Here is a 115,343-nt window from a genome sequence, read left to right as displayed (position 1 = left end):
TGTCTTCGTCGACGCGCTCCGAAAGGTACTTGCCGAAGCAAAACCCGAAATCATCGCCGCAGGCGCCGCCTGCGATCCGGTAACGGGCGAATGCAACTAACAGCAAAGGGGCAGGCTCAACAGTCTGCCCCTTTTTATTCGCTACTGCCGGTCCTGCTCCACCGACCGGTAAATAGCCGTCAGAATAGCTTCTTCGTATTCGGCAGCCAGGATGTCGGATAGCTTTCCCGGACCAAAGTCCTGACTGATCGCATAGTTCCGGACAAACTGCGTCTTCTTTGCTCCGACGGCGTAGTGCCAGGTTCCGGCGTTTTCTGTTCTGACGAAAATGACAACCTCGTCGAAGGTCATCAGTGTTTTCTGTGCAAAAGGAGGATTCTGCCTGTAGACTGTTTTTGAGGCTTTGTCGAACGTCATGCGCACGTTTATGCGAAACAGATAGTCGTACAAGCCGTGGATCGTCAGGTACGCCATTATCGCCAACCCCAGCACAATCCAGCCTTCGTCCACTTCTCCGTAAACACCCGGAAGTACCACGCCGATCGCGACAGTTGCCACAAAAAACCAATACAGACTCTTCAGCTCCTGCCGGTGAGGTTGCAGCGAAAACGAACCTGACGCTTCTTCCACCCGGTACTTGTCTCTAATATCCATGCCTTCCAATAATCTCTTCGATGTCATTAAGCAGCCGCTGCATGGACCGTACGGTAAATCCCTGCGCCAACGGAGCTATTTTCTCCTTGCCGTCTTTGTAGTAGTACAGATTTAACGAGGCATTGATCGTGATAAAAAGCTGGGAGACGGAATGCAGCTCAAAATGATCAATATCCGCCAGGGATACTGTCACCGGCGGGCGCAGCAAAGCGAGCTTGACCCGGATTTCCTTCCGATCCATATCGATGACAAACGACTTGGTCATCATCTGGATTCCCACCAATACCGCCGTAATTCCAACTATCCAGGATAATGCCGGTACATGAATCACAAATCCGAGAATAAAAAGCCCTGCCAACCCTCCCATAAGCAGGATTGAAAACATATATTGTGGCTTCATTTTGTAACTATTCCCGTCCTGTTCAAAGCTCTTCATTCGTATGTTTCTCTGTTTTTTGTTTCAGGAATTTCCGATTAATCTCTTTTCATCGGTATCGGTTATAAAGTACCAGTCCGGGAATAAGGCATAGGAGCGAAAGCAGTAATAACGGCCAGTCGCCATACATAAACATCCACAGCGTCTCCTCTGCCGGACCTACCTTCAATACGAATACAAATGCAAATCCGATGAGGATGAGTATGATTCCGAGGTATTTCTTAACAAGCATAATTGAATAGTTATCAACCGATAAACGAGAACTTGTTTTCAAACATTTTTCCAATTATAGGGAGCGGCTTTTTTACCTCGTTTGCTGCATTTATAGCGCCGATAATCAATAATACCAGCACAACAAGGCTGAGATAACCCAGCGAATAAAGCGATGTAATGGCCATCAGAATGTTCAGTCCTATACTCAGCAGCAAGCCGGCAATGAGCAAACCCAGCGACTGGCGCAGGTGGTATTTGAGCAGGTCATTTGCCTGATCCTTTCCGGTAAAATAGGCAATAAGCCAGCCGATGAGCGTGATATAAGACAGAATAGAAAGCGATTTGTTGTTCATTTTATTGATCCAATAAGAAGTCCGGCTGCCCTTGTCAGCAGTCGGGACAAAACTGATACCATCCGCCCCGGCGAACAAACCGGTACCGGCTACACTATGGCTACGGCCCGCAGCTCGCAGCGACTACAAAGTGACTACATATCCCATAACCAGCTAATAAACAGCCTATTGCAAAAGAAGTAGTTTGAGTGCTTATGCCGGCCTGTCGGGCTAACGCCCTGTTTTTTCACTACTTTTACCGGTCCAAACCCGCTTATGTACTCGTTTCCCTCTCCCATGCGGTATTGTAGATTTCTTTGCAGCAGTATTCTGTCTGTGTTCCTTTTGTTGTCAGCGGGATGTCTGACGGGCTTCGCTCAGGCTCGGAACATTTACCTGGACAGTCTCGAAAACAGACTGGCAGATAAAGCGGTATCCGTTACAGAAAAAGCCGGTATTTACAATATCCTGATTGAATCGCACCGAACATCAGACCGGTATGAACAGGCTTTTCACTATATCCGTCTGCTGCGACGCCTGGCTGATTCGGCACAACTTCCGGTTGAACAGGTGAAAGTATTCGTCCACCTGGGAACTATAGCCGGAAATAAAGGCGAGTACGACAAGGCGCGGCTATATGCAGATACTGCTGAGCTTACCGCCACCAAATCCGGAAATAACCTGGCAAAATCTTATAGCAGCTATCTGCTGGCGCATAGTCAATTAAATCTGAGCGAATCGGAGAATGTTGTCAAAACCGTGCACAAAGCACTCTCTTTTTTGTCCGCCTATCCGGAAGAATATTCCCTCTATGCCAAGCTGAATTATTTTCTGTATGCAGTTTACACCGATTGGAATAACCTGGATAATTCCCTGCGATACGCTCGGGAATCCGTAGCTTTCGCGGAGCGATCCAACGATAAAAATCTCCTTAGTAATGCGTATACTGCTCTCGCCGTTTCTTATACCTACCAGTATGAGAAAAGTCGTAGCAATAAAGATCTTCAGCTGATTATTCAGACGCAGGAAAAAGCAGCCGATTTATACCGGCAGTTTCCGGGAAGAGTCGCCGATTTTACGTTTGCCCTGGCCCGGACCAACAAGGCGGATTACCAGTTGAGGTACTACCCTGATTTGTCTGCTTCTGCGCAGCAACAGATTGAAAAGGAAGTCCGGGAAGTACTTGATGTAGTCGGGAAGCTGAAAAACAGCCAGCCGGTTGTCGCCAGCGCCCTCGGCATTCTGGCAACGCTGGCGAAAAGAAATGGCGACCAGCCCGCCGAAGAGCAATACCTGCTTGAAGCCCGCCGCGTGCTGCTGACACAACAACCCGTTTACCTGCACACGTTGCAGATGGTTACGGGACAACTCGCTCAGTTGTATGCTGAAAAAGGCCAGTTCCGCAAAGCGTACGAATACCGGAACGATGAGATTAATTACACGCACCAGCTTTTCGACCAGGATCAGGCCGCGTCGGTCCAGCGGCTGACGGCACAGTTCCAATCCCAAAAAAGAGAAGCGGAAATGAAAGCCCTGGAAGAAAAGGCGGAAAGTCAGCGCCGACAGAAGCTTCTCTATATCGGGCTGGGAATCGCCGGCCTGGCAGGCTCCTTTTTCATGTTCCGTTCCTACCATTTCCGGCTTAAATACTCGCTGGAAAGAGCCAAACAACTCAGCACCGAGAAAAGCGAAGCAGAATTACTGATTAAGTTTCAGGAAGAAGAACAAGCCCGCCTCCGCATCGAGCAGCAATTGCTGGAGGTCAGTCAGCAGAAATTGCAGGACGAGGTCATGGCCAGTCAGCTACACATCCATCACAAAAACGAGGTACTTTCTCAGCTGAAGGAAACCATCAGCGGCGGGACGATCAACACGATTCAGCAGATTTTGCGGAAGGAATCACTGATGGACAATGACTTTGAGAAAGCGAAATTTCGTATTCAGGAAGTACATCCTCATTTTTTCCGGAATCTCAACGAAAAAGCAGGGCAAAAACTCACGCCTCTGGATCTCCAATACTGCGCATATCTCTATCTCGGCATGGATACGAAGCAGATTGCTTCCCTGCTGCACGTCGAACCGAAAAGCGTACGCGTCACCAAATACCGGCTCAAAAAGAAATTCGGACTGGACGAAAAAGACAGCCTGATTTCATTCCTCCAGCAATCGGCCGGGTAGTCGTTTTCCAACCAACCTTCCCTTTCACGCAACAGGCAGGCCCGAAAGCCTGCCTGTTTGTATTTATTTCCGGTCGGAAATGGCCGCCGAGTTATCGAAACCGGCCCGGTGAGGGTACTCTTCCATCACCCGGGCAACCGTTTCCCGGATGAGTTCGTCCCGGTTTTTCTTCCGGGCATTGAGTTCTCCCTTCGCCCAGCCCTGCCAGACCATCTCTTTCGTTCGTGCGTCCAGCAAGCTGATAATCAACCTGTTTTCTTCGTAGTTGCGGGAGCTTACGTTGTTATTATTCCCCCACCACCATCCCCACATCGGGCCGGTATTCATGGATTGAATCTGCTGCAGGTTGCGGGCGTCGGTCTCAAACCGGATCAGCAGATCCGGCTGCTGCGACTCCTTATACCCTCTCGCATTCATCTCATTCTCAAGCGCCTGCGTAATGCGCTTCTGCATCAACTGGCTTCCCATGACAGGATCGGGATTGGCTCCCGGCGCCGATACCACCGCGTAGGTGCGGTAGCCCCGGAAGTCTGCCCCTCTGTCATAATCGGACCGTACCTGGATGGTCGGCGAGCAGGCCGTCAGCCAACAGGCGGCGGCCACTCCTATCACGCTGTATTTCATGGTTTTAACAGGACAACGTTCGACTTTGGTTAAAAAGAGAAAAGCTGCTTCATATCCCCTGAACTGCGTGATGGTTTACTGCTCAAAAAACGCGGGCCACCTTCCGCAAATTGCCGGAAGGTGGCCCGCTCAGCCGTTCAGGACGGGTTATTTAAGACTTTTTAACGCCTGGTCGAGATCCGCAATCAGGTCGTCCGGATGCTCCAAACCCACGGATACGCGCAGCAATCCGTCGGGCGTCGGGCTATCGGGTCCTTCGTAAATCTTCCGGGGCTCGATGAGGCTTTCGACGCCGCCGAGACTGGTCGCCTGCGTAAAGACCTTCAGCGCTCCCGCTACCGAGCGGGCGGCTGGTAATCCGCCACCGACTTCAAACGACAACATTCCGCCGAAACCATCTTTCATTTGCGCCAGGGCGACTTCATGCCCGGGATGCTCCTCCAGACCCGGATAGTAGACCTTTTCTACACCCGGTTGGCCCACCAGCCAGCGGGCTACTTTCTCTGCATGTACAGACTGCTGCCGGACACGCAGCGGAAGCGTCTGGATACCGCGCGTAATCAGCCAGCAATCAAACGGAGACGGGATACCACCGGTCAGGTTCTGAATCTGCCGGAGCCTGTATGATAATTCTCCTTCTTCGGCGACGACCAGCGCGCCACCAAGTACATCGGAATGGCCGCCAAAGTACTTGGTCGTGGAGTGCATCACCACGTCTGCGCCCAGCGCCAGCGGGCGCTGAAGTACGGGTGTCGCCCAGGTATTATCCACGGCACAAACCGCGCCTACTTCATGGGCCAGTTTAGCCAGGGCAGCAATATCCGTGATGCAGAGTAGGGGATTACTCGGCGTTTCGAGCCAGAACAGACGGGTATTGGGGCGGATGGCCGCTTCTACTGCCGCGATATCTGACGTATCAACCAGGGTATATTCCAGTCCCCACGGCTCGAAAACGTCTGCCAGCAGCCGCTGCGCGGCATAGTAGACAAACGGCGTGGTAATGACGTGGTCGCCGGGCCGGAAGGCCTGAAACAGCGCCGCAATGGCCGCCATTCCCGATCCGAAAGCCAGTCCTGCTGCACCGCCTTCGAGGATTGCCAGGCTTTTTTCCAGCAAATCCCGGTTCGGATTATTTCCACGACTATAAAGAAACCCATGAGGCAGATTTCCTTCGTGATCCCGCTCGAATGTGGACGTCAGGTAAATGGGCGTCGAAACAGCGGAAGCGTTTTTGTCATGAAAACGGGTAACCTGTATGGCAAGGGTTTCAAGATTCATCGGATACATCAATTTTTAACAATGACAAACTCCACGCGGCGGTTGCGCTGCTTGTTTTCGGGCGTATCGTTGGGAGCGACAGGGTGGCTTTCCCCGTAGCCTTTCGCCACAACCCTGACCTCTGCTATTCCTTTCGAAATCAGGTAATTACGAACCGAAGCCGCACGATCCTGAGAGAGTTTCATATTGGCCTCGTCGGTACCGTCGCTGTCGGTATGCCCGGCGATTTCAACGGTCATCGCCTTCTGTTTGTTCATCAGTTCGACGACGCGGTTCAGTTCCGGGAAGGACTCCGGCTGCAGCGTTGCTTTCGCCGTTTCGAAGAAGACGTTATTCAGATCCACCTTCGCACCGGCGGCTATTTTCGTCACGACGAGATCCCGGTCATTCAGCTCCAGGTACCCGCCGCCGCCGAGGGTCTTCAAATCGAGGTTGAGGGACTTGCCGACATACCCTTCCACTTCCGGACGGATCCCGTACTTGTCGCCGTAAGGCAGCGAAATCTTGTATTCGCCCGTGACGGGGTCAGGCGTAGCCGTACCCAGCTCCCGGCCGTCTACGAGGCTTTCGAAGACGATACGGGCGTTTGCCGGTACTTTCTTCGTTTGGGCGTCATACAACTTGCCGATAATCATAACGACAGCGTTCGAATTTTTGCCCTGGGTATTATCAACAGGTTTTCCGGTCTGTACAGCAGGTTTGTCCACCGTCTGGGCGACCGTCGGAGGAGCAACGGTATCCGGCGCGATTTTCTGGAAGAGAATCCGTGCGACGTCGGCTTTCCCGTTCGTAGTTGTCACAAAATACGCCCACTCTCCGGAAGCCGGAATGGTAAAGTACGCGTCAAATTCGGGAGTATTGATGGGTGCGCCGAGGTTTTCGGGATTGCTCCACTTCCGCCAGCTTTTGTCCAGCCGGTGGGAAACCCAGATATCGTTCGAACCAAGACCCCCCGGCCGGTTGCTGGAAAAATACAGCGTCTGGCCGTCGGCCGCCAGAAACGGTGTGGTTTCGTCTCCGTCCGTATTGATATTCGACCCGAGGCTCATCGGCCGCGACCACTTTCCGGCTTTGTCCAGAAAGCTGACATACAGGTCGGATTCCTTTGCGTTTTTCTTTTCGGAGAACGCCAGCAGCAGGGTCTTTCCGTCGTTGGCCAGGTAGCCGTACTGGTAGTATCCCTTGTTCATGTTGTCGAGCCCGGGAATATCCAGCTTCTTCGGCCGTTCCCATCCGCCGGCCTGCTTTTTCATGGTTGCAAAGCCACGGATACTCAGGTCGTCTCCGTCTTTCTGGGTCCAGTGCGTGAGCAGGGTATTCCCGTCGGGCGTGACGCTGTAAATGACATTATGCTCTTCGGAATTGACCGGGTTCGGCATCCGGCGGGCGGCGGTCCAGAGCGTACCCGTGAGGTATTCTGAAAACCAGACGTCCTGACTGCCCTTTTTATTGGAAGCATTCTGCGGGTGACTGACGCGGCTGAAATACAGCGTCTTGCCATCCGGCGAAATCACCGGTTGAATCTCTGTAAACTCGGAGTTAATCATGTCCCCCAGCTTTTCGGGTGTCTGCGCATGCAGCGCCTGACAGGCCAGAAGGAGGACGGGTATAAGGCGTTTCATATGTTAGTTGGGTCAGAAAAGCATTCGGGTCAGATCTTTTGCCGGTCAACCCATTTTTCGGCGACGACAGGCTGGTGATCCAGCATTTGGGAAAGGAGATCTTCCGCGTCTCCGGAAACCAGCAATAACTCCCGGTTGGATTCTTTCAGAAAACCCGCTTCCACCATCCGGTCCATCATACCCAGCAAAGGATCGTAAAAACCATTGATATTCAGCAGTCCTACCGGCTTGCGGTGAATCTGCAGCTGCTTCCAGGTGAGAATCTCGAACAATTCATCCATTGAGCCGAAACCTCCGGGGAGCGTAATAAAGCCGTCGGCCATCTGCGCCATCAGGGCCTTCCGCTCGTGCATGGTTTCGGTGACAACCAGTTCCGTCAATCCGTTGTGCGCCACTTCCCACCGCTTCAGAAAATCGGGAATAACGCCGACTACCTCCCCGCCCTCCCCGAGCACCGCATCCGCGATGACGCCCATCAGCCCTACATTTCCGCCTCCATAGATCAGTTTTACCTGCTGCCCGGCGAGAACTCGGCCCAATGCCGCCGCGGCTTCACGGTAAACGGGATCGGAGCCGGTACTTGCTCCGCAAAACACAACGATTGATTTCATTCTTTCGGGGAAAATTGTGCGGCAAATTAACGAGATCCGGCCGACTGTTTCTTCTTGTTTTTGGTGGAAGGCTTTTTTCCGGCCGAACGGAAGCCGTCGAACCGGGCAATCAATCCTTTCGCGCCCACTGCCCATCCGGCCGAACCGGCAAAGCTGACGGAGTGAAAGGGAGAATCGTCGAGCTTTTTCCAGTCCCTGCCCCCGTTCATGGAATAGCAGGTACCAGATGGCCCGACAGCGATGAGGCGCTCGATAACCGATGTCACCGGCGCACCGCCTACCACAGCAGTATTCTCCTGCCGGTACAGGCGTACGGCTTCTTTCAGCCCGGGGGGATAGGTTGATTTTTCGAGGTTCCAGGTCTTGCCGCCGTCCTGCGTCGTCAGCACATTCTGGGTAGAATCAGTGACACGCACATAGTCGCCGCCCACGGCTACGCCCTGAAGCCGGTTGTGAAAGTAGAGTCCGAAAATACCGGAGGTTTTGCCGGCCGGGAGCGGCGTTTCAGCCACTTCCCAGGTTTGACCGTAGTCTTTGGAACGGAATACCCGCGCAAAACGGCTGCCGCCGGTACCGATCCAGGCCCATTTTTTTCCGGCGATGGTGAGGGAAGTACCGCTGGCGGCAAAGGCTGCTTCTCCTTCCTCGACCGCCGGAAAGTTCTCCCGCGGTACTTCGGTCCAGGATTTTCCCCCGTCGGAAGTCGTCAATACAAAGAAGGCATGATCGACAGGATCGCCGAAGCAGATGCCGTGTTCCTTGTCCCAGAACTCGACACCATCGAGAAAAGCGCCTTTCTGGTGTGTCTGGTACACCAGTTTCCAGGACTGTCCGGCGTCTTCGGTGCGGTAGATACGGGCAGCGCCTTTGTCGGCGTCGCCGGCACTCATGGCTACCGCGACCTCTGCATTGAAAGCATGAATATCCCGGAAATCAAGCGCTTCCGCTCCGGGAATGGTATGAATTTCCCAGGTCTGGCCGCCGTCGGCCGTGCGGAGTACCTGCCCTTTCGTTCCGCCTATCCAGCAGACTTTGGAAGATATTGCGCATACCGACCGGAAGTGGGCTTCGGTACCGGAAGGCTGTACCGTCCACTGTCCCGAAACCCGACCGGCCACCAACACGAGAAAAAGCAAAAAGTAACGTAAAAACATAACCCGATCTTTGGTTGAAATAAACGAAAAATCGGGTCATTTATGAGGCAATACGGAAAAAAGCAGCTGTGAGCGTCGCCAGTCAGGACAATGTCAGGCGCCCGCGGATGGTCTTTTTATCGATTTTTCCGACGGATGTTTTGGGAATAGCTTCGGCAAACTGGATGCTGTCCGGGACGGCCCACTTCGAAATTTCCCCGCGGTCCACCAGCGGCTGCAGGTGTGCACGGATGTCTTCGGCAGCTACCTCCTGCCCTTGTTTCAGTACCACCAGCGCGAAGGGCCGCTCTCCCCATTTCGCATCGGGAATACCTACTACGGCTACTTCCGCTACGCCAGGATGTGTCCCGATGAAGTTTTCCAGATCGATGGATGATACCCACTCGCCACCGGTTTTGATGACGTCTTTGATCCGGTCGGCGATTTTGATCGATCCGCGTTCGTTCATCGTCGCGACATCGCCGGTATGGAGGTATCCGCCGCGCCAGAGCTGCTCCGAAAGTTCCGGCTCCCGGTAGTACCCCTGGGTCAGCCAGGGCGAACGGACGACAATCTCGCCCATCGTTTCGTCGTCGGCCGGTACATCCCGCATGTCTTCGTCCACGACGCGCAGGTCTACAAACACCGTCGGCGATCCGGTACGTATCCGCATCCGGATTTGCTCGCTGAGGTCTTCTACGGCCCTGTCTTCAGGACCGAGGTATGCCGTCGTCAGGAATGGACATGTTTCCGACATACCATACCCCGCCACAATATCGACACCCCGCTCAAGAGCGGCCTTGCAAAGCGCAGACGGCAGCGCTGCTCCACCGATGATTACCTTCCAGCGCGACAGGTCCACGTGTTTGGCGGCCGGATGCCCGACAAACATTTGCAGGATCGTCGGCACGCAATGGGAAATCGTCGGTTTGTGGGTCACGAATAGCTTGAGCGTCATTTCAGGCTCGAAACGACCCACCAGTACCTGCTTGATTCCCAGCAACGTAGCCACGTAGGGAAATCCCCAGGCGTGGACGTGGAAAAACGGCGTCAACGGCATGTATACCGCCGAGTTGTTAAAGGAGCAGGCTTTGTCGACCGACATGAAACTAAGCGCCACCGCCAGCGTATGCAGTACCAGCTGCCGGTGCGTGAAGTACACGCCTTTGGGACTGCCGGTCGTTCCGGTGGTATAAAAAGTCGTCGCCACGGCTTCCTCGTCAAAATCAGGAAAGTGAAACTGGTCGGAGGCAGCGGCGAGCAATTCTTCGTATTCGCCGGCGATGGTCAGCGGCGTTTCCGGAATGGGCTGTCCTTCAGAGGCCACGATGATCTTTTTTACGGATGTAAACTGCGGGGCCAGCTGTGTCAGCAATGGCAGAAAATCGACATGCGTAATAATCACGACGTCTTCCGCATGATTAATCGTATAGAGAATCTGTGCGGAAGATAACCGCCAGTTGATGGTATGCAGGACATTTCCGGTCATCGGAATACCAAAGAACCCTTCGAGGTACCGGTGGCTGTCGTAATCGCATACAGCGACCGTCTCCCCGCCGGAAAGGCCGAGGGAAGACAGGACGTTTGCCAGTCGGGCAACCCGTTTTTTCAATTCGGCATAGCTATAGCTGACCTGGTCCCGGTATACGATTTGCCGGTCGGGCTCCAGTACATCGGAATACTGCAGGATATGTTTGATCAAAAGGGGAAACGAGTAAGCGCCGGATGCTTTGGGCAGTTTGCGGATATTCATCGGATAAACGGGTTTCTTTCTCCCGTAAATACTGAATAATCTTGGATAACTACCTTTTATCCGCTAGAAAAATATGGGTATTGGCCGTAAGCAGTAGGCTACAGGCTTTAAGCAATTGCGAGTGCTTTTGTGTGAACCCCCTATTCTCAAAAACAGTCCCCGCCTTGCCGCATATCTCAAGCGGCAGGGCGGGAATTGTTTTCTGAAAGAGCGCGAAGCCCTGCTCAAATACCTTTCGTTCCGGCATAAAGCTTAAAGCCTATTGCCTAAAGCTCCTTCTCACGCCATACGCAGAAAGTGGCGCCGGCAGCGCTGGCACTGGTAATACCGGACAGGAAGAAAGAATAGAAGGTAGCGAACGGCCGCGGGGCGGTTCCGTCGTTCCAGAACAGTGGACCTGCAATAGGGACACTGCCGATTCATCGTAACGGGTGACATGGGGGAAGAGAATTAATTGGCGGATTAATTGCTAGTAAAAATAGAAGAATCACGGCGATTTCCTCCCTGGCCGGAACGTTTCCTACCAGATGTTTACCCCATAGCAAAAGTACCCGGATTTTACGATCAGGCGATCGGCATTCCTACCGCCAAAAAACTCATTGTCAGGCCGTTATCAGCCTGCCGGATAGGCGCAGGCACAAACCGGAACGCATCGCTGCGCCGGCCGGTCAAACGCTCCAGTTCCTGAACAAGCAACTGATGTTCAAGCAGCCGCAACGGTGTTTCGCTGGCGACGACCGTCAGCAACCGGCTGGCGCCGGCCGGAAGGGCATAGTGGTAGTTGCAGCCCGCGTGCAGTTGCTCGAGGCAGGCTTCGAGCCGGCGGGAGCCGTCTGCCGTCGTATGAGCAACGAAAGCCATGCCTCCGTCTGTCAGAAGCGGACGCATGTCAGCAAGCGGCAGCGGCCCGCCGAGAAGATCCGGGAAAAGCCGCGCCGTATTAAGAAGCAACTCGTCTGCCTTGGCATAAAACTCAGGAATGGTCAGGTTTTCGGAAAGCTGTTCGGCCAGTTTATCCAGGGAAAACGCGATTACGGTATCGCAATGCTTGCGGAGGTGGCGCAGGCCATCGGCCGCAAATTCCGTCACCGACGAGCCCTCGGAGGCAAACGGCATCGTCACGCAGGCGATGGAAAGAATGCCCAGCTCCCGCCCGATACCTGCCAGTACCGGCGTCGCTCCGGAACCGGTCCCTCCGCCCATTCCGGCGATAAAGATCACCAGTTCAGCGCCGTTGAGCCAGGCTGCGAAGAGGTCCTTCCGGCCTCTAGCCCACCATTTCGCCCGCTGGGAACTCATGCCGGATCCCTGTCCTTCGTCGCCCAGAAGCAGTACAGAAGGGAAATCTGTCAGCTCGCCAAAGTCGGTATGACAGGCAAGCAAACTGACACCGGGAAGCGAAAGACCGGACAATTTCCGGATTACCTGGCAGCCGGCTGAGCCGACGCCGACGATTCTGACGGGTTTCACGCGATAGGTGATTGATTCAAAACGTATTAGGGCATTCTGGCACTTCCCGGATTCCGGACGACCAAGATAAAATTACCTCGCCGAAAAACGGCTGTTTCACCGATTCTTTTTATTCCCGGACGCATCTGTTGCTTCCGAAAGACGGGTATCCGGAAGGACAGCGTCTTGCAATAAAAAAACACGTACATTTGTGCGACGAAAAAGCACTTCCCAAATGAGCAATACGCCCGCCTACAAAATCCTCCTGGTGGACGATGATCCCGACATTATTGAATTACTGCAGTATAACCTGGAAAAGGAAGGCTACGAAATCGAAGCTGCCTCCGACGGGAAGAAAGCGGTAGAGCTGGCCCGGCAGTTTGCTCCGGACCTGGTGCTGCTTGATATCATGATGCCCCAGCAGGATGGTATTGAGACGGCCCGTCAGCTTCGGGAACTACCTGAATTGAAAAATGCTTACATCCTGTTTCTGACGGCCCGTTCGGAAGAGTATTCTGAGATTGCTGCGTTTGAAATCGGCGCCGACGATTACATTACCAAGCCCATCAAGCCCCGCGCGCTGATGAGCCGGATCAAGGCTCTTTTCCGCCGGGAAGCCCAGAAAACCGATCCGGGAGACCGCATCGAAACCGCCGGCCTGTCGATCAACCGGCAGAACTATACGGTCACCGGCGAATTCGGGTCGGTCGTCCTCCCGAAAAAAGAATTTGAACTCCTCTTTTTCCTGGCGCAGTATCCCAACAAGGTTTTCAGCCGGGAAGAACTGCTTCAGCGTATCTGGGGTGCTGATATTTATGTACTGGAACGGACGGTCGACGTCCACATCCGGAAACTCCGGGAGAAAATCGGAGAATCCTACATCAAAACCCTGAAAGGCGTTGGCTATATGTTCAACGACGAACAGGAATAACCGGACAGGAAGTGCGCGGCACTTCCTTTTTTCTGGACCATGTCTCCGCTCAACCCCAAAGTCATTTCCATTATCCTGGCCGTGCTGGTTTCGGCTATCACGTCAGGATTTCTGTGGTTTATACCCGGCACGCCGGGGGGCGCTATTTTCGTTGCCGGAGCGACGTCCTTTTTTGCTACGCTGATTCTGACGTTTTATGTGCTGGATTACCTCATTTTTGAGGAAATCAACAAGATATACGACACCATTCAGCGGCTGAAACTGAAGGATTTCAACTTCTCGAAGAAGAAGGTAGCCCGCAGCGAAAATCCGCTGAAGAAACTCAACAACGAGATCTTTATTTATGTCGCCAAAAAGCAACGCGAAATCGATGAGCTCAAGCGCATGGAACAGTTCCGCCGGGAATTTCTGGCCGACGTTTCCCACGAGTTGAAAACGCCGATTTTCGCCGCGCAGGGATTTATCCACACGTTGATCGACGGCGCCAAGGACGATGAGAAAGTCCGGGACAAGTTTCTCCAGAAAGCCGCCAAGAGCCTAGACGGCCTCGATGCGCTCGTCGCCGACCTCCTGACGCTCTCGCAAATCGAAGCCGGGGAAATCAAGATGCACCGGGAGCGGGTAGACCTCGTCCGGATTACGCACGAAGTCATTGAGCAGCTCGAAACCAAAGCCCATAACCGGGATATCCGCATCAAGCTGACGACTCCTTCGGATCAGATCTGGGTCAAAGCCGACGGCTACCGGATCTCCCAGGCGCTCACCAACCTGATCGACAACGCCATCAAGTATGGCCGCGACGGTGGCAAGGTGTTCGTGACGTTCGAAGAAGACAAAAAAGACTGGCAGATTGAAGTCCGCGACGACGGTCCCGGTATCCCGCCCGAACACCTCAACCGTATTTTCGAGCGCTTTTACCGGGTGGAAAAGTCCCGGTCCAAAGAAAAAGGAGGTACCGGTCTGGGTCTGGCGATTGTCAAGCACATCGTCAACGCTCACAAATCCAAGATTACTGTGATGAGCCGGGTGGATAAGGGTACGGCGTTTACGTTTAAGCTGGATAAGGTGGAGTAGAGGTACTTCTCTCGAACAACGAAAAACCCGGCGGTGAGACCGCCGGGTTTTTCGTTAACCTGCTTTTTTCGCCTTGTACCCCTTCTGAATCAGCCAGGCCAGTATTTTTTCCCGGTGATCGCCCTGAACGAGGATTTCTCCGTCTTTGGCTGAACCTCCCACTCCGCAAAGCGTTTTGAGTTTTTTGCCCAGATCGGCCAGATCAGCCTCCGTACCGGTAAAACCGGTTATAAGCGTTACCTGCTTGCCTCCGCGCTGCTTTTTGTCGAGCTGGACGCGCAGGTTCTGCTGCGCCGGCGGGAGGGTTTCTGCTTCTCCGGCGTCATCCGACTGGTATTGAAAATCCGGATCAGTCGAATACACGACTCCGGTGTAGTTTTTCTTCGCCATAGATGTAAAGTTTAGAGTTTTAGAGTTTAGAGTTTAGGGTTCAGAGCAGGGAGACGCGCCCCAACTCTAAACCCTAAACTCCCAAACACTAAACTTTATGCCTTATTCGCCGTACAACGCCGCCCGCTGTTCTTTCGTCCGGTTGTCGGTGAGGTAGTCGTCAAACGTGGTCAGCTTGTCGAGGCAGCCGTTCGGCGTCAGCTCGATGATCCGGCTCGCGACAGTCTGGGTAAGCTGGTGGTCATGGCAGGCAAAGAGCATGACGCTGTTGAATTCTTCCATACCCTTGTTCAGCGCCTGGATCGATTCCAGGTCAAGGTGGTTCGTCGGCTCGTCGAGCAACAGTACGTTTGCCCCGGAGAGCATCATCTTCGAAAACATGCAGCGCTGCTTTTCGCCTCCGGAAAGTACCGTACATTTCTTCAGGGCTTCTTCGCCTGAGAAGAGCATACGGCCGAGAAAGCTCCGCACGAAGGTTTCATCCTTTTCAACGGAGTACTGCCGGAGCCAGTCCACGAGGTTGAGGCTGCCGTCCTGAAAATACTTGCTGTTGTCGTTGGGCAGGTAGCTCTGCGACGTGGTTACGCCCCAGCTGAACGTACCGGTTGTCGGCTTCCGTTCGCCCATGAGAATATCGAACAACGCGCTCACCGCCAGGCCGTCCTTGCTGAGGAAGGCAATTTTCTGGTCGTTGAGAACGGTGAAGCTGAGGTTTTTGAAAAGAACGGTACCGTCTTCGAGGACATAGCTGAGGTTCTCGACATTGAGTACCTGGTCGCCGATTTCACGTTCGGGCTTGAAACCGATGTACGGATAACGGCGGCTGGAAGGCTTGATCTCGTCGACCTGCAGCTTATCCAGCATTTTCTGCCGGGCGGTAGCCTGCCGGGACTTGGCCACGTTGGCCGAGAAGCGGCGGATGAATTCTTCGAGTTCTTTCCGCTTTTCGTCGGCTTTCTTGTTCTGATCGGCCTTCTGGCGGGCAGCCAGCTGGCTCGATTCGTACCAGAAGGTATAGTTACCGCCGTAGATCTGGATCTTGCCGAAGTCGAGGTCGGCGATATAGGTACAGACGTTATCAAGGAAGTGCCGGTCGTGGCTGACCACGATCACCGTATTCTTGAAGTTCATCAGGAATTCTTCCAGCCAGAGGATGGAGTCGATGTCAAGGTTGTTCGTCGGCTCGTCGAGCAGCAGGATATCCGGGTTACCGAAGAGCGCCTGCGCGAGAAGTACTTTCACCTTCTCGGACGGGTTCATATCCGCCATGAGGGTATAGTGCATATCCTCCCGGATACCCAGACCGGAGAGCAGGGCAGCCGCATCGGACTCCGCCTCCCATCCGTTCATTTCGGCAAATTCAGCCTCCAGATCAGCGGCCCTGTTGCCGTCGGCCTCGGTAAAATCCGCCTTCGCATAGATGGCGTCTTTCTCCTGCATGACTTCATACAGCTTGCTGTTGCCCATGATGACGGTATTAAGTACCGTCTGGTCGTCATAGGCATTCTGGTTTTGATTCAGAAAGGACATCCGCTCGCCCGGATCCAGCGACACGGTGCCGGTAGTCGGCTCAATCTCTCCCGAAAGAATTTTGACGAATGTCGACTTCCCTGCTCCGTTGGCCCCGATCAGACCGTACACGTTGCCGGGAACGAATTTCAGGTTGACGTCTTCAAAAAGAACCCGCTTCCCAAACCGCAGGGAAATATTATTGACTGAAAGCATTCGGATTTCTGGTTTTCAAGCCGCAAAGGTACGGATTTCCACGCGTTTCCGGACGGAAGAGACGGATAAAATAGCCGGTTTACGACGTTTCGCGGGAGAGTGGCCGACAGCTGTTAAGTCATTCTTTCCGTTGGCTCGGTATTCACCGCCACTTGCTCATTATCAATAGGGTATTATAGCAAAAAAACGGTATTTGGCTGACCTATTTGTGGTTAGGTGGAATTCCTCAAAAAACGCGATCTGGTTTCCGATCGCGTTTTTTCTTGGTTCTTTCTGATCTTTGCGGGATCACTATGCATTCATCCACGCAACAGGTTCTGGAACGATTCGGCGGGTACGTCCGGGTACGCGTTTGCGGTATCGCGGTCGATGGCAACCGCATCCTGGTCATCCGCCACCACGCATTGCTGCACGACGGCCCGTTCTGGGCGCCGCCGGGTGGCAGCGTTGAATGGCAGGAGCCCCTGCCCGACGCCCTCCGCCGGGAGTTTTCGGAAGAGACAGGATTGATTGTCCGCATAGGCGACCTCCTGGCTATCAACGAGTTCATTCATCCTCCCCTGCATACGCTGGAACATTTTTTCCGGGTTTATCCCGAAAGCGGTACGGCCGCACTCGGGTCCGATCCGGAATTTGCCGAGCCCATTATGGAAGAACTGACGTGGATGCCCTGGGCCGATCTACAGGCGCTGCCCGAAAGCCATGTACACCCTTTTCTCCGGTCTGCGGCCTCTCCCGCCGAACTTTGCTCCTTCCGGGGCTATATCCGGCAATCTGTTTAAGTTATGGCGGAACTGACTCCTTCTTTTTTGCTGCGGCAAAAATTCCCGTTTCAACCTACTTCCGGGCAGCTCGAGCTCTTCCGGCTGATGGATACCTTTCTGGCAAACGACGATGCACAGGCATTTCTGCTCAAAGGCTACGCCGGTACCGGAAAAACGACGCTGATCAGTACGCTCGTCCGCTGCCTGCCGAAACTCGGGTACCGGACGGTCCTCCTCGCCCCCACCGGTCGCGCCGCCAAAGTCATGGCTACCTATGCGAAAAAGCGGGCCATGACTATCCACAAAAAAATCTACCGGCAAATGGCCAATCCGTTTACAGGCGGGTTGGAATTCCGGCGACAGGCGAACAAACACAGCGAGACGGTATTCATCGTCGACGAGGCCTCGATGATTGCCGATGACACCGATTTCACCGGCCTGAACGGACTCCTGACCGATCTCATCGAATATACTTTCGGGAACGAAGAAGGCGGTCCGAATAAACTCCTCCTCGTCGGGGATCTTGCCCAGCTGCCGCCCGTCGGGAAAGACGAAAGTCCGGCGCTTATGGCCGACTATCTCCGGGATAATTTCCACATGGACGTCATGGAAGTGGAGCTGACAGAGGTAATGCGGCAGGATCAGGAATCAGGTATTCTTTACAATGCGACGCATTTACGGGAGATTTTGTGGGATAAAGTACCGGAAATCAAGCTATTCACCCGCAAGTTCAGGGATGTGTACCGGATGACGGGCGACAAACTGGAAGACGGCATTACCTATGCCTACCGGAAGTATGGGGAAGAAAATACGATCGTCATCACCCGGTCGAACAAAACCGCCGTGGCCTATAACCGGTACATCCGCGTCCGGATCAAGTACCTGGAAGATGAAATTTCGACGGGCGACCGCCTCATGGTCGTGCGCAACAACTATACCGTACTCGACGAAGATTCTCCCGCGGGCTTTCTGGCCAACGGGGATTTTGTGGAAGTCCTGAAAATCCGGAACTATGAAGAGCAGCACGGCCTGCGGTTTGCCAATTGCCTGCTGCAGTTGTCGGACTACCCCGATCAGCCGTCGTTCGACGCTAAAATCACACTCAATACCCTCGACAGTCCCTCTCCCGCCCTTACCAAAGACGAAAACCGGATGCTATACGAGGGCGTTTCCGCTGATTACGAGCACGTCGTCTCCAAAAAGGAGCGCATGCAGGAAATCCGCAAAGACCCGTACCTCAATGCGCTTCAGGTAAAATTCGCCTATGCCCTGACCTGCCATAAATCACAGGGCGGACAGTGGAGTGCGGTGTTTATCGATCAGGGATACCTCACCTCCGAGCAGGTTAATGCCGAGTTTATCCGCTGGCTGTACACGGCTGTTACCCGGGCGAGCCTGGAGGTGTTTTTGGTGAATTTTCACGGGGATTTTTTTGAGTGAGGGAGCAACGCGTCACGTTGTCGGGCTTTAAGCCGTAGGCTATAAGCAATAGGCATAGGCGAGAACACCAGCCGCCGCTTATTGCCTATAGCTTACCGCTTAAAGCCTAATATAGCCTAAAGCTCCACCTTACTTCTTCCTCCCATCCTGCAACGAATACGCTGCCGCTTTTTGCTGCAGCATATCCAGCCATTGCATGCGGCGGGGGGCCGAGGCTTCGGTGAGTTCTTCCTGTACCTTGTTTTCCTGGTAGTCGGCCAGGTCGAGCAGGAGGTCTTTCAGCAGATCGAGGCGGTCAGCGCCGAGGATTTCCTGGAAACGGGCGTCGATGACCTGGGTACAGACTTTCCACTCCAAGGTAAACCGGGCCCCTTTGTTGGTGATTTTAACGAGCACAGACCGGGCGTCGTCCGGGTGCTTCTCCGTCTCCACATATCCCTGCTCCTGCAGCTCTTTCACAATCTTGCTGACTGCCTGCTTGCTGATGCCGATGTGAGCGGCCAATTCGTTGATCGTAGAGCCATCTACGTTCACGTGCACGAGCAGGATCAGGTGGCCCAGGCGATAGGATTCATATCCGGCCTGTACCAGGTGTTCACTGGAAATATCGACCACCAGGCGGAAGGCCCGGCTGAGTAATCGTCCCAAAATCCGGCTCTTCTGCGCCTTAAACTCCTCGAGTTGTTTTTTCAGTTCTTTGTCCATCGTCCGTCTCGAAAAATTCAGGGAAAGGCATCCTTTCACCCGAAAAACTCCTTTTAATGGAATTTTAATGTCACTGAGAAAAATACAATACCAGTTATGAATCTTTCAGTTTCGGAAATTTTCTCTTTTTCCGACCCTTCCGCATCCACCCCTCACACATAACTGATTTACAGAACACTACACTCTTTATAATATATATACCTGCTGCCATAGCTTCCGGAACAGGTATACCACCAACGAATCCGCTACAAAAATAGTTATAAAAAAATAATAGTCAACCAACTTGACTTTTTTAGTCAACCAAGTTTACATTTGCATTGTCAATTTGGTTGACTATCTGACACCTGCCGACGAATCCCTTTTTGAAAACAAACAATAAATGATCAGCACATGGCCACGCCAGAACAATCTTCCTTCCGTAAACTGTTGCCCCGCATCATCCTGCTTGTCGTCCTGGCAGTAGGCGCCTGGTTCGGGTTCTCAGCCTATCAGCATGCTCAGGCATTTGAGGAAACCGACAATGCGCAGATTGAAACCTACATGGTACCCGTTCTGCCGCGCATTTCCGGTTACGTAAAATCAGTTAGTGTTAACGATTACGACAAAGTCGAAAAAGGTCGCCTGCTCGTCGAAATCGACGACGCCGAATATCAGCTTCAACTCGCTGAAATGGAAGCCACCTACCGCCAGATGGAAACGGACGTGGAAAACGCCCGCGCCAGCCTCCGCAACGCCGAGCTGACCATCAAGGCACAGGAAGCCAACCTGAAAGCGACGGCCATCCGTCGCGACAAAGCGAAACAGGACGCTGACCGTGACGCCCGCCTCCTGGCCGACAAGGCTATTACCCGCAAGCAGGCAGACGACAGCCGCAACGGCCTCGATGTACTCGTACAGCAATACGACGCCGGTCAGGCCGATATCGTTGCTTCCCGCTCGCGCCTGGACATCCTCCGCACCGGCATCGCGAAAGCGCAGGCCTCTCTCCAGGTACAAAAAGCCAAAATCGACGAACAAAAACTGAAGCTGACCTATTCGAAAGTATTTGCTACTTCTTCAGGCCGGATCGGCCGTAAAAACGTTGAGTCCGGTCAATATGTACAGGCAGGACAGACGCTGATGACCGTCGTGCAGGACAGCACGATGTGGGTCGTTGCCAACTTCAAGGAAACCCAGGTCGAAAACCTGCGTATCGGCGCCGACGCCACCATCACCGCCGATGCCTTCCCGAATGAGAAAATGAAGGGCAAAATTGTATCGTTCAGCGAAGCAACGGGCGCCAAGTTTTCCCTCCTGCCTCCCGATAACGCCTCCGGTAACTTCGTGAAAGTAACCCAGAAGATCCCGGTGAAGATCGAGATTGAAAACCTTCCGAAATACCGCGGACTGCTCCGTGCGGGTATGAACGTGGAGGTGAGTGTGAAAATCAAATAATCGGTTTTCAGTTTAGGGTTTACAGTTTTCAGTTGTTGCATCCATCACTGAAAACCGTAAACAGAAAACTGAAAACTGATGCCAGTCACCCTAACATCTCTCATAACATGGCATCCTATCCCACCGGATTTAATCGGGCGATTATTGTCGCGACGGCGATCTCGGCGGCCATCATGGAGTTGATTGATACCACGATCGTAAACGTGGCCCTCAACGAAATGGCCGGCGCTCTGGGCGCGACGATTGAAGATATTGCCTGGGTAGTGACATCCTATGCCATTGCCAACGTCATCATTATTCCGATGACCAGCTTCCTGGCCGAGTACTTTGGCCGGAAGAATTACTACCTGACATCGATTATCATCTTTACCATTGCCTCGTATTTCTGCGGGCAGGCTACCAGTCTCTGGGAGCTCGTTGTCTGGCGGTTTGTACAGGGTGTCGGCGGCGGTGCGCTGCTTTCCACCTCACAGTCGATCATCTTTGACGCCTTCCCGCCTGAGAAACGGGGTATCGCGTCCGGGATTTTTGCGATGGGGATTATCCTTGGCCCGACCTTCGGTCCGGTACTCGGCGGGGTTATTGTCGAAAACTACCACTGGTCAAATATCTTCCTGGTTAACATCCCGGTTGGTATTCTTGCCGCGATCCTGACTATTCTCTTTATCGCAAAAAAAGAAGGAGAAGGTACCCGGAAACACCTCATTACGATCGATTACCTCGGCATTATCCTGCTGATGGTCGGCGTCGGCTCGCTTCAGTTCGTCCTCGAAAAAGGAGAATCGGAAGACTGGTTCGACTCCCGCCTTATCACCAGCCTGAGTCTTCTGGCGGCGGTCGGGATGATCGGTTTTATCTGGCGGGAACTGACAACGTCCCACCCGGTAGTCGACCTCCGGGTCATGGGCAAAGGTACCCTCGGCGTCACGACCATTTTCAGTTTTGTGGCAGGTATCGGGCTTTTCACCGCCATGTTCGTGTACCCGGTTATGGTACAGCGGATTAACGGATATACGCCAACGATGACGGGCCTTTCCCTCCTCTGGCCAACGCTGATCGGGGTATTCATGATGCCGATCGTCGGGCGGAGGTTATCCGCCGGCGCGTCTCCGCTCCCGTTTATTATTACCGGAATCTGCCTGATGATTGCCTTCGGTTTTTATGGCGGGACCTTTAATGCCGACGCCAGCCAGTGGCAGTTCTTCCCCGCGCACATGCTCCGGGTGCTCGGCATTTCCCTGCTGCAACTGCCGCTGACAAACCAGGCCGTAGCCGGTCTGACGCCCAAAGAATACCCGAACGCCATCGCGATCAACAACATGATCCGGCAACTCGGGGGAGCCTTTGGGGTAGCCCTGGCCAACAACTTTGTTGCCATCCGCTACGCCCAGCACCGCTCCGATCTGGTGAGCAATCTCTACCCGGGCAACCCGCTGCTGACCGAACGGCTGAATGCCATGGGCGGCGCAACCATGCGGGCTTACCGGATGCTGGAACTGGCGGTCGACAAACAGGCCTACATGCTTTCGTACCTCGATACTTTCCGGATTGTCGGGGTGTTTTTCCTGCTCATCCTGCCGCTGGTGGTGATGCTGCGTCAGAAAAAGAAAAAATCCGCCGAAGAAATCGCCGCTGCCGCGGCTGCTATGGCGGAAGCCCACTAAAAAACGGGAGGCGACTCCCGCTTTTCACTCCAAAAGATTTTTTCCGATGAAATACCTTCCATTCCTGGCTGTCGGATTATTCACTACTTCGGTGGCCTTCGGCCAGCAGTCGAACGAAGCTGCACTCAGCGGACTGATCCGCCAGTCGTTCGACTACTACCCCAAACTAAAAGAGCAGCAGCAGGCCATTTCCCTCGGCCAGACCAAAACCAAAATCGCGGAAGCAGCACGCCTGCCGACGGTCGGCAGCGATGCGTCCTACCAATACGTCTGGCCGCTTCAGCAGGTTCAGTTTTCACTGCCCGGCGTAGGCGACCGCTCGATTCAGTTCATGCCCCGGAACAACTACAACGTAGGCATTTCGGCCAGCCAGACGGTCTATGATTTCGGGAAAGACGCCGCACAAATCGACAAGACCAAGACCGAAACATTGCTTTCTGTCGAGAACCTTGAAACGGCGAAGCATCAATTGGCGTATCAGGTAGCACAGCTCTATTTCGGCGTGGTGTACCTGCAAAAGGCTATCCGGGTGCAGCGTTCCCAGGAATCACTCATCAACGCAACCGCCAAAGTCATCGAAGACCGGATCAAAAGCGGCGATGAAATCGACTATAACCTTGTGGCAACCCGTGTGCGTTACAAAAATGTAGCAACCCGTATTGTAGACCTGCAAAACCAGCTCGACCGCCAGTTTATCGCGCTCGGCTCCCTGGTTGGCAAGGATGTCCATCCCGACGTCGATACGACGGCTTCCTTCGATTGGAAAGCCCTTTCACTGACGGAAGACCCGCAAACGCTGGCTCAGTCCAACAACCCGGACCTTCGCCTGGCCCGTATGCGGGAGCAGGTTGCTGAGAAAGATATTGAAGTGGCGAAGGCATCAAAAATGCCGAGCCTGTCGTTGAATGGGGCAGCCGGTTTCAAAAACGGCATCCAGCCGGAAATCGAGCAGTTTCGCTTTAACGGCGGCGTGGGCGTGAAGATCTCCGCTCCGATCTACGCCGGCAAGCGCTACCAGCTGCAGGAAGAACTGGCCCGGAAAAACCTGCAGATGAACCAGTACAGCACTGAAAACGCCAAGCTGGGTGTGCGTACGCAAATCAGTCAGGCGCTGTCGGAACTGCAATCTGTAACCGAGAAGCTGAAACTCTCCGACACGCAACTGCAGGAAGCCCGCTATGCGCTGAAACTGGCCGACGTCCGGTTCCAGAACGGCGTTATCACGCAGCTGGAAATTCAGTCGGCTCAGACCGCCGTTGAAGAGGCCGAGTTCCAGCAAATCCAGTTTTTGTACCAGCAGGCCCTGGCTCGTCTGGAGCTCAACCGGCTCGCGGGAACAAAAATCTGGTAAGCCTCCGGATCAAACTTTTACCCGAAATTTTGATCTAAGAGATATAAACTATTTTGCTCGTTGATCCGTTATTTCCTATATCCCCTGTAAAAGCCATGCATACTACTTTCTATCAATCAAAGGTGGTCGACACCATCCGAAACATGGTCACCGAGCACTTTTTTATTAATCCCGAGTTTTTTCGTTTGAATCGAACTTTCAGGAATGACTTCGGGTTTAATAGTTTAGAAATGACCGAGTTAGTTGTAATGATTGAACAACAATTCGGAGTCCAGTTACCGGATGAGGCGTTGGAAAATGTGCGGAATGTAAGTGATCTGGTTCGCCTGACGGAACAGAGCCTTGTTCGGGTAACTGCATAGAAGAAAAAGACAGATAGGTTGAAGGTTGAACGATGATTACCGGCCTGCTTTGCGGGTCGGTAATTTTGTTTTATGCCCCTTCCGTTTCCTCCCTCCCGCTCTCTCCCGGCCCGCTTTTTGCCAGCATCCCTCAAATCCCACTTCCCGGAATAATTCAAAACGGAATATTATTCTGGCGGGTGGCTTTTGGTCGTTGGTTGTCGGCTTTAAGCAATAAGCTATGGGCTGTAAGCAGTGGGCTGTAGCTTCAGGTCTTAAGCTGTAAGAGATAATAACATGATCCACTTTTCAATGAACCCAGTCGCCAGCATGCCTAAAGCCTATTGCCTACAGCTTAAAGCCGCAAGCTGACAACCGACTGCCGATAGCCAACAAAAAAGCCGCCTGACTTTCATCAGGCGGCGGGTTGGTTGGCTTAGTTGTTGATTGTGATGAATGCTGCGGAAAGCCGTGGATCAGGCCACGATGACTTTTCCAAGGATATCTTCGACCGGCGTCAGCGAGAGGTCCCAGGCGTCTGCTACGCCTTTGTAGACCGTCTTTCCGTGTACGATGTTCAGTCCTTTCTTGAGTTCTTCGTTGTCGCGACAGGCTTTCTTCCATCCCTTGTTGGCCAGTTGCAGTGCATACGGCAGGGTGGCATTGGTCAGCGCGAGGGTAGAGGTATAGGGTACCGCTCCCGGCATGTTAGCGACGCAGTAGTGAACGATGTCGTCGACCACAAAAATCGGATCCTGGTGCGTCGTGGCGTGCGACGTTTCGAAGCAACCGCCCTGGTCAATGGCCACGTCGACCATCACCGTACCCGGCCGCATCAGTTTCAGCATGTCTTTCGTGATGAGGAACGGAGCCTTGGCGCCGGGGATCAGCACGCCGCCGATGATGAGATCGGTATGCTGGACAAGCTGACGCAGGTTGTACTCATTTGACATCACGGTGTCGACGTTGGCCGGCATGATGTCTTCGAGGTACCGGAGGCGCTGGAGGTTTACGTCAACGATCGTTACGTTGGCGCCGAGACCGGCGGCCATTTTCGCGGACTGGGTTCCGACGATCCCGCCGCCAAGCACGAGGACGTTGGCAGGTTTCACCCCGGCTACACCGCCGAGCAGGATACCGCGGCCACCCATCGGTTTCTCGAGGTATTTCGCTCCTTCCTGTACCGCCATCCGGCCGGCTACTTCACTCATCGGAATCAGCAGCGGCAGGCTGCGGTCCGCTTTTTCCACCGTTTCATAGGCCAGGCAGACCGCGCCGCTTTCGAGCATGGCATGGGTCAGTTCTTCCGACGAGGCAAAGTGGAAATAGGTAAAGAGAAGCTGGTTGGCCTTGATGAGGGGATACTCGGATGCGATCGGCTCTTTTACTTTCACGATCATTTCCGCGATGGCATATACTTCTTCGATCGTGGCGAGAATGGTAGCTCCTGCGCCGGTGTAGTCTTCGTCACTGATACCGCTGCCGATACCCGCTGTGCTCTGCACATACACCTCGTGCCCGTGTTTCTTCAGCTCGGCTACTCCGGCCGGTGTGAGGGCAACCCGGTTTTCATTGTTTTTGATTTCTTTGGGGACACCAATAATCATGTGCGTATCTGTTTTGGTTCTTGACGAAGTACAGGACGGAAACCCGCCCGCCGGCGGTCGTACCGGATCACGCTGCAAATTTCCTGCATCTAGAATTATTTTCTCCGATACCCATTTAAATAAGAATTTTATTGCCCGGTATTGACCCAATATTGATTTTTTTTCTCCCAACCTGATATATTGCACATCATTCCCCGAAAATTTTTCTGAGTGAAATTTCGCCTATTTTTACAAACCAAAACTTAAACTATGGAACTGGATTCTACTGATCGGTTACTTCTGAATCTTCTACAGGAAAATGCGCTCCTCACCGTGCGCGAAATGGCGGAAAAAGTCCATCTCAGTATCACCCCCGTACACGACCGGATCAAGAAACTGGAAAATCAGGGTATCATCGAGAAATACGTGGCCCTGGTCAACCGCAAGCGGATCGGCCGCGCGATGATGGTGTATTGTTTCGTGACGCTCGACAAGCAGCGAAGGGAAGGGTTTCAGGAGTTCAACGAGGCCATCCGGCAGCTGCCCGAAATCCTGGAATGCTCGGTGGTTTCGGGAAATTTTGACTACCTGCTGAAAATTGTCGTCGCCGACATGGAAGCCTACAACACCTTCTACCAAAGCAAGCTGAGCGTACTCAGCAGTGTTTCGCACATGAGCAGTTCGTTTGTGATGGAAGAAGTTAAAAGCACTACCCTGCTCAACCTCTGACAGACAGCCGCCAACGCGGGAATCGGGGCTAAGTTCTTGTTTTTAATGACCTTAGCACTGCAAAACTGCCTTCGTCGCTACTTTTGCTCGGTTTATCTCAGATTGCCCGCCGGGCTTTCGGCACCTGTCTAATTTAGTTGAACAGTCTTGTTCAGAAAACGGTCCGCTGCGCAAACACGGCGGACCGTTCTTCGGGACGCTCAACCGTATTCCCCATGTACAAAAAAATAGCCCTGGTATTCGGCTTTTTTACCTTTTCCTCTACCCTTTTTGCTCAGAAAGCGACTGAAGTACTCACGCTGGAAAACGCAGTGGCTACGGCTCTTGAACGGAACTACGCAATCAAGGTCGCCAAAACCCAGGTGAAGCTCGCCGAAAACGACAATACCCGCGGGAATGCCGGTATGCTCCCGACGGTTATCGGCACGGCGCAACCGAACGCGACGCTCAACAATACCAATCAGACTTTTTTCGACGCCGTACGCCCTCCCCTCGAACAGCGCGGTATTCTCAATCGCTCACTTGCCGCGTCGGTACAGATGACATGGACGCTTTTCGACGGGATGAGTATGTATATTCTCAAAAACCGCCTCGAAGAGCTCGTTAAATCCGGTGAAGCGCAGGCGCAGGTTACCCTCGAAACAACCGTCGCGAACGTTGTCAATACCTATTATACCGTCGTCCAGCTTGCGCAGCAGGTACGGACGTATGAAGACGCCCTGGTTATCTCCCGGGAACGCCGCCGCCTGGCAAAAGACCGGTTTGATATCGGGCAGGGTTCGAAAGTGGATTTTCTGAATTCTCAGGTTGATTTCAATGCCGATACGTCCATCCTCATCGCACAGCGGCAGGTACTGGTCAACACCAAGACACAACTCAATCAATTACTGGCACGTGATCTGGGAACGGACTTCCGGACGGCAGATACCCTTCTGCTCGAACGCAACCTGATTTTTGAATCGCTTCGCGAACAAACGTTGAGCCAGAACCCGCAGCTGATCGTCGCCCGTTACAACAACCGCGTCGCCAATCTCGACATCAAAAACCAGCAGGCGCTGCTCTGGCCGACGGTCGACCTGCTCACCAGCTATGCCTACAACGCTCAGTGGAACGGCGGTTCAGGCTTCGGGGTGAAAAGCGGCAACAGTACCAACCTTGTCGGCGGGATCCGCCTGAGCAGTACCATCTTCGACGGTCTCAACCAGCGCCGCCGGATTCAGGGCGCCCGCATTACCGAGGAGATTACCCGCCAGCAGGAAGAAGACCTGAAACTGCAACTGCTTTCCAACCTGGAGCAAACCTATGCCAGTTACCGGAATAATCTGAATCTGCTGGACCTGGAGTATCAAAACCTGTCCGTGGCTCAGCAGAACGTCCGCATCGCGTTCGACCGCTACAAGATCGGCGTAACCGGCTCTCTGGAGCTCCGGGAAGCGCAGCGCAATGCCGTCGCAGCCGAAACCCGGCTGATTCAGGCGCAATTCAATGCCAAGCTATCCGAAGTAGAGCTGATGCGGTTGAGCAGCCAGATTGTGAAGTAGTCAGTTTGCGGTTTTCAGTTTTCTGTTTTCAGTTTTGGATGGCTGTATGGAATGTGATTTGGCTAACATCAAAGAGAAGGGCGGCTCCGTGCTATCGGAGCCGCCCTTCTCTTTGATGGGTATTGCTTTCCTCAAAATCCGGCGATTTGCGTGGATTGACGGATGGTTTGGTAGATCATTTCACCAAACTGCGTCCGGATGTTGAGCTGGCCGATCTTGCCGTTGTTTCGGGTCGGATACACGCGGTTTGACAGGAAAATGTACATCATCCGGTCCTGCGGCTCCACCCAGACAAACGTTCCCGTAAAGCCCGAGTGACCGAAACTGAGCGGCCCGGCCGACGGAGGTCCGGAAAGGCCCGGCTTTTTGCGGTCCGGCTTGTCGAAGCCGATTCCGCGGCGGCTGTTTACCTCCACTGGAAACGGATAGGATGTCCACTGCTTAATGGTCTGCTCCCGGATAAACCGCTGGCCGCCGTATTCGCCTCCGTTGAGGTACATCTGATACAGCTTGCCGAGGTCGTTCGCATTCCCGAATAAACCCGCATGACCGGAAATTCCACCCATCATGGTTGCACCTTCATCGTGTACCCGCCCGTGAATCAGTTCTTTCCGGAACAGCGAGTCGTACTCCGTCGGAACGATACGGTCAAGGCTATACGCCGTACGCGGGTTATAGGTGAGCGTGGTTGCCCCCATCGGCTTGTAGAAGGTATTTTTCAGGTAGTCTTCCCAGTTTTCACCAGCCAGTCGCGCCACAATCTGCGGATAGAGGTAATAGGAAAGATCGCTGTAAACATATCCCTGCTTCGGGTTTACCGGCGAGTCTTCGATCTGCTTCAACAGCTTCTTTTTATACCGGCGGTGCAGGAACAGGTGATCGGCTACCGCAATCGGGTATTTCCGGCTTTGTTCGGTGCTGAAGGTCTTCCGTTTCCAGCCGCTGGCCCGGGTAGAGTCCAGGCAGGTTTGCCAGAAAGGTATCCATGCCTTCAATCCCGCCTGGTGCGTCAGGATATCAATCAGTTTCAGGGAAGCCTTGTTTGATTTTTTCCATTCCGGAAGCAGTTCGCCGAGGGTCATATCCAGCCGGAACTTGCCTTCATCCTGCATCCGCATCAGCGCCAGCACGGAAGTACTGACTTTGGTTACAGAAGCGAGGTCGTACAGGTCCGACTCACGTACTGCCTGATTGCTCTCATAGGTATGCTTGCCGTAGGCTTTCTTGAAAATAACCATACCGTCTTTCGCCACGAGTACCGAAGCTCCGGGGTATGCCTTCGCGTCAAGTCCCTGGTTGACAATGGAATCCAGACGGGCGTTCAGCAACCGGGAATCCACTCCCACTGCTTCCGGCAGGCCATACCGGAAACGGCCCATCTGTTGTACCGTCAGACCGTCGCCAAATTTGAATTGGGTATTGACCGTCACCGGCAGCTGGCCGTTCGCACCGATACCCCCTCCGACGAGCTGCGCCGCCAGTTCCTGCATCACAGTCGTTTCCTGATACGTCACAACGAGCGCTTTCGACTTTTCAATACCCGGCAGTTTGTCCAGTACATAGGGGTTACCGAAAAACAGGTACGCTGCGTTCGGCATACCCACAAACGCATTGGCAAGCTTCAGGTTTGCCTCCGGCCACGCATTTGCGGAGCGCATGAAGGGGCTATGCAGGGCAACGACTACCACATCGTATCCGGCGAGCTTCGCTTTCACCGCAGCGAGTTGCTCGGCTGAGGTTTTTACATCTACCCGGAAGGTATCCACCGGCAGGTAGTTCAGCAGCATCGCCTGTTCGGCTGTCGGGTTAACAGGACCTTGCGCCGGCGCACCAACGCTGATAGCGGCTACTTTGGCTGTCGCCAGGTTTTTGAGCGGCAGTACTCCGCCTTCGTTCCGCAGTACTGTCAGACTGCCCTCGGCGAGTTTGCGGGCAAGCGCCTCGGCAGTCGGTTTGTTCAGATCAGCAAGCAGGTTATTCAGCGGCGCGGGCTGGTAATGATCCAGTCCGAGCCAGGCTTTGGCCCGCAGTACGCGCAATACCTTTTCGTCGAGGTCCTGCATCGGAATTTCTCCGGAAAGCACGGCGCTCTTGATGGCCTGAAACATCGAAGGCACATCGGCAAACGTCTCCAGTACATCGTTTCCGGCGAGAAGCGCCTTCACACCCGCCACGCCGGGAGGAAAATGCTTGGCGACGCCCTGCATATCCATGGCATCGGTAAAGATCAGGCCTTCAAAACCCAATTCCTTGCGCAGCAGGCCGGTAACAATAGGCTTGGAGAGCGTCGTCGCCTGCTTCGGCGTCGGGTCGAGGGCCGGAACACTCAGGTGGGCAACCATCACGCCGTTCAGGCCGGATTGGATCAGCTTCCGGAACGGAAACAGTTCCACCGAGTCGAGCCGCGCGCGGGAATGGCTGATAACCGGCAAGTCAGCGTGGGAATCCACGTCGGTATCCCCGTGCCCCGGAAAGTGTTTTGCCGTGGTGATCAGGCCGGCATCCTGCATGCCTTTCATGTAGGCCGTAGCCCGGCGGAGTACTTCGGTCTGGTTTTCCCCGAACGACCGGAAGCCGATGACGGGGTTATTGGGGTTATTGTTGACGTCGGCGACGGGCGCGTAATTGATATGAATTCCGGCCCGGCGGCATTGTTCTCCGATCTGTTTCCCCATGCGGTAAAACCAGTCGTCATTTCCCCGGATCGCTCCCAGCGTCAGCGCGTAGGGATAGCGTATGGTACTGTCGAGGCGCATGGTCAGCCCCCATTCGAGGTCTTCCCCCATCATCATCGGAATAGCCGAAAGGCCCTGCAGTTCGTTGATCATGGCCGTCTGCCGGGTAGGCTGGTTGGCAAACCATACCAGACCGCCGATTTTGTAGTCCCGCACCCAGGCAGTCAGTTTGTCGCGGTCATACGGCGCATTGGACGTATTGGCGCGCGGCATGAGCAGCTGGCCAATTTTTTCGTCGAGAGAAAGACGGGCGAAAACCGAATCGGCCCAGCGCTGGTTGCCGGTGGTAAACGGCTTCTGCGCAGAGGCGGAAAGACCGGCCAGTAAAACAGAAAAGAGGAGGAGAAAACGTTTCATGCAGGCAAAAATAAGGCAAAAGCGCCACTTTACTGCCGAAATATACTGCGCCTTTCTGCATGTTTGGGCGTTTATTTGCCAATTTTTCATTTGTGTCGACAAACAAAAAGCAGGGCACGACGACCCTGCTTTTTGTGAATGACCTGTGGCAACGGCTATTCTGCCGGAACCGACACTTCAATCGCCCGGATTTCTGCTGCCGACAGTTCCGAAAAATGCCGGATCACGCGGTCAGCCTCAATCAGGTCTTGCCCCAGCGTATGCTCACTGGCGTAACCGATGCAATACAGGCCGGCCGCTTTCGCCGCACGGATGCCATTGGTCGAATCTTCGATGACGATGCACTCGTTTTTCGGCGCTTTCGACAGCGACGCCGCCTGCAGAAAGATGGCCGGATCGGGCTTGGATTTCGGAAAGTCTTCGCCGCTGACGATATCCGTGAAATACGGATAAAGTCCGAAACGCCGGAAAATACGCCCGATCGTCACTTTAGCTGACGACGACGCCAGGATAAGCTGGATGCCGTTGGCGTAAAGGTCTTCGATCAGCGTCCGGACGCCGGGCAGCAGATCGAGGTCTTCCTTTTCATCAAAAGCATTATTAAAAATAGCACGCTTGCGGTCAACCAGCTCAGCTACAGTACCTTCCACACCAAATTCATCCTTGATGCGCTGGTAGACATTGCGGGTAGATTGTCCGGTAAAGGTGACGTACTTTTCGGTGGGAATTTCGATGCCGAGTTCATCAAAATGGCGGAAGAAAGCATATCGATGGACCGGTTCGGTGTCAACTATCACCCCGTCCATATCGAAAATTACAGTACGGATCATCGTTCTCTGTTTGGGAAGACACAAAGATACAAAAGTGCCTGCCCGTTCGTTGCCGAACCGCCTGTCCTATTTTATCTTCGTTCCGACACCGCCGGCTGTATTTTCGTCACTCACGAGTCCTCCCATTCCATGAAAAAAGCACTACTCCTGCTTCTGCTCTCCTGCTCCGCCTTTGCGCAGAAACCCCGTAAACAAACTGACCGGTTTGCCGGCCTTGATACGGCCTTCAACCGTGCCTTAAAAGACTGGAAAGCAGCCGGTTTCGCCGTCGCGGTAGTCGAGAAAGGCCAGGTCGTCTACGCCAAAGGCTTCGGCTACCGGGATGTCAGCCAGAAACTACCCGTTACGCCTCAGACCCTTTTCGCCATCGGCTCCTGTACCAAGGCGTTTACGTCGTCTCTGGTAGGGCTGCTCGAAAAAGAAGGAAAGGTAGACCTCGACAAACCGGCGCATACCTACCTGCCGGAACTGACGTTCGCGCAGGAGTCACTCACCAAACAGGTTACCCTCCGCGACATGATGTGCCACCGGACGGGCCTCCCGCGCTACGACCTCTCCTGGTACCTCAACGCCGGCAGCCGCGACAGCCTGCTTGCCCGCATCGCGTTTATGGAACCTACGGCTCCGCTCCGCCAAACCTGGCAGTACAATAACTTCATGTTCCTGGCACAAGGCTCCCTTACGGAGAAGCTATGGGGAAAATCCTGGGAGGACAACATCCGGGAAAAACTCTTTCAGCCGCTGGCTATGAATACTTCGGGCTTCAGTCTTGCCGATTTCCGGAAAAGTACGGACGCTTCGCTCGGATATGCTGAAGTCGGCGAAAAAGACACGAAACCGCTGGATTACTATCCGATTGTCGGAATGGGCCCGGCCGGCAGTATCAACAGCAATGTTCTCGACATGGCGCAGTGGCTCCGGCTCTGGATTGCCGGCGGCAAGCTCGACGGCAAAGAAATTCTCCCGGCCGGATATGTTCGCGAAGCCATGTCACCGCAGATGACAATGGGCGGCGGCGTGCCCGATAAAAGTCAGCCGGGCCTCTCCTTCTCTGACTATGGTTTTGGCTGGATGCTCAGTTCCTACAAAGGACATTACCGCGTATAGCACGGCGGAAACATCGACGGCTTCAGTGCCAGCACGAGTTTCTTTCCGACCGACAGCCTCGGAATTGTTGTCCTTTCGAACCAGAGCAACTCGGCCGTTCCGGGGATTATCCGGAACCTGATCGCCGACCGGCTGCTGAAACTGGAGTATCAGGACTGGAACGGCGCACGCCTGGCTGTGATCCGTAAGGCACGGAAAGACGAAGAATCTGTTCAATCCGTTGATCTTGAAAAGAAGGGCACCCGCCCCAGCCATGCTGCAGCCGACTATGCCGGCAATTTCCACAGCGGTGCTTTCGGAACATTCCAGGTACTGGTGAAAGGAGATTCTCTTTTTCTCCAGACCCGGCGGGAGAAATTCTGGCTCCGGCACAAGCAATACGATGTATTTCAGCCGATTAGCATCCGTCCGAAAATCGATACAACCGACAAGGGATCCATCCGCCTGCAGTTTCAGACAGGTGTAACGGGCGATATCGAATCATTCCTCGGCTATGGGCTGGAAGCAGCTGACAAGCCGTTTACCTTCACCCGGGTGCCCGTTGTACAGCAACTCACTGCCGATGATCTCAAAAAATACACCGGCGAGTTTCTCCTGGCAGGTATGACGATCAAGTCCTACATCAAAAACGACCATACGCTGTACCTCTTTGTACCGGGACAACCGGAGTATGAACTTGCCTCTACCGGGAAAGATCAGTTTAAGTTAATCAAACTGGACGGCTACAGCGCCCGCTTTGAGGTTCCGGACGGCAAGGAAGCGGTTTCTGTCACATTTATTCAACCCAACGGTAATTTCAAAGCCGTCCGCAAAACCAAATAGGCATGAAACCACGCATTCACCTGATTACGCTGGGCGTCGCCGACCTGCCGCGGGCGCTTGCCTTTTACGAAGAAGGACTGGGGTGGAAAAAATCACCCGACAGCAATGAAAATGTCGCCTTTTTTCAGCTGGGCGGCGTTGTACTCAGTCTTTTCCCCCGCCACCTGCTGGCCGCCGACGCGGGTATCGACCCCGCAGGCACAGGATTTTCAGGCCTGACGCTGGCCCATAACACGGGCTCGGAAGCGGAAGTAGACGAAGTCATGGCCGAAGTAGCACGACTCGGAGCTACCATCGTCAAACCTGCCGAAAAAGTATTCTGGGGCGGGTACAGCGGCTATTTCCGGGACCCCGACGGGCACCTGTTTGAAGTCGCCTACAATCCGTTCTGGCCTTTTGACGACCGGGGCCATATCGCCCTGCCCTGACATGCACTACCGGACGATCCCTCCGTCGCCGGCACTGGCCGGTTTTGTCCGCTTCTTCTGGGTACTGGAGGGAGCGCCGGACGGGATCTACCATCACCGTACCCTGGCAGATGGATGCGCCGAAATGGTGTTCCATTACCAGGGGCGGTTTGACGAATGGTACGGAGCGGGCACGGAGAAGTCGTTCACCTCGGGTATACACGGGCAATCGAGCCGGTTCAGGCGGTTTTCTGTCGGAGAAGCCTTCGGTATTTTCGGAGTATACCTGTACCCGTATGCCGTTCCGCTGCTGATCCGCCAGCCGGCCTCTGATCTCACGAATGAGATGCCGGACCTTGGCTCGGTTTTCGGGAGGGAAGGCAGGGCGCTGGAGGAACGCATGATGCTGGCGGTGGATACAGACCAGCGGATAGCCATCGTTTCATCATTCCTCGAAAAAAGATTCCGGGAGAAGGCTCCGCAACCCGGTGTTTTTTCCTGTATCCGGTCTGTCATTGAAACCCGCGGAATGACCCGCATCGAGTTGCTGGCGGATGCCTGTTCACTCTCTCAGCGCCAATTCTCACGGAAATTCCACGAGTATGCCGGCTTTTCGCCCAAGCTGTTTTCCCGTATTATCCGGTTTCAATCTGCTATCGCACATCCGGAAACGTTTGAGTCGCTGACGGAACTTGCCTACCGGTGCGGGTACTACGATCAGTCGCATTTCATCCATGATTTCCGGGAATTTTCCGGATTTCATCCCGGTCATTTCTTTTTCCGGGAAAATGAGGCTACCGGCTGGATGGGCTGGTGAAATGTCCGTTTTTTCCAATTTCCGGAAGAAGCGCGATCCGAATTTTGGACCTCAACCAACTACTTCACTACCATGAACATTCCCAATGGTCACCAGGCAGTCATGCCGTACCTCATTCTGAACGGTGCGCCGGCGTTCATCGCTTTCACGCAGGAGGTCTTCGGTGCAACGGAACAGTTTCGCCGCCAGCGCGACGAGCACACGATCATGCACGCAGAAATCCGTATCGGTAACAGTACCATTATGTTTGCGGATGCTACGGAGCAGTATCCACCCGTTACCGCGCACTTGTTTGTCTATGTGGAAAACGCCGATGACGTCTATGAGCGCGCGCTGAACGCCGGCGGCAGTACTGTCATGGAGCTTTCCAATCAGGACTATGGCCGCACCTGCGGCGTCGCCGATCCGTTCGGAAATACCTGGTGGATAACGTCAGTCGCCTGATACCTGCTATAGGCAATTGTGGCTTCCTGTAAGTCTGTTTCAGCGTCTAAAAAACCGCGATTGCCGTATTTTTTAGACGCTGATTCTGTTTCTTTACCAGCCTAATCAGGTTTCTTCTACGCCGTATTTCCTTCCCTTCCTACTCGGCGTTTCGCTGTTTTTTTTAATTCAACGCCTTTTGGCGAATTATTTCCGCGATTTGGCCGCCCGGCACTGCCGGCCTTCTCCCTGGCAGGTATTGCTGCCTATTTTTGAGTCATTCACGGCAATTCGAGACCAGTTCCCTTTCTACCGTCCACCTATCCAAACTTAAATGTAAAGTACGCTTATGCGTTTCATTCAATTGACTGATGAAGAGCGGGCGCAACTGGCCCGCCTGGCCAAGCGCAGCCCCAACGCCAATGTCCGCAAGCGGAGTCAGTGCATACTCCTCTCGTCGAAGGGAGTCAGTACGACCGTTCTGATGCAGGTATTCGCTGTTTCCCGGATTACCCTCTACCACTGGTTCGACAAATGGGAGGAAAAGCGTTACAACGGGCTGGTAAATCAAAGCGGGCAGGGAAGAAAAGGTAAACTTGTCCGGGTACCGGTCGACTGCCTCGAGAAAATCGTTGCTCAAAACAAAAACAACCTTGTCAAAACGCTGAAGGATATCCAGGCGAACTATGGCATTACCTGCCACACGATTACGCTTCGCCGTCACCTGCAGCGGACCCGCCTCCGCTGAAAGTCAGCAAAAAGGGCCGAAGCGCGTTGCTCCGGCCCTTTTTCCGTCTGAAAGAGTGAATACTATTTACCGCCGAGGGATTTCCACAACGCTACGGCATAAACCAGCCGCTGGCCCTGCAGTTGCACAAGCTGGCGCTCCGCGTCTATCGTCGTACGCTGTGCGTCAAGGACATCCAGGTAGGTTGTCAGCCCTTTGGCATACACTTCACGTACCAGGCGTTCGGTCTGCCGGGCGCTTTGAATCACGGCCTGCTGGTTGGTCAGCTGGGTTTCGAGATCACGGATATTATCGAGTGCTACCTCCGCCTCACGCTGAGCGGTAACTACCTTCTGATCTACCGCCAGTTTCGCGGTTTGTACCTGCTGACGGGCGAGGTTGATGTTTTCCCGGTTCCGCTTGCCTTCGTAGATAGGAAAGCTCGCTCCGGCGCCCACGGTATAGGTGTAGCTCGTCGGATACAGTACCTTTTCGATGGTACCGCTTTGCAGACCGCCTGATCCGAGGAGGTTGATCCGCGGCTTCAGGGCTGTCCGGGCAATGCCTACCTGTACATCGGCGGCATTGGTCAGCAGGTCAGACTGCTGGATATCCGGCCGGCTGCGGAGAAGATCCACCGTGATGTTCTCATAGGTCGGCGTAGCATACTCCGGCAAAGTAGCTGGTGTGAGGCTGTATGCGCCAACATCCTGACCGGTCAGGATTGCGAGGCCGTTGGTCAGCTCGTGCCGGCTGCGTTGCAGAGCCGTCTGCTGGGTTTTAAGACCGGCGATTTCGGTTTCTGCCCGGCGGACATCCATTTCACTGGTCAACCCGATCCGGAAACGCTCACGAACTACCGCCAGAACAGAATCCCGGGAAGACAGCGTACGGGTAAAAACCTGCTGTTCGGCGTCATTGGCCCGAACGAGGGCATATACCCGGGCGATTTCCGAGGCAATAGCCAGGCGGGCAATCCGCACGTCTGCTTCGGACACCTGGGTCTGAATCTGAGCCAGTTGCACGCCCTGACGCAGGCGTTTGAAGAAATCGAGCTCAAAGCTGGCGTCTACCGGAATCTGAAAGGTACTGACCTGCACGCGCTGCACGTTGACATTGGCAAACTGTACCGGCCGGTTGGGAGAAAGGCTCTGCGTCTGAACAAGGGGGTTTCCGCGGACAGTCGGCTTGAGGAACGATTCTGCCACCCGCACCCGCACCCGGGCTTCGTCGACCCGGCTGACGGCATTTTTAACATCCGGGCTGAAAGCCAGCCCTTTGTCGATAAGGTCACTCAGGACGGGGTCCGCAAAAGGCCGCCCTTCCTGCGCACGTGCCTGCAGCACGGTTACCGAAAGGAAAGCCAGTACTAGGATGGAACGATTCATGCGTATCTCAAAGAGCGTCCCGGAAAGCTCCGGGACGGGGAATTAGTTATTTTTTTACACGGACCATAGCTCCGTCGCGGAGGCCGTCCGAAGGATTCATGACCAGGCGCTCGTCGCCCTCCAGCCCTTCCAGGATTTCCAGGCTGGTACCGAAGTCGCGGCCGATGGTGATCGGCGTCATGTGAACCTGATTATTGGCCGAAACCACGACTACGCGGGGACCTTCGGGCGTAATGAGAAGGGTATTGGCAGGAATCCGCACCGGAGGATGCGCCGAACGGACGTCGAGCGTAACCTGACCGTAGAGACCAGCTACCAGATCGCCTGAGCGGTTCGGGATGGCTACTTCCGTCAGCAGGGTCCGGGACGAGGCGCGCAGCGTTCCGGATGTACGGACTACCTTGCCGGTGAACGTCTTGCCCAGCTCCGGAATTTTGACCGTAGCCGGCAAACCGATACTCACCATCTGGAAATACGTCTGCGGAACATCAATATACACACGAAGCGTATCGAGCTGGGATACCGTAAAGAGCGGCATATTTCCCGTATTGATGAGGGCTCCTACTTCCACGCTCCGCGCCGTCACGATGCCATTGAACGGCGCCCGCACTTCCTGAAGTGCCTTCAGCGCTTCGAGGCGTTGCAGGCTTGCCCGGCCGACTTCGAAACTGGCCTGGCGGTTATCCACATCCTGTTGGGAAACGGCACCGGGAAGGGTGACACTCTTGACACGGTCGAGGTTGACCTGCGCCAGTTTCAGATCGGCTTTGGCTTTCAGAATGTCCTGATCGAGTTCGGGAGCCTCGACAGTTGCCAGCAGGCTGCCGCGCCGTACTTTCGATCCGATATCAACGAGGCGTTGGCGCAAAAAACCTTGTGTACGGGCAAATACCTGCGTTTCGCGGTAGGGCATGATCTGTCCGGGAAGGGTCAGACCGGTGGTATCGAGGGAGCGCTTCGCGACGATGACGTTGACCAGCGGCAGCCGGTTCGACGCGGCATCACTTTCCGCGTGCAATTCCTGCTGATTCTTCACCCGGGGCAGAATTCCTACGAAGAAAAACAGTGCCAGTAACCCCACCGGAACAAGCCAGATCCAGAAACTTTTCTTTGGTTGCATTATGTGATCGTGTTTACAGTTGTCAGTCTTCGGTTTTCTGTTCTCCGTCACTGAAAACGAAAAACAGAAAACCGTAAACCGGTTAAATTTCCATTTCAGCCAATTCCTTTTCTTCCGCGATTTCCTGCTCGGTCCGGTTCTTCGCCAGGTAGCTGAAGACGATGGGTACGAAGAGCAGCGTCGTAAACGTAGCCAATACCAGCCCGCCGATTACCGCGCGGCCCAGCGGCGCATTCTGCTCGCCGCCTTCTCCCAGACCGAGAGACATCGGCAGCATCCCGATGATCATCGCCAGCGCCGTCATCAGAATCGGACGCAGACGGGTCCGGCCGGCATCGAGCGCAGCTGCCATCGGGCTCATGTGGTGGTGGAAGACCTGCTCCTGCGCAAATGATACCAGCAGGATGGAGTTGGCCGTTGCCACCCCGACGCTCATGATCGCTCCCATAAGCGAAGGAATACTGAATGTCGTCTGCGTCAGGAAGAGCAGCCATACCACGCCGCACATCGCTCCCGGCAGTGCCGTGATGATGATGAAGGGATAACGGAACGACTGGAAGTTCACGACCATCAGCATGTAAACAAGGACAGCGGCAAAAATCAGCCCGAGTCCCAGACGTGAAAACGCCGAGTTCATGCTTTCCACCTGTCCGCGGACTTCGATCTTGTTACCCGGCTTGAGTTGGCTCTGGTATTCCTTGATGATAGACGTAATCGCAGTCGACACGCTGCCAAGGTCGGTACGCTCGACCGAAGCATAGACATCGTACATCGGTTGTGTATTGAGGCGGTTGACGACCATCGGGGCAGTCCGCCGTTCGATACGGGCGACGTTGGCAAGCGACTGGGGCGTGAGCTCGCCGGTATTCGTCACCAGCGGCGTCTGCATCAGCTTGTCCAGGGTATTGAGTTTATAGGGAGGCGTCTGAACCGCAACAAGGTACGGGAAACCCGTCACCGGATCCGGCCAGAAGTTGGGGCTTACCTGCGTGGTACCGCTCATGGAAATCATCATGTTGGTAGCCACTTTGCCTTCGTTCAGGCCAAGCTGATTGGCCCGTTCCCGGTCGATGTTGACAAACAGTTCCGGCGCACTCATGACCTGGTGCAGGTGAACGTCCACCGCACCCGGAATTTTCGAGACTTTATCCCGGATTTCCTGCGCAATACGGGCGTTGTTTTTCCGGTCGAAACCGGTTACCTGAATATCAATCGGCGACGTCAGACCGAAGTTGAGAATTTGTGAAACGATATCTGCCGGCTGGAAGAATATCGTTACGTCCGGCAACTCCTCAGCCAGCCGTGCGCGAAGCTTGCGGACGTACTCGCCTGTCGGCTTCGATTTTTCCTCCGAAAGTGCTACCAGCAGCTCGGCATCTGCCGAACCGATCGACGAGTTATCCTGGAAAACGAAGTTGTAGCTTTCGCTCGTCAGACCGATGTTGGCGATCACCGTGGAGATTTCATTGGCCGGGATCGTTTCCCGGATGATTTTATCCACCTTCGTCGCGATGCGCTCGGTTGCTTCCAGACGGGTACCCGCCGGAGCGCGCATGTGGAGGCGGAACTGACCGGCGTCGACCGTCGGGAAGAAATCCCGACCGACATAGGGTACCATAAATGCCGTCCCAATGATTACGACCAGGAATACCGCGAAGACCGTCTTCCGGTGTGCCAGGTTCCATTCCAGCACGCCGGCATACCGCGACTGAAACCGCTCAAAGCCCCGGTTGAAGCTCAGGTAAATCCGGCGGAAGGCGTTCGGACGTTTTGCATGACCATTCGATTCGTGCTGGTGCTCGGCTTTCAGCAGCATATCTGCCAGCGTCGGAACGAGCGTCCGCGACAGCAGGTAGGAAGCCAGCATCGCAAATACCACCGACAGGGCCAGGGGGCCGAAGAGGAAACGCGCCGGCCCTTCGAGGAAGAGCACCGACACGAATACAATACAAATCGTCAGGGTAGCGACGAGCGTTGGCGTGGCAATCTGGTGCGCGCCGACCATAATCGCCCTTCGCAGCGGCATACCGAGTTCCTCATTCCGGTGAATGTTCTCAATCGTCACCGTGGCATCATCGACCAGAATCCCGATGGCGAGAGCCAGACCGCCGAGCGTATTGATGTTGAGGGTCTCTCCCATCAGGTACAACACGCAAAGCGACGTCAGAATCGACAAAGGGATCGAAATAGCAACAATCAATGTACTGCGCCAGCTACCAAGGAATAGCAAAATCATGGCAGCCGTCAGCAAAGCCGCAATAATACCTTCCACCAAAACCCCGTGAATAGAGGCCCGGACGAAGACCGACTGGTCAAACAGCTCGGTAATCCGAAGCGACTTGGGCGCCGCACCCCGGACAGCCGGCAGTACTTCTTTCCGGATCTTATCCACAACCTCGGTCGTAGATGCCGAACCGGTCTTGACAATATTGAGCAAAACCCCGCGGGTACCGTCCTGCTTAACGACGTTCGTCTGAACAATAGCGCCGTCGTGCACATAGGCGACATCCCGGAGGTGGACAACCACGCCGCCGGAGATGGTTTTAACGGGGATATCATTCAGCGCCGTAATGGCGTCGGGTTTGGTATTGAGGCGTACGTTGTATTCCTTGTCTTCCAGCCGGAGCTGACCGCTCGGCAGCGTCAGGTTTTGCGCGGCTACGGCATTGACCACTTCTTCCGGCGTAATACCGCGGGCGGTAAGAAGGTCGGGATCGAGGTCTACCATAACCTGGCGTGCCTTACCACCGAAAGGCTGGGACAGGCGGCTGCCCTGTACCGTCGAAATCATCGGGCGGATACGAGTGGTCACGTAGTCGGTAATCTGCGACTCCGTGAGGCTGTCAGAAGAAAGGCCCAGCTGCAGAATCGGAACGTCCGTCGCGTTGTACCGGACAATAATAGGCGGTTGCGCACCCGGCGGCATCCGGACGCGGATGGTCTGGGAAATAGCGGTAATAGCGGCAAGCGCTTCTTCGATCTTTACCGTTGGCTGGAAAAAGATCTTCAGTACGGCCACGCCGTTGTAGGTCTGGGACTCAACCCGCTGGATGTCCGAAGCGTTGTTGATGACCGATGTTTCGGAGAAGTTGGTAATCATTTTCTCCATTTCATCGGTTGAGAGGCCACGATAGGTCCAGATCACCGACACGACGGGGATGTTGATTCTGGGGAAAATGTCGGTCGGCATCTGATTGATCGACACCACTCCCCCGATAAGAATCAGCAAGGCAAGCACCGCGATGGTGAACTTACGCTGTAGGGCTAATCGAACTATCCACATAAAAAGAGGGGCTCGGGTAAGGTACTGGATGAACAAATTTCCGGGTGACCAGGATGGCCGGTGCAGGTGGCCCGCACAGGCGCCGGAAGGATTCCGGGAATCGGAGGCGTGATACCGGACTAATGAGAAAACACCAAAGAAAAGTTCAGGTACTCAGGGTTTTCCCATAAAACTCTGCAAATAATGCAATATCGGCAGAACGGAACACGATTCGTCAATGCAACCGGCGGAAGACCGGAACGGGTGCCGCGAGGCATCACCAAACGAGAAAAAAAACCGCCGATAAGTGCTTGTCAGAGGGTGTCATCCGGTCGGGAGGTATATTCAGCTTCATGAGGATGGGAAAGAAAGGATGCACAGAATTTCCTGCAAAATTTGAAAGATAGCCCATGAGATACTTTGACTTAAATCAAAAAAAAGAAGAACGACCATAAAAATTCAAACAATTCACGACCAATCGGCAAAAGGCAGCGACACCCCGGCCTGAAGCCCGGGCATCGTTTTTTTCAAAAAAAAGTTGCGGCCTCCCCCGGTAGGAATATTTTTGCCGTGGAACTGCAGACAGCAGGTATGTACCCTACGAAACCAATTTCACTGATGAAATTCAACACTTTTCTGGTCGCCGGGCTGGTAGCCATTGCTTCTCAGGTATCGGCACAGTTTACGCAGGCTCCTCTGCCCTACGGTTTTGATGCCCTGGAACCGAGCATCGACAAACAAACGATGGAGATCCACTATGGCAAGCACCACAAAGCTTATGTAGACAACCTGAACAAGGCTGTAGAGGGCAAACCGGAGGCTTCTCTGACGATCTACCAGCTCGTGAAAAAAATCAATAAAGAAACAGCTCCGGCTGTTCGCAACAATGCCGGCGGACACTGGAACCACACGTTTTTCTGGAATACGATCGGTCCGAAGCGTGGCGGCGCGCCCTCCGGTGAGCTGGGTGACGCCATTACTAAGACGTTCGGCAGCTACGATAAGTTTAAGGAAGAATTTGCCAAAGCCGCTGCCGGCCGCTTCGGTTCCGGCTGGGCATGGCTGATCGTTACGGCCGACAAGAAGCTTGCGATTGTCTCTACCCCCAACCAGGATAACCCGCTGATGGCCCTCGCCGAAACGCCGGGAACGCCCGTTATCGGTCTTGACGTCTGGGAACATGCCTATTACCTCAAGTACCAGAACCGTCGCCCCGACTATGTGAAAGCATACTGGGATGTTGTTAACTGGGAAGCAGCAGCGAAGAACTATGCTGACGCCCTGAAATAGGACGCTTTTTGTCTGGAAAAACGGCATCTCCCGAAAGTGAGATGCCGTTTTTTATGTCCGGCCCTGAAAAAGAACGTTGATACCGGCGCAACACCGGCCATACAAGGCCCGTTGGGATTGTGCCGGAAACATGCTCCCTTTGGCTCAGTTCTTTCCCGTAAGCCACTGAAAAACATGTTGAATCTCATTTCGATCTTCATCGGTATCGTCGCCTTTGTCCTTGCTTTTGTGGGACTGATACCACTCGTCGGCGTCGTCAACTGGATCGCCATTCCGATTGCGTTTGTCGGGTTGGGCATCGGCGCGCTGTCGTCTGCCAAAGGCGGCCGGAATCTCAACACGATCGTGCTGGTCGTGGCCGTTATCCGCCTGTTTTTAGGCGGGGGTTTTCTGTAGGAATTCAAGTGCCGGAATCGCTTTCAGCCTGCTCTTCACCAGTTTTCTTCCTGTTTATCGCCAAAAAAGGCGGACCGGTTACCCGGCCCGCCTTTTTCATGGCTTTTCAATCAGTATGCTTCCGCGGCAGTAGCTCCGAGGGGTTTCTGCCGGGCTTTTTCAGGGTCGTAGTTCACGAAGATATTCAGCCAGGTCCGGCGGGCCAGCCGGAAAAACCAGGGCATCAGGAGTACCAGGGAAGGTACGAGCCAGATCAGGAAGTAGTCCAGATCGGCTTTCAATACCTTGACGAAGAGGAAAAACGCCACCAGGCAGTAGAGTACGTACAGTCCGTAGCTGACGTATAAGGCTCCCCAGTAAAATCCGTTTTCCGGCACCAGGTTTTCCCCGCAGTGAGGGCAACGGGCATGCATTTTGTCAAAGTTCCGGGAAAAGGCCGTTTTGCTGACGAAAAAGTCACCTTGATGACATTTAGGACATTTGTTAAAGGCGATGCTATATAATTTACTGTGCGCAGACATGGTAGAGGAAAATCGGGAGAAAATAACTTCCTGATCTTCGGATACAAAGGTAGGGCAGCCCTCTCGCCCGCGGAAGGGATGATTAACGGGTACTATGGTACAAATCAATGATGGTCTCCGGCACGAAACTCCAGCGGTGTCAGACCGGCATGGGTACGGAAAAACCGGACGAAGTACGAGGGATCTTCAAAATGAAGCAGATAGCCGATTTCCTTTACGGACATGGCGGTATGGGTGAGCAGCCGCTTGGCTTCGATCACGAGCCGGTCGTACAACAACTGACTGGCCGTTTTTCCCAAAAGCTTTTTGCAGATATGATTCAGGTGATTGGGCGTGACGTTGAGCTGATCCGCATACGTCTTTACTTCCCGAACCGTCAGAAACTGCTGTTCGAGCAGCTCCTCGTATTGCCGGAGGCGGTCGTACGACGGCGTCGCTTCTCCCGGCCAGGTTTGCTGGTACGTCCGATTCGCTTTTTCGAGGATGATGTGCAGGTAGGACAAAAACACCTCCTGGCGTTGGGGAGCTTGCGACCGGTACTCGGCAAACGCCAGGTCGTACAGGGTCTCGAAAGCCGGATCGGGCATATCCAGCAGCGGACGGTGCTGGTGCGAGTGAAAAAACGGATAGGAAAACAGGCGCGATGAAAACCGGCTCCGGAAATACCCCGGTTCAAAAAACAGGTTGTACCCCCGGATATCGGCCGACAGCTCCCAACTGTGTACCTGCCCCGGCGTGAGAAAGTACAGCTGGCGCGGACCGACATCATACGTCCGGAAATCGATAGTATGCTTTCCGGTACCCGCCACAATCCACATCAGGAGGTAAAAAGTATGCGAGTGCGACCGGTCGATGCCTTTGAAATCCCGGACCAGCTCTTCCAGGCGGGTCATGTAAAAAGGCGCTTCGGGTTCGTGATGCGGAAACGCTCTGAGGTTATACGTCGGGAGTTCGGGATGCATGCGGTTCAGGAAACCCGGGCAAACTAGGAAAGTCCCGGAGATTAAACAATCCCGAAATAGTTACTTTTGCAGAAACCAACTAACTACTTCAACAACATGGCAGAGGCAGGTACCTTACTGGACGCGATCCCTTCGCTGGATCTGGCCGACTTTACCTCCGGCGACCCCGCCCGCAAAGCGGCGTTCGTAGCCGACCTCGGAGCGGCGTTCAATAATATCGGGTTCGTCGCGATTAAAAACCACGGATTGACGCCCGAGTTGCAGGATAAGCTATATACCGCCGTAAAAGGCTTTTTCTTTACGGAGGAAAGTTATAAACGTCAATATGAAATTCCGGGTATTGCCGGGCAGCGCGGATACGTCGGCAAAGGCAAGGAAACGGCAAAAGGTTTCAAAGTTGCGGACCTGAAGGAATTTTACCACGTCGGCCAGCCTCACCCCGAGCAGGAAGACGGCGATCCGGTATGGGAGCAATACCCGCGTAACGTTTTTCCGGATGATCGCCCTGATTTTCAAACCTATACACTCGAAACGTACCGGACATTCGAACATACCGGCAAGACCCTTCTCCGGGCTATTGCCCTCTATCTCGATCTTCCGGAAGATTATTTCGAGGACAAGGTACGCCATGGAAACAGCATCCTGCGGGCGCTGCATTACTTCCCGCTCGACCCGAACGTCGTACCGGAAGGCGCGGTCCGCGCCGCCGCGCATGGCGACATAAACCTGATTACGCTGCTGATGGGCGCCAGCGCCGAAGGCCTGGAAGTACTCCGCCGCGACGGGGTTTGGATTGGTATCACGGCTCTGCCGGATCAGATTATTGTCAATGTCGGAGATATGCTTGACCGGCTCACGAACCACAAGCTGAAGTCGACTATTCACCGGGTAGTCAATCCGCCGCGGGAACGAATGAATACGTCGCGGTTCTCGATTCCGTTTTTCATGCATCCCCGGTCGGAAATGAACCTGACGTCGCTGGAAAACTGCATCGACACCGAACATCCGAAGTTATACACCGATATGACAGCCGGAGAATTCCTTGACGAACGCCTCCTCGAGCTCGGTCTCAAAAAATAACCGTATCCCCGGCAGCAGGCCGGGGATTTTTTTGTGGCGTTTCGCGGCATACGGCGGCTGAATGCGCATCTTCATCGAATATTCCGTATTCTTGAAAAGAGAATCAGGTATCATCGCAACCTTTAACAACACACTACTATGCGCTGGATTGGTGGACGCGAAAGTGATAACGTAGACGACCGTCGCGGCAGCGGCCCGGGCGGCCTGGTCATCGGCGGCGGAATCGGCACCCTCGTCATCGCCGTGATTGTCATGTTGCTGGGCGGTGATCCTTCCGCCCTGCTCAATCAGCAGGACGGCGGGGCTCAAACCGAGCAACAGGCGCCGGTCAATAAGCAGGCCGACGATGCAGCGGCCCAGTTTACCCGGCGTGTACTTGCCAGTACGGAAGACGTCTGGACGAAACTTTTCGCCGAACAAAATGCGCAGTATGAGCCTCCGGTGCTGGTGATGTACCGCGGAGTTACGTCATCGGGTTGCGGAACGGCTCAGAAAGCGATGGGACCGTTTTACTGCCCGGCTGACCGGAAAGTCTACATCGATCTTTCGTTTTACGACGAACTCGCGGAGCAGTTTCAGGCTCCCGGCGAGCTGGCGATGGCCTATGTGATTGCCCACGAAATCGGCCACCACGTACAACATCTGCTGGGTATTACAGATAAAACCGATGCGATGCGTCAGCGGATGAGCGAGCGGGAGTACAACAAGGTTTCGGTGCGGGTAGAGCTTCAGGCCGACTATTTTGCCGGTGTCTGGGCGCATCACGCGCAGGGCCAGAGTATTTCGATTGATGAAAACGATGTGGCAGCGGCGCTACGGGCGGCCAATGCCATTGGCGACGACCATATTCAGCAGGAAACCCAGGGGCGGGTTATGCCGGATGCCTTTACCCACGGAACTTCTGCCCAACGGATGTACTGGTTTAAAAAAGGCCTTCAGAGCGGAGATATCAACCAGGGGAATACGTTCAATACGCAGGAAGATGCGGGATTACAATAAGAATACTTCTTTAACAAAAGCGGCACTGCCAGTTGGCAGTGCCGCTTTTGTTTGTGCCGCCCTTACCGCTCTTCGGGATGCCGTGCGGAACATCTCACAGAGCGGGGGAGCGATGCTACATCACCAATCTTCTCGTCCATTCCCATACACTCAACAGCCTCACAACAGTCAGCGAAACGCCGAAGGTAAAGCCTGCGATCAGCCCGATTTTGATTGCAGCCGGTGCGGTTGTAGCCGGATATACCAGGTCATACCCCAGTTGCACGAATACAAAATGACAGAGGTAGACGCCAAATGTCTGCGAGGATAGTTTCCGGAGCCGCGGCGAGGGAGTTACCTGGATTTGCTGCATAATCAGATAGACAGAAACCGTCATCATAAACACATTGACGCCATAGAAATACCAGATGACTTCCAGGCTGGCATAGTTTCCCGGGGAATAGTGCTGTGTCAGGACAAACCCGCCGAACGTAATCGCGAATCCGAGCAGAAACAGGGGTATTGCCACTGCCAGCGTCCGGCTCATGCTCCAGTTCAGCGGATAGCGCCTGAGGTAAAATGCCAGAACAAGGTACCCCAGAAAGCCGGAGAAGTAATAAAATGTCCCGAAGGCATTCCAGTCGCACACGCCCAGCAGGCCCGTATTCCCATAATTACCGAGGTAACCCGCCAGCGGCGCAGCCATCTTAACATAAGGCAGTACCAGGCTGATACCCCACCAACCGAGAAACCAGTGCAGGTCCCGGCGCGATGCCTGCTGCAGCCACGGGCTGATCACCGGCATGAAGAGATACAGCCCGATGAGCATATAGATGTACCAGAGGGCCGTTGTATCGTAATGGAAATTAAACAGAAAAAGGTAGAGCTTTTTGAGTGTCATGCCGACGGTATGATCGGCCGCGATCAGGTTGGGACTGACCGTCTTCATCCCCGAATGCACATAGAGGTAATACAGTACCGGCAATGCCATCGACCAGAACACGAAAGGCACCAGAATACGCTTCATCCGCCGGCCATAAAACGTGCCCATGTCTGTCTGAACCGGCAGCAGCAGCGCGCCGGAAAGCATGACGAACAACGGCACGCACGGCCGTACCAGACTTCCGATAAAAGCTCCGGAAAGAAATTCGGCCCGGTTGTTGTCGAGCTGCCCGACAAACGGATCGCAGGAGTGAGAAAGAATGACGAGAAAACACGCGGCAATGCGCAGCCAGTCGGCCCAGGCGAGCGGTTCTTTTTGCATGGTTCAGAGGTATCAAACAAAAACGGTAAACTGACAAAATAGCGTCGGTTTACCGGAATAACAGCGTAAAACATGCAAAATACCTACCTATACCTGCGAACAGGAGACGTTCTGCCGGATCTGCAATCGGGTTATCAGGGCTTGTAGTCGTTATACTCCTCCTCCGTGACACGCCCGAGCCATACCACAGCGCCGCCTTTGCTCGCGTTGGGGTTGATGGCGATGTGGGTAAACCGGCTGTCGGGAGCAGCGCCGTGCCAGTGTACGACGTCCGGCGCGATATCGACGGCATCCCCGGGATGCAGCAACTGAATCGGCTTTCCTTTTTCCTGATAGTAGCCGGTTCCGGCCGTCACGACGAGAATCTGGCCGTTGGGATGGGTATGCCAGTTGTTTCGGGCGCCGGGTTCGAAGGTAACGTCGCTGACAACGCAGTCTGCCGCCGTTCCGGCAGGGACCAGTGGCTTCACCCAGGCGGTACCGGTGAAGTAATCGGAAGGGGCCGCCGTTGCTCCTTCCGGTTGCTGAGGATGTTCCATACAAATGCTGAGTAAAAGCGCCGGCAAGAGTGCCGCGCAGAAGGTTTTGTTCATTTTTCCTTTCCTGATGGGGCAAAAGTACCGCCTCAGGCAGAAGGCCGGATAACGGCTTTCAAACAGAAAGGTATGAAATTCAAACCTTCTGCACTACCGGAAAGGCCGCTGATGTATTCTGACTACCAGTAGGTTAAATCGCTTCGCTTCTTTACTTCCGCTATTCACGTCTATCCTGAAAACAATGAAACCTTCTTTACTCGTTGACGCGCCTGTACCCGTTCGTTACAAACAGGCAGCACTGTGGACCGCCGTTATGTTTTGCTATGTATATGGCGACTATTTCTCCCTCTTTGTTCCGGGACAAATCCAGGATATGATGGACGGGAAGACCGGCGTGGGGCCTGTCAGCCCGCAGACTTTGCTGGCCTTCGCCCTGTTGATGACGCCTCCGCCGTTGATGATCTTCCTCTCGCTGGCATTGCGCGCTCCGGCCTGTCGGTGGGTCAATATTGTCTTCGGCACGCTGTACTCTCTCCTCATGCTGCTCATTTTCGCGACGACGATGCAGAAATGGATGCTGTTTTATGAGTACTATGCCCTGCTGGAAGCTATTCTGACGGGGATTGTTGTTTGGCTGGCGTGGAAATGGCCGAGAGAGTAGATTGGTTATCCGGTAGCGCTCCTTGTGATGTTCCGCGGGGCATCCCGAAGTTCAGATAATGAAAGATATCTACCTCTAACGTAATTCATCGATTCTTATAGTAGGTATCTGAGCTTTGGTATGTCAGACGGAAATGATTTTTCAGATTAAAATCTGAGATATCTGGCTTCGAGATGTCCTGCGGAACATCTCGAAGAGCGGGTCAACTAGCTGATTTCCAAATTGGTATTTGAGCTTTGATACGGCTAACAAAACTGCCTCTTCAGATTCAAATCTGAGGTATCTGGTTTCGGGATGCCCTGCGAGCATCCCGAAGGGCGGAACAAACGATTAAGTAAGTCTCCGATCTCGATAACATATATAGTTATATATAATTAAACCCACTCAAAAAGTATATTAATATACTTTTTGAGTGCTAGTTATTTTTTCTTCAAAAAACTACCTAATTTTGACGACTATTCTATTCCGCTACCGCCAGTAATTAAGAGCTATTGCAAGCCACCGTCTTCTATATTTTACCGCCATTCCATCTATAGTTCTCCTGTCGCCTGGTAAATAATAGCAGTTACAACCATTAAGTATCGAAGCCTTTCAACCAGTAGTCAAAAACCAGCGATCAGCAGCTGTTGATCCATACGAGTGTCGGGAAGAGACACTATCAACCTGATCTGCTATTCTCCAATAGCGTTTTCTTCCACCTCTCTTTTTTAGTAATGAGCAAACCTTTACCAGTTTTCTGGTATTGGGCGACCTTGCTATTTTGCCTGGTCATCCAGTCCAGGGCCCGGTCCTGGCAGACTCACCCTGCCGGATCCAATGGAACCGTTTCCGCAATTGCTTCCTCAGGCATTCGTGTCTACATCGGTGGTGATTTTACGTCGCTCACCACTACTCCCTCTGCATCTGTACCCGGAAGTTCTTACCTGGCCGTCTCACCGAACGGGCAATTATATGTCGCCGGGTTATTGACCTCCGTCTCCGAAACAGCCGCCAATGGCGCGGGCCAAACAGAACCGGTTGTCAATCAATGGAATATACCGTCGGCAGGGAGGTTCCCACCTTATCTGCCTGCGACGAAGCGATTCCCTACTTCTTCCGTCCGGCAGGTCATTGCACGCTCAAAATATACAGCCTGCACGGCCTGGAGCCATTCAAACCTTGCCTGTGCTGATACGAAGGTCCGACACACCGGGTTGGTGGGCCCGGTGCCTGCCAATCTCCCACTTACACACTCATACTCCTGATTGTCAGCAATTTCCGGTACTTCTCCGCCATAATCTATTGAATTATTCCATTTTCAACTATCAACTGTAATCATGAAAACGAATTATATGTTTACGTGGCTCCTGAGAAGTTACTGGACATTCCTGCTATTCTTATCCTTCTCCTCTTACGCCCAGACATTTGAGCCCAGCTATGGCGCTCCTGCTACTCCGCTCCAGGTTTGTGGAAGTGATGCGGAGTTTCGGGTGAAAATCAACTCAGGAGGTACGGCGGTGACGGGCGCAACGCTCCGCATAACTCTACCCACCGGTTATGCTTATACCGACGGTTCGGCAGCCTATGTCTCCGGAGGTGCCGGCGTCATCACGGATACGCAGGTCGGCTCCAATGCCAATATCTATGACCTTACTGTCAATATTCCGGCTTCCGGGTCGGTGGAAATCAGCTATCGGGCCGCAGCCACCTGCGCCGTGATCGGATCCACCGGGTCGGGCTTTGTCAGCTACACACTGAGAAGCGGCACCGGAACACCGGCGCTCGCCTCCAACATCACGGGTTCCAGCGGTGCGGTCAACTTCGACAATGCGAAGCTGGTGATCAACAGCGTCACGAATCAGAACTATTCCGGTACAGCGGGGGATACCTACACGCGTGACATCACCATCACCAATACAGGCTATGGCAGTATCACAGGTATCAACCTGACGAGCAATAACTCGGCGGGACTGACCATTACCTCGCCAACGGTCGTTTCCACAACCGGCTCGGGATCCACCGCCGTGACGGTCTCCGGCACAGCGCCCAACCAAACGTATACGGTTGCCGGTGTCACGCTGCAGCAGAATCAGTCTATTGTCATCCGCGAAAACGTTCAGATCACCTCCTGCTCCGGAAGCCTCACCACCGCGTATGATGCCTGGTTTGGCTGTACTGCAAAATGTACACAGAGCAACGTAAACGGAACACAAACGGCCGGAGCGTCTGTAACGGCAAGCAAGCCGGTCATCACGTTCAACAGCCGTACCGTCGTCTCTCCTAAATGCCGCGGGACAGATCAGCTTCAGCTTTTCTCCTACAAAAACACCGGCGCCGGTACCGCACAAAACCTGAAGGTCACCCTGGTTTCCAACACAGCAGGTGGTACGACGATGGGATACAATGCCAGCGGCGCAATTGAATTCCAGTCGGGTTTCAAAAATCTGGAATATCAGGTCGGGGGAACTTCCGGCGCCTGGACACCTCTGGCTACTACCGGAAATGTCTTTGCATCGGGCAGCGTCACACAAAACTGCCTCACCACAGCGCCCATTTATACACAGGCAACGCTCCCGGATCTTGCGCCTGGTGCTGTCATTTACATCCGGTATACCGAAGTAACCTGCTGCCCTTCCTATTGCCTGAGCCGGGGATTGATGTATCCCAACAACGTGGTTCAGTTCAATTATAAGGATGCCTGTAACAGTTCATACAGCACGGATCCTTTCAAGCTCCGCGCAATTGGTGACGGAGTATCTACACTGTTAGGACATAACCTTCCATCGGACATTGTTGACGGACAAACCTATGACTTCAAATGGGACATCGGCATATCGGGTCCGGACGCAACGTATAACAACGGAACGTTTAAAGTTGTCGTCACCCTGCCTGCCGGAACGGTAGCTCCCACAGCAGCGCAAACCGGTATTTTACTTGCCAACGGCACGACGCTCTCCCCCGCTTCTTTCTCGGTTGCCGGAAATGTACTCACTGCAACGTTCAATGTCACAGGAAGTCTCTCCATGCTAAACGGATCGCAGTTCCAGATCAACGACCTGGCAGCGACGTGCGTCGGTGTGACAGGGAATACATCCGTCGGAATACAGATCTATGCCGCGCAACCCACCTGCGGCTGTGAACTCAACATCGGTTGCCTGACCTCACCCATCGGTACCCACTGCTCCCCTTGCCCCAGAGGCGGACTCGCCTTCAAGAATTTCAGTATCCAGCGAGTTTCGTATGGACTGCCGGACTCCGACAACAACGGAATACCGGACGGTTCCCTGGATTTGAGCAAAATCCGCACCGATTACGTCATGCAGGGCGATACCCTGGTGGCCGTACAATATGGCAAGTTCGTTCCGGCCACTGCTCCGAATACGCTGCCTACCCTGACGCATGCATACGTGAAAAACACCTTCTCGACGCGGACCGGTGACTTCAACGCGCTGTATGCCAGCGTTCAGATTTTTGCCGCCGGCAGTACGACCCCGACCTATTCGACAACCAGTTCGATTCCGATGACCTATGCGTCCGGAACCGGTTCGGCCGACATCAGCGTCGACCAGCTTCATGCGCATGGCGTGCCGGCTTCCTATACGGCATTCGCCACAGGTGACAGCATCGTGGTGAAAACCTTTTACGTGGTTACCGGCGGCGCACCGGCGGCAGGCGGCAACACCGCCATCAGCGTCACCAATGCCATGTACGCCAGCAATGTCGCTGATCCGACAAACGACACGGATATGTATTACTGCGACAGCTTTGGCGGTAGCTTTCAACTGTTCGACTATGCCATCCGCTTTAGCTCCTTTGATCTAGCGCAGGCCAATGTCTGCGGGAGCGTTACAGTTTCCCCTGGCTACATCATGGAATTCGGTGTATTTCAGCGGAATCTCAGCAACTTTTTCCCGTATGAGGTCCGAAGACTATCCTATCCCAAAACCGTGTCAGTGACGGTCCCGGCCGGATACACATTCTCTTCTGCGGCTGCCACTTACATCGCCTATGGATCCAATGCAAGCAATGTGCCGGTCTCTCCGGTAGATCCGAATGCCAATCCGCTGGTATTTAACCTGGACGCACTCTTCACCAGCGGCGCAATCAAATGGGGAGACGAAGCCATCAATACCTGGATAAACGTCACCTTCGCCGTTGATTGCAATACGCCCGCCGGAAACTCGACTATTACGGCAACCTACACGCAGGACAAAGCACCGTCTTCTTCCATCACCTTACCGGCTAACTGGACCACCTTCAACGTCAATCGGACGGCGGTTTACACACCGGGCGTTATTCAGATGAGCAGTTCTCAGGCCTCGGTCACGACCACAGGGAATACGGTTTCCTGGGTAGTGGCGGTGAAAAACGGAAACGCCGGCACCATTATCGGCACAACCCTGCCCAATACCTGGCTCGCCAAACAGGCAGGATCAGGTCTGACAATCACTTCTGTGCAGGAACTGGCCTCCGAGACGGCGGCTTCCGGAACAGTTATCAGCCCTACCGCAGGCGGCATTTACCAGCTCGGGGATCTTGCCGGAAACGGAACGACAAAGTATTACCGGGTAACAGGTACCCTCACCAGTTGTACCACCACGACGCTGACTCTTGCTTATGGATACGCCTGCCATGCCTACCCGTCCAACGTCGGCGTGGCATTGTGCAAGAACTCCTTTGACCTGACGGCGCAGGCCCAGCCACTCAGCCTTCAGCTAACGGTTCTCAATCAGCCCGGAGCCAATCAAAAATACAATCTCTGTGATCCGGTCGACTACGAAATCGAGGTACTCAATCCCTCCCAGGGCGCCGGCACCACCCTTAAGGTCATCGCCTCCCTGCCTTCCAGCGGCGGGGTGGCATATCAGCCCGGTTCGTTCCAGGTGAAAGTCCCCGGTTCCGCTTCCTATGTGGCTGTGTCAGATGCGAATGTAAGCGTGTCTCCGACCTCGATTACGTTCTCCATCCCGACCGCCAATATCGATACCCTGGCTCAGCTGGAGAAGTATTCCATCAAGTTCCAGGTCCGGACGACTGCGTGTGAGTTTGTCTCCGGCTCCAGTCTCCGGTTCCGCCCTTCCGGCGTGGATCAGTGCGGCACGACCAAACTCGGCGACAACAAGCAGAGCAATCCCATCAGGCTCACCGAAGCGCCGGATACCTACAACACCTTTACCATTACATCCGATGTGCAGCTGGTAACGGCCTGCGGCACGTCTGCCGTTTCGACCAACTACCATTACAAGATGGTCAACAACAACGCGGCGACTGCCATTGTCTACAGCTTTGAGATTGAGGTACCGGCTCCGTGGGAAATGGCGTCGCCGTCGTCTCTGTCGTTCGGATCCGGCAGCTACACCGGCGTTACGTACCAGGGTGTTACGACCAATGCGGCCGGAAACAAAGTATATGCTTTCAACATTGCTTCCGGTATGGGATCAGGTGCTTATGTGGAGTTTACCGAACCCCTGACCGCTCCGAATGCCTCTGCTCTGTCCTGCGGCGTTTCGGATCCGATCAAGGAAACAGCGTTGCTCGCTTTCCAGGCAACCTGCAGCCTCGACGGCACTGTCTGTACGACCAAACAGATTGTCTCTGAAAATGAAACGTCAACGATTCAGGTCAACAAACCTGACTATTCCGTAGCGGCGCTGACAGCGACAAAAACCTCTGAAACGACGGTTTCCGGAACGGTGACGATCAACAACGGCTCGTCAACCTATGTAGCCCAAAACGGCGTGCTCAAACTGTATAAGGATGCAGACGGCAACGGCGCTTATTCAGCCGGCGACGTGCTTATCGGTTCGCAGACGCTCACACTCGCTAATTCGGCTTCACAGATACTGCCTTACTCCGTTACTTCGTCCTATGTCGGCAACATCTGCCCGCTTGTAGCCGTCGTCGAGATCGCCTGCTCATGCTCTCCGGCGCCATCGCTGCCGTATACCTGCAACATCCCGCTGCCGGTGTCGTTTGCTGCCTTCACGGCCAAAGCCGACGGCAATAGCGCGAAGCTGGAATGGGTCACAGCCTCTGAGTTGAACAATGCGTTCTTTGAAGTACAGCACTCCGTCAATGCCCGTGACTTCGAAACGGTCGGCACCGTAAGCGGAAACGGAACGACACAGGTGAAACATACCTATGCCTTCACGCATACCGGTCTGTCTGCCGAGTCCATCCATTATTACCGGCTCAAGCAGGTTGATCTTGACGGCAAATTTGCCTACAGTCAGACCCGTTCCGTTCAGCTCGATGGGTATAAGGGCATTCTGATGCGGGTATCCCCTAACCCGGTGAGCGACCGTACGCTGAAAGCCTCCGTGGAATATGGAGACGAGGCGCTTCCGTCTGCGGCTGATTTGATCGTGACGGATGCCAACGGCCGTGCTGTGGATCGTCTGTCTGCTGAGCTGAAGAAAGGACTCAATACGTTTGCCTTCCGTCTCGATTCGCAACCGGCAGGCACCTACCTGCTCACGCTGAAAAATGCAGGCCTTCTCAAGCCAATCGTCGTGAAAGTAATCGTGAGATAATAGTTGAAAGGAAAGTCAGAAAGGCTGGTGTCATTGGCGCCAGCCTTTTTTGTATGGCGAAAACACAAATCCCCGCTCTTCGAGATGCCCTGCGGAACGCCTCGAAGAGCGGGTACACTATTTCACGACAATGGATCAGCCGCTTTCCTGAAATGGACAGTTGGGTATTTCTGTGTGGTGGACTATTTTCAGATTAAACGTACTGCACGATTACCTGTTTCGGCCATTTTCTAGCAGTGAAGACGCAGCGTCGCCCCCTCCTCTATCGTTATTCCTCCGTCGAATACTACTTTCAGCCGCTCCCCGTCACGTGTGTGCCGGATACGGAGCGGGAGACGCTTTCCGTCTTCTTCCAGTACTACTTCCACGGGTGATCCTGAAAAAGACAAGACCAATTCGTTCAGCCGGAGCTTTCCATAGCGCACTATAACCTCCGCCCGCTGCACTTTTCCGTCCCGCTGCTGGGAGAAAGTCCCCCACCCTTCCGCTGCTGTAAAAGGCGCCCGGAATTTTTCAGGATGGATTTTGGGATCGAGGGCCAGATACCCTTTCGGACCGTGGTACTCAAACCCGCAGGCCATCAGAAAAGTCCCATAGCTGGCCATCGCCCGGGCATAGTGATCGCTGCATTCGATTTCATTATACGGATTACGTTTGGCAGCATGATACCGGTCATGGATCGCCCGCGTCAGGACGAGGGCTTCGTCTGTCATTCCTTCTGCCATCAGGTGTGCGGCTACCTGGTGTTCGAAGCCGCTCATGCATTCATGAAAATACCCCAGTTGCCAGGTAACATTCTCGCCGTAGGGCTTGGGTTCATTGGCGGGGTTCGTGTTCATGATCATCCCGCTCTCACCAGCCAGGGCATAGGGTCTGCCGCCTACGTGGGTCTTGATATAGGGGCCTACGTCCGGCGCAAAATTGTATTTCCACAACGCCCGCAATGCCTGGAGGCTTTTCTGCCGGTCAAGCACCCGGGGTAGCCCCACCTGAAACGCCCAGCTTTGCCCGAATACCTGATCGATGTGGCAGGTATTGTACGAACCGAGTTTACTCCGGCCGGCTGCCGCATCCGGACGGTGAATGAAGTACTCGCCATTGAAGAGCTTCTCCCCCATATTCCGTTGCCCGTCCTGCACAAAGCGTGCGCAAACTGCGGCAAAAGCTGTATCCTGCATTTCCTCCGCCATCGCCTGACCGGCGCGGACCGCCGCGATACAAAGGCCGACAATCCACGCAATTTCACCCTCCCAGATTGCGTCGAGGGTATTTTCCATAGGCGTATCGACCATACCGTCTCCGTTTTTGTCCTGCGCCAGCACAAACGAGACAGCCTTTTTGATAGCGGGCCAGTTACCGGACAGAAACCGGCTGTCGGCAGATACCTGATGCTCCCGGTAACAACGCAGCACAGTGCCGGCCTGCCCATCTATAGCGGGCCGGCTTTCGTTTTCCGCCCGGAAAATAATCGCGCCGGAGTCCGGTCGGAAACCCACGCCCAGGTCCACGTGCTGGCGCAGCCCGCGTTCGAGTTCCGGAAAAATCCGCGCCATCGCCTGCGCATATTGCCAGACATGCGTACAGGTTCCGGCACAGGCCCCTACCCCCTCCCAGGCCCAGAAGCGGCCACTGGCAAAGCGATAGGTGTTGGCCGTCGCCAGGGTACCGATATTCACAAACGTCCGCTCCAGAAACCAGTGCGGCAACGTAGAATCCGTCCAGGTTTCGGCCCAGCGTTCGGTCAGGGAAGAGAGCTTTTCGAAATCCCGGGACAGCGCCGTCAACACCGCGCGGGCGTCAGCGAAACGGGTTCCGTAGTAATAACCGGCATTGGCATCGGATACCAGGTTCTTCAAACTGGTCTTCGGTTGATTAAAATGCCAGCCGATGATGAAATCTTCGTTCAGGCGCTTGCCGGGTGCCAGACGGCGGCTGATGGTGAGGCCACCGACCAGTTTTCCGTCGACCGGCACGTCTTCCTTCCCTTCGAAATGGCTGTCTGTCACCGGCCACGGCGTCAGCGAAGCGAGTACTTTTGCGTCTTTGTTTCGGATTCCAAACGCGGTAGAACCGAAATCAGCTGCTGTTTTGACTTCATTTTTTTCGGTGAAATAGTCGGAGAATATACCCGTCAGCCCGTCGGACCGGAATACGGTGTTCCGCTTTTCGCCATTACCCGGTTTGGCCGACAACTTGCTCGCGCCGTTTTCCATCCAGCCGAGCAGGTCGACCGCCACCTCCTCCTTTCCCCGGTTTTGAACCGATATCCGCAGAATACTTGCCGGATAGGAAGAGTTATCCGCATCCAGCGGAATAAACGGGCTGTAGGCTTTCAGCGTTACTTCGACCGGAAAATCCGGATCGGTATAGCGGACCGTTGCCACAGGATAACCGGCTTCAAAAGCCACCTCTTTCCAGTCGGCTTCGTTGAGTTCTTTGATCCGGGATTGTTTGCCGGAACGAACACGGACAGCAAATCCCTGCTCAAGCGTCCGTTTGTTGTTGGCAATGGCGGGTTCGACGTAGGCTGAGCCGTCCCGTGAGCGGATACTTCGGACTTCCTGCCCGTCGTCCCAACGGACGGTTTTCGGATCGATTCCTTCGCACTTTCCTTCTTCCGATTGGTTGTAAATCCCCCAGAGCCACAAACGCCCGTCGCCACCCAGGTAAACTGTCCCTGCATGCAACCCGCCCACGGGCATACCCAGGTAGGCAAGCTCCCGGCGGGACTTGAGGTAGGTCGTCGGCTTACCGCGGTCGTACAGCGATTTTACCCAGGCAGGATTTAGTTTTTTGTCGGCCGGGATATTATGCCGGGGAAAAGCCATCGGCGGTACTGCCCATGCCGAACGGCCGGAAAGCGCGACGGCAGACAGGAAAAGGCTCCCGTTTTTCAGAAAAAGACGTCTGGAAGTAGACATAGGTTTTTGAGGTATTCGGTCCGGTAAGTTAAAGAACCCGGGCCGTCGGATCATACCCGCGGCATCCGCTGAATACCCTGCGATCGGAGCGAAAATGAAGTATTTGTTTCGTCAGGGGGCCGGTAACTAAATTTCTCCGTTTTCAGGCCGACGAATCGATGGCATGTTGCCCTGGTTTCTCTGCCGGATTGTATCTTTCGGCTACCGCTTGTTACCCTTAACCTTCTCTGTTTCAGCATCGGCCCGGCATTCGGCCTCATTTCTGTCCTCCAATGAAAAAATACCTTCTGCTCGCGTTTGTGTGTGGTGCATGCGGCAGCGCGTTTGCCCAGAATAAACCGGCTGCCGAAGCGGCGGTTCCCTGCACTGACGATGCGGATGCCGACCGGCTACCCGGTCATTATTACGATCATACACAACCGAAATACCCCATCAGTCTCGGCTCTTATCCGGCGGCGGACAAAGCCGCGATGACCAAGCAGCTGATTGCACTTGAAAAGCTGGAGGAAGCCTCGCGAAAGGACTTTCAGTTGGCCGGTTGTGTCGCGCGAAGTCATTTCAGCACGCTTTCGAAGGGATTCTTCGGCAACTACTTTCACGCTTCCTACGGTTACCAGCTTTCACTCTATCAGAACGTTTGCCACGTACGGGAGCACGTCGTGAAAACGGTTGGCGAGTACCGGTCCGTCCTGCGTGTGGATGTCAATCCCCCGATGTCAGACCGGAATTTTTATAGCCGATCCGGCGATTTTTACCTCTCGGACAAAAGTGTCCGCTATGACATTCCGGCTGACGCTACCTATGACAAACTAAACTCCGGCTGGCTGGCTACTCACGCCGGTAGTCAGATCACGCTTTTTGTGTCCCAGGATCAACTGGGCGGAAACAAGGAAAATTTCGACAAAATCAACACCGGAACCGGTTATACCGAAGACGGGCGGACGAGCAATGATCCGAAGAGCTACCAGTTGCTTACCCGGGTCTGGTACGTAACCCGGCCGGACAAGCCGCTCTTTCTGCCTATCACCCGCAAAGCCTACCTGGAGGCGCTGCTCGAGTTTTATGAAATTGAAAAAGTCAATTTCGCTCAGGTGATGACCTGGAAAATTCGGGATGATTCGAGGAGTAACAGTCCGGAAGCCCGCAAACGGTTAGCTATTTACGAAGTTGACAAGGAAGCCTACCGCAAAATCTATGAGGACAAAAAGGAAAAGGTAAGCCGGCTATTGTCTTCTCAACCGGCCGAATGGCTGCAAAAGCAGGCAGTCGTTGCTCCCGTTCGCGACCTCAGGCCCAACGACTATAACAAGCCGGCTAACGGTCTGCTTGATTTTGAACGATTTTATGACGGCGAGGTCAAAAATACACCATTGTATCAGTTCAACCCCGAATACTTCAGTCTCAACGCCCAGCAGCCTGTCAAACCCGTGTTTATGCGGGTACAGCTCCGGTATGAACCGACACGCGGGTTTTCGGAGCGGTTTTTCGAAAACTTTCTGAAGAATTACGACTTTGGCAGGTTAAGAGAAATGTTGAAATAGGCCTGTTTTTTTAGAATATTCTTCGAAACATACTGAAGCCTCCATCATATACAATATCCTGCCTCTGTTGTGCTTATTCAATTTTCAGAATATTTAGCAAACGCGGCGAAACGGCTTTCAGTTAGTATATTTTATTCCTTTCTGATTCAGCAGATTGGCAACTATTGTCGTAGATATCAGACAAAAACAGCCAGTTGCCACAGCCATCATATGGCATCAAATCCACATCACTTATTTCACTAATAATCAATCAGTTATAGATACTGTAGTCGTTTTGTAACTCCTCAATTTCTATTCGGTAGTCGCTCTGTAGTACCTCCCTTCTTGAGCCACCAGGCTTTTCCTCCGAACTTTGTGTTTCTTCCAAATCATTCAAATGTTCGACATGAATAATTTACAGTTCTATCAGGAATCAAGCCAAAACTGCTACCGAAGAAAAGACCAGCGATTACAATTTATAGCTACTGCATTGATTCTTTTCTCTATTGCGGCGTGGTTTTTCATTAAGGCACCCGGGGTTGAGGGATATATAACTGTCGTCATTGCTGTGTTTTTTGGGCTTGTCTTCATCAATCGGATGTTTAATTCTGTTACGATTGATCTTAACAACAACACTCTTGTACAAAAATCCAGTCTTTTTGCTCCCACCAGGACCGTCTCCCTTTCCGACATTCAGGGCCTTTCGATACACAACAGAATTTACGGCCTGGTTCTGATTTCCACAGCTACAGTTGCTATCAATCAGGAAAATGGAACGAGCCATCTTACTCTGTGTCAGAATATCATGAATACCAAAAAGAACGAGCAATTTTTGCTTGAAACCGAACAGTTACTGAAAATAAATGACAGATAAAACCATACGATGGGAAGGATCTGAATTAATCCTGACTCCCAATTACTGCCATACCAGGCAGGTAATTTATATACTCATGATTGGCTTTTTATTTCTATGTCTGAGCGCCTTTCTGGCGGCCTGTTATCAGGATTACTGGCAACTTCCGCTCGCGATCAGCATTTCTTTGATACTACCGGGGATACTATATACGTTTTTCAATACGAATAAGCAGATACATATTTCCGGTGACGGCGTGCTTTATATGAGTTTCAGTGGCTGTTTCAAGCACGAAATATTATCCAAAAAGGATATACAAATAGTCCAAAATATATTAAACGGAAAGCCTTATATGGCAATAGTAGCAAAAACGAACCCGTATGGAGTATCCTATCAGGTAAGCCCCTTCCTGACCAATGAAAAAAGAACGGCGTTGTATTATGAGCAAATCGCTCCGGCAATTGCGCAGCAGCTGAACGGTAATTTATAAATAAGATGCTCTTCGGAATATCCAACAGGGTATCTCGAAGAGCGTCTATTCGGAAAAAATTCGCTCCTCAAGCCATTTTCGAAGCACTATTTTCCTTTCTCTGCTTAATAATCTGAAAAACAGTTCCTATTACAAACAAAGCCAAAAGCGCAAGCAGTGTCTGTCCGATAATCGGATCTGTCGGCGCTTTGGCCAGGGGGTGTCCGACAGGGACCCGGGTAAACGTTTCATTCACAGTAGGAATCAGTGATAGAAAAAAGCTAAAGGAAAGAAGAAAGTTTTCAAAAAACCTCGACTTATTGTTCCCTTTCCTTTTGGTATGAAGAAAATAGGAACACAATACCACAATAACAATAAAAAGAGCAAACACATGGCCCGGATTAAACCCGCCCTTTTTGGATAAACCCAGCGCTGTTAGTGAAGTAATAATCGTCAGGTAAAAATAGACTTTTCCGCTTGTCACATTCAGATCAATCTTTCCTCTTTTCGCGAAACTTACAATCGCGCTTACGATTGCAATAACACCTATTGCAGTATGAAAAATACCTAAGCCTGACAGTCCCATTATTTTTGGCGTTTGATTTGATAGTCATCTTTGACACGACAAAATTACCAAGTCAAAAAACCAACACCTTTGCAAATCAGGCCATTTTCTTGTTAATTTAGCTCATTCGGCAGCCGGAGCGACACAACGGCGATTCGGTCACGGGAAGCATATATCTACACCTGAACTATTTAAATACGTAGCTCGTTGTGCAACGGCTTTCAGTCCGAGCAACACCGGTACAGGCGCGGATAAAGGAATAACACGAACTATAAATTCGAAACGGGGAACCAATAACAGGAGAGATTTCGATCTGTAATAATCAAGCAAATGGTCCTTGACTATAAGAAATTTGACCTGTTTGGAAAGCAATTTATTCAAAAGGTCACCATTGAACCGCCCTTCGAATTTATTTTCCCTGTAGCGGAGCATGCGTGCTTTATTTATGTATTGAAGGGGGGAGTACAATTTCAGTCCAACAGCATCCGTCTCGATGTTCCAGTCAGCCATGCATTACTACTGCATTGTATCGACTCAGGAAAACAAATCAGTGAGTTAAAAGACAGTATCAGCGAGCTCGTAATTGTTACTTTTCATCCCGATATACTCAAAAAAATATACGAAAGAGAGCTGCCTCTTATCTTTCAAAACAGCGTTTTTGTCTCTAATCAATCAAGTGAAAAAATAAAGAATGACTTCCTCATTCTCAAATACATAGAGGGGTTGCTTTTCTATTTTGAAAATCCGTCGTTGATGAATGATGAGATTCTGATTTTAAAGTTAAAGGAAATTATTCTTTTATTGTCTCAAACTCAAAACTCGGAAGCAATACAGTTTATTCTTTCTCAGCTTTTTTCACCAAAATCATACACCTTCAAACAAATAATTGAGGCTAATTTGTTTTCACCGGTCACCCTCGATGAGTTAGCTCGAAAAACCAATCTGAGTATTTCCACTTTTAAAAGAGAGTTCAAAAAACTTTATAATGAGTCTCCCGCCGGCTACATCAGGGCTAAAAGACTCGATAAAGCGGCCGAGCTTCTCGCCATTTCCGACGAGCGTATTGCTGACGTTGCCTTTGATTGCGGATTTAACGATTTAGCTAGTTTTACCAGGAGTTTTCGGGACAGGTTTAATACTACACCTACAAACTATCGCGCAGAACTAAAAAATAAAGAATAGGGAGTGCAAGTACCTTCCCGGCCGCTCTTCGGGATATTGCGCAGCGCATATTGCAGCTCAAATAATAGAAGTATCCGACCTTAATGTGTCACACTCACAATCGCTTTTCTAAACGGCATACGGGGAATTGTCGGGAGCGAATTTTTTCCGATTTAAATTTCGGCTATTTGAATTTCGGGATGCCTTGCGGAAGATCCCGAAGAGAGAGATCTGGGCTGAGTTTTTAAAGCTTTACTCGGACTAAGGCAATATGGCTGGTTTGTTGCTCTATCTTTGCAAGATCACCCAGGTTACCCATATTCAAATTCCATGAACTATCAAGATTTCGTCTACGGTCACGCCGACATTGATGAGCCGGTTTTGATTGAGCTTATAAACACCGCCGCCATGCAGCGGCTCAAAGGCGTTCTGCAACACGGTATTACTGCCTTTTTGGGCATTACAAGGCCCATTACCCGTTTTGAACATTCAGTAGGCGCCATGCTGTTGGCCCGCCACTTCAAAGCACCGCTGACTGAACAGATTGCTGCGTTGCTCCACGATGTCAGCCACACTGCTTTTTCGCATGTAACTGATCATGTTTTCAGCACACCGACCGGGGAGAGTTTTCATGAAATCATGAAGGAAACTTACCTGAGGCAATCAGATATCCCCCAAACATTGGCTCGCTACGGATATGACTGGCGCGATTTTCTGGACGATTCGGTTTATCCGATCCTGGAGAGGCCTGCGCCATCGCTGTGTGCTGACCGTTTGGATTATTTTTTTCGGGATAGCCTTGCTTTGGAGATAATAACCCATGAAATGGTAACCTATATGCTTTCGCATCTGGTGATCTGGGAAAAACAAATTGTTGTCAATAACCTTGCCGCCGCCCGGTTGCTGGCAGAAGCGTATATCCAAGCGGACGAACAAAGCTGGTCGAGTTTGCAAGCGATTGGTTTATACCAGCTAACAGCGAGCGCGATTCGACGAGCCCTGGAAGTGCACGCGATACAAGAAATTGATGTGTGGGGGACTGACAACGAATTGTGGGATAAATTAATGGCTTCCCAAGATTCCATATTAAAAGATCAAATAGCCGGACTGTCTTCGACTGCCCATTTTGTAGAAGCGGCTGAAAATCCCCTTTTTGTCGTCACACCCAAAATCCGGACTGTTGATCCTTTTGTTTTAATAGATGGCCATCTGGCGCCGCTTTCCGCTTTGGATGCGGCTTATTGGCAGCGTAGAGAAGTGTATCTGGAAAAGAGGCAGAGGCCTTTTGCTTTTCAGCGTGAATAGAATGTTCGGGACAGAAAGTAGTCGGGTAAGCAAAAATCGGTCGAATCAAGCATGGTCTTCGACAGGTGTCTTATCCTTGGGTTTACCAGGTCTGGTCGCCACCTAATGCTTCCTCTAAAAATTGAGGGTAAGACCCCCTTCCTTGCCAATAGAACCGGCTCTTCGGGATGTTCCGCAGGGCTTCTCGAAGCCAGATAAAAGAGGTATTCTACCTCTCGGTTAAGTGACACACTCTCAGAGCTGCTCTTATAGTCGTCCGAAAATTGCGCTATTGAAAGACGTTATCCTGGTCTTACAATCACGCGTCGAAGGGGTATGTGGAAAATAGTTGGAAGCAACGTTTTTTCAGATTTAAATCTGAGTTATCTGAACTTCGGGATGCCCTGCGGAACATCCCGAAGAGCGAAAGAGCAAACGTCATTGAGATAGCAGGGTAAAGCCGTACCTTTGCCCCGGAATCTTTCCTTCTGAAAGAGGGTTAGTCCTGGCAGTACCCTGGGATTCTACCCAAAATACCAATACAGCAAGTTGCGATTTCGGTTGATTTTCGGATATAACCAACTGATTTTCAAAGAAATCAATTCAGATCACATTACTAATCGCAGGGCCTTGAACCCTGGCTGATTCACATGAGCAAACACGGACGTATTCTCGTCGCCATGAGCGGCGGCATTGATTCTTCACTGGCCGCCGTCCTTCTCCACGAACAAGGTTACGAAGTCATCGGCATGACGATGAAAACCTGGGACTATGCCAGTTCCGGGGGTACCAAAAAGGAAACCGGCTGCTGCAGCCTTGACAGCATCAACGACGCGCGCAACGTCGCCGTACAGCTGGGTTTCCCCCATTATATCCTCGATATCCGGAATGAGTTCGGGGATTATGTCATCGATCATTTTACCAACGAATACCTGGAAGGTCGCACGCCGAATCCCTGCGTGCTCTGCAATACGCATATCAAGTGGGATGCCCTGTTGCGGCGCGCCGACAAGCTCGACTGCGAATTCATCGCTACCGGCCACTATGCCAACCTGCGGGAAGAAAACGGGCGCCACGTGGTCTCTAAAGGCCTCGATGCCTGGAAAGATCAGAGCTATGTACTCTGGGGTGTTTCGCAGGAAAGCCTCGGCCGTACCCAACTGCCGCTGGGGAATTTCCGCAAGTCCGAAATCCGGGAAATGGCGAAGGAACGCGGATTCTTCGAACTCGCCAGCAAGGCAGAAAGCTATGAAATCTGTTTTGTTCCGGACAACGATTACCGCGGCTTTCTCAAACGCCGTATCCCTACGCTCGAAGCGGAAGTAGCCGGCGGTAACTTCATCGACCACGAAGGAAAAGTACTCGGCACGCACGAAGGATACCCTTTTTATACCATCGGACAGCGGAAAGGCCTGGGCATTGCCCTTGGGTACCCCGCTTTTGTCACCGAAATCCGGAAAGATACCAATGAAGTGGTACTGGGCCGCGACCGCGACCTCGAACGTACCGGAATGGTGGTCGGACAATTGAATCTCCAGAAGTACGCTTCCATCCCCGAGCCCCTCGAAACCGTCACCAAAGTACGTTACAAGCACGAGGGCACACCGGCTGTTATTTCCCAAACCGGCGACAAAATCGAAGCTACCTTCCATGAGCCTGTTACGGGTGTAGCACCGGGACAGGCGGCAGTCTTTTACGAAGGCGACGATGTGATCGGCGGCGGATGGATTTTGAAGGCAGTGAAATAAGGAGGCTTTCGCCTGTTTTCGGTTTTCAGTTTTCGGTTTTCGGTTGGCGCTCCGAATGAAGTTGTTCGTCTGAAAACTGAAAACCCAAAACTGAAAACAGGCCACGCGCCATAATTATGCAAGTCAGTTCCATAATTATGTAGTGGTTGAATGGCCCGGAGCCAGGAATTTTGCAGCCGGTGAGAATTCTTTCACGGCATGAAAAATTTGCTTCGCCTGTTATTTCTGTTGCTGTTGGCGGCTGGGGCGGATGCCTGTCCGGCCGATGATCCTGTGCCGGCGCATGAGCGCAGCCCGCAGCCGGAACAAACGTTCCTCCGCCGAAACGATCATTCAGCGTTACCGCATCACTACGGTACGTGTGACCGGGCGAATTGCCCGTGTTTCTGTCCCCGCGCCACGGGGGCGCCTGCCTGCTTCACGACTATTTCCTTTCCTGACTGGGCCGTCGGGCGCCCGTTTTCCAACTGGTTTTTCCGGCAAACCAATCCCCGTTCTTTTCCGCGTATTCCCTGGATTCCACCGAAAATAAACGGCTGATTCATATCCGGTTTTGATCACAATCCTGCGTTCCGCAGCCTGGCAAAGGCAGCGGCTTACTGATTTTTCCTCTGACATAGAATTTCACGGCAATACGTCCTTTCTTATGAAACTGACACGCATTTTCCTGACAGCTTTGCTGCTGTTGTCCGGCCTGTATTTACACGCCGCTATCTCAAATAAAGTAACCGAAAAGGTCCGGGTGGCGGGTTCCGCCGAAGCCTGTAAAGCGGGAATCGAATCGGCCGCCTATATGCGAAACACTGCCGAAGCTACCTGGGATGCTGCAACCGGTACCGCCCTGATTTCATACGACAGCCGGAAAACTACGCTCGACGTTATCCTGCGGAAAATTGCGCTGGCCGGCTATGACAATGCCCGTTATCTCGCCCCGGACGATGCGTATGCAAAACTGACGGACTGCCGGTATCCGCGCCTGGTCAAGCCGGCGCCGGTTGCGTCGCCGGCCATTCCCAATGCACCGGCCGTAGATCCGCTGACACCCGTATTTGACGCCTATTTCGCTCTCAAAAATGCCCTGATCGCTGCAGATGCAAAGGCCGCAGCAGCCCAGGCTGCCACGTTGTCAAAGGCTGTAAAAGCGGTCAATATGAATGAGCTGAGCCATGCCTCACACGAAGTCTGGATGAAGATTTCCAAAGACGTGGCCTTCGATGCCGAGCATATCTCGGAAACCCAGGATGTCGGTCACCAGCGTGATCACTTTGCGTCACTTTCGGACGACCTGTATACCCTTGCCAAAACCCGTAAACCAACCCAACCGGTTTACTATCAGCATTGTCCGATGGCTAATCAGGGTAAAGGGGCAAATTGGTTAAGCCTCGAATCTGCCATCCGAAACCCGTATTATGGCTCACAAATGCTGACCTGCGGTAAAACCACCGAGACCATTCAATAGCCTTACGTCCCGAATGCATTTGAATCACGGCATTCGGGGCATTTTTTTCTCTTCTTCAAGCCATATGAATTTTGTCAAAACCTCGATTTTTTTCGGGATTTGCTGCTTTTTTTTTGCCTCAGACGGGCTTGCCCAGAAGATCGTCCGGTATGACCTGCATGTACGGGATACCGTGGTTCATTTCACCGGAAAAAACCGGCGGGCCATTGCCGTCAACGGGCAGATACCCATGCCTACGCTCACGTTTACCGAGGGAGATACCGCTGAGATTTACGTACACAATGAGCTCCGCGAGGAGACGTCCCTTCACTGGCATGGGTTGTTTCTGCCCAATCGGTATGACGGCGTTCCGAATCTCACCCAAATGCCGATTAAAGCCGGAACCACTCACCTGTACCGGTTCCCCATTATTCAGAATGGTACGCACTGGTATCACAGCCATACCGGCTTGCAGGAACAGATCGGTATGTATGGTTCTATGGTTCTGAATAAAAAGCAGGAACCCGAAATACCAACAGTACCGGTTATTCTGAGTGAATGGACCGACCTCCGTCCCGGAACGGTCCATCGGATGCTGCATAACGCCTCTGACTGGTTTGCCATCCGCAAAGGAGCCACGCAAAGCTATTGGGAAGCCATCCGGCAAGGGTACACCGGAACGAAACTACGCAACGAGTGGAAGCGGATGAATGCGATGGACGTCAGCGATATTTACTACGACCGGCTGCTGATCAACGGAAAAAATGAAAGCCAGCTTTCCCATTTTAAACCCGGTGAAAAAGTCCGTCTCCGGATTTCAAACGGTGGCGCTTCTACCTATTTCTGGCTCAAATATGCCGGCGGAAAAATGACCGTAGTAGCCAGTGACGGGAATGACGTGGAACCCGTGGAAGTGGACCGGCTGATTATTGCCGTCTCCGAAACCTACGATGTGATCGTTACAATTCCGCCGGTCACGGACGGTCAATCTCCTGTTTCCTACGAGTTTCTGGCAACGTCCGAAGACCGGACCCGTTCTGCTTCACTCTTTCTTGGAGAAGGGATTCGTCAATTGGCATCTCCCCTGCCCCGGTTGAATTATTTTGAGGGAATGAAGATGATGAACGGCATGATGAAAATGAACGGCGACCTCGACGCCATGGGCATGAACATGAGCCTCAATCAGATGGACATGAATGCTGTTATGTATCCTGAAATAACGGGGTCTCAACGTTCGCCGGGGAAAGAATCCGGAGCACACGATGGTCACGCAGGGCATACGCCGGCATCCATTACCACACTCAATTATGCTATGCTGAAAGCGACGGAAAATACGTCGCTGCCGCAGGATGCACCGGTGAAAGAGTTCCGCTTCGTCCTGACCGGAAACATGAACCGATACGTGTGGAGCATGGATAATAAGGTCGTCTCCGAACGGGATAAATTCCTCATTCGTAAAGGTGAAAAGGTACGCCTCATTCTCTATAATAATTCGATGATGCGGCACCCGATGCACCTGCATGGTCATGATTTCCGGGTGCTGAACGGGAAGGGAAAACATGCGCCGCTGAAGAATGTCCTGGACATCATGCCGATGGAAACAGATACACTGGAATTTGCCGCCACGGAAAGCGGCGACTGGTTTTTCCACTGTCACATTCTCTACCACATGATGAGCGGAATGGGCGGCGTTTTTTCCTATGAAAACTCACCGCCGAATCCGGAAATACCGCGTCCGAAACTGGCCCGGCGCAGGCTCTTTGCCGACGACAGGCAGTTTCACCTGATGGCTGAGAACGATTTTGCTACCAACGGAAACGACGGCCAGGCAATGGTGCAAAATACCCGCTGGAGTATAGGCACGGAATGGCGCCTGGGTTATAACGACGGGCATGGATACGAAACGGAAACGCATATCGGCCGATACCTCGGAAAAATGCAGTGGCTCATGCCCTTCATCGGGTTTGACTGGCGATACCGGAGAATGGGTATGGATGTGGAGGAGAAAAACCTCTTCGGTCAGCGGAACACAAAAGATAATCGTTCGTTGCTGAGCGTCGGTGTCAACTATGTACTGCCCATGCTTTTTACGGCTCAGGCCGAAGTATTTACGAACGGAAATGTCCGGTTTCAGCTCGAACGCCAGGACATACCGGTTTCCCCGCGAATGCGCATGAATCTCATGGTGAATACCGATCGGGAATACATGGCCGGCCTGAGGTACATTCTTTCAAGAAATACCGGCGTTTCGGTTCACTATGACAGTGATATGGGTTTGGGATTTGGGCTGATGGTGAACTATTGAAACCCTGCAACCGGGCTGAGGCCTGGTTGCAGGGTTTCAGTTTTCAGTTTTCTGTTTTCAGTTTTCAGTTTGCGCCACAAACGAAGACGTTGGCCCCGCAAACTGAAAACTGAAAACCGAAAACTGAAAACAAAAAGAGGCTGACAAATATGCCAGCCTCCCCCTCAATACCGCTCCACTTTCCACTCCGCAATTCCTCCGTCGAAACGGATGTTGATTTTCTTTTTGGCAGAAGAATAGCCCGGGGTTTCATAGGCGTCCCCGATGCGGGTAAAGCCCTGGAAGTTTTTATCGGTAAGGGCGCCGTGTGTTTCGATGCGGCAGCCTACTGATTGCGGGACCTTGATTTCGACGCTGGCGACACCTGCATCTACATCTACCTCCAGGTTATCCGAACGGTCTCCGAGTTTGAGATCCATCTCCGCCGCGCCGGTTTCCAGTTTAATCTTCCGGATCTGGAACGGAGAGAGGTCAAAATCTACCTTCCCGGCTCCTACTTTCATGTCGAGGTCCCAGATCGGGCGCGGGTTAAGGCGAACCGCCACGTCGTTGTGGCTGCTTTCCTTGTGCCACTTCCACTTTCCATGTCCTTTCATACTGAGCGTCACCTGATTGCCTCCGTTGCCGGAAACCGTCTTCAGGTTGAGGTTACCGAAGTCCAGGTTGCCGTCGGCCTCGGCCAGTTGTTTGTCTGACGTGCCCATGGTAAACTCGGCAGCGCCGCCTTCGAGCCGGAAAGAAGCCGTCCGGATGCTGTCGGCCATCGGTTCGGCGAGGTATTGCTTGCCGCCTCCGCGATCTGCTTCCTCGTCACTGTTGTCTTCGTCATCGTCGTCACCAATATGGATGTCGAAATCGTCATCATCGTTGTCCCCGTCATAGCGGAATACGCCGGGTGCATTATCGCGGATACGGTCCCGGACTTTCGTGGCGATGAAAAACGGGATGGCGATGGCGAGAAGAATAAGGGTAACGACGGTCACGTTGCGGTTCGATTTTCCCCAGATGAAATTGATCCCCAGCACAACGAACAGCAGCGGCCAGTAGCGGAAGATTTCTCCGAAGTGGAAATCGAACCAGCCCATATTCCGGCCCAGGAAAAGGAATCCCAGCAGGACCAGAAAACCTCCTAAAAACAGATTCTTCGTATTCATGGTTTGTGGTGGTACCGAGTACGTACCGATTGGTTTCAAGACAGATTATTCGGCGGGATGCTCTGCTGACCGCGGATCTTCGGGAAACGGCCCCTCGGGCGGTGCCGGATTGCTGTATCCGGTGCCCGATTGGTTGTAGTCGTTGTTCGGCGGGTCCTCGCGTTTTCGGCCGAGAAGCCAGATACCGAGAGCGATCAGCCCGATAGGCCACATACGGCGTATCCAGTGCCAGTCGAAATAAAACAGGTCCAGCTCCTCGCCCAATTTGATGAGGCCGAAAACGATAAACGCTGCCCCGATGATCACGTTGGAAGGTTTCATGTTGGTTTGGTCTTGGGTGTTTGAAGCGGGATCAGGCGATCTTCTCCCGGATCTGGTCCCGGAAAATCAGTCCGAGACCGGCGATTATAAACAGTGCGGGCCACAGTTTGTGCCAGGTGAACCACCAGGTGAATTCATCGAGCAGGAAAATGGACCCAAAAAGAATGGCCACGATACCCCATGCCTTGCTGTTGTCCCGGCGTGGTGACGGTACACCGGATACGACGGTCTCGATTCCATCCTGCCGCTTCGGCAGGGCGATCCAGAGAATGATATAGGCCAGGATAAACGGCGCATGGGTAAAAAAGGCCCCCAATACGAATACAACCCGGATCAGGGCGGTGTCGGTGTTGAGGTAGGAAGCTATACCGGCGGCAACGCCACCTATCATCTTTTGCGAGGGAATACGTTCTAAGCGGTTCATGGCTTTCTATGTTTATGGCGCCTTGCGGCTGCCTTGATGATTCAAATGTGGGGGCCGTTTGCCGTCCGGAGAAGCCATTCTGGCCTAATGGCAGGCAGGATGGATCAGCGGACTATTTTATGGATAGAACTTTGCATTACCCAGTACCATCGGGGAAAACACGGGGATGAAGGGGAAATTCACCCGATTCTGAAATTACGTATTTCTACGTAAAAGAAACACTACCCAACCTGGCAACTTTGCATAGTCAACCTTCAGCCTTCAACGCAAATCGCTTGTGAAATAAAAGCCATGGAAACAGGAATGTCCGTTTTGGCTATTGTCTTGCTGGTCATCGGCATAGCCCTTCCGTTCGTGATCCGACCGGGAAAAGATGATCGGTATCCGGTAAGATAAGCTACGAGCTGCTCTATCCAACTCCGTCTGAAATAAGCCTCCTCTCCCGGAGGCTTATCTTTTTTATTTGCCTTCTTGCAGGTATGAATGCACTGATTACCGGCCCGACGTCGGGCGTCGGCCGCGCCCTGGCTTTCGCCCTGGCCGGAGAAGGGTACAATCTCCTTCTCCTCGTCCGTGACCCCGCAAAAGGCCGGGCACTCGCCGGAGAGCTGGCAGCATTGTTTCCCGCCGTACAGACGGACGTCATTCCTGCCGATCTCGCTGACCTGGCTTCTGTCCGCGCTGCTGTCACTGTTATCCGCAACCGGTATAAACGCCTCGACCGCCTTTTCAACAACGCCGGCTACGCGCCGGCCCGGTATGAAACGGTCTATGGGTATGAAAAGAGCTTTGTGACCAACCACCTCGGGCACTTTGTTCTGACGACCGGCCTGCTCGATCTGCTCGAAGCCAGTGGCGACGGGCGGGTAATCCAGGTGGCTTCAGACGCCCATATACTCGGAAATGCCCGGCGGTTTTTCGGGAAAACGCGACGCTGGGTCTGGGGAGCCTATGCCGACGGCAAGCTCGCCAATATGCTCTTTGCCCGGGAGCTCGCGCGCCGGTATGCCGACCGCCGCATTCTCGCCTTCTCTTTTCATCCCGGCTTTGTTAATACTGCTTTTGCCGGAAAACTCGGTCCCTTCTGGCGGCTGATGATGCGGAGTATGTCCTTCCTGATGATTACCCCCGAAAAGGCCGCTCAGACCGGCCTGTATCTCTCCTCCGCTCCTGCCGATCTGTTGAGCCGTTTTTCCGGCTGGTATTTTGTGCGGTCGCGGCCCGCCCGCGTACTCAACAGCGGTTTTTCGGACGGGCAGGCAGAACTTCTCTGGAAAAAAAGCGGGGAAGCCGTCGCCGCCATCCTGCCGGCGTGATCGCCGGCTGACAATCATTTCCGGGCTTTCTCCCCTATATTGGCCCAGAATTTCCCCGCGGGCATGCATACCGGGGGTTTGTTCCGTTTTGTGCCATGATCGATCCGACCGATCCTTTTACGAGTTTAAAAGACTACCTCCTGCTCAGATATCCCTTTCCGGACGAAACGCTTTCGTTGATTTTCAACCATTTCCGGGTGAAAGTCGCTCCCAAAAACGAAGTGTTGCTACCCGCGGGGGAAATCTGCCGTCATTTCTATTTCGTCAGCAAAGGATGTATACGGTTGTTCTATACGCAACCCGACGGATCGGAAGCGACCCGGTACTTCGCCCTTGAAAACAGCTTCGGAACCGGCCTCCAGAGCTTCCTCACGCAGGAAGGATCCCTCGAAACCGCCCAGGTAATCGAGCCTTCCGAGCTCCTGATGATCGGAAGAGATGACTTTTACCACCTCTATGATACCGTACCCGGCTGGGACATGGTCTACCGGTATATCATCGAAACGGCATATATCGTCAATACGCGGCGCATCGAGACATTTCTCTGCCTGGATGCCGCCGACCGCTACCGCTGGCTGCTGCGGACAAACCCGGCGCTGGTCAAGCGGTTTTCCAATAAACACATCGCTTCTTACCTCGGTATTTCTCAGGAAACGCTGAGCCGGCTTAAGTCACGGTTATAAAAGAGGAGGCTGCCCCACCGGAACAGCCTCCTCTTTTCTGTGAAGTCTGTGTTGTCTGTGAGCCATTTTAATTTTCTCACAGACAACACAGACTTCACAGAAATTAATTACCCTGCCTCGACCGTCCGTTTCAAATGGCTCACGGCCATTTCCTTATACAATTGCAGATCCGGGATAGGCTTATTAGTTTCCTTCGCGGCCTCGTCCCATTCCCGCATTTTGATACTCAGGCGGAAGTACGGTCCCGCTTCAAATGCCTTCGCTTCCCGTTCGGGCATCACGCCGCCCTGAAAGGCGAGCGTCTCACGACTGGCATCGCTGAGCCGGGCAAAATACTCCGGAAATTTCCAGCAGAGGTACCGCTTTGCCTCGACGTGTTTTTGAACGAGCTGGGCGATCTTATCCGAAAACCCGTTCTTAAGCAAGTACTCCGCTCCTACCCGCTCATGCCGGCGATGGCCGAACCCGTTCATGTCTTCCGACGGGCGTTGGGGCAGCAGGTGACCGATGTCATGGAAAAGGGCAGCCAGAACGACGTCGTCGTCATATCCTTCTTCGTGCGCGAGTTGCGCAGACTGAACAGAATGCTCCAGCACGCTGACCGGTTCTCCGATGTACTCGGTATCTCCGTAGGATTCGTAAAGGCCGAAAAGGGCGTCGACCGTCGCCTGGATTTCAAATTCTTTCATAGAGGTTAACGTTTTCCCTGTTCCCGAAGGAATCCGATGAGCCCGGCGGGTTTATCGGTCTGGAGACCGTGAAGCCCAAGGTCTACGGCTTTCTGCCAGGAAACAGGTCCTTCCAGGGGGTGTTGGATATCGGCCCAGATTCGCCGTTTGCGTTCGGCGGCCACCCGGACCATTTCTTCGGTGTAGACGGTATACGGGCCGTCCAGAATCTCCGCATCACAGCTGTCGAGAAAGCTCCGCAGCGTAGCCCCGTTGAAAACCTGTTTCGGCAGGCTGACAATCAGCGGCACTTCCGGCGCCACTTTCCGCCATTCCCGGAAGCTGTGATCATTGTTGATGTACACGGCAAGGCTCTTTTCCATCCCGGCTTTGCGGAATACTTCCCAAACCCGGGCAGCATCGGCCTCTTTGAAATCAAGGTAAATATTGATTTTTCCCTTGCATACCTGCAATACCTCTTCCAGCAACGGGATCTGTTCTTCGCCGTATTCGGGATGGTATTTGTTGATCACCTTGAGAGATCGCAGCTCGCTCAGCGTCAGATCTCTAACGTTGCCGGAACCATTGGTAGTACGCGAGACGCTGCCATCGTGCATCACGACGAGCGCCCCGTCACGGCTCGTCCGGACGTCTACTTCCACGTAATCAACCCCGAGGGAGATTGCATTCCGGAAGGCCTTAAGCGTTCCTTCCGGAGCGGCAGTATGATCGCCGCGGTGGGCGATGACAATCAGGCGGGAAGAAACCGTACTGCTGAACAGACCGGCAACAAGTAACATGGCGGCAAAGAACTTCATCGGTGTATTTTTTCACATACTACGAAACGGCGTCGCAGCAAGACCATCCCCCAGGCCTGAAAACGGAATTAAAAAAAGCGGCAACACAAAGTACTGCCGCTTTCGGATCGTTTCATTCACTTAACCAAAACAAATGCGTATTGTATAGGATGGATAGACTCCACAAACCTACCTCGCCAGGATTACCTCAGTTTTACCCGCAGGTAAAGAAATCCGGCATTACTTCAGGAGCCAGAGCTCATCGGTGACGTCGTCCCGGGTTTCGGAGCCGAACTGGCTTTTCAGCGCTGCTTTGTAATTTTTCTCGTTGTATACCCGATCCGAGACCGGATACTGCCAGCGGCGGGGTACTCCGCCCGCATACGAACCCAGGCCCGCGCCGGTGGTGGCGAAGTTGGTCGGGAAACCCGTCCGGCGCCAGTTAAAGAGCGGTTCCAGCCCCGTTGTCATGAACAAAGCCAGGTACTTCTGGGTCAGGATCTGCTGACGTCCTTCCGCTGTATTGCCGGCGTATTTGACGGACGGTTGCGCGAGGTAAGCCGTCAGATCAACGTTGACATTGAACGACTGGAAAGACGCTTTCCCGTTATCCCGGATTTCAAACGTGAACGTATTCGCTCCGTTTTTGATACCGAAGAAATCGAAGTTGGTTTGAATGCCTTTCTGGTAGTAGTCGGCGGCATCTCCGGCAATCCAGCCCAGGTTGATCGCTTCCGCAATGTTGAAGCACTGCTCGGCATACCCCAGGATCACTGTCGCTTCCGGCGTGTAGTTTTTGTAGTAGCGCGTCCGGTTGATGAAGGAATACGCGCCATTGTTGGCAGACGACGACATTTCGTCGAGGCTCAGTCCGGGACTCGGGGCGGCAAAAGCGGCGAAATCCGTCGGTTTGGCGCCTTTCTTCAGCTCTGCTTCCGCCGGCTCGCAGGTAACAAAAATCCGGGGATCCTGGAGTTTCTTCAGCAGATCGACGTGCGTAGCCGACATTTCCTGGCGCGTCGCGTCGTTTCCGAGGTTGTCAGGGTTGACCGGATACTTGTTGTAAACGGCGTTGTACACATACTGTAGATTATCCCCGGCGCCCGTCAGGATCGGGTATTTGGCCGGGTTACCGAGTACCTCGGCGAAACGGGCCTTGACTTTCAGGTCGGCGTCGTCCGTCCGCTTGCTCAGGTTGATCAGTACCCGAAGCTTGAAGCTATTGACCACTTTCTGCCAGGATACCAGGCTGTTGTTGAGATACATATCTCCCTGAAAAGGCAGCGTTGTATGTCCTGCGGCGATCAGATCGGCCAGGTCCGCGTTGGCTTCGTCGAGCCATTGCAGCGACTGGACGAATACTTCTTTCTGCGTATTGTACTTCGGCGTGATGTTGTCCATGCCTTTGAGGGCGTCGGTCATGGCCACGTCACCCACCCGCATCGTCATCCACACCCAGAAGTACGCCCGGAAAAACTTACCGAGTGCGGCGTACCCGTTTTTGTCAGTACCGAGCGTTTTCTTCGCTTCCTCCTCCATTTTCAGCACGTTTTTCAGCGTGGTGTATTTGTAGGAAGAAGAAGTCCAGTCGTACGCGTTGTTGCCGTAGTAGTTGTAATTGACGGTGTAGTATTGGTTGTAGCGGGAATCCTTGTTCCACGTTCCTTCATACAAATCATTCAGGACGCTCTTCAGGACAAGGTTGGCAGGTACCTGCGTCGGCAGGTTAGGATTTTTCTCCAGATCCGAGAATTTCTGGCAGCCGCTCATTCCGGCGAGCAGCAGCGTAAGCAACAGTATCTTTTTCATGGGGATCAGAAAGTCAGGTTAATGTTCACACCGTAGCGACGCGTCGTCGGGGTCTGAAGATCAGAGCTTGTATTGGAGTAGTTGACAAACTGCTCCACGTCAAGGTCTTTCTTCGCAGCGAAGTAGAGCAGGTTCCGGGCTACGAATGAGACGCTCGCGCCCTTGAGGAAGCTCATCCGGCCGGTCAGCAGACGGGAAGGCACCTGGTACCCGAAGGTCACTTCCCGCAGCTTTACGAAGCTCCGGCTGATGATGTTTGCTTCGTTGGTGTTATAGTACCGGCTGATCCAGTCTTGGAGATAGGTCTTGTACTTGTCTGACATCGGCGTGAAGCTCAGCTTGTCGTAGTTCGTGATCTTTCCGTCTACATCCGGCTGGATCGATCCTTCGGTGAGTACCACACCGGGGCCTACCCACGACTTCACCCCTTTGTAATCCTGGAACCGGGCATCACCCATTTTGCCTTCGACGGTCTCGATATGGCGACCGCCCCGGAAGGTCTGCTTCTGGATGTAGTCTTCGATGACACCGCCGACGCGCCCGTCAATCTGTACATTCAGGAAGAAATTCCGGTAACTGAATTTGTTGATGAATCCGAAGGCAAAGTCGGCATTGGTATTACCCAGGAACTGGCTGACGGCATTGACAATCGGGCGGCCGGACGCGTCGTTGATGATCTGTCCTTCCTTCGTCCGGTAAAATGCACTGCCGTAGTAAGCATCGAGGCGGTCGCCGATTTTGTAGAACTGGTTGAGGCGCGCCTGGTTACCATAGATTTCCTTCAGGTATTCCTGGAACGTACTCCAGTTGACGGTCACGTCCCAGTTGAGGCCGCGGGCACTCTTCAGGGCAGTTCCGGTCAGGGCGATTTCGAGGCCGCGGCGCTGGGACTTGATCCCGTTTGTGGTCAGGGAGGTATACCCCGTCGCTTCCGGAAGCGTCAGACCGAAGATCCGCGGGCCGTCGAGGTAGCTGAAGTAGGACACATCCAGGCCGATCCGGTTTTTCAGGAAACGGATGTCAAGACCGGCCTCGAAACTCGTCCGGGACGAAGGCTTCAGGTTCGGGTCCAGCAGGCTGTTGCTGTAGGAGGCTGCTACTTCGTTGTTGTACGGACGGGAAATGGTATAGGCTACTGTCGTTCCGTACGAAGGCCCGTCATACGGCGAAGCAAACGTCTGGCCATACCCGAGCGGATTACCGCCCGAAAGCGCCGAAAACGCCGTGTAGATATTCTGCTGGGTGAAGGCATCCTTCACGTTGGCATATGAGGCGCGGAGCTTCACGAAGGAAATTGCCTGCGGCATCGGCACGAAATCGGAAATCACCGAGCTTACCCCTGCCGACGGGTAGAAAAAGACGTTTTTGCTCGACGGCAGCGTGGAGTTCTTGTCCCACCGGCCGGTTGTGGAGACCGTCGCATACTTGCCCAGGTTCACATCAACGCTGTAGAGCGCGCTCAGTACCTGCATCTGCGAGTTGAAACTATTCGCCCGAACCGCATTCAGGGAGTTGTCGAAGCTGTAAACGCCCGGTACGTTGAGGTAATCGGTGCTGGCATAGTTGCCGTTGTAGCGGAAAAACCGGCCGCTCAAACCGGCCACGGCACGAACCGAGATTTCGTTGCGGAAGGTCTTGTTGTAGTTCAGGAGAACGTCCGTGTTGTTTTCCAGCAGGGAGCGGCGGTCTTCGCGGTAGTCGCCTTTTGCCTGCTCGCGACCGTACGTCGTCGCAGAATAAGGCATCTTTTCATTTCGGAAAAGTTCATATCCGGTCACCTGGGTACGGGCCTGAAGCTCAAGGTCGTCCCGGAGGCGGAATTTCATGAGCGCGTAGCCGTTGTATGAGTTGTTGTAATGCCCGCGCTTCCACTCTTTCGCGACAAACCAGGGGTTGTTATAACGCTGGTACTCAGCATAAATCTGCTGGATACCTTCCTTGCCGGGTTGCCAGAGCTGCTTCATGTCGTCGACGTTCCAGTCGGCACCACCCCAGATGACCATATTGTAAATCAGGGAGTTGGGACCATAGTTAACGTCCGGATAATTGGCTGAAGCCTGGCGGCTGAAATTGAAATTGGACTCGAAGCGAACTTTGTCGGAGAGGTTTTGTCCGAGTGTTGCGCTGAAGGTTGTGCTGTTCAGCTGCGTATTCGGGATCATCCCCTGCTGGTACTGATTGGTCACGCCGAAACGCAGGTCCGTTTTCTCGGAAGAAGACGATACGGAGACGCTGTTGGTCGACAGGATACCCGGACGCAGGAAGCGCGTCAGGTTGTCTTTTCCGCGTGCAATCCAGGGCGTGCCTTTGCGGATACCGGTTGCGGGATCAACGGGGCTGTCGTACTGCGGAATCAGCTGTCCTTCAAATTTAGGACCCCAGATGTCGTAGTCGCCGTCGTTCTTTCCACCCCCGCGGCCATCCACGAAGGAATAGGTACCGTGGTCGCCGGGACCGTACAGATCCTGCACTTTCGGAATGGCCAGGAAACCCTGCTCGACCATCGTGCTGGAGTTCACCTCGACGGATACGCCGCGTTTGTCGCGCGAGCCTTTTTTCGTCGTGATGATGATCACACCGTTTACTGCCCTTGAGCCGTAAAGTGCTGATCCGGAGGGACCTTTGATGACATCGTACGATTCGATATCATCGGGATTGATGTTGTAGGTATCGGAAATAATGGGTACCCCGTCGACGACAAACAGCGGCCGGCCACCCCGCAGCAATACCTGCGGCGCCCGTAGAAGCTCCGCGCTGGCGCCGATGTTGAGGCCGGCGATTTTTCCGACAAGGGCGTTTACCGGGTTCGGTTCCCGCGCCTTGATCAGGTCCTGAGCTTTGATACTCTGGGTGGCGTAGGAAAGGTCGCGCTTGGCTTTCTGGATCCCCAGCGAAGTCACAACGACTTCGTTGAGCAGCTTGTGGTCGGTTTTGAGACTGACCGATAATTCAGTGCGATTACCGACCACTTCTTCCGCCGGTTCATGGCCGACGAAAGTAAAGACGACAATGTCCTTGTCGGACAGGATGGTGAGACGGTAGCGGCCGTCGGCATCGGTGTTTACGCCGCGGTTCGTGTTTTTCACGCGGACCGCTACACCTGCCAGCGGTTGACTGTCTTCGGCGGAAAGGACCTTGCCGGACAGCGTACGTTGCTGGGCATACCCCGGGAAAAGAAATCCGGAGACACAGAGCAGAAGCATACAAATACCTGCCTGTAAAAGCTGTTTCATTGGTTCTGGTTTCGTTTGCGTTTTGGAAAAAACCAATGCAAACTTCAGAATCAGCTTTTAGGCAAGTTTGACCGAAATGTGAACCTATCGTGAATAAAAGAGACGGTTTGTTAAGTATTTGTAAACCACTTGTCCAGAGAAATCCACACTCTCCGAAACGGCGTAGATCAGGCCTTGTCGACGAAGAAGTAGAAGACGAGCATCAGCGCGTCGGAGTCTGTCAGGTTAGCCGGGCGGTGGGGAATCCGTCCGTCGAAGAAAAGGGAATCGCCTTCCCGGAGGTGGTGTACTTCATCGCCGATGATGTATTCCACTTCTCCGCGAATGAGAAACTTGAACTCGAACGCTTCGGTTTTGATGGGCTTGTTCCGGCGGGCGCGGGGTTGAAGTTCCAGCAGGACAACGTCCATCGGAACGCCGCCAACGGTCTTGGTCAGAATCCGGCGGTAAGCAAACTCGCGGACGTCTTCCTTGTAAAACGTCTGGTACTCGTCGCTTCGCCGCAGCAGGACGCGGCTGTTGCCGGCGCCGTTTGCTAATTCTTCAAAAAAAACGTTGAGATCGACACCCAGCGAACGGATCAGGTTGATCAATACGAGCAGAGAGGGTATCGTCCGGTTGTTTTCGATCTGGGAAATCAGGGCTTTACTGACTTCGGCACGGTTGGCCAGTTCCTGAAGGGTGATCCCCTGACTTTTCCGGGTTTCCCGGAGACGACTGCTGATCTGAAGGAGGATGTCTTCCTGCATAATAACTGAGTAAAAACCGTACAGGCCCGTTTCCTAGCCCACTTTCCGGCGAAAATACAGCCAGGCGAAAACCAGCAAGCCGACCGAAATCACCGGTACCAGGTAGCTGAAACGGACGTAGAAGCGTAGCCAGGATAGCCCGGCATTTCCGAAATTCCGGAAGAGCAGGATGCCCACGCTTCCCAAATATCCCGCAAAATCAGCAACGTAAAACAAAAAACCAACATTGGCGCGCTCGCCCCGGACGGCGATGAGCCGCTCGAACAGCATGCCGTTGAACGGAACATATGCCAGGTAAATCCCCAGGCCCACGAGTATCATCCAGACCAGCGGCGAGACCTGCCCTGATTGAAACAGCCAGGTACCGCCCGGAATGAGGATGATACCGGCGCCGATAAAGTACAGGTTTCCCCAGAAAGCCAGCCGGTTACTCTTGACAAGAAACAGTAGTCCTACCAAAACCGTGACGATACCGCCTACCCAGCTTTCCGTAATGGAAAACACGGCGGGCGTGCTGACACCCAGCTCGCGCCAGATTTCGACAGCGAAATTGTCGCGCACATCCCGCAGTATCGAAATCAGTACATAAATCGCGATCAGGCTGATCAGCCCCGGCGCAATCGAACGAAAGAATACCCGGCGGTCTTCTGCCGACATGGGCAGCCGCTCGCGGCGGGCGGCCTGGTCCTGGTCCGTCGGCCCCGGCGATACCCGCAACATCCAGACCGATACCCCCAGCAATGGCAGAAACAGCGCGCCCACCAGCGCAGGCATCCAATATTCCGATACTCCCTGATGCAATACCCAGACCCCTGCCGACTTCACCATACCTGAGGCCATAATAAAGCTCAGGCAGAGGCCGGCGCCGAGCAGGTCCGTGATCCGGCGTCCTTCCAGGAAGCCAAACACGAGTCCGTAGACCATACCCAGCGGTAATCCATTGAAAAACAGGAAAATCCAGTTATATGGCGGAGGTACCAGCCCGAACAGAATCAGGGCTATTTCCGCCAGGCCGATCAGCAGCAGAATCCGGCCCGCCCGCTGATGCGGACGCGTCTCCGAAATGACTTTGATACCGATGCCCTTCGAAGCGGCATACCCGAAAACCTGCGCCACCACGAGGATAATCTTATAGTCCATTCCCCACAGGGTCTGCCCTTCGAACGTACCGGCCGTAAACGGCTTCCGAAACGCGTACATGCAGAAATAGGTACTGAAAGCGGCTACGGTCAGCCAGACCGTCAGCCAGACGTTGCTTCGGAACGTCAAAGGGGAAGATGTCACGTCGATTTCGGCGTTTTACACATGGGAAGATCGGAGAAAATCCGGAATTCCGGCGGCCGGAGACAGAAAACTATCCGTTCTCCCCGCCGTATTTTCAGAATTAGCGACAGCAAGTTTAGTATAGATACACAATTACTGCGTTTACTGGGAAGTAATTTAACAAATACTTAACTTTGAAACGAGAATGGATCCGGAGATTGCCCGGAACTTTGATGCGTCTTTTACACCTCTCCGCGCTGCCGGAGTGATTCTATCTATTGCCTATGTTACCTATTCGATTGGTTACGCTGGATATGGCCGGAACGACCGTCCGCGATGAACATGAAGTAGAACACTGTTTTGCCCGGGCGGCGAAGGATACCGGCCTCACCGTTTCCGATGAGCGCGTGCTGGCGCTTCAGGGATACCACAAGCACCAGGTTTTTGAAATGTTGTGGACCGAGCACCTCGGCAGCAATCACCCCGAGTGGTCGGCGCGCGTCGAGCATTCGTATGAAACCTTTACTTCCATCCTCGAAAATCATTATCTCACCCACCCTGTCTACCCGACGGAAGGCGCGCTCGAACTTTTTCAATGGTTGCGGGAGCAGGATATCCGGATTGCACTGACAACGGGCTTTTACCGGAAAGTCACCAACATTATCCTCGAAAAACTCGGCTGGCTGAAAGGCCTTGACAGCCGGTACATCGCAACGGGCGCCAACTCCATTATCGATGTTTCGATTACGTCGGATGAAGTTGTAGCCGGTCGGCCGGAGCCTTATATGATTCAGAAAGCCATGGCGACCTTCGGTATCACCGACGCCGCCGAGGTCATCAACATCGGCGATACTCCTTCGGATCTTAAGTCGGGCACTGCGGCAGGCTGCCGGTTGTCTCTCGGCGTCGTGAACGGTACCCACTCGCGGCAACAGCTTGAAGCAGTGCCTTCGGATGGTTTGCTGGAGAACGTCGGGGAATTGATAAAGGTGATTGGGGGACGCTGAGTTTTGGAGACTGGCGGGGACGCTGGTCTTTGGGTTTTTGGTTTTCAGTTGGGTGAATGCGAAGCCGCCTGCCCGCCATGCGTAGCATCCGCTACGAACAGCAGACAGACAGCTTCGCATTCACCCAACTGAAAACAAAAAAACTGTAAACCGAAAACTGAATTTCTCACTTCGAAAACCGTATCGCCTCCACCGGCTTCATCCGGCTGATGACAAACGTGGGAATCGTCAGAACGAGAAGGACCAGAAGCAGTGTCGCGAGATTAAGCATCACGACGATCTCCCAATGCATATCAATCGGCACATAACTCATGTAATAGTTTTCCGGATCCAGGGGAATGACCCGGAAGTATTGCTGGACGAGGCATAGTCCTACCCCCAGTATATTACCAAAGAGCAGTCCCTTCAGAATCATGGAAACGGCCTGCCAGAGGAATATCTTCCGGATTTGCCAGTTCGGACTACCCAGCGCCTTCAGCAGCCCGATCATCGGAATCCGCTCCATGATCAGTACCAGCAGGATAGATACCATATTAAAGCAGGCCACAAAAAGGATAAGCGTCAGAAAAACGCCCAGGTTCCGGTCGAGCATACCGAGCCAGTCAAACAGCGCGCGGTATTCCTTCACGACGCTGTGGAGGTCCTGATCGTGTTCCAGCAGTTTCGATACCTGGCCGACAGCCTGATCGATGCGGTCAAAATCCTTCACAAAAATTTCGTATCCGCCTACTGTATCCGGCCCCCACTTGTTGAGTTTTTGAACGAGGCGTAAATCTCCGATGATCAGCTGCTTATCCAGTTCTTCGAGACCGGTATCGTAGATGCCCGTGACTGTCAGCCGCCGGGGTCTCGGCGGATACTGCATGATAATCAGGGTGACTTTGTCGCCTGTTTTCAGTTGCAGCTGATTGGCGATACTCCGGCTGATCAGAATCTCTTTGGAGTCGGTGGTATCTTTTCCAAACTCCGGCAGGCGGCCTTCGGTCAGGTTTTGCCCGAAACTTTTCCAGTTGAAATCCGGACCTACACCTTTCAGCAGTACCCCCTGAACGGCTTCGTCTGTCTGGAGTATCCCGGCCTTATGGGCAACCATCTGGAAATGCGCAATGTCCGGCAGGGTTTTATATGACCGGCTCAGGCGGGAGTAGCGGGGCAGGGCCGTTTCTTCGTAGGATTGATTCAGCGTGTACCGCGTCACTTTCATGTGGGCAGACAGGCTGAAGAGCTTTTCCCGGACTGTCCCCTGAAACCCGAACAGCACCGCAAACGCCACCATCATCACAGCCAGACCAATAGCGATACTTGCGATACCGATGCGGGTGACGGTCGACGAAAACGACCGCCGTTCCGTACGGGAGCGAATACGGGAAGCGATAAAACGGGGTAGGTTCACGGAACGACGCATACTGTTACCATCCTGAACGGAAACCGGAAAGGCCGCTTCAGGAAGCCGCTAAATTACCGGATGCCCTGCTGAATTCCGGTATACTTCGGGTCAAAAGGAAAACTTTCGTCAGTCATCTGTAAAACCCATCCGGTCCGTTTCCCCCGTGAAAACCGAAAAACGGGTTTGTTTTTTCCCCGTTTACCCCGAGATTTGCACATGGTTTCGTTTCGTACAACCGGGGCGCTTGCCCTTTTTATCTTTCTGCTTTCCCTGACCCGGATTTGGGCTGCCGGCCCGGTCCTCGGGATTGAGCGTACCGGAGAGTACCTTCCCCTGCTGAAGGGCAAGTCTGTCGGGCTCGTCGTCAATCATACCTCTGTTTTTCCGAATCGTACCCATCTCGCCGATTCCCTGCGGTCTCTGGGCGTTAAGATTACGGTCATTTTCGGCCCTGAACATGGTTTTCGGGGAAAAGCCGACGCCGGCGAGCATGTATCCAATGCTGTCGATGCCCGAACGGGTATTCCGGTGGTTTCCCTCTACGGATCTCACCAGAAACCCACTGCCGAAGACCTGAAACCGGTTGATATCCTGCTGTTTGACATTCAGGATGTTGGCGCGCGGTTTTACACCTATACCTCCACGATGCATTACGTCATGGAAGCTGCGGCGGAAAACGGCAAGCCTGTTATCGTACTTGACCGGCCGAATCCGATCAGAGATTTTGTAGACGGCCCGGTACTCGACCGGCGCTTCGCCTCCTTCGTCGGCCTGAATCCGGTACCTCTCGCACACGGCTGTACCGTCGCCGAGCTGGCGCGCATGATCAACGGCGAAGGATGGCTGAAAGAAGGCCGCCGGTGTAACCTGACGACGGTTTCCTGCCTGTCCTATTCTCACTCAGATTCCTACATACTGCCTGTTCCGCCATCGCCCAACCTGCCCAATCAGCAAAGTGTCCGGTTGTATACTTCCCTTTGTCTGTTTGAAGGAACAGCGATTAGTGTCGGACGGGGTACTGATACTCAGTTTCAGGTAATCGGCGGTACTTCTTCTGCGTATGGATCCTATTCCTTTACGCCGGAGGATAAACCCGGCGCGATGAACCCGCTCCACAAAGGGAAAGTCTGCTACGGGCTCGATCTCCGGAAGGAGCCTGTCACCGGTTTTACGCTCCGGTACCTGATAGATTTTTACCAAAAGTCGCCGGATAAATCCGCGTTTATTACCCGTCCGAAGGCGTTCGATCAGCTCGCCGGGACGGATCAGCTCCGGCAGCAGCTGCTTGCCGGAAAGTCCGAAGCCGAAATCCGGGCAAGCTGGGAGCCTGCACTGTCGGCCTACAAACAGCTCCGGAAGAAGTATTTGTTGTATCCGTAAAAACCGGCCGGTCCCCGGCCTTTCATTCCTATTTGCCGACCAGACGTTGGTACACACATGACAGAGAAAATCCTTATTCTTGATTTTGGCTCGCAGTTTACGCAGCTGATTGCCCGCCGGGTCCGCGAACTCAGTGTTTATTGCGAAATTCACCCGTATAACCACTTTCCGGAAATAGATGAAACCGTCAAAGGCGTCATCCTTTCCGGCAGCCCCTGCTCGGTACGCGACGAAGATTCTCCCCGCCTCGATCTCAGCCAGTTCCGCGGTAAGTTGCCCCTCCTCGGCGTATGCTACGGCGCGCAGTTGCTCGCCCATACCGCCGGCGGCGAAGTAGCTCCCTCCAAAATCCGGGAATATGGCCGGGCGATGCTCCATACCGAGCACGCCAGCCGCACCCGCCTGTTCCAAAATATCCTGGCAGATACGCAGGTATGGATGTCACACGGCGATACGATCGTATCTGTTCCGTCCGGGTTCAAGGTAATCGGGTCGACTGAAACGGTATCCGTGGCCGCATTCCGCATCGAAGGCGAAGAAACATATGGGATCCAGTTCCACCCCGAAGTAACGCACTCGCTCGAAGGCAAGGAAGTACTCAAGAACTTCATCGTCGATATCTGCGGCTGCCATCAGGACTGGACGCCGAGCAATTTTGTCGACGAAACCGTACAGGATCTCAAGAAAAAACTCGGTGACGACAAGGTAGTCATGGCGCTTTCCGGCGGCGTGGATTCGACGGTCGCGGCCATGCTCGTACACCGGGCCATCGGCAAGAATCTCTTCTGTATTTTTGTGGATAACGGGCTTCTCCGGAAGGACGAATTTGAGCAGGTTCTCCATTCCTATCAGGATATGGGTCTGAATATCAAGGGCGTTGATTCGAAAGACCAGTTTTACATCGCACTCAACGGCCTCACCGATCCGGAAGACAAGCGGAAAGCCATCGGCCGGACCTTTATCGAGGTATTCGACCACGAAGCGCACCTCCTCGAAGGCGTCAGCTGGCTTGGCCAGGGTACGATCTATCCCGATGTCATCGAGTCGGTTTCGGTGAAAGGCCCGTCAGCTACGATCAAATCGCACCACAACGTAGGCGGCCTGCCGGATTTCATGAAACTGAAGGTTGTCGAACCCCTCCGGACGCTGTTCAAGGACGAAGTACGGGCCGTCGGCCGGGAGCTTCAGATCTCCCAGAATATCCTGGGCCGGCACCCCTTCCCGGGCCCGGGTCTTGCGATCCGGATTCTTGGCGATATCACTGCCGATAAGGTGGCTATTTTGCAGGAAGTCGACGCTATCTTTATCAACAAGCTGAAAGACAGAGGCTTGTACGATAAGGTATGGCAAGCCGGCGCCATCCTGCTGCCGATTCAGTCAGTGGGTGTCATGGGCGACGAACGGACCTACGAACGCGTGGTCGCGCTCCGGGCGGTCGCTTCGGTAGACGGCATGACGGCCGACTGGGTTCACCTTCCCTACGATTTCCTCGCCGATGTTTCCAACGAAATCATCAACCGCGTCAAAGGCGTGAACCGCGTGGTATACGACATCTCGTCGAAGCCCCCGGCCACCATTGAGTGGGAATAATTTGCTTTGCCGAAGAGGCGCAGGCAGACAAGTATAAATCCTTGTCTGCCTGCGCCTCTTCGGAGTTTTCCTTTATCCAACCGTATCATGAAGAAATTACTTTTCCTGGCGATTCTTTTGACGAGCTGCGTCAAAGAAACCGGCGTGGAACCCGGCAGCCTGCTGATCCGGATCAAGACGTCGAACGTCGGAAATTCGGCAGTCCGCCAGGTTATTTATGCCCTGTATCCGGAGTCCTATGTATCGGCGACGAAATCCATGTCGCCGCTGAAAGACGGGGTTTTGTCGGTGCAACCGGGCAATACAGCAGAAATTACCTTATCGGATCTCAATACAGGTACCTATTTCCTTATTTATACCGTTAGTAGTAGCGGCGGTCAGCAGACCCGGCCGGTTCAGGTAACCGGTGGTACATCCAGAACATACGAATTTTAACAACCCCTCCTATTCTTCACCAGCCTGCCTTACCTTCACATCATGAAAAAGATTTACCTCCTGTTGCTTCTCGGATTGAGTATCTGGGCCTGCCGCAATACCGGCACCGAACCGGAAACAGGTTATGATTATTTTCCCCTGGAAAAAGGGAATTACGTGATTTACGATGTAACCCAGATTGATTACGTGATCAACCAGAACCCCGATACCAGCCGGTTCCAGATCAAGGAGCGCGTCGGAGATTCGTTTACGGCGCTCGACGGGCTGATGTCCTACCGCATCGAGCGGTACCGCCGCGAATCCGAGCAGCAGGTCTGGGCGTTTGATTCGCTGTGGACAGCGCGCCGGGCAATTGACCGGGCCGTACGCACTGAAAACAACGTCTCGTTTGTCAAACTGATCTTTCCGGCACGTAACGGACAGACGTGGAATCCGAATATTCTGAATACACAGGACTCGCTCCGGAGTATCATTCTCAACGAAGGAGAGCCCGTCACCATCGGAACACAAACCTTTGACAAGACATTGACCGTTCAGGTACAGAATAAGCAGACGCTTACCGACAGCATCATCCACAAAGAGGTGTACGCAAAGACGATCGGACTGATTCAGTCGGATATTACCCGGGTTGTTACCTGTATTCCAGACTGTGCGGTGAGCAAGATTTCATACGGCATTAAATACAAACAACGCATTGTGAGTCATGGGAAAGAATAACCTTCGCTGGCGGAATACAGGTCTGGCGCTGCTATTGACGGCGTCGTCTGCATTTGCCCAGACGGCTTCCAAATACCTCATTCTTTTCAAAGACAAGGCGAATACTCCCTATTCGGTCGACCGCCCGCTGGAATTTCTTTCGAAGCGGTCCGTCGAGCGCAGGCTGAAACAGAATATCTCCCTGGCGGAGCGGGACCTTCCTCCCAACCCGGCCTATATCCAGGCCGTCCGGGAAAAAGGCGCCAAAGTCTGGTACAAAACCCGCTGGGCCAATGGTGTGCTGGTTGAATGCACGCCCGAACAGTTGCAGGCTATCCAAACCCTGGACTTCGTCAAAGGGTATGATGGAAATATCGCGCTGAACGCTGTTTCAGCGACGAAAACGGCAGCGAAACCGGGTACGAATTCGATCGACCTTCCGCTGCCCGTTTCTTCCAACCTCGCCAATCCGCTGAATTACGGATTTTCCCAGACTCAGATCGGGCAGATGCGGGTAGACTCCATGCATGCGCGTGGATACCGGGGAGAGGGCATGTGGGTAGCTGTGATCGACAACGGCTTCATCAGTGTCAACTCACAGGCTGCTTTCAAGCACTTGTTTGATGAAAACCGGATTCTCGGCACATATGATTTCGTCGCCAACAATACCAATGTATACGATCAGGGTACGCACGGAAACAGTGTTCTTTCCTGCATGGCCGCATACCTGCCCGGACAGCTGATCGGGACGGCCTACAAGGCATCCTACCTCCTGCTGCATTCGGAAGATAACTCCGGGGAAAAGCGCCAGGAAGAAGCTTTCTGGCTCGCCGCCGCCGAGTATGCCGACAGCGTTGGGGTAGATGTTATCAACTCGTCGCTTGGCTATACGACGTTCGACAACGGCGTTGGTGATTATACCTATCAGGATCTGAACGGAGACAAGGCCCTTTCTACCCGCGCAGCCGACTGGGCAGCGCAGGCCGGTATTCTCGTCGTGGTTGCAGCCGGAAACGAAGGCAACGATGCCTGGAAATACCTCACCGTGCCGGCGGATGCCGATTCTGTTATCGCCGTAGGCGCGGTAGACGCACAGCTTCTCCGGGCCGGTTTCAGTTCGGTTGGCCCGTCAGCAGACGGCCGTATCAAGCCTGACCTGTCGGCGATGGGTTACGGAACCGTTATCACCAACCCGGCCAACGGACAGGTTTCCGGTGGCGCAGGCACGTCCTTTGCCTCCCCGCTTCTGGCAGGAATGGCAACTTCGTTCTGGCAGGCATATCCTTACCTCACCAACATGGAGGTAATCGCGCTGTTGAAACGTTCCGCCACACAAGCCGGTAATCCGGATGCCTTACTCGGCTACGGTGTTCCCAACTTCCTCAAGGCGGCGGAAGCCACGCGCAGCTACCGGCAGGGAAGCATCCGCATCATTCCGAATCCAACACGCGGCGGGCAAAATCCCTCTGTTGAAATACCTTTTAACGAACAAAACCGGTCCTATCAGGTCAATCTGCTCGATACACAGGGGCGTATTTTCTGGGAAGGGCAGGTCACCGGCCGCCATGCCGAGCTACCGGTAGGCTCACTGCCGCTACCCGCCGGGCTCTATGTCCTGCAGTTTCAGCGGGACGGGGAGAGCCACTCGGCGAGGTGGATGAAGTGGTAAGAAAAAGGCCCGACCTTCCGGTCGGGCCTTTTTTGTCTTCACTTTTCGGCTCCCAGTCGCTTGATTATTCGAATCTTGTCAGAAAACAAGTACCTTCTGCGTCATTCACTCATCTTCCTCCACATGAGACATCTTTTACTCCTCCCCTTGCTGGCGGTAGCCGGCCTGGCTCATGGACAAAAGAAAACCAAGACGCCTCCCCCGCCTCCCAAAAAGCCGCTGACGCATGCGGTGTACGACTCCTGGAAGTCGGTGACTTACCGGACTCTTTCCAACGACGGCGCCTGGGCCATCTATACCGCCAACCCGCAGGAAGGCGACGGAACGGCGATCGTTTACGGATTGAAAAAGCCGTTGACAGACTCCCTCCGCCGCGCCGCCGATATCCGGGTTGGTTATGGCTCTGACTTCGTCTTCTACAAAATCAAACCGCCGTTTGCCCTGGTTCAGGATGCCAAACGGAAGAAAAAGAAGAAGGAAGACATGCCGAAGGACTCCCTCGGTATCTATGCACTCGGCAGCGGTAAAATCGAGAAAATCGCGAATGTACCGTCCTTCAAAGTCCCTGAAAAAGCAAGAGGATTCCTCGCCTATCAGGTCGAAACGGCTGTTCGCAAAGACACGGCCCGCAAAGCAGCCAAGCCGCGAAAAAAAGAATCGGATGAAAACGGCTACCGCCTGATTGTGCGGAACACCGCCAGCGGCCAGCAATCGGTCTACCCGTACGTTACCGAATACGAATTCAGCAAGAATGGAAAACGACTGGCGTTCATCTCTACAGGCAACGACAGTACACAGAAAATTCCTTCGGTTCAGGTAATTGACCTGGCTACGGGCCAATCGCAAAAAGTCTACGAAGCCAAAGGCAAATCGAAGAAGCTGACTTTTGACGAAACTGGCGATCAGCTCGCCTTCGTCGCCGATCCGGATACCAACGCCAAATCCCTCGTCCGGTACCATAAATTGTATTACTGGAAAGCCGGCGAGGTTCAGGCCCGGAAAGCAGCCGATGAAACCGGCCAGAAACCCGGCTGGCTCGTCAGCGGTGATGCGCCGCTGAGCTTTGCCAAAGACGGTTCCAAGCTCTTCTTCGGTGTCGCGCCGAAGCCTGTCGTAGCCGATACCACACTTCTGCCCGAGGAAATCGTGCAGGTGGAAGTATGGAGCCATTCCGATCAGCACCTCCAGCCACAGCAGAAAGTTACCCTGGAGCAGGATCGCAAACGTGCCTACACAGCGGTCTGGGATCCCGCAAGCGGCAGACAGGTGACACTGGGCACGCCTACCCTGCCCGATATTTACCCTGCCAATGAAGGCCGGGCGGATTATGTACTGGCTACGTCGGATACTGCCTATTCGCACGCGCACTGGGACTGGAACCCGCATACCGACGCATACCTCTTGTCGACCAAAAACGGCTCTGTGCGACCGGTGGCGAAAAATATCGTCGGAAATGTTCGCCTCTCGCCGGAAGGAAAGTACGCCTACTGGTTTTCCCTGCCTGATACGGCCTGGTTTGCCTGGTCTGTACAGAGCGGAAAGACGTTTCAGTTGACGAAGGGTCGCTCCTTTGCCGATGAAGACGATGACCACCCCGACTACCCGCGGGCCTATGGCCTGGCAGGCTGGACGAAGGGCGACGAGCAGGTCTATCTCTACGACAAATATGACCTCTGGGCTGTTACGCCCGGTTCGGAGCCGGTTCGCCTGACTTCCGGCCGGAACGACAAGAAATCCTATCGCTACATCCGCCTGGACCCGGAAGAACGGACGATTGATCCTTCAAAGCCGCTTCTTTTGCGTCAGTTCAGCGAGCCGACAAAAGCAACGGGATATGCCAACCTGTCGAACGGACAGATTTCGGTGTTGTATCAAGGCGATTTTGATGTAACAGACAACGTCGTCAAGGCAAAAAATACCAACGATATTCTCTTCACCCGTTCCACCTTTCAGGAGTATCCGGACCTGCTGGCAACGGACCTGACCTTCAAAGCGCCGAAAAAAATCTCTGCGCTCGGCGATCAGATGAAGCCGTACCGCTGGGGTTCGGTGGAGCTGGTTCACTGGGTTTCGGGAGATGGACAACCACTCGACGGCCTGCTGTACAAACCCGAAGGATTTGATCCGTCGAAAAAGTATCCGATGATTACCTACTTCTATGAAAAGGAATCGGACAACCTGCACCTGTTTGCAACGCCCGGACCGGTGTCCAGTGCGCGCAACAACTATGCCTATTCCGTTTCGAACGGATATCTCGTGTTTGTGCCGGATATCGTTTACCGCGACGGATACCCTGGCCAGAGCGCGTATAGCTGCATCATTCCCGGCGTATTGAAACTGCTGGAAAACAGCTGGGTAGACCGGGGGCGCCTCGGCATCGTCGGGCATAGCTGGGGAGGCTATCAGACTGCTTACCTGATTACGCAGACGCATCTCTTCAAAACGTCAGTGCCCGGCGCGCCGGTTGCAAATATGTCCAGCGCATACGGCGGAATCCGATGGGGCACGGGCATGAGCCGCCAGGCACAGTACGAACATACCCAAAGCCGGATTGGTGGTACACTTTGGGAAAAGCCCCTGAATTTCATTGAAAACTCGCCGCTTTTCTTCCTGCCGAATGTCCAAACGCCGGCGCTTATTCTTCACAACGACGACGACGACGCTGTCCCCTGGTACCAGGGCATCGAATTGTACATGGGTCTCAAACGGTTGGGAAAACCGGCGTGGATGATCAACTACAATGGTGAGAAGCACGGCAACCGTCTTCGGAAAAACCAGAAAGACTGGACCATCCGGATGTGGCAGTACCTCGACTACTACCTCAAAGACGCCCCCGCGCCGAAATGGATGGCCGATGGCCTTCCGATGGTCGAAAAAGGTATTAACCAGCGACTGGAGCCGGCGGGGAAATAAGTTTGGGGTTTGAAAAAGTTTAGGGTTTAGGGTTTTGAGTTCAGGGTTTCCCCAACCAACTCAAAACCCTAAACCCTAAACTTTTTCAAACCCTTAACGCCTATGCTTCTTCCCGGATGATGGTCACTTTCTGGATCTTGTCACCCTGGCGGATGGCATCGATTACGTCCAGGCCGTCGATCACAATTCCGAAGGCAGTATGCTTGCCGTCGAGATGCGCGGTGTTTTGCCGGTTATGGCAGATGAAGAACTGGCTGCCGCCGGTATTGGGGCCACGGTGCGCCATGGAGAGGACGCCGCGCTCATGGTGCTGGCGCTCCGCTTTGGTTTCGCATGGAATGGTATATCCCGGACCGCCGGCTCCGGTGCCGGTCGGATCGCCGCCCTGTACAACGAAGGCAGGAATAACCCGGTGGAACGTTACGCCGTCGTAGAATCCTTTTTCCGACAGATCGACGAAGTTCTTCACGGTAATGGGTGTTTCTTTTTCGTAGAGTTCGATCAGCATCGTACCCTTATCGGTCAGCATTTCAGCTTTCAGCATCGGTATGTTTTTCTGTGGTTTCGGATGCGAAGTTAGGAATTCTGCCCGCTCGCGGGAACATCGGAAAAATTTGTGAAAAAAATCCCGGATGCCGTTTTCACACCCTCTTCCGAAAAAAAATACGTGTTTTCAGAAAAAACAGTAAGAATTTGAATAGCTCCGGATCAAAATCCAAACAAAATTTTATTCTTCCGGATTAGTTTCCAACGTTTATTCTTCTCGGTATAGTCCTATGTTTTATGAAAAAAGATACATTCGACCCAAATTTTCCCCTATCTTTGTATAGAGTCCGACGAAAGAATGGAAGCGGGAAGGTCCGCCGGACTCCATGAAGGACCCCTGCGCGTACCTATTAGACAGCACAGTCATGAAACGTTATATGCTGATTGCGGCGCTTCTCGGTTTTGCCGGAGCAGCCAGCGCTCAAACCCAACCGATTCTGGATCACGGTTATTCCACCCACAACTATAAGCACCCCAATAAGGCAGCCGTTGCCATGAAGAAAAAACTCGCAGAAAGCAGTACTTCTTCCATTCAGCGTGACGGTTCAGTACGGGAAAACATCGGTCTCCAGTCGACCGCAAACTACAAAATACAGCGCCCCTACAGCACTGCGGGTAAACTGAATTTCCCGGCGTCTCCGGTGAACAACTACGTCACCACCGACCCGAGTCAGTCACCCCGGAATTACAAAACGGGCGTACCGATGGGATCCGCTGCCGCTCAGACGGCCACGAAAAAGGATACCAGCAAGGTCAGCGTAGGAGACTAATCTAATCCGCTTGATACAGTAAAAGCCGGGCAATTGCCCGGCTTTTTTCATGTGAGCCGGAGGGAAACCGCCGGCCGATCGGCCTTCAGCCCGAACAATACCCGCGTTACGGCAAAGCGACGTATCACGAAATGGTACAGCACAAAACATCCGCCGAACGTAATACCTGCCAGCAACCAGAATTTGAGGAACCAGGGCATAGCCAGCGGCGCCAGGTAGTATCCGGCTGACACCGTAATCGTCTGGTGCAGGATATAGAACGGATAGACCGCTTCATTGGCGTATACCAGAAACCGGTTGGAAAACCGCAGGTACCGGTACGCGAATGCGAAGAGGGTCAGCAAGACGCACCAGCTGTTGGTCGTTGTCAGTGCCAGAAAACCATACCTGGCCGTGTCTGAAAGCTGCGGCCGGTCGATCCAGAAAAATGCATACAATACCGTCGTCAGCACAATGACCACCGTCAGCAGCATATGCCGGTAGCGGACCAGCGTCTCCCAGAAAACAGCCTGTGTACAAAATACATACCCCGTCAGGAACAGGGAAAAGTAATGCCAATGCTGGCGCCAGTCGTGGATAAAATCATTGGTAGTCGGGTATTTCCCGTCCCACCAATACTCGGCGAGCCAGTGCCAGGCGACAGGAAGCGCGATCAGCGCCAGCGGATTGGCGGCAAGCTGACCGATCCACCGGGTGAAGCGTTCGCCGGTTTTCGTCCGCAGGAAAAGAAAGAACGGCAACCCCGCTACGCAGTATACAAACAGATAGGCAAGGTACCAGAGGTGGTGCCAGCTGAAATCACCCTTCGGGTAAGGCTGGAAATTGAGTACCCGGGGGTAGAACTGGGCATACGACAGTACCTCGCCCTGCGTCAGTCGCTCGAAATAAATCTGCGGCGGAACAATGACCAGCATTCCGAAAACCAACGGAAGCAGTATCCGCTTGGCCCGTTCGCTCAGAAACTGCCCGGGCGTACGCCGCTGAAGCGCCCAGTACACGCCCATGCCGGAGATCATGAAAAGCAGGGCCATCCGCCACTGGCTGGTAAAAATCATCGGGTACTGGACAATCCTGGTCTGCACGTTGTTTTTGACGTGCCAGCCCCAGTAGTTGAAAAACATACCCGTGTGAAAAAGGATCAGAAGACAGAAGGCCAGTACCCGGAGCCAGTCGATGTCGTAACGTCGTGTCGTTTGCATAATTGAGGTGAAAAGGAACACCTCAAAAGTGGCAGATGGGCGGGCTATCGGGCGACTTCCCGGATAAGCGAGGCGTTCACGCCGATCGGGAAGCACTCCGGTACGCCGATGGCGTTTGTCCGGACAGCCGCTTGAATGCACCGTTAAACGCTGATTTTGAGCTGTATCCAACCCGCTCGGCGATTTCTTCGATCCGGACATGGTCCATAGCCGGATCGGCGAGCAGTTGTTTCGCTTCGTCGATGCGGTACGTCGCCAGAAATTCAAAAAAGTTCTGCCCCAGGGTATCGTTCAGGACCTGTGACAGGTGGTGGGTGGATACATGCAGGCGCGCCGCCAGGCCGGGAAGCGAGCAAAGCGGATCGAGGTAGGGTTTTTCTTCCTGAAAAAGCGCCCGGAGTTTTTCGAGCGTCCGGCTTTCAATGTCGGGAGTGAGGGACGACTTTTCGTACTTCCGGGTTTCGGCGGCAGGCGGTTCATGCCGGAAAATCCGGGACTCACGAAGGATAGTAAAGCTCGTTGCGTAAATGACAAAAGCCATATGTGCCACAACGATATGGTCGCCAAGATCCCGCGGGAACGTCAACAGAATGGTAAAAAACACGCCGACGATCATCGTCATGTGAACGAGTAAATCCCGGTACCACGCGATCCGGCCTTCGTGTGCTGACCAGAGCTTCCACCCTCTCCGCCGGAATTCCAGTATAACTTCCCGCCAGCTCAATACCATGTAAAGCAGCAGGCTGGCGCCGGTAAACTCCTTGATGAGTCGTTTGGGCCAGAACATCCATCCTTCTCCGTACCATTCGTAGTCGAGCGCGGGTAGTTCGGGATGGAAGGCCGAGCGGAAGTCGTGGTACTTGCTGCTGATCGGCTGCGGGTACACCATCACGCACATGTAGGCAAAATACAGGATCGCCGGGAGAAAATGCAGCCATTCCCGTTTATGAAAGCGATGCCGCAGTCCGGAGCGCACATACAGGTAAAAAAAAGGGCCGATACACAGGTTACAGGGCTCGGTGAAATCATTCAGCCACAGCACCTTCATCATGTAATTGGTGTACCCGAGCCATACATCCGTCATGACAAGGGTAATAACCAGCAGGGCCCCGCCCTGAAACCGGTTCGGGAACTGATCTCCCTTACTGTTACTGAAGAAGAAAAAGCACAGCAAACACCCCTGCACGATACCGAGCAGGATTAGAATGGCGAACAGATCGACCCGGGGAGGGATGTATGGCATCATCACAAAAAAAGCTCACCGGAGACCGGTGAGCTACGAAATTACATGGACGGGAGTTTATTTACTTCAACAGATTGAGCAAATACGTCCCGTACCCGCTTTTCTGCAGCGGAAGGGCTATTTCACGGAGCTGCTCGGCGTCGATAAATTTCATCCGGTAAGCCACTTCTTCGATACATCCGATTTTGAGGCCCTGGCGCTCTTCGATGACCTGAACAAACTGTCCGGCCTGCATCAAAGAAGCAAAGGTACCGGTGTCTAGCCAGGCCGTTCCCCGGTTGAGTACGCCGACTTTGAGCTTACCTTTTTCGAGGTACACACGATTGATATCGGTGATTTCCAATTCGCCACGGGGACTGGGCTTAATATTCTTGGCGATTTCGACGACGTCATTGTCGTAAAAATACAGTCCCGGAACGGCGTAATGCGATTTAGGCTTTTCTGGCTTTTCTTCGATGCTGAGGACGTTGAAGTCGGCATCGAATTCAACCACGCCATACCGTTCGGGATCGTTGACGGGATAGGCATACACAACCCCTCCTTCGGGGTCGTTATTCGCCTGGAGCAGCTTGCTCAGCCCGGCGCCGTAGAAGATATTGTCACCCAAAACCAGGGCTACCTTGTCGTTTCCGATGAATTCTTCTCCGATGATGAAAGCCTGCGCCAGCCCGTCCGGACTCGGCTGAACGGCGTAGCTGAATTTGCAACCGATCCGGCTGCCGTCGCCCAGCAGCTTCTCGAAATGCGGGAGGTCATGCGGAGTGGAAATAATGAGGATCTCCCGGATTCCGGCCAGCATGAGGATGGAAAGCGGGTAATAAATCATCGGCTTGTCATAGACCGGCATGAGCTGCTTGGAAACAGCCAGCGTCAGCGGATGAAGGCGCGTGCCGGAGCCGCCGGCGAGGATAATTCCTTTCATAAGCGAAGGAGCAGAGGGCAGAGGGCGTGGAGCATGGGGTAGCCCCTCTGCCCTTTGCCCCAAGCCCTCTGCTCTATTATCGGTTAGTATACATCGATTCGTAATAATGCTGGTAACTTCCGGAAGTCACTTCCTCCAGCCATTCGGTGTTGGCCAGGTACCAGTCTACTGTTTGGGCGAGGCCTTGTTCGAAGGTAACAGACGGCTTCCAGCCAAGTTCGTGCATGATCTTACCGGCGTCGATGGCATAACGAAGATCGTGTCCGGCGCGGTCGGTGACGTAGGTAATCAGCTGTTCGGCCGTTCCTTCGGGGCGACCGAGTTTCTCGTCCATCGTCCGGCAAAGCAGCTTTACCAGATCGATATTCTTCCATTCGTTGAAACCGCCGATGTTATAGGTTTCGCCGTTTTTACCCTGGTGGAAAACCACGTCGATTGCCCGTGCGTGATCGATGACGAAGAGCCAGTCCCGCACGTTCTCGCCCTTGCCATACACCGGCAAGGGCTTGCCGTTGAGGATGTTGTGGATCATGAGGGGAATCAGCTTCTCGGGGAAGTGATTCGGCCCGTAGTTGTTGGAACAGTTGGTCAGTACAAACGGAATGCCATAGGTATTGCCGTATGCCCGGACAAAGTGATCGGAAGAAGCCTTGGAAGCCGAATACGGCGACCGGGGATCGTACTTCGTCGTTTCGAGGAAGAACTCGTCCGGATTATGCAGTTCGCCGTAGACTTCGTCCGTCGAAACATGGTAAAACAAGTGATCCTGGTAGGCACCGGCCCAGTGTTTGCGGGCGGCGTTGAGCAGGTTCACCGTCCCGATTACATTCGTCAGCACAAAGGCCATCGGATCGGAAATGGAGCGGTCGACGTGGCTTTCTGCCGCCAGGTGAATCACGCCGTAAAAATCGTGCTCAGCAAAGAGCGTATCCAGAAATTCCGCATCGCGGATATCTCCCTTGACAAAGGTATAGTTGGCCTCCTTTTCAACGTCCTTGAGGTTGGCCAGGTTGCCGGCGTACGTCAGCGCGTCCAGGTTGAAGATCTGGTAGGTGTCAGAGTACTGCGTCACAAAGCGCCGCACGACGTGGGAGCCGATAAACCCTGCTCCGCCGGTAATCAGTATTTTCTTCATGGGATGTAATGGATAGACAATCAAAGCGTTTGCTGCCAGCGCCAGGCATCGGCCAGGGCTTCGTCGAGAGTCTTCTCCGCTTTCCAGTTGAGCTTCTCGACTGATTTGCTCACATCGGCATAAATCGCAACGATATCGCCGGCGCGGCGGGGAGCAAACGCATAGTTAAGTTTCACCTGATTCACCCGTTCGAAGGTATGGATCAGTTCCAGAACGGTGGTTCCACGGCCCGTTCCGATGTTAAAGTAATCGTAATAGTTATGGGTATCCTGTTTGATAAGCAGTTCGAGCGCCTTGACGTGTGCCTTGGCCAGGTCCACAACATGGATGAAATCGCGGATACAGGTGCCGTCGACCGTATCGTAGTCGTTTCCGAATACCATCAGCTTTTCCCGGAGACCGGCCGCGGTCTGGGTCAGGTAAGGTACCAGGTTAGCAGGTACCCCGCGCGGGAGTTCCCCAATCAGCGCCGTGTGGTGTGCGCCGATGGGATTAAAGTACCGGAGCGCAAGCGCCTTCAGGGGCGCGCCGGATGCAACGGTATCCCGGATGATTTCTTCGCCTACCTGTTTGGTATTACCGTACGGGGAAGCCGCCGGCTGCACCGGAGTATCTTCCGTCACCGGAATCTGCTCAGGCTGTCCGTAAACCGTGCAGGAAGAAGAGAATACAAAATTGGATACGCCGTTGGCCGTCATCGCTTCGAGGAGCGTCACAAGCGAGGAGATATTGTTCCGGTAATACAGCAGCGGTTTTTCGACTGATTCCCCTACTGCCTTGCTGGCGGCAAAGTGAATAACGCCCTGAATAGCTTCCTCCTTGAAAATCCGGGTCAGCAGGGCGGCGTCGTTGCAATCGGCGGCATAGTGCTTGACAGGGCGTCCGAGAATGGTTTCGAGCCGCTGGAGCACGCTTTTGTCGGAGTTGGAAAAATCGTCGAGAATGATGGGCTCAAAGCCTGCTCCGATCAGTTCGACGACCGTATGGGAGCCGATAAAGCCGGCTCCGCCGGTGACGAGAATATTCATGAAGGTCAGTTACGAATCTGTTGTTCGGGGGTCAAAAATAGGCAAATTCCGGTGCAACGGACAAGCCTGCGCCGGTTATGATTTCGCAAATGGTATTAGCGGCCACTCCTGTGGCTGCTTCCCTGACATCTGACAGTAGCCCGGAACCTGTTCCCGCACACTGTTTGCCTCCTTTTGCTAAATTGGCATTTCGTTTGTAGGTTAATGCAAAAATCATCGCCCGATATGGATAGCCGTGAACTGAAAGCTTTGGTTTCTTTGCTGGAAGACGACGATCGGGAAGTCTCCCTACTCGTGGAACAGAAAATACGGTCGCTCGGCGATACCGTGATTCCGTTTCTCGAAGATCACTGGGAGAATTCCGGATTCAACCCGGTCATTCAGAAACGCATCGAGGACCTTATCCACGACCTGCAGCTGCATACCCTTACCGAGCGGCTGCGTACCTGGAAAAACAACGGCGGGCAGGATTTGCTGGAGGGCCTCTGGCTCGTTGCCACCTATCAGTACCCCGACCTTTCACTCGAAAAGGTACAACGCGAAATCGATCAGATTTTTTACGACGCCTGGCTGGAGTTCCGGCACGGCATGCATCCTGCCGCGCAGGTTGATACCCTCAATTACGTCTTCTTCCGGAAGCTCAAATTTGGCGCCAATACCAAAAACTTCCATTCGGCGGCCAATTCCATGCTCAACGTAGTATTGGAAACCCGGAAAGGTAACCCTATCAGCCTCTGCGTGCTGTATATGCTCGTCGGCCGGCGCCTGGGTATGCCGGTCTACGGCGTCAACCTGCCGAACCTGTTTGTGCTCACATACAAGCTCGGCGACGATGCCTCGTTTTACATCAATGTGTTCAACAAAGGGCTGATTTTTCAGCGAAAGGATATTGATAATTACATCGCGCAGCTCAACCTCGCCCCGAATCCGATTTTCTACGAACCATGCAGCAACCTCGACATTGTCCGCCGGGTACTCCGTAACCTGATTCTTGCTTTCGAGAAAACGGGAGACGACGACCGCGCCGGAGAAGTAAACGGATTGTTGAAGATGCTGGCAGACGGCGAGAGCGTGTAGTTTAGCGTTGGAATGTTTAGAGTTTTGCATCACAGTCTGCCTTCAGGCCCCCAACTCTAAACTTCTCAACCCTAAACTTCTCAGCTATCTTTTTCCGCCGTCACCGTCAGCATGCAATCCGCGACGGTGTGGACTTCCAGTTCATAGGCACGGCTGCCGTGTTCGGTACGTATCCAGCCGCGGATCAGCGTGCAGTCCTCCGGAAACGGATCTACCGGGAGATTCTTTTTAAAACTCAGCTTTTTCTTCCCGTGCAGTTTATACAGCGCTTCCTTTGCCGTCCAGTATACAGCCAGCTGCCGGAGATTTCCGTTGGCATGCCGGTATTCGTCTTCGCTCAGAAACTTATGGGCAACTACCTGTAATTTCTCGTGAACAGGCTCAATATCAAGCCCTACAAAAGCCGAAGGATGCCATACTGCAGCGGCGTACCGCAGCGAATGAGACAGTGAAAACTGGTGGGTTGTTCCTTTCAGAAAAGGCTTGTCGAACGGATCTTTCAGGATACCGCGGTAGGTTTCTCCGGCGGTTTCGACGAGCGTCCGGACGAGTATCCGGCTCGCCAGAAATTCCCGCTGTTTCTGCGGGTGATGAATCTGCTCGAATTCGGCAATGTCTTCGTCGCTCCCCCGGAAGGACCGGCGTAACTCTTCCAGTTCTTCCGTAATTTCCCAAATTCCGAGGTAACCGCGCCCGTCAAAAGGCCGCACCCAAACCAGTGGCATACTGTTGCAGTTAATTTTGCCCCAAAAATAGGAAGTGAAGGGGGTATTCGGGCGGCAAAACCGCCGGATGGAACAAAAACGCGCCTCTACTCCTTGTTCCTGACGTATTTTTGCACGCACATATGGCCTTATCAATTGAACGAATAGATACGTTTGCCGGTCACCGCGACGCCGTGTATGCCCTCACGGCCGCCGCCGAGCCTCATCGCTTTTATTCGGCGGGAAGCGATGGCATGGTCATCGGCTGGGACCTGACCAAACCTGACCTGGGCACCCTCGTAGCCCGCATTCCGGCGTCGGTTTATGCCATGGAGCGCGAGGCCTCTACCGGTCTTCTCTGGGTCGGGCAGAATTACGACGGCATCCACCGCATTGACCCGGAGGCGAAACAGGAGCAGGACTCCCTCCGCCTGACCTCCTCCCCGATTTTTGATATCTGTCTGTTTGAAGACCTGGCGTTTGTCGCGCAGGGCGATGGCGTCGTAACCGTCATCGACCGCCCTTCTTTCCAGATCAGGAAACACCTGCGCGCCAGTGAGGCTTCGGCCCGCAGCCTGGCTGTTAACCCCGCCACACGCGAGCTGGCCGCTGGCTACTCCGATCATACTGTCAAGATATTCGACGTCGATTCGCTCGAACTGAAATTTGTCATCGCCGCACATACGCATTCGGTCTTCACGGTTCGTTATGATCCTGCCGGCGGGCGACTCCTCTCCGGTGGCCGTGATGCCCACCTCAAAACCTGGAAGGCCGGCGATCCGTATGTGCCCGGACAGGACATCGTGGCGCATATGTTCGCGATCAACCACCTTTCCTTCAGTCCCGACGGGCGATGGATCGTCACCGCAAGCATGGACAAAACACTGAAACTGTGGGATGCCGAAACACTGAAACTCCTGAAGGTGGTAGACTGGGCCCGGTTCTCCGGACACCGCACGTCGATCAACCGGACCTTATGGACCGGTGGCAGGCTGATTTCCGCATCCGACGACCGCCTGATCTCGATCTGGCAGGTCGGCGCCGTCTGAGAAAGGCCGCAGTTTTTCCGCGGAAGGCTTGTATTTCAGGCTTAAATGTGATTGTATTGGATGATTTTTGACTAAAAAACCTTCACAAACGGAACGTCTCCGGCCGGCAACACCCGGAACATTCTCCGTTTTCAACGATACTCCCATGAAGATTACGCCACTTGATATCCGGAAACAGTCGTTCGAACGGGTTTTCAGAGGATATGATAAAGACGCAGTAGACGGATTTCTGACGACGCTTTCGCAGGAATGGGAACGGATGCTGGACGAAAACCGGCTTCTCCACGAACGCATCGAGCGTACGGAAGGCGAATTCAGTAAATTAAAAGCACTCGAAAATACCCTCTATAAAACGCTGCAGACGGCCCAGGCAACCAGCCAGGAAATGGCTTCCAAAGCCCAGGAAGAGTCACAGCGGAAGGTAGTTGAGGCCCAGCAGCAGGCAGACGACGCCGTCGTCACAGCCCGGAAGGAAGCCAGCATGCTCCTGACCGACGCCGAAAGCAAGGCCCGCTACATCATCGAAGAAGCGGTCAATGAACTGAAGGGCCTCGAACGCGATATCAAAGCGATTGAGAAATACCGCGAAACCCTCATTGCGCAAATCAAGGGATACGCTGCCGATACCCTGGAGAAAGTCCAGCGTTTTGAGGAGAAATCCCGGCAGATCGTCTTCGATGAGAAGACGGCCGAACTCCGCGAAGTGCTGGAGAATATTCCTTCGGCACAACCGGAAGAAACGCCGGCGCCCGTAGCCGAAGTACCTGCCCCGCCCGTTGAGCAGCCCGCAGCGGAAACCGAACAACCCAGCGAAGAGGGTTCCTTTTTCGACAAACTTTAACTTTTCCGGAAGCGCACGCTTCCTTTTTTCATGGGAACGATCGCCCTCGAAGGCCTCGAGTTTTTTTCATACCACGGTTTTTACGAAGAAGAACAGAAAATCGGCAACCGCTATTCGATTGACGTATTCATTACCGTCGACTTTCAACAGGCTGCCATTCACGATAAACTGAGCGAAACGGTCAACTACGCAAAGGTGTACCAGATAGTGGCAGAGATCATGAAACACTCCCATAAGCTACTGGAACACATTGCGTATCAGATCATCAGCGGTATCCGGGAGAAATACCCGCATGTCGAAAAAATTGAAGTAGCTGTTTCAAAATTCAACCCGCCGGTAGGCGGAGTCTGTGAGCGCTCACGCGTAACCCTACAGGGCTGAGCGACCGGATTTCCGCGCTGGTCCAATCGTCAGTATCTATGCACTACCAGTTTGTCGACCCGGAGCGGGAAGCCCTCCACAACGAGTATTTCGAGATTTCCTTTCCGGGCGACGATGCGCCCGCCCGGAGCCTTTTTTTCATTTCCAACGAAGAAAACCTGGAAGAAGTCGCCGCCTATATCGTCGGCAAGTATGTCGGAAATGAACCGGAGTGGACACTGATTCCGCATCGCAAACGGCACGGGTAAACGGTTCAGCTTCCGGCGCGTTCCGTTCATGGAATGTTTCTGCCAGTTGACCGGAACGCGGTGGTACCAATCCGCGGCTTTTTCCTATTTTTCGGAAAAACCTACCGTTTAGTCATGAAGAAATTCACCTTGCTGGCCCTGCTCCTCGCGGGTGCGTGGGCCGCGGAAGCAAAATCCCTTCCTTCGCCTTTGCCTGTGGCAGCCGTTCGGGCTGATAGTACGCTCTGGAAAGATTATGTCGGAAAATATAAAGGAGTGGAAGGCTCCTTCGACTCGTTCATTGTCTCCATAGAAAATGGCAAGCTGATGGGCGAAGCGACCGGCCAGGGAAAAGGCGAGCTCGTGGCGGATCAGAAACAGACCGATGTTTTCAACGTTCCCGGCTACGATGCCACGGTTACCTTCGTCCGGGACGACGCCAAGAAAGTCATCAAATACAAACTCGCTGTTCAGGGACAGGAATTTGAAGGAGAAAAGCTCTGATTACCTCCTTCCCGTGAAAACGCCGCGCTCCTTCCGGAGACGCGGCGTTTCTTTTTGGTGAAAAAACCCGGGAGCAACCATTCCCCGGGCCGGTCTCCGGAGAGACCACTTTTATTTTTCAGGCCAGCAGGCCGGTTAAAATTCCGGCAGGAATAAGAATATACGGAGGAATACGCCCCCAGAGCAGCAGGAAGACCGTTATTCCGGTAACTAACTGCCAATCAGCGGACAAAGGTACAAAAAGACGCAATCCGGCCGCTATCGTTATCCCAATATTTGCGGCATTGATCCCGACAAGCGAAGCCCGGATGCCGCGGTACTTTTTCATCTGTTCCCAGAAACGGTAAGCGAAGAAAATCAGGAATGTTCCGGGCAGGAAAATCCCGAGCGTTGCCATAGCTGCGCCGATCAGTTCTCCACCGAAGCCTTCCCCCTTCAGCGACAGCGAACCGACAAACGCCGCCAGCGAAAAATTCGGCCCGGGAACCGTTTGGGCCAGCGCCAGTCCCGACAGAAATTCCTGCTCGGTCAGGTATTTTTTAAAGGAAACGAATTCGGTAAACAGCATAGGCCCCAATACCTGCCCTCCTCCGAAAACCAGGCTGCCGTTGCGGTAAAAATTCTCGAATAGCCGGAGCGGAAGCCAGCGCGTCAGTCCACCAGCTACGGCCGATCCTACCAGTACACCGAGCCACAGGATAAAATTGGACCATTCAATCCGGACCGGGTCTTTGGGCTCCTCCGGCAGCCGGTGATATTCCCGCGCCGTAATACCTCCGCAGATAATCAGCGCTACCGGGCAGGCCCACGGGCTCGGCCAGAAGTACGCCAGCAATGCGGAAGCGATCATCAGCGCGATCTCCTTCCGGTTGTGGATAACTTTCTTCCCCAATACCCAGCCGCCGTGAAAAATAAACCCGACGGCCATCGGCCCCAGAAAACGCGTAAAATGAAGGGATACCTGGCGGTCTTGCAGATAGGACAGAAGGCCGGCAAAGGCCGTCATCAGCAACACAGACGGCATGATCCAGACGAGCAGCGTCAGATATGCCAGGTTGGGACCGCCGATCCGGAAGCCGACTGCGGTAATGGTCTGGGTGGATGTCGGGCCGGGAAGTACCTGGCACAATGCGGTGAGTTCGAGCAGCTCGTCCTCCGTCAGGTACCCGCGCCGGCGGACGAGCCGGTCCAGAAACAGCATGGTATGGACCTGCGGACCTCCGAAGGCCGTAAGGGCGATGATGGCAACATCCTTCAGAAAAATCAGGTAGCGAATCTGCCGGAACGGCCGTTTCCAGGTCGAAAGCGGAAGAGACGTAGGTTTCGTTTCAGACACGGATTTGGGTAACTCAGGCTGCAATGTTAAGCCAATCCCTGAAAAAACGGAGCGGTACTTTCTGGTTTTTCACCCGTTTGCCCGGCGGGGAAGCGCCGGAATACGCCCGCTTTCCGTTCAAAAACCCTAGTTTTGCATTCGATCCGGGCTTTTTCCGGACTTTGCTATGGCATTACAAACATTGGTTAAGATATCCGACGTTACCAATTTATCGGATGCCCGGTACTGCGCGGGCATGGGCGTCGAATGGCTGGGGTTTTCGATGGATACGCTCTCTCTCGAGAAATTTCAGGAAATACGGGGCTGGCTGGCCGGCGTCTCGATTGTCGGGGAGACTGGCTCTGCTGACTTTTCGGCGATCCGGGAGCTGGTGGAACGATACCAGCCTGATGTTGTGCAGATTATGCACCCGGAGCTGCTTCCGGCGGCGAAGACGCTCGGATTGCCGGTTATCCTGCGGATAGACCTGGCCGACGGGCTGCCGGCGTCTCCGGACGGCGCAGATTACTACCTGATCGACCATTCTGATCCTTTCGCGCACCTCGACGTTCCGACACTCAACTACCTCGATCCGTTTGCGTTCCGGTATCCGACGCTGATCGGATTCGGCCTGAATGTCATGAACGTGAAGGAAGTCCTCAAGCAGATTCCGTTCAAAGGTATTGCCCTTACCGGTGGCGAAGAAACCCGTCCCGGCTACAAGGATTTCGGCGAAATGATGGATATGCTGGAGTTGCTGGAGGAGGATTGAGGGGGACCTGTTTTCTGTTTTCTGTTTTCGGTTTTCAGTTTTCGGTTTTCAGTTGGGAGGCAACCGCCTCGCCCGCCGTCCGTAGCATTCGCTACGGACTTTTTTAATTGGGCGGCTTCGCCTCCCTGCGGAGCATGATTTTCAGCCGGTTCACAATCCATTTATCACTCTTAACCCGAAACTGAACAGTAAATGGAGAACAGGTCGCGTTTGGGACTAAGGGGACGTGTCAGGTTTGATTAGGCATGGTTCAAAAACAATGATCATTTGCGGGAGGCGAAGCCTCCCAATTAAAAAAGTCCGTAGCGAATGCTACGGACGGCGAGAGAGGCGGTTGCCCTCCAACTGAAAACAGTAAACCGAAGACTGAAAACAGTAAACTGAAAGCCGCCTTCTCACCCAAAAAACAAATACCCCACCACAATCGCCGTAACAATCCCGGCGAGGTCGGCGAGGAGGCCGGCGGCAAGGGTATAGCGTGTACGCTTCACGTTGACGGCGCCGAAGTACAGGGCTATTACATACAAAATGGTATCCGAAGCGCCCTGAAAGAGGCAGGCCAGCCGGCCTACGAGCGAATCGGCGCCAAAGGTTTTCATGGTATCGATCATCATCGCGCGGGAACCGCTCCCGCTGAGGGGGTGCATCAGGGCGGTAGGAAGGGCATCTACCCATTCGGTACGGATGGGGAGTACTTGCAGGGACCACCGGATACCGTCGACCAGGTACCCGAGTGCGCCGGAATTACGCAGGAGACCGATGCCGACGAGCATACCTACCAGATAGGGGATCACGCGGACAGACGTCTCAAATCCGCTTTTGGCACCTTCCACAAACGTCGAAAACACATCTATTTTCTTCCGCATCGCCGCCAGCAGAAACGACAGCACAAACGCAAACAGAATACCATTGCTGAAGACTTTTGAAAAGGTCTCCAATCCCTCCCGGGTGAGCGTAGTGAGGTACCCCAGCAGGGCTACTACAGCCAGCGTTATTCCTCCGAGCCAGCTCAGTATAACCCGGTCGAACAGGTTGATTTTCTGACGAATACCTACTATCAGTAGCCCCGTGAGAGTGGCCACGTATACCGCAATCAAACAGGGAATGAAAATATCGGAGGGATCTGCGGCGCCGTAAATGGCACGCTGCGCCATCACGCTGAGCGGTATCAGGACCGGTCCGGCCGAATGCAGCGTCATGAACATGATCTGCGCGTTCGTCGCCGTTTCCTTATCGGGATTAAGCTCCTGCAGGCTCTGCATAGCCTTGAGACCGAAGGGCGTGGCGGCGTTATCAAGCCCCAGCATATTGGCAGAGAAATTCATGATCATCTGCCCGTGGGCGGGGTGATCTTTCGGAACCTCCGGAAAAAGACGATTGAAAAACGGCCCGATGATACGGGCGAGAAAAGCGATGACACCTGCTTCTTCGCCGACCTTGAGAATCCCCAGAAAAAACGTCATCACACCGGCCAGCGGAAGCGCAATTTTCATGACCGACATTTCTGCCGAGTCAAACATACCGTCGATCAATACCTTGAAAATCTCCGTATCTCCGAAGAAAATCAGCTTGACGAGCGCGACCAGAAACGAAATCACAAAAAAGGCAATCCAGAGGTAATTGAGAGCCATGAATCAGGAAGGTAAGTAAGCAAAAACCGGAAGTTACGTGCGTTCGGACGCCGGGCAATACCTTAAACCCGAAAATAACCTTAAAGTAGGTTAAACTTCCTGCTTCGAAAATTCTTTGTATTCTTACTTCGATTACCACTAACGACGCGATTTATGAAGTACCTGCTGACATTTTTATTCCTCCAACCCTTCTGGCTGGTATGCGACGAAGAGAAAAAACTCGAAAAAGCCGGTCTCGTTGACATCCGGACGGTTGATCCTACCCTGCTCGTGGATCTGAAGTACTCCACCTCCGACAATTTCATGCACAAGGACGTATACGGATGTATTACGCGGTGTTTCCTCCAGCCCCTTGCGGCAGACAAGCTGAAAAAAGCGCACGACTGGCTCAAACAGCACTACCCTGATTACCGCCTCCTCGTGTACGATGGCGCACGCTCCCGCTCCGTGCAATGGAAACTCTGGGATGCACTGCCGCAATATGCGCCGCGGCTCCGGGAGAACTACGTCGCCAATCCCCGCCGGGGCTCGATTCACAACTATGGCTGCGCCGTGGACCTGACCGTAGCAACGGCCGACGGGAAGGCGCTCGACATGGGCACAGCTTTTGATTTTTTCGGCAGCGAAGCCTACCCCCGCAAGGAAGCCGAGATGCTCCGGCAGGGAAAAATCACCAAAGAGCAAGTTGCCAACCGGGAAATTTTGCGGAATGCGATGAAATCGGCGGGATTTATGGGTATTACCAGTGAGTGGTGGCACTTTAATGCCCTGTCTCTGGAGCAGGCCAAAGCACGGTATTCCATCGTGGAATAGCGGCTGTTTTTCAGCCGGTTGCGCATTCTCCCAAAAAAAATACGACCCAAAGCTTGCCAAAGGGGCTTTTCGTTTCCTATGTTTGCAGTCCCAAACGCAAGGGGCGAGTAACAACACAGGGGTGATTAGCTCAGCTGGTTCAGAGCATCTGCCTTACAAGCAGAGGGTCGGGGGTTCGAATCCCTCATCACCCACGTAGCACGCACCGAATGGTACGTGCTTTTTTATTTCGACTTTCAGTCGGGTGATTAGCTCAGCTGGTTCAGAGCATCTGCCTTACAAGCAGAGGGTCGGGGGTTCGAATCCCTCATCACCCACAAAGCACTTATCGGAGACGGTGGGTGCTTTTTTGTTATACGTCGATTCTTCTCTCCGCTTCTCGTTGCGCAGCGACATGCTTTTCTCCCCCAACCTCCCATTGCTTAACTTTTGAAAAGTATTTGCTGCATTTTTGTATAATTTCTATAGTAAATTTTTACTTTCGGGGGAAACATAGTGCCCTGTCATTCAGTGAAGGAGGTTTTACTTTGGGAGGAAACGACGGCCGGCATCATCTATGTTCAGGTTGTCAATCCTTTCGAACTCCAAATACCTCCGCCCGATGAAGAAAAGCTACTTTTCCCGCTTGTCCTTTCCGCATACCCGTTCCTTTCTGGCCGCCGTTTTTTTTGCCGTTGCCGGTTTCAGTGTTCATGCCCAGGTTGGCGTCGGCACCACTACACCGGATCCGAGTGCGCAACTGGAAGTGAAGTCCGCCAACAAAGGTTTATTGATTCCCCGTATGGCGGAAAGCGCCCGGACGGGTATCTCTAATCCGGCAACGGGCCTGCTGGTATACCAAACGGATGGCGCAGCAGGTTTTTATTATTACACCGGCTCCGCATGGACGGCGCTTAAATCCGAACCTGCCGCTGCCTCGCCGTCTATTATTCCATTCGCTTCCGGCGCTCCGGTTGCGCTGACAACGCTGATAGGAGGCATCACCGGAACAGGCGCGGCGCTGGGATTCGGGAGTGCTTCCACGGACATTCCCCTTGTCGTTCCGACAATAGATGCGGCGCAATTGACAAATGTGGCCTTTTCAGTACCCCGGGATGGCGTTATTACTTCTATTTCAGGCTTTTTCAGTACCACCGTCGCCCTGAGTCTGATCGGACCGCCCGTTTCGGTACAGTTTCAATTGTATCAGGCTCCTCCGGGAAGCAATACCTTCTCAGCCATACCGGGAGCAACCGCGACATTGAGCACTATGTCGGGGCTTATTGTCATCGGAACCACCAGTTTTGGGACAACTTCCGGGCTCTCCATTCCGGTAACGGCCGGAAGCCGGCTGCTGCTCGTTTCCTCTGTCTTTGCACCGGGATCGCCTTTTATTCTTTCGGTGATCGGTTATGCCAGTGCGGGGGTGGCCATCAACTGATTATAAAAAAGGCCCGGGAATCTAAGTCCCGGGCCTTTTGGTTTTCTACCCTTCCAATAATCGAGTCAGGAGACACTACTTTATATGAAATCACATTAAATGAATTCGATATTCTTATTTTCGATATAAACTTTCTCAATCCTCCCCTTCTCGTTATCTTTGGGCATACCTCTAATGCCCATGAAATCGCTGTTACTTCTCCTGCTGGCATTGCCCGCCGTTGCCCAGGGTGTATATCCGACGCTTGGCAAGCTCGTCAGCCATGACCCGGCGTTCGACAAGCTCATTCCGCCCGGCGAGAAGATTGAAGTTCTCGCCACCGGTTTCGGGTGGACAGAAGGCCCGGTCTGGGTCAAAAACGGCGGCTTCCTCCTCTTTTCCGATATTCCCAACAACACGATTCACCAGTGGAAAGACGGCCAGCTTTCGGTCTTTCTGAAACCGTCCGGTTTTACCGGTCGCGGGGACTATGGCAATGAGCCCGGCTCCAACGGCCTGTTAGTCAACCGAAAGGGCGAACTCGTCGCCTGCGAGCACGGCGATCGCCGGATTTCAGCGATGCCGTTTTCCGGCGGCGGAAAAGTAACCCTCGCCGCTCACTGGCAGGGCAAGCGGTTCAACGCACCGAACGATATCTGCCAGCATTCTTCCGGTGCATACTATTTTACCGATCCGCCGTATGGTCTTCCGAAAAAAGAAAACGACCCCACCCGTGAAATCAGGGAATTCGGGGTGTATCGGATCGGAACCGACGGCGTCGTGACGCAAGTCATCAGCGACCTCAAGCGCCCGAACGGCGTCACGCTTTCTCCCGATGAAAAAACGCTGTACATCGCGCAATCGGATGATACAGACGCCTTTATCCTCGCCTATCCCGTTCTTCCGGATGGCTCTGTCGGAAAAGGAAAACTCTTTTATGACGCTTCTCCCTTGAAGAAACAAGGGTTGCAAGGCGCTCCCGACGGCATTCACACCGATTCTGAGGGCAATGTATTTTCGACCGGCCCGGGCGGCGTCCTCGTCCTGAATCCGCAGGGAAAGCTCCTCGGCCGGATTGAAACGGGTGAACTCACGGCCAACTGTGCCTTCGGAGAAGACGGGTACCTCTACCTCACGGCCAATCATTACCTCTGTCGTATCAAAACCACTGCCCGCGGCGTGTCTGCCCGGTAACTCTTCTTTACCATGTATATCAACCGCAACGCCGCCAACCAGTTTGACGCCATTGTCGTCGGCTCCGGAATTTCCGGCGGCTGGGCCGCCAAGGAATTGTGCGAAAAAGGACTCAAAACCCTGGTACTGGAACGGGGCCGGGATGTCCAACACGTAACCGATTACACCACGGCCATGAAAAATCCGTGGGATTTCGATCACCACCTCCGCATGCCCGCGTCGTTTCGCGCCGAAAACCCCATCGCCACGAAATGCTACGCGCTGGACGAAGCGACCCAGCAGTTTTTCGTCAAAGATGCCCAGCACCCCTATGTACAGGAAAAGCCCTTTGACTGGATCCGGGGATACCAGGTGGGCGGAAAGTCTCTGCTCTGGGCCCGGCAGACCCAGCGGTGGAGCCGGTACGAGTTCGAAGCCCCCGGTCGGGACGGTTTTGCGGTGGAATGGCCCATTGGATATGAAGATCTGGCGCCGTGGTACAGCTATGTCGAAAAATTCGCCGGTATTTCGGGAAACAAGGACGGTATTGACACGTTACCGGACGGCGAGTTTCTCCCGCCCTGGCAATTGAACTGCGTCGAAAAACATATACAGGATAAAGTCGCTGCAAACTACCCCGACCGCCGGGTGATCATCGGTCGCTGCGCGCACCTGACCCAACCGCAGAAAGTTCACCTTGATCTCGGCCGCGGGCAGTGTCAGGCCCGCCATCTCTGTTACCGCGGATGCCCTTATGGCGGGTACTTCAGCAGTAACTCGGCGACGCTGCCCGCCGCCCGAAAAACAGGCAATCTGACGGTACGGCCATTCTCGACCGTTCATTCCATTTTGTACGACGAGAAAAAAGGCCGGGCTGCCGGCGTACGCATCGTCGATACCAACACCAACGAAACCCAGGATTTCTTTGCGAAGATTGTCTTCGTCAACGCCGCCTGCCTCAATACCAATCTGATCCTGCTGAACTCGAAGAGCAATCGCTTCCCGAACGGGCTCGGGAATGACAACGGCCTTCTCGGGCGGTATGTGGCTTTCCACAACTACCGGGGTTCCGGCGGAGCCACATTCGAAGGCTACGACGATCGGTATTATTTCGGGCGGCGCCCTACTTCGGCGTTTATGCCTTCCTTCCGGAACGTCAAAAAGCAGGAAATGGATTTTCAGCGGGGATATATGGTCGCTTTCTCGGCCGGTCGCGCGGGGGCTACGTCCCACGTCAATTCACCCGGCTTCGGTGCGGAGTTCAAGGAAAAATGGGCGAAACCCGGTCCCTGGAGCGTCTACATCATGATGCAGGGCGAAACCGTTCCGAAATACGAAAACCACGTACGCCTCAGTACTGACCTCAAAGATCCCTGGGGTATTCCGCAATTGGTCACTTCCGTCGGGTACGACGACAACGACGGTAAAATGGTCAAAGACTTCCACGCGCAGGCCTCTGAAATGCTGGAAAAGGCTGGCTGCCGGAATATCCACATGGGTGATTCGCATCAGGCGCCGGGCCTGGATATCCATGAGATGGGCGGCGTCCGGATGGGAAAAGACCCGAAGACGTCCCTGCTCAATAAATGGAGCCAGCTGCATGCCGTTCCGAACGTATTCGTCACAGACGGCGCGAGTATGACGTCCGTCGGCAATCAAAATCCTTCACTAACCTTCATGGCACTTACCGCCCGCGCGGCGAGCTATGCGGTGGAGCAGTTGAAGAAGCGCAACCTGTAGGGCATGGGGCATGGAGCAGAGGGCATGGGGCCATTACGCCGCCCCCATGCTCCATGCTCCATGCCCCATGCATTTTGAATTTCTCTCCCCAGGTCGTTTCTTTACATGCCTTCATTTCTGACCTGAGCCGATGTTTTCCTTACCCAGTTTTGATCCTTTTCCCACTGTTTACCTGTTTACCGCCTATGCGCTGGCGGCCATCGTGGGCGCGCTTGCCGTCCGTTCCGGGAAAGGAGTCAGTTACGGATATCTGTTCGGGGCGTTGGGGCTTTTTCTTTTCGGGCGATTACCTGTCATTGCGTTCAACCGGGAGCTGAATGTCGATGAGGCTCAGATGCTTACCCAGGCAATGACGCTCGTCCGCGATCCGGTATACTGGCGGTCGGTAGACGGTACCACGGGCGGCCCGCTCGGCAGCTATTTTCTCATTGTGGCGTCGTGGGTCACCGGCAACTTTAGCTATATCACGGCTCACCTGGCCGCTTTTTTCCTGGAGAGTCTGTTTTTTACGCTGACATACCTCGCAGTCAAAAACTGGTGCGGCGGCAAAGCGGCGGCGCTGGTTACATACCCTGCCCTGCTGTTCCTGACGTTTACGCAGTACGGGGATTTTGTTCATTATTCGAGCGAGCTGATTCCGGTAACCCTGCTGTCTGCCATCGTCTTCCTGTTTTCTGCACCCGGATTTCTGGCAAAAAAACATTACGCTTCTTCGGTCTGGCTGGGCATACTGTTCGTGGCCATGCCTTTCGGAAAAATCCAGAGTATTCCGCTCCTCGGTATCTGCGGCTTATATTTCCTGATACAAGCGCTGCGGAAGAAGGAGTACCTGCATATCCTGGCAGCCGGCGCCGGCGCGCTCGGTATTTTGGCGTTGCTCGTGCTGGTTCTTTGGGCGAATGGTGTGCTGGATGACTTCCTGTTCTACTACATCAACGCCAATTTTAACTATGGCGATAGCGG

At 53.7% G+C, this 115,343-nt stretch carries 100 protein-coding genes and 2 tRNA genes (2 of these 102 only partly in view); 56 read left to right on the top strand and 46 right to left on the bottom strand.

The annotated features are described in order from the left end of the window. Positions 1–100: the end of a DsbA family oxidoreductase gene (locus BLR09_RS19135; RefSeq protein WP_093205941.1), read on the top strand. The gene continues 599 nt to the left of window position 1, outside the view; the window shows 100 of its 699 coding nt (coding positions 600–699); its start codon lies off the left edge, out of view; its stop codon occupies positions 98–100. Between the two features lie 41 nt (positions 101–141). On the opposite strand, the gene BLR09_RS19130 is transcribed toward BLR09_RS19135, so the two are convergent. From BLR09_RS19130 to BLR09_RS19115, 4 genes are all read right to left on the bottom strand, one after another. Beyond that, positions 142–654: a hypothetical protein gene (locus BLR09_RS19130; RefSeq protein ID WP_093205939.1), complete on the bottom strand. Its 513-nt coding sequence runs from the start codon at positions 652–654 to the stop codon at positions 142–144. Next, positions 644–1,039: a hypothetical protein gene (locus BLR09_RS19125; RefSeq protein WP_143011159.1), complete on the bottom strand. Its 396-nt coding sequence runs from the start codon at positions 1,037–1,039 to the stop codon at positions 644–646. The genes BLR09_RS19130 and BLR09_RS19125 overlap by 11 nt, the downstream gene beginning before the upstream one ends. Positions 1,040–1,139: 100 nt before the next feature. Beyond that, positions 1,140–1,322 carry a hypothetical protein gene (locus BLR09_RS19120; protein ID WP_093205935.1) on the bottom strand — a complete coding sequence of 61 codons (183 nt, stop codon included), beginning with the start codon at positions 1,320–1,322 and terminating at the stop codon, positions 1,140–1,142. 13 nt (positions 1,323–1,335) lie between these two features. After that, the gene (locus BLR09_RS19115) at positions 1,336–1,656 is read right to left on the bottom strand and encodes a magnetosome magnetite crystal formation protein family (protein WP_093205933.1); all 321 of its coding nucleotides are present in this window, start codon (positions 1,654–1,656) and stop codon (positions 1,336–1,338) included. Between the two features lie 315 nt (positions 1,657–1,971). Between BLR09_RS19115 and BLR09_RS19110 the strand changes: the two genes are divergently transcribed. Next, positions 1,972–3,813: a helix-turn-helix transcriptional regulator gene (locus BLR09_RS19110; protein WP_218126692.1), complete on the top strand. Its 1,842-nt coding sequence runs from the start codon at positions 1,972–1,974 to the stop codon at positions 3,811–3,813. 63 nt (positions 3,814–3,876) lie between these two features. Here BLR09_RS19110 and BLR09_RS19105 read toward each other — a convergent pair whose 3' ends face one another. From BLR09_RS19105 to BLR09_RS19070, 7 genes are all read right to left on the bottom strand, one after another. Next, a complete protein-coding gene (locus BLR09_RS19105) occupies positions 3,877–4,437 on the bottom strand; it encodes a DUF4136 domain-containing protein (protein ID WP_093205931.1) in 561 nt (186 codons plus the stop codon). Positions 4,438–4,584: 147 nt separating this feature from the next. Beyond that, complete coding sequence (locus BLR09_RS19100; RefSeq protein ID WP_093206090.1) at positions 4,585–5,715, bottom strand: trans-sulfuration enzyme family protein; 1,131 nt, start codon at positions 5,713–5,715, stop codon at positions 4,585–4,587. An 8-nt stretch (positions 5,716–5,723) separates the two neighbouring features. After that, entirely contained in the window at positions 5,724–7,337 is a 1,614-nt protein-coding gene (locus BLR09_RS19095; protein ID WP_093205929.1) for an OmpA family protein, read from the bottom strand. 29 nt (positions 7,338–7,366) lie between these two features. Beyond that, complete coding sequence (locus BLR09_RS19090) at positions 7,367–7,948, bottom strand: LOG family protein (protein ID WP_093205927.1); 582 nt, start codon at positions 7,946–7,948, stop codon at positions 7,367–7,369. A gap of 26 nt (positions 7,949–7,974) precedes the next feature. Further along, the gene (locus BLR09_RS19085) at positions 7,975–9,102 is read right to left on the bottom strand and encodes a WD40/YVTN/BNR-like repeat-containing protein (RefSeq protein ID WP_176785613.1); all 1,128 of its coding nucleotides are present in this window, start codon (positions 9,100–9,102) and stop codon (positions 7,975–7,977) included. An 82-nt stretch (positions 9,103–9,184) separates the two neighbouring features. Further along, positions 9,185–10,834: a fatty acid--CoA ligase gene (locus tag BLR09_RS19080; protein WP_093205925.1), complete on the bottom strand. Its 1,650-nt coding sequence runs from the start codon at positions 10,832–10,834 to the stop codon at positions 9,185–9,187. A gap of 564 nt (positions 10,835–11,398) precedes the next feature. After that, on the bottom strand, positions 11,399–12,304 hold the full coding sequence (locus BLR09_RS19070; protein WP_093205921.1) for an FtsZ/tubulin family protein: 906 nt from the start codon (positions 12,302–12,304) through the stop codon (positions 11,399–11,401). 214 nt (positions 12,305–12,518) lie between these two features. Between BLR09_RS19070 and BLR09_RS19060 the strand changes: the two genes are divergently transcribed. Beyond that, positions 12,519–13,214: a response regulator transcription factor gene (locus BLR09_RS19060; protein ID WP_093205917.1), complete on the top strand. Its 696-nt coding sequence runs from the start codon at positions 12,519–12,521 to the stop codon at positions 13,212–13,214. A gap of 39 nt (positions 13,215–13,253) precedes the next feature. Further along, positions 13,254–14,288 carry a sensor histidine kinase gene (locus BLR09_RS19055; RefSeq protein WP_093205915.1) on the top strand — a complete coding sequence of 345 codons (1,035 nt, stop codon included), beginning with the start codon at positions 13,254–13,256 and terminating at the stop codon, positions 14,286–14,288. 54 nt (positions 14,289–14,342) lie between these two features. On the opposite strand, the gene BLR09_RS19050 is transcribed toward BLR09_RS19055, so the two are convergent. Next, the gene (locus tag BLR09_RS19050; RefSeq protein WP_093205913.1) at positions 14,343–14,678 is read right to left on the bottom strand and encodes a translation initiation factor; all 336 of its coding nucleotides are present in this window, start codon (positions 14,676–14,678) and stop codon (positions 14,343–14,345) included. A gap of 102 nt (positions 14,679–14,780) precedes the next feature. Continuing rightward, positions 14,781–16,403: an ABC-F family ATP-binding cassette domain-containing protein gene (locus BLR09_RS19045; RefSeq protein WP_093205911.1), complete on the bottom strand. Its 1,623-nt coding sequence runs from the start codon at positions 16,401–16,403 to the stop codon at positions 14,781–14,783. A 293-nt stretch (positions 16,404–16,696) separates the two neighbouring features. Here BLR09_RS19045 and BLR09_RS19040 point away from each other — a divergent pair, with 293 nt between their 5' ends. After that, positions 16,697–17,185, top strand: a complete 489-nt coding sequence (locus tag BLR09_RS19040) for an NUDIX domain-containing protein (RefSeq protein ID WP_093205909.1) — start codon at positions 16,697–16,699, stop codon at positions 17,183–17,185. Positions 17,186–17,188: 3 nt separating this feature from the next. Next, on the top strand, positions 17,189–18,607 hold the full coding sequence (locus tag BLR09_RS19035; protein WP_093205907.1) for an ATP-dependent DNA helicase: 1,419 nt from the start codon (positions 17,189–17,191) through the stop codon (positions 18,605–18,607). A gap of 129 nt (positions 18,608–18,736) precedes the next feature. Here BLR09_RS19035 and BLR09_RS19030 read toward each other — a convergent pair whose 3' ends face one another. After that, complete coding sequence (locus BLR09_RS19030) at positions 18,737–19,312, bottom strand: MarR family winged helix-turn-helix transcriptional regulator (protein ID WP_093205905.1); 576 nt, start codon at positions 19,310–19,312, stop codon at positions 18,737–18,739. Positions 19,313–19,702: 390 nt separating this feature from the next. On the opposite strand from BLR09_RS19030, the gene BLR09_RS19025 reads away from it, so the two are divergent. From BLR09_RS19025 to BLR09_RS19010, 4 genes are all read left to right on the top strand, one after another. After that, the gene (locus BLR09_RS19025) at positions 19,703–20,746 is read left to right on the top strand and encodes an HlyD family secretion protein (RefSeq protein WP_093205903.1); all 1,044 of its coding nucleotides are present in this window, start codon (positions 19,703–19,705) and stop codon (positions 20,744–20,746) included. Between the two features lie 107 nt (positions 20,747–20,853). Beyond that, positions 20,854–22,410: a DHA2 family efflux MFS transporter permease subunit gene (locus BLR09_RS19020; protein WP_093205901.1), complete on the top strand. Its 1,557-nt coding sequence runs from the start codon at positions 20,854–20,856 to the stop codon at positions 22,408–22,410. 46 nt (positions 22,411–22,456) lie between these two features. After that, on the top strand, positions 22,457–23,761 hold the full coding sequence (locus tag BLR09_RS19015; protein WP_093205899.1) for a TolC family protein: 1,305 nt from the start codon (positions 22,457–22,459) through the stop codon (positions 23,759–23,761). A 95-nt stretch (positions 23,762–23,856) separates the two neighbouring features. Then, the gene (locus BLR09_RS19010; protein ID WP_093205897.1) at positions 23,857–24,123 is read left to right on the top strand and encodes an acyl carrier protein; all 267 of its coding nucleotides are present in this window, start codon (positions 23,857–23,859) and stop codon (positions 24,121–24,123) included. Positions 24,124–24,578: 455 nt separating this feature from the next. Here BLR09_RS19010 and ald read toward each other — a convergent pair whose 3' ends face one another. Then, on the bottom strand, positions 24,579–25,709 hold the full coding sequence (ald, locus tag BLR09_RS19005) for an alanine dehydrogenase (RefSeq protein ID WP_093205895.1): 1,131 nt from the start codon (positions 25,707–25,709) through the stop codon (positions 24,579–24,581). A 249-nt stretch (positions 25,710–25,958) separates the two neighbouring features. Here ald and BLR09_RS19000 point away from each other — a divergent pair, with 249 nt between their 5' ends. Continuing rightward, positions 25,959–26,417: an Lrp/AsnC family transcriptional regulator gene (locus BLR09_RS19000; protein WP_093205893.1), complete on the top strand. Its 459-nt coding sequence runs from the start codon at positions 25,959–25,961 to the stop codon at positions 26,415–26,417. A gap of 215 nt (positions 26,418–26,632) precedes the next feature. Continuing rightward, a complete protein-coding gene (locus BLR09_RS18995) occupies positions 26,633–27,958 on the top strand; it encodes a TolC family protein (RefSeq protein ID WP_093205891.1) in 1,326 nt (441 codons plus the stop codon). A 131-nt stretch (positions 27,959–28,089) separates the two neighbouring features. On the opposite strand, the gene BLR09_RS18990 is transcribed toward BLR09_RS18995, so the two are convergent. Both BLR09_RS18990 and BLR09_RS18985 read right to left on the bottom strand, forming a co-directional pair. Then, positions 28,090–31,050 carry a serine hydrolase domain-containing protein gene (locus BLR09_RS18990; RefSeq protein WP_093205889.1) on the bottom strand — a complete coding sequence of 987 codons (2,961 nt, stop codon included), beginning with the start codon at positions 31,048–31,050 and terminating at the stop codon, positions 28,090–28,092. Positions 31,051–31,205: 155 nt separating this feature from the next. Next, complete coding sequence (locus tag BLR09_RS18985; protein WP_093206088.1) at positions 31,206–31,880, bottom strand: HAD family hydrolase; 675 nt, start codon at positions 31,878–31,880, stop codon at positions 31,206–31,208. Between the two features lie 129 nt (positions 31,881–32,009). Between BLR09_RS18985 and BLR09_RS18980 the strand changes: the two genes are divergently transcribed. The 6 genes from BLR09_RS18980 (at position 32,010) to BLR09_RS18955 (ending at position 36,204) form a co-directional block, all read left to right on the top strand. After that, on the top strand, positions 32,010–32,987 hold the full coding sequence (locus tag BLR09_RS18980; RefSeq protein WP_176785612.1) for a serine hydrolase domain-containing protein: 978 nt from the start codon (positions 32,010–32,012) through the stop codon (positions 32,985–32,987). A 177-nt stretch (positions 32,988–33,164) separates the two neighbouring features. Then, positions 33,165–33,809 carry a DUF3471 domain-containing protein gene (locus BLR09_RS18975; protein WP_176785611.1) on the top strand — a complete coding sequence of 215 codons (645 nt, stop codon included), beginning with the start codon at positions 33,165–33,167 and terminating at the stop codon, positions 33,807–33,809. A 2-nt stretch (positions 33,810–33,811) separates the two neighbouring features. Further along, positions 33,812–34,237, top strand: coding sequence for a VOC family protein (locus BLR09_RS18970; RefSeq protein WP_093205883.1), 426 nt, complete (start codon positions 33,812–33,814; stop codon positions 34,235–34,237). Position 34,238: 1 nt separating this feature from the next. Beyond that, positions 34,239–35,033 (top strand): DUF6597 domain-containing transcriptional factor, encoded by a 795-nt coding sequence (locus tag BLR09_RS18965; protein ID WP_093205881.1) that lies wholly within the window; start codon positions 34,239–34,241, stop codon positions 35,031–35,033. Positions 35,034–35,105: 72 nt separating this feature from the next. Next, a complete protein-coding gene (locus tag BLR09_RS18960) occupies positions 35,106–35,477 on the top strand; it encodes a VOC family protein (RefSeq protein ID WP_093205879.1) in 372 nt (123 codons plus the stop codon). Between the two features lie 328 nt (positions 35,478–35,805). Next, a complete protein-coding gene (locus BLR09_RS18955; protein WP_093205877.1) occupies positions 35,806–36,204 on the top strand; it encodes a helix-turn-helix domain-containing protein in 399 nt (132 codons plus the stop codon). Positions 36,205–36,266: 62 nt separating this feature from the next. Here BLR09_RS18955 and BLR09_RS18950 read toward each other — a convergent pair whose 3' ends face one another. The 3 genes from BLR09_RS18950 to BLR09_RS18940 all read right to left on the bottom strand — a co-directional run bounded on the left by BLR09_RS18950 (position 36,267) and on the right by BLR09_RS18940 (position 41,974). Next, positions 36,267–37,571: an efflux transporter outer membrane subunit gene (locus BLR09_RS18950; RefSeq protein ID WP_093205875.1), complete on the bottom strand. Its 1,305-nt coding sequence runs from the start codon at positions 37,569–37,571 to the stop codon at positions 36,267–36,269. Between the two features lie 46 nt (positions 37,572–37,617). Then, entirely contained in the window at positions 37,618–38,691 is a 1,074-nt protein-coding gene (locus BLR09_RS18945) for an efflux RND transporter periplasmic adaptor subunit (protein WP_093205872.1), read from the bottom strand. Between the two features lie 82 nt (positions 38,692–38,773). Continuing rightward, the gene (locus BLR09_RS18940; protein WP_093205870.1) at positions 38,774–41,974 is read right to left on the bottom strand and encodes an efflux RND transporter permease subunit; all 3,201 of its coding nucleotides are present in this window, start codon (positions 41,972–41,974) and stop codon (positions 38,774–38,776) included. 597 nt (positions 41,975–42,571) lie between these two features. On the opposite strand from BLR09_RS18940, the gene BLR09_RS18935 reads away from it, so the two are divergent. Together BLR09_RS18935 and BLR09_RS18930 are read left to right on the top strand one after the other, a co-directional pair. Further along, entirely contained in the window at positions 42,572–43,243 is a 672-nt protein-coding gene (locus tag BLR09_RS18935) for a superoxide dismutase (protein ID WP_093206086.1), read from the top strand. Positions 43,244–43,417: 174 nt separating this feature from the next. Further along, positions 43,418–43,639, top strand: a complete 222-nt coding sequence (locus BLR09_RS18930) for a hypothetical protein (protein ID WP_093205868.1) — start codon at positions 43,418–43,420, stop codon at positions 43,637–43,639. A 110-nt stretch (positions 43,640–43,749) separates the two neighbouring features. Here the strand turns inward: BLR09_RS18930 and BLR09_RS18925 are convergent, their stop codons facing one another. Both BLR09_RS18925 and BLR09_RS18920 read right to left on the bottom strand, forming a co-directional pair. Next, positions 43,750–44,052 (bottom strand): DUF983 domain-containing protein, encoded by a 303-nt coding sequence (locus BLR09_RS18925; RefSeq protein ID WP_317039235.1) that lies wholly within the window; start codon positions 44,050–44,052, stop codon positions 43,750–43,752. Positions 44,053–44,264: 212 nt separating this feature from the next. Beyond that, on the bottom strand, positions 44,265–45,122 hold the full coding sequence (locus tag BLR09_RS18920) for a helix-turn-helix transcriptional regulator (protein ID WP_093205864.1): 858 nt from the start codon (positions 45,120–45,122) through the stop codon (positions 44,265–44,267). Between the two features lie 96 nt (positions 45,123–45,218). On the opposite strand from BLR09_RS18920, the gene BLR09_RS18915 reads away from it, so the two are divergent. Together BLR09_RS18915 and ypfJ are read left to right on the top strand one after the other, a co-directional pair. Further along, positions 45,219–46,202: an isopenicillin N synthase family dioxygenase gene (locus tag BLR09_RS18915; protein WP_093205862.1), complete on the top strand. Its 984-nt coding sequence runs from the start codon at positions 45,219–45,221 to the stop codon at positions 46,200–46,202. A 138-nt stretch (positions 46,203–46,340) separates the two neighbouring features. Beyond that, the gene (gene ypfJ, locus BLR09_RS18910) at positions 46,341–47,201 is read left to right on the top strand and encodes a KPN_02809 family neutral zinc metallopeptidase (RefSeq protein WP_093205860.1); all 861 of its coding nucleotides are present in this window, start codon (positions 46,341–46,343) and stop codon (positions 47,199–47,201) included. A gap of 115 nt (positions 47,202–47,316) precedes the next feature. On the opposite strand, the gene BLR09_RS18905 is transcribed toward ypfJ, so the two are convergent. Together BLR09_RS18905 and BLR09_RS18900 are read right to left on the bottom strand one after the other, a co-directional pair. Beyond that, positions 47,317–48,444, bottom strand: a complete 1,128-nt coding sequence (locus BLR09_RS18905) for an acyltransferase (RefSeq protein WP_093205858.1) — start codon at positions 48,442–48,444, stop codon at positions 47,317–47,319. Between the two features lie 134 nt (positions 48,445–48,578). Then, on the bottom strand, positions 48,579–48,983 hold the full coding sequence (locus BLR09_RS18900) for a (R)-mandelonitrile lyase (protein ID WP_218126691.1): 405 nt from the start codon (positions 48,981–48,983) through the stop codon (positions 48,579–48,581). Between the two features lie 238 nt (positions 48,984–49,221). Between BLR09_RS18900 and BLR09_RS18895 the strand changes: the two genes are divergently transcribed. Both BLR09_RS18895 and BLR09_RS18890 read left to right on the top strand, forming a co-directional pair. Further along, positions 49,222–49,641 carry a DUF6326 family protein gene (locus tag BLR09_RS18895; protein WP_093205854.1) on the top strand — a complete coding sequence of 140 codons (420 nt, stop codon included), beginning with the start codon at positions 49,222–49,224 and terminating at the stop codon, positions 49,639–49,641. A 1,316-nt stretch (positions 49,642–50,957) separates the two neighbouring features. Next, positions 50,958–56,153, top strand: coding sequence for a hypothetical protein (locus tag BLR09_RS18890; protein ID WP_093205851.1), 5,196 nt, complete (start codon positions 50,958–50,960; stop codon positions 56,151–56,153). A gap of 230 nt (positions 56,154–56,383) precedes the next feature. On the opposite strand, the gene BLR09_RS18885 is transcribed toward BLR09_RS18890, so the two are convergent. Next, positions 56,384–59,074: a GH116 family glycosyl hydrolase gene (locus BLR09_RS18885; protein ID WP_093205849.1), complete on the bottom strand. Its 2,691-nt coding sequence runs from the start codon at positions 59,072–59,074 to the stop codon at positions 56,384–56,386. Between the two features lie 272 nt (positions 59,075–59,346). On the opposite strand from BLR09_RS18885, the gene BLR09_RS18880 reads away from it, so the two are divergent. The 3 genes from BLR09_RS18880 (at position 59,347) to BLR09_RS18870 (ending at position 61,937) form a co-directional block, all read left to right on the top strand. Then, positions 59,347–60,615: a hypothetical protein gene (locus tag BLR09_RS18880; protein WP_093205847.1), complete on the top strand. Its 1,269-nt coding sequence runs from the start codon at positions 59,347–59,349 to the stop codon at positions 60,613–60,615. 385 nt (positions 60,616–61,000) lie between these two features. Further along, a complete protein-coding gene (locus BLR09_RS18875) occupies positions 61,001–61,468 on the top strand; it encodes a YdbT family protein (RefSeq protein ID WP_143011157.1) in 468 nt (155 codons plus the stop codon). 76 nt (positions 61,469–61,544) lie between these two features. Continuing rightward, a complete protein-coding gene (locus BLR09_RS18870) occupies positions 61,545–61,937 on the top strand; it encodes a hypothetical protein (RefSeq protein ID WP_143011156.1) in 393 nt (130 codons plus the stop codon). 67 nt (positions 61,938–62,004) lie between these two features. Here the strand turns inward: BLR09_RS18870 and BLR09_RS18865 are convergent, their stop codons facing one another. After that, positions 62,005–62,502: a hypothetical protein gene (locus BLR09_RS18865; protein ID WP_093205841.1), complete on the bottom strand. Its 498-nt coding sequence runs from the start codon at positions 62,500–62,502 to the stop codon at positions 62,005–62,007. Between the two features lie 309 nt (positions 62,503–62,811). Here BLR09_RS18865 and BLR09_RS18860 point away from each other — a divergent pair, with 309 nt between their 5' ends. The 3 genes from BLR09_RS18860 to mnmA all read left to right on the top strand — a co-directional run bounded on the left by BLR09_RS18860 (position 62,812) and on the right by mnmA (position 66,674). Continuing rightward, complete coding sequence (locus BLR09_RS18860; RefSeq protein ID WP_093205839.1) at positions 62,812–63,663, top strand: helix-turn-helix domain-containing protein; 852 nt, start codon at positions 62,812–62,814, stop codon at positions 63,661–63,663. A gap of 309 nt (positions 63,664–63,972) precedes the next feature. Further along, positions 63,973–64,947, top strand: coding sequence for an HD domain-containing protein (locus BLR09_RS18855; protein WP_093205837.1), 975 nt, complete (start codon positions 63,973–63,975; stop codon positions 64,945–64,947). A 629-nt stretch (positions 64,948–65,576) separates the two neighbouring features. Next, positions 65,577–66,674 carry a tRNA 2-thiouridine(34) synthase MnmA gene (gene mnmA, locus BLR09_RS18850; RefSeq protein WP_093205835.1) on the top strand — a complete coding sequence of 366 codons (1,098 nt, stop codon included), beginning with the start codon at positions 65,577–65,579 and terminating at the stop codon, positions 66,672–66,674. A 350-nt stretch (positions 66,675–67,024) separates the two neighbouring features. On the opposite strand, the gene BLR09_RS25350 is transcribed toward mnmA, so the two are convergent. Further along, a complete protein-coding gene (locus BLR09_RS25350) occupies positions 67,025–67,219 on the bottom strand; it encodes a hypothetical protein (RefSeq protein ID WP_143011155.1) in 195 nt (64 codons plus the stop codon). Between the two features lie 101 nt (positions 67,220–67,320). Here BLR09_RS25350 and BLR09_RS18840 point away from each other — a divergent pair, with 101 nt between their 5' ends. Both BLR09_RS18840 and BLR09_RS18835 read left to right on the top strand, forming a co-directional pair. After that, positions 67,321–68,133, top strand: a complete 813-nt coding sequence (locus BLR09_RS18840) for a DUF3347 domain-containing protein (protein ID WP_093205831.1) — start codon at positions 67,321–67,323, stop codon at positions 68,131–68,133. Positions 68,134–68,197: 64 nt separating this feature from the next. After that, positions 68,198–70,417, top strand: a complete 2,220-nt coding sequence (locus BLR09_RS18835) for a multicopper oxidase domain-containing protein (protein ID WP_093205829.1) — start codon at positions 68,198–68,200, stop codon at positions 70,415–70,417. 164 nt (positions 70,418–70,581) lie between these two features. On the opposite strand, the gene BLR09_RS18830 is transcribed toward BLR09_RS18835, so the two are convergent. Genes BLR09_RS18830 through BLR09_RS18820 form a run of 3 tightly spaced genes read right to left on the bottom strand, consistent with a single transcriptional unit; the run spans position 70,582 to position 72,316 of the window. After that, positions 70,582–71,571 (bottom strand): LiaI-LiaF-like domain-containing protein, encoded by a 990-nt coding sequence (locus BLR09_RS18830; RefSeq protein WP_093205827.1) that lies wholly within the window; start codon positions 71,569–71,571, stop codon positions 70,582–70,584. Between the two features lie 45 nt (positions 71,572–71,616). Beyond that, positions 71,617–71,892: a LiaI-LiaF-like domain-containing protein gene (locus BLR09_RS18825; protein WP_093205825.1), complete on the bottom strand. Its 276-nt coding sequence runs from the start codon at positions 71,890–71,892 to the stop codon at positions 71,617–71,619. A gap of 31 nt (positions 71,893–71,923) precedes the next feature. Beyond that, a complete protein-coding gene (locus BLR09_RS18820; protein ID WP_093205823.1) occupies positions 71,924–72,316 on the bottom strand; it encodes a PspC domain-containing protein in 393 nt (130 codons plus the stop codon). Between the two features lie 479 nt (positions 72,317–72,795). On the opposite strand from BLR09_RS18820, the gene BLR09_RS18815 reads away from it, so the two are divergent. Beyond that, complete coding sequence (locus BLR09_RS18815) at positions 72,796–73,632, top strand: SDR family NAD(P)-dependent oxidoreductase (RefSeq protein WP_093205821.1); 837 nt, start codon at positions 72,796–72,798, stop codon at positions 73,630–73,632. Positions 73,633–73,727: 95 nt separating this feature from the next. Beyond that, entirely contained in the window at positions 73,728–74,315 is a 588-nt protein-coding gene (locus BLR09_RS18810) for a Crp/Fnr family transcriptional regulator (RefSeq protein WP_093205819.1), read from the top strand. 107 nt (positions 74,316–74,422) lie between these two features. Here the strand turns inward: BLR09_RS18810 and BLR09_RS18805 are convergent, their stop codons facing one another. From BLR09_RS18805 to BLR09_RS18780, 6 genes are all read right to left on the bottom strand, one after another. Continuing rightward, complete coding sequence (locus BLR09_RS18805; protein ID WP_093205817.1) at positions 74,423–75,004, bottom strand: HD domain-containing protein; 582 nt, start codon at positions 75,002–75,004, stop codon at positions 74,423–74,425. A 5-nt stretch (positions 75,005–75,009) separates the two neighbouring features. Further along, entirely contained in the window at positions 75,010–75,801 is a 792-nt protein-coding gene (locus BLR09_RS18800) for a glycerophosphodiester phosphodiesterase (protein WP_093205815.1), read from the bottom strand. Positions 75,802–76,020: 219 nt separating this feature from the next. Further along, positions 76,021–77,589, bottom strand: a complete 1,569-nt coding sequence (locus BLR09_RS18795; RefSeq protein ID WP_093205813.1) for a SusD/RagB family nutrient-binding outer membrane lipoprotein — start codon at positions 77,587–77,589, stop codon at positions 76,021–76,023. Positions 77,590–77,594: 5 nt separating this feature from the next. Further along, positions 77,595–80,822, bottom strand: a complete 3,228-nt coding sequence (locus BLR09_RS18790) for a SusC/RagA family TonB-linked outer membrane protein (RefSeq protein ID WP_093205811.1) — start codon at positions 80,820–80,822, stop codon at positions 77,595–77,597. 167 nt (positions 80,823–80,989) lie between these two features. Then, positions 80,990–81,571: a helix-turn-helix domain-containing protein gene (locus BLR09_RS18785; protein ID WP_093205809.1), complete on the bottom strand. Its 582-nt coding sequence runs from the start codon at positions 81,569–81,571 to the stop codon at positions 80,990–80,992. 33 nt (positions 81,572–81,604) lie between these two features. Next, on the bottom strand, positions 81,605–82,855 hold the full coding sequence (locus BLR09_RS18780; protein WP_245689951.1) for a DUF5690 family protein: 1,251 nt from the start codon (positions 82,853–82,855) through the stop codon (positions 81,605–81,607). A 263-nt stretch (positions 82,856–83,118) separates the two neighbouring features. On the opposite strand from BLR09_RS18780, the gene BLR09_RS18775 reads away from it, so the two are divergent. Next, complete coding sequence (locus tag BLR09_RS18775; RefSeq protein ID WP_093205805.1) at positions 83,119–83,841, top strand: HAD family hydrolase; 723 nt, start codon at positions 83,119–83,121, stop codon at positions 83,839–83,841. Positions 83,842–84,007: 166 nt separating this feature from the next. On the opposite strand, the gene BLR09_RS18770 is transcribed toward BLR09_RS18775, so the two are convergent. Beyond that, positions 84,008–85,246 (bottom strand): ABC transporter permease, encoded by a 1,239-nt coding sequence (locus tag BLR09_RS18770; protein WP_245689950.1) that lies wholly within the window; start codon positions 85,244–85,246, stop codon positions 84,008–84,010. 198 nt (positions 85,247–85,444) lie between these two features. Between BLR09_RS18770 and BLR09_RS18765 the strand changes: the two genes are divergently transcribed. From BLR09_RS18765 to BLR09_RS18740, 6 genes are all read left to right on the top strand, one after another. After that, complete coding sequence (locus BLR09_RS18765) at positions 85,445–86,608, top strand: exo-beta-N-acetylmuramidase NamZ family protein (RefSeq protein WP_093205803.1); 1,164 nt, start codon at positions 85,445–85,447, stop codon at positions 86,606–86,608. A gap of 57 nt (positions 86,609–86,665) precedes the next feature. Then, positions 86,666–88,198 (top strand): glutamine-hydrolyzing GMP synthase, encoded by a 1,533-nt coding sequence (guaA, locus tag BLR09_RS18760; RefSeq protein WP_093205801.1) that lies wholly within the window; start codon positions 86,666–86,668, stop codon positions 88,196–88,198. An 87-nt stretch (positions 88,199–88,285) separates the two neighbouring features. After that, positions 88,286–88,633, top strand: coding sequence for a hypothetical protein (locus BLR09_RS18755; RefSeq protein WP_093205799.1), 348 nt, complete (start codon positions 88,286–88,288; stop codon positions 88,631–88,633). Positions 88,634–88,675: 42 nt separating this feature from the next. Further along, the gene (locus BLR09_RS18750; RefSeq protein ID WP_093205797.1) at positions 88,676–89,350 is read left to right on the top strand and encodes a hypothetical protein; all 675 of its coding nucleotides are present in this window, start codon (positions 88,676–88,678) and stop codon (positions 89,348–89,350) included. Beyond that, positions 89,337–90,998: a S8 family serine peptidase gene (locus tag BLR09_RS18745; RefSeq protein WP_093205795.1), complete on the top strand. Its 1,662-nt coding sequence runs from the start codon at positions 89,337–89,339 to the stop codon at positions 90,996–90,998. Before BLR09_RS18750 ends, BLR09_RS18745 begins: the two co-directional genes overlap by 14 nt. A 123-nt stretch (positions 90,999–91,121) precedes the next feature. After that, positions 91,122–93,911: a S9 family peptidase gene (locus BLR09_RS18740; protein WP_093206082.1), complete on the top strand. Its 2,790-nt coding sequence runs from the start codon at positions 91,122–91,124 to the stop codon at positions 93,909–93,911. A gap of 100 nt (positions 93,912–94,011) precedes the next feature. Here BLR09_RS18740 and BLR09_RS18735 read toward each other — a convergent pair whose 3' ends face one another. After that, on the bottom strand, positions 94,012–94,455 hold the full coding sequence (locus BLR09_RS18735; RefSeq protein WP_093205793.1) for a peptidylprolyl isomerase: 444 nt from the start codon (positions 94,453–94,455) through the stop codon (positions 94,012–94,014). Between the two features lie 367 nt (positions 94,456–94,822). Here BLR09_RS18735 and BLR09_RS18730 point away from each other — a divergent pair, with 367 nt between their 5' ends. Then, a complete protein-coding gene (locus BLR09_RS18730; RefSeq protein ID WP_093205791.1) occupies positions 94,823–95,227 on the top strand; it encodes a hypothetical protein in 405 nt (134 codons plus the stop codon). 47 nt (positions 95,228–95,274) lie between these two features. Here BLR09_RS18730 and BLR09_RS18725 read toward each other — a convergent pair whose 3' ends face one another. From BLR09_RS18725 to galE, 5 genes are all read right to left on the bottom strand, one after another. Then, positions 95,275–96,426, bottom strand: a complete 1,152-nt coding sequence (locus BLR09_RS18725) for an acyltransferase family protein (RefSeq protein ID WP_093205789.1) — start codon at positions 96,424–96,426, stop codon at positions 95,275–95,277. Positions 96,427–96,502: 76 nt separating this feature from the next. Next, positions 96,503–97,672 (bottom strand): helix-turn-helix domain-containing protein, encoded by a 1,170-nt coding sequence (locus BLR09_RS18720; protein WP_093205787.1) that lies wholly within the window; start codon positions 97,670–97,672, stop codon positions 96,503–96,505. 58 nt (positions 97,673–97,730) lie between these two features. Continuing rightward, the gene (gene rfbA / locus BLR09_RS18715) at positions 97,731–98,591 is read right to left on the bottom strand and encodes a glucose-1-phosphate thymidylyltransferase RfbA (protein WP_093205785.1); all 861 of its coding nucleotides are present in this window, start codon (positions 98,589–98,591) and stop codon (positions 97,731–97,733) included. A gap of 76 nt (positions 98,592–98,667) precedes the next feature. Beyond that, positions 98,668–99,726: a dTDP-glucose 4,6-dehydratase gene (rfbB, locus tag BLR09_RS18710; RefSeq protein ID WP_093205783.1), complete on the bottom strand. Its 1,059-nt coding sequence runs from the start codon at positions 99,724–99,726 to the stop codon at positions 98,668–98,670. Positions 99,727–99,746: 20 nt separating this feature from the next. Further along, entirely contained in the window at positions 99,747–100,754 is a 1,008-nt protein-coding gene (gene galE, locus BLR09_RS18705; RefSeq protein ID WP_093205781.1) for a UDP-glucose 4-epimerase GalE, read from the bottom strand. A 225-nt stretch (positions 100,755–100,979) separates the two neighbouring features. On the opposite strand from galE, the gene BLR09_RS18700 reads away from it, so the two are divergent. Further along, a complete protein-coding gene (locus tag BLR09_RS18700; RefSeq protein ID WP_093206080.1) occupies positions 100,980–101,831 on the top strand; it encodes a transglutaminase-like domain-containing protein in 852 nt (283 codons plus the stop codon). Positions 101,832–101,911: 80 nt separating this feature from the next. Here BLR09_RS18700 and BLR09_RS18695 read toward each other — a convergent pair whose 3' ends face one another. Beyond that, on the bottom strand, positions 101,912–102,556 hold the full coding sequence (locus BLR09_RS18695; RefSeq protein WP_093205779.1) for a 4'-phosphopantetheinyl transferase family protein: 645 nt from the start codon (positions 102,554–102,556) through the stop codon (positions 101,912–101,914). Positions 102,557–102,678: 122 nt separating this feature from the next. Between BLR09_RS18695 and BLR09_RS18690 the strand changes: the two genes are divergently transcribed. The 5 genes from BLR09_RS18690 to BLR09_RS18670 all read left to right on the top strand — a co-directional run bounded on the left by BLR09_RS18690 (position 102,679) and on the right by BLR09_RS18670 (position 105,537). After that, positions 102,679–103,584: a WD40 repeat domain-containing protein gene (locus BLR09_RS18690; RefSeq protein ID WP_093205777.1), complete on the top strand. Its 906-nt coding sequence runs from the start codon at positions 102,679–102,681 to the stop codon at positions 103,582–103,584. A 145-nt stretch (positions 103,585–103,729) separates the two neighbouring features. Continuing rightward, complete coding sequence (locus tag BLR09_RS18685; RefSeq protein WP_093205775.1) at positions 103,730–104,425, top strand: DivIVA domain-containing protein; 696 nt, start codon at positions 103,730–103,732, stop codon at positions 104,423–104,425. Positions 104,426–104,455: 30 nt separating this feature from the next. Continuing rightward, positions 104,456–104,806: a dihydroneopterin aldolase gene (gene folB, locus BLR09_RS18680; RefSeq protein WP_093205773.1), complete on the top strand. Its 351-nt coding sequence runs from the start codon at positions 104,456–104,458 to the stop codon at positions 104,804–104,806. A 38-nt stretch (positions 104,807–104,844) separates the two neighbouring features. After that, positions 104,845–105,054: a hypothetical protein gene (locus BLR09_RS18675; protein WP_093205771.1), complete on the top strand. Its 210-nt coding sequence runs from the start codon at positions 104,845–104,847 to the stop codon at positions 105,052–105,054. A 114-nt stretch (positions 105,055–105,168) separates the two neighbouring features. Then, positions 105,169–105,537, top strand: coding sequence for a hypothetical protein (locus tag BLR09_RS18670; protein ID WP_143011154.1), 369 nt, complete (start codon positions 105,169–105,171; stop codon positions 105,535–105,537). 118 nt (positions 105,538–105,655) lie between these two features. On the opposite strand, the gene chrA is transcribed toward BLR09_RS18670, so the two are convergent. Continuing rightward, entirely contained in the window at positions 105,656–106,873 is a 1,218-nt protein-coding gene (chrA, locus tag BLR09_RS18665; RefSeq protein WP_176785610.1) for a chromate efflux transporter, read from the bottom strand. A 166-nt stretch (positions 106,874–107,039) separates the two neighbouring features. Here chrA and BLR09_RS18660 point away from each other — a divergent pair, with 166 nt between their 5' ends. Continuing rightward, entirely contained in the window at positions 107,040–107,624 is a 585-nt protein-coding gene (locus BLR09_RS18660; RefSeq protein WP_093205767.1) for a phosphoribosylanthranilate isomerase, read from the top strand. A 395-nt stretch (positions 107,625–108,019) separates the two neighbouring features. Here BLR09_RS18660 and BLR09_RS18655 read toward each other — a convergent pair whose 3' ends face one another. Next, on the bottom strand, positions 108,020–109,255 hold the full coding sequence (locus tag BLR09_RS18655; protein WP_093205764.1) for a nucleoside recognition domain-containing protein: 1,236 nt from the start codon (positions 109,253–109,255) through the stop codon (positions 108,020–108,022). A gap of 153 nt (positions 109,256–109,408) precedes the next feature. Here BLR09_RS18655 and BLR09_RS18650 point away from each other — a divergent pair, with 153 nt between their 5' ends. The 7 genes from BLR09_RS18650 to BLR09_RS18620 all read left to right on the top strand — a co-directional run. Then, positions 109,409–110,068, top strand: coding sequence for a M15 family metallopeptidase (locus BLR09_RS18650; RefSeq protein ID WP_093205762.1), 660 nt, complete (start codon positions 109,409–109,411; stop codon positions 110,066–110,068). Between the two features lie 119 nt (positions 110,069–110,187). Continuing rightward, positions 110,188–110,262 (top strand) — tRNA-Val (locus BLR09_RS18645). A 48-nt stretch (positions 110,263–110,310) separates the two neighbouring features. Beyond that, a tRNA-Val gene (locus BLR09_RS18640) sits at positions 110,311–110,385 on the top strand. A gap of 284 nt (positions 110,386–110,669) precedes the next feature. Further along, positions 110,670–111,488, top strand: coding sequence for an exosporium glycoprotein BclB-related protein (locus BLR09_RS18635; protein ID WP_093205759.1), 819 nt, complete (start codon positions 110,670–110,672; stop codon positions 111,486–111,488). 180 nt (positions 111,489–111,668) lie between these two features. Beyond that, positions 111,669–112,661, top strand: coding sequence for an SMP-30/gluconolactonase/LRE family protein (locus BLR09_RS18630; RefSeq protein ID WP_093205757.1), 993 nt, complete (start codon positions 111,669–111,671; stop codon positions 112,659–112,661). 12 nt (positions 112,662–112,673) lie between these two features. Next, on the top strand, positions 112,674–114,380 hold the full coding sequence (locus tag BLR09_RS18625; RefSeq protein WP_093205754.1) for a GMC oxidoreductase: 1,707 nt from the start codon (positions 112,674–112,676) through the stop codon (positions 114,378–114,380). 130 nt (positions 114,381–114,510) lie between these two features. Further along, positions 114,511–115,343, top strand: the 5' portion of a protein-coding gene (locus BLR09_RS18620; RefSeq protein WP_093205751.1) for a hypothetical protein. Its footprint extends 787 nt past the window's final position; 833 of the gene's 1,620 nt are visible here — the first part of the coding sequence; it begins with the start codon at positions 114,511–114,513; its stop codon lies beyond the right edge, outside the window.

Origin of the sequence: Siphonobacter aquaeclarae, from assembly GCF_900103285.1 — a bacterium.
Lineage (GTDB): Bacteria > Bacteroidota > Bacteroidia > Cytophagales > Spirosomataceae > Siphonobacter > Siphonobacter aquaeclarae.
Note: the sequence above shows the minus strand (reverse complement) of the source record. Positions and strands in the feature narration are given on the sequence as shown.

Coding starts and splice junctions, on each gene's coding strand:
- BLR09_RS19130 (WP_093205939.1), bottom strand. CDS start 654: ATGGATATTAGAGACAAGTACCGGGTGGAAGAAGCGTCAGGTTCGTTT.
- BLR09_RS19125 (WP_143011159.1), bottom strand. CDS start 1,039: ATGTTTTCAATCCTGCTTATGGGAGGGTTGGCAGGGCTTTTTATTCTC.
- BLR09_RS19120 (WP_093205935.1), bottom strand. CDS start 1,322: ATGCTTGTTAAGAAATACCTCGGAATCATACTCATCCTCATCGGATTT.
- BLR09_RS19115 (WP_093205933.1), bottom strand. CDS start 1,656: ATGAACAACAAATCGCTTTCTATTCTGTCTTATATCACGCTCATCGGC.
- BLR09_RS19105 (WP_093205931.1), bottom strand. CDS start 4,437: ATGAAATACAGCGTGATAGGAGTGGCCGCCGCCTGTTGGCTGACGGCC.
- BLR09_RS19100 (WP_093206090.1), bottom strand. CDS start 5,715: ATGAATCTTGAAACCCTTGCCATACAGGTTACCCGTTTTCATGACAAA.
- BLR09_RS19095 (WP_093205929.1), bottom strand. CDS start 7,337: ATGAAACGCCTTATACCCGTCCTCCTTCTGGCCTGTCAGGCGCTGCAT.
- BLR09_RS19090 (WP_093205927.1), bottom strand. CDS start 7,948: ATGAAATCAATCGTTGTGTTTTGCGGAGCAAGTACCGGCTCCGATCCC.
- BLR09_RS19085 (WP_176785613.1), bottom strand. CDS start 9,102: ATGTTTTTACGTTACTTTTTGCTTTTTCTCGTGTTGGTGGCCGGTCGG.
- BLR09_RS19080 (WP_093205925.1), bottom strand. CDS start 10,834: ATGAATATCCGCAAACTGCCCAAAGCATCCGGCGCTTACTCGTTTCCC.
- BLR09_RS19060 (WP_093205917.1), top strand. CDS start 12,519: ATGAGCAATACGCCCGCCTACAAAATCCTCCTGGTGGACGATGATCCC.
- BLR09_RS19055 (WP_093205915.1), top strand. CDS start 13,254: ATGTCTCCGCTCAACCCCAAAGTCATTTCCATTATCCTGGCCGTGCTG.
- BLR09_RS19050 (WP_093205913.1), bottom strand. CDS start 14,678: ATGGCGAAGAAAAACTACACCGGAGTCGTGTATTCGACTGATCCGGAT.
- BLR09_RS19045 (WP_093205911.1), bottom strand. CDS start 16,403: ATGCTTTCAGTCAATAATATTTCCCTGCGGTTTGGGAAGCGGGTTCTT.
- BLR09_RS19040 (WP_093205909.1), top strand. CDS start 16,697: ATGCATTCATCCACGCAACAGGTTCTGGAACGATTCGGCGGGTACGTC.
- BLR09_RS19035 (WP_093205907.1), top strand. CDS start 17,189: ATGGCGGAACTGACTCCTTCTTTTTTGCTGCGGCAAAAATTCCCGTTT.
- BLR09_RS19030 (WP_093205905.1), bottom strand. CDS start 19,312: ATGGACAAAGAACTGAAAAAACAACTCGAGGAGTTTAAGGCGCAGAAG.
- BLR09_RS19025 (WP_093205903.1), top strand. CDS start 19,703: ATGGCCACGCCAGAACAATCTTCCTTCCGTAAACTGTTGCCCCGCATC.
- BLR09_RS19020 (WP_093205901.1), top strand. CDS start 20,854: ATGGCATCCTATCCCACCGGATTTAATCGGGCGATTATTGTCGCGACG.
- BLR09_RS19015 (WP_093205899.1), top strand. CDS start 22,457: ATGAAATACCTTCCATTCCTGGCTGTCGGATTATTCACTACTTCGGTG.
- BLR09_RS19010 (WP_093205897.1), top strand. CDS start 23,857: ATGCATACTACTTTCTATCAATCAAAGGTGGTCGACACCATCCGAAAC.
- ald (WP_093205895.1), bottom strand. CDS start 25,709: ATGATTATTGGTGTCCCCAAAGAAATCAAAAACAATGAAAACCGGGTT.
- BLR09_RS19000 (WP_093205893.1), top strand. CDS start 25,959: ATGGAACTGGATTCTACTGATCGGTTACTTCTGAATCTTCTACAGGAA.
- BLR09_RS18995 (WP_093205891.1), top strand. CDS start 26,633: ATGTACAAAAAAATAGCCCTGGTATTCGGCTTTTTTACCTTTTCCTCT.
- BLR09_RS18990 (WP_093205889.1), bottom strand. CDS start 31,050: ATGAAACGTTTTCTCCTCCTCTTTTCTGTTTTACTGGCCGGTCTTTCC.
- BLR09_RS18985 (WP_093206088.1), bottom strand. CDS start 31,880: ATGATCCGTACTGTAATTTTCGATATGGACGGGGTGATAGTTGACACC.
- BLR09_RS18980 (WP_176785612.1), top strand. CDS start 32,010: ATGAAAAAAGCACTACTCCTGCTTCTGCTCTCCTGCTCCGCCTTTGCG.
- BLR09_RS18970 (WP_093205883.1), top strand. CDS start 33,812: ATGAAACCACGCATTCACCTGATTACGCTGGGCGTCGCCGACCTGCCG.
- BLR09_RS18965 (WP_093205881.1), top strand. CDS start 34,239: ATGCACTACCGGACGATCCCTCCGTCGCCGGCACTGGCCGGTTTTGTC.
- BLR09_RS18960 (WP_093205879.1), top strand. CDS start 35,106: ATGAACATTCCCAATGGTCACCAGGCAGTCATGCCGTACCTCATTCTG.
- BLR09_RS18955 (WP_093205877.1), top strand. CDS start 35,806: ATGCGTTTCATTCAATTGACTGATGAAGAGCGGGCGCAACTGGCCCGC.
- BLR09_RS18950 (WP_093205875.1), bottom strand. CDS start 37,571: ATGAATCGTTCCATCCTAGTACTGGCTTTCCTTTCGGTAACCGTGCTG.
- BLR09_RS18945 (WP_093205872.1), bottom strand. CDS start 38,691: ATGCAACCAAAGAAAAGTTTCTGGATCTGGCTTGTTCCGGTGGGGTTA.
- BLR09_RS18940 (WP_093205870.1), bottom strand. CDS start 41,974: ATGTGGATAGTTCGATTAGCCCTACAGCGTAAGTTCACCATCGCGGTG.
- BLR09_RS18935 (WP_093206086.1), top strand. CDS start 42,572: ATGAAATTCAACACTTTTCTGGTCGCCGGGCTGGTAGCCATTGCTTCT.
- BLR09_RS18930 (WP_093205868.1), top strand. CDS start 43,418: ATGTTGAATCTCATTTCGATCTTCATCGGTATCGTCGCCTTTGTCCTT.
- BLR09_RS18925 (WP_317039235.1), bottom strand. CDS start 44,052: ATGCATGCCCGTTGCCCTCACTGCGGGGAAAACCTGGTGCCGGAAAAC.
- BLR09_RS18920 (WP_093205864.1), bottom strand. CDS start 45,122: ATGCATCCCGAACTCCCGACGTATAACCTCAGAGCGTTTCCGCATCAC.
- BLR09_RS18915 (WP_093205862.1), top strand. CDS start 45,219: ATGGCAGAGGCAGGTACCTTACTGGACGCGATCCCTTCGCTGGATCTG.
- ypfJ (WP_093205860.1), top strand. CDS start 46,341: ATGCGCTGGATTGGTGGACGCGAAAGTGATAACGTAGACGACCGTCGC.
- BLR09_RS18905 (WP_093205858.1), bottom strand. CDS start 48,444: ATGCAAAAAGAACCGCTCGCCTGGGCCGACTGGCTGCGCATTGCCGCG.
- BLR09_RS18900 (WP_218126691.1), bottom strand. CDS start 48,983: ATGGAACATCCTCAGCAACCGGAAGGAGCAACGGCGGCCCCTTCCGAT.
- BLR09_RS18895 (WP_093205854.1), top strand. CDS start 49,222: ATGAAACCTTCTTTACTCGTTGACGCGCCTGTACCCGTTCGTTACAAA.
- BLR09_RS18890 (WP_093205851.1), top strand. CDS start 50,958: ATGAAAACGAATTATATGTTTACGTGGCTCCTGAGAAGTTACTGGACA.
- BLR09_RS18885 (WP_093205849.1), bottom strand. CDS start 59,074: ATGTCTACTTCCAGACGTCTTTTTCTGAAAAACGGGAGCCTTTTCCTG.
- BLR09_RS18880 (WP_093205847.1), top strand. CDS start 59,347: ATGAAAAAATACCTTCTGCTCGCGTTTGTGTGTGGTGCATGCGGCAGC.
- BLR09_RS18875 (WP_143011157.1), top strand. CDS start 61,001: ATGAATAATTTACAGTTCTATCAGGAATCAAGCCAAAACTGCTACCGA.
- BLR09_RS18870 (WP_143011156.1), top strand. CDS start 61,545: ATGATTGGCTTTTTATTTCTATGTCTGAGCGCCTTTCTGGCGGCCTGT.
- BLR09_RS18865 (WP_093205841.1), bottom strand. CDS start 62,502: ATGGGACTGTCAGGCTTAGGTATTTTTCATACTGCAATAGGTGTTATT.
- BLR09_RS18860 (WP_093205839.1), top strand. CDS start 62,812: ATGGTCCTTGACTATAAGAAATTTGACCTGTTTGGAAAGCAATTTATT.
- BLR09_RS18855 (WP_093205837.1), top strand. CDS start 63,973: ATGAACTATCAAGATTTCGTCTACGGTCACGCCGACATTGATGAGCCG.
- mnmA (WP_093205835.1), top strand. CDS start 65,577: ATGAGCAAACACGGACGTATTCTCGTCGCCATGAGCGGCGGCATTGAT.
- BLR09_RS25350 (WP_143011155.1), bottom strand. CDS start 67,219: ATGAATCAGCCGTTTATTTTCGGTGGAATCCAGGGAATACGCGGAAAA.
- BLR09_RS18840 (WP_093205831.1), top strand. CDS start 67,321: ATGAAACTGACACGCATTTTCCTGACAGCTTTGCTGCTGTTGTCCGGC.
- BLR09_RS18835 (WP_093205829.1), top strand. CDS start 68,198: ATGAATTTTGTCAAAACCTCGATTTTTTTCGGGATTTGCTGCTTTTTT.
- BLR09_RS18830 (WP_093205827.1), bottom strand. CDS start 71,571: ATGAATACGAAGAATCTGTTTTTAGGAGGTTTTCTGGTCCTGCTGGGA.
- BLR09_RS18825 (WP_093205825.1), bottom strand. CDS start 71,892: ATGAAACCTTCCAACGTGATCATCGGGGCAGCGTTTATCGTTTTCGGC.
- BLR09_RS18820 (WP_093205823.1), bottom strand. CDS start 72,316: ATGAACCGCTTAGAACGTATTCCCTCGCAAAAGATGATAGGTGGCGTT.
- BLR09_RS18815 (WP_093205821.1), top strand. CDS start 72,796: ATGAATGCACTGATTACCGGCCCGACGTCGGGCGTCGGCCGCGCCCTG.
- BLR09_RS18810 (WP_093205819.1), top strand. CDS start 73,728: ATGATCGATCCGACCGATCCTTTTACGAGTTTAAAAGACTACCTCCTG.
- BLR09_RS18805 (WP_093205817.1), bottom strand. CDS start 75,004: ATGAAAGAATTTGAAATCCAGGCGACGGTCGACGCCCTTTTCGGCCTT.
- BLR09_RS18800 (WP_093205815.1), bottom strand. CDS start 75,801: ATGAAGTTCTTTGCCGCCATGTTACTTGTTGCCGGTCTGTTCAGCAGT.
- BLR09_RS18795 (WP_093205813.1), bottom strand. CDS start 77,589: ATGAAAAAGATACTGTTGCTTACGCTGCTGCTCGCCGGAATGAGCGGC.
- BLR09_RS18790 (WP_093205811.1), bottom strand. CDS start 80,822: ATGAAACAGCTTTTACAGGCAGGTATTTGTATGCTTCTGCTCTGTGTC.
- BLR09_RS18785 (WP_093205809.1), bottom strand. CDS start 81,571: ATGCAGGAAGACATCCTCCTTCAGATCAGCAGTCGTCTCCGGGAAACC.
- BLR09_RS18775 (WP_093205805.1), top strand. CDS start 83,119: ATGTTACCTATTCGATTGGTTACGCTGGATATGGCCGGAACGACCGTC.
- BLR09_RS18770 (WP_245689950.1), bottom strand. CDS start 85,246: ATGCGTCGTTCCGTGAACCTACCCCGTTTTATCGCTTCCCGTATTCGC.
- BLR09_RS18765 (WP_093205803.1), top strand. CDS start 85,445: ATGGTTTCGTTTCGTACAACCGGGGCGCTTGCCCTTTTTATCTTTCTG.
- guaA (WP_093205801.1), top strand. CDS start 86,666: ATGACAGAGAAAATCCTTATTCTTGATTTTGGCTCGCAGTTTACGCAG.
- BLR09_RS18755 (WP_093205799.1), top strand. CDS start 88,286: ATGAAGAAATTACTTTTCCTGGCGATTCTTTTGACGAGCTGCGTCAAA.
- BLR09_RS18750 (WP_093205797.1), top strand. CDS start 88,676: ATGAAAAAGATTTACCTCCTGTTGCTTCTCGGATTGAGTATCTGGGCC.
- BLR09_RS18745 (WP_093205795.1), top strand. CDS start 89,337: ATGGGAAAGAATAACCTTCGCTGGCGGAATACAGGTCTGGCGCTGCTA.
- BLR09_RS18740 (WP_093206082.1), top strand. CDS start 91,122: ATGAGACATCTTTTACTCCTCCCCTTGCTGGCGGTAGCCGGCCTGGCT.
- BLR09_RS18735 (WP_093205793.1), bottom strand. CDS start 94,455: ATGCTGAAAGCTGAAATGCTGACCGATAAGGGTACGATGCTGATCGAA.
- BLR09_RS18730 (WP_093205791.1), top strand. CDS start 94,823: ATGAAACGTTATATGCTGATTGCGGCGCTTCTCGGTTTTGCCGGAGCA.
- BLR09_RS18725 (WP_093205789.1), bottom strand. CDS start 96,426: ATGCAAACGACACGACGTTACGACATCGACTGGCTCCGGGTACTGGCC.
- BLR09_RS18720 (WP_093205787.1), bottom strand. CDS start 97,672: ATGATGCCATACATCCCTCCCCGGGTCGATCTGTTCGCCATTCTAATC.
- rfbA (WP_093205785.1), bottom strand. CDS start 98,591: ATGAAAGGAATTATCCTCGCCGGCGGCTCCGGCACGCGCCTTCATCCG.
- rfbB (WP_093205783.1), bottom strand. CDS start 99,726: ATGAAGAAAATACTGATTACCGGCGGAGCAGGGTTTATCGGCTCCCAC.
- galE (WP_093205781.1), bottom strand. CDS start 100,754: ATGAATATTCTCGTCACCGGCGGAGCCGGCTTTATCGGCTCCCATACG.
- BLR09_RS18700 (WP_093206080.1), top strand. CDS start 100,980: ATGGATAGCCGTGAACTGAAAGCTTTGGTTTCTTTGCTGGAAGACGAC.
- BLR09_RS18695 (WP_093205779.1), bottom strand. CDS start 102,556: ATGCCACTGGTTTGGGTGCGGCCTTTTGACGGGCGCGGTTACCTCGGA.
- BLR09_RS18690 (WP_093205777.1), top strand. CDS start 102,679: ATGGCCTTATCAATTGAACGAATAGATACGTTTGCCGGTCACCGCGAC.
- BLR09_RS18685 (WP_093205775.1), top strand. CDS start 103,730: ATGAAGATTACGCCACTTGATATCCGGAAACAGTCGTTCGAACGGGTT.
- folB (WP_093205773.1), top strand. CDS start 104,456: ATGGGAACGATCGCCCTCGAAGGCCTCGAGTTTTTTTCATACCACGGT.
- BLR09_RS18675 (WP_093205771.1), top strand. CDS start 104,845: ATGCACTACCAGTTTGTCGACCCGGAGCGGGAAGCCCTCCACAACGAG.
- BLR09_RS18670 (WP_143011154.1), top strand. CDS start 105,169: ATGAAGAAATTCACCTTGCTGGCCCTGCTCCTCGCGGGTGCGTGGGCC.
- BLR09_RS18660 (WP_093205767.1), top strand. CDS start 107,040: ATGGCATTACAAACATTGGTTAAGATATCCGACGTTACCAATTTATCG.
- BLR09_RS18655 (WP_093205764.1), bottom strand. CDS start 109,255: ATGGCTCTCAATTACCTCTGGATTGCCTTTTTTGTGATTTCGTTTCTG.
- BLR09_RS18650 (WP_093205762.1), top strand. CDS start 109,409: ATGAAGTACCTGCTGACATTTTTATTCCTCCAACCCTTCTGGCTGGTA.
- BLR09_RS18635 (WP_093205759.1), top strand. CDS start 110,670: ATGAAGAAAAGCTACTTTTCCCGCTTGTCCTTTCCGCATACCCGTTCC.
- BLR09_RS18630 (WP_093205757.1), top strand. CDS start 111,669: ATGAAATCGCTGTTACTTCTCCTGCTGGCATTGCCCGCCGTTGCCCAG.
- BLR09_RS18625 (WP_093205754.1), top strand. CDS start 112,674: ATGTATATCAACCGCAACGCCGCCAACCAGTTTGACGCCATTGTCGTC.